General features: G+C 68.7%; 96 protein-coding genes, 1 other RNA gene and 1 pseudogene (2 of these 98 cut by a window edge). 53 read left to right on the top strand and 45 right to left on the bottom strand.

What is annotated here, in order from left to right; all coding sequences use genetic code 11:
• Together ACFONC_RS04885 and carA are read right to left on the bottom strand one after the other, a co-directional pair.
• Positions 1-1,636 carry the 5' portion of a S9 family peptidase gene (locus ACFONC_RS04885; protein WP_386742594.1) on the bottom strand. The gene continues 266 nt to the left of window position 1, outside the view, so the window shows 1,636 of its 1,902 coding nt (coding positions 1-1,636); it begins with the start codon at positions 1,634-1,636; the stop codon falls past the left edge of the window.
• A 74-nt stretch (positions 1,637-1,710) separates the two neighbouring features.
• Positions 1,711-2,838 carry a glutamine-hydrolyzing carbamoyl-phosphate synthase small subunit gene (gene carA, locus ACFONC_RS04880; protein WP_386742593.1) on the bottom strand — a complete coding sequence of 376 codons (1,128 nt, stop codon included), beginning with the start codon at positions 2,836-2,838 and terminating at the stop codon, positions 1,711-1,713.
• Between the two features lie 82 nt (positions 2,839-2,920).
• On the opposite strand from carA, the gene ACFONC_RS04875 reads away from it, so the two are divergent.
• From ACFONC_RS04875 to ACFONC_RS04865, 3 genes are read left to right on the top strand one after another with little or no spacing between them, the layout of a single operon-like run.
• Positions 2,921-3,718 carry a prolipoprotein diacylglyceryl transferase gene (locus ACFONC_RS04875; protein WP_386742592.1) on the top strand — a complete coding sequence of 266 codons (798 nt, stop codon included), beginning with the start codon at positions 2,921-2,923 and terminating at the stop codon, positions 3,716-3,718.
• On the top strand, positions 3,703-5,136 hold the full coding sequence (locus ACFONC_RS04870) for a radical SAM protein (RefSeq protein WP_386742591.1): 1,434 nt from the start codon (positions 3,703-3,705) through the stop codon (positions 5,134-5,136). Before ACFONC_RS04875 ends, ACFONC_RS04870 begins: the two co-directional genes overlap by 16 nt.
• Complete coding sequence (locus ACFONC_RS04865; RefSeq protein WP_386742590.1) at positions 5,133-5,522, top strand: hypothetical protein; 390 nt, start codon at positions 5,133-5,135, stop codon at positions 5,520-5,522. Before ACFONC_RS04870 ends, ACFONC_RS04865 begins: the two co-directional genes overlap by 4 nt.
• A gap of 16 nt (positions 5,523-5,538) precedes the next feature.
• Here ACFONC_RS04865 and ACFONC_RS04860 read toward each other — a convergent pair whose 3' ends face one another.
• From ACFONC_RS04860 to hrcA, 5 genes are all read right to left on the bottom strand, one after another.
• Positions 5,539-6,252 carry a 4-hydroxy-tetrahydrodipicolinate reductase gene (locus ACFONC_RS04860; RefSeq protein ID WP_386742589.1) on the bottom strand — a complete coding sequence of 238 codons (714 nt, stop codon included), beginning with the start codon at positions 6,250-6,252 and terminating at the stop codon, positions 5,539-5,541.
• 289 nt (positions 6,253-6,541) lie between these two features.
• Positions 6,542-7,672: a molecular chaperone DnaJ gene (dnaJ, locus tag ACFONC_RS04855; protein WP_386742588.1), complete on the bottom strand. Its 1,131-nt coding sequence runs from the start codon at positions 7,670-7,672 to the stop codon at positions 6,542-6,544.
• Positions 7,673-7,770: 98 nt separating this feature from the next.
• Positions 7,771-9,702 (bottom strand): molecular chaperone DnaK, encoded by a 1,932-nt coding sequence (gene dnaK / locus ACFONC_RS04850; protein WP_386742587.1) that lies wholly within the window; start codon positions 9,700-9,702, stop codon positions 7,771-7,773.
• Between the two features lie 127 nt (positions 9,703-9,829).
• Positions 9,830-10,354: a nucleotide exchange factor GrpE gene (grpE, locus tag ACFONC_RS04845; RefSeq protein WP_386743067.1), complete on the bottom strand. Its 525-nt coding sequence runs from the start codon at positions 10,352-10,354 to the stop codon at positions 9,830-9,832.
• Between the two features lie 145 nt (positions 10,355-10,499).
• Positions 10,500-11,558 (bottom strand): heat-inducible transcriptional repressor HrcA, encoded by a 1,059-nt coding sequence (gene hrcA / locus ACFONC_RS04840; RefSeq protein ID WP_386742586.1) that lies wholly within the window; start codon positions 11,556-11,558, stop codon positions 10,500-10,502.
• Between the two features lie 164 nt (positions 11,559-11,722).
• Here hrcA and recN point away from each other — a divergent pair, with 164 nt between their 5' ends.
• On the top strand, positions 11,723-13,405 hold the full coding sequence (recN, locus tag ACFONC_RS04835; RefSeq protein WP_386742585.1) for a DNA repair protein RecN: 1,683 nt from the start codon (positions 11,723-11,725) through the stop codon (positions 13,403-13,405).
• 51 nt (positions 13,406-13,456) lie between these two features.
• Here recN and fur read toward each other — a convergent pair whose 3' ends face one another.
• Complete coding sequence (gene fur, locus ACFONC_RS04830; protein ID WP_386742584.1) at positions 13,457-13,861, bottom strand: ferric iron uptake transcriptional regulator; 405 nt, start codon at positions 13,859-13,861, stop codon at positions 13,457-13,459.
• Positions 13,862-14,086: 225 nt separating this feature from the next.
• Here fur and ACFONC_RS04825 point away from each other — a divergent pair, with 225 nt between their 5' ends.
• A complete protein-coding gene (locus tag ACFONC_RS04825) occupies positions 14,087-14,473 on the top strand; it encodes an outer membrane protein assembly factor BamE (protein ID WP_386743066.1) in 387 nt (128 codons plus the stop codon).
• A 63-nt stretch (positions 14,474-14,536) separates the two neighbouring features.
• Here ACFONC_RS04825 and ACFONC_RS04820 read toward each other — a convergent pair whose 3' ends face one another.
• Positions 14,537-14,806: an RnfH family protein gene (locus ACFONC_RS04820; RefSeq protein ID WP_386742583.1), complete on the bottom strand. Its 270-nt coding sequence runs from the start codon at positions 14,804-14,806 to the stop codon at positions 14,537-14,539.
• Entirely contained in the window at positions 14,806-15,237 is a 432-nt protein-coding gene (locus tag ACFONC_RS04815; RefSeq protein WP_386742582.1) for a type II toxin-antitoxin system RatA family toxin, read from the bottom strand. Before ACFONC_RS04815 ends, ACFONC_RS04820 begins: the two co-directional genes overlap by 1 nt.
• A gap of 71 nt (positions 15,238-15,308) precedes the next feature.
• Here ACFONC_RS04815 and smpB point away from each other — a divergent pair, with 71 nt between their 5' ends.
• On the top strand, positions 15,309-15,806 hold the full coding sequence (gene smpB / locus ACFONC_RS04810; RefSeq protein WP_386742581.1) for an SsrA-binding protein SmpB: 498 nt from the start codon (positions 15,309-15,311) through the stop codon (positions 15,804-15,806).
• Between the two features lie 155 nt (positions 15,807-15,961).
• Here the strand turns inward: smpB and ACFONC_RS04805 are convergent, their stop codons facing one another.
• Positions 15,962-18,181, bottom strand: a complete 2,220-nt coding sequence (locus tag ACFONC_RS04805) for a CHASE domain-containing protein (RefSeq protein ID WP_386742580.1) — start codon at positions 18,179-18,181, stop codon at positions 15,962-15,964.
• Between the two features lie 127 nt (positions 18,182-18,308).
• Between ACFONC_RS04805 and ssrA the strand changes: the two genes are divergently transcribed.
• Positions 18,309-18,661: a transfer-messenger RNA gene (ssrA, locus tag ACFONC_RS04800) on the top strand.
• A 52-nt stretch (positions 18,662-18,713) separates the two neighbouring features.
• Here the strand turns inward: ssrA and ACFONC_RS04795 are convergent.
• From ACFONC_RS04795 to ACFONC_RS04755, 9 genes are all read right to left on the bottom strand, one after another.
• A complete protein-coding gene (locus ACFONC_RS04795; RefSeq protein WP_386742579.1) occupies positions 18,714-19,391 on the bottom strand; it encodes an OmpA family protein in 678 nt (225 codons plus the stop codon).
• A 148-nt stretch (positions 19,392-19,539) separates the two neighbouring features.
• Complete coding sequence (locus ACFONC_RS04790; protein WP_386742578.1) at positions 19,540-21,015, bottom strand: WS/DGAT/MGAT family O-acyltransferase; 1,476 nt, start codon at positions 21,013-21,015, stop codon at positions 19,540-19,542.
• A 132-nt stretch (positions 21,016-21,147) separates the two neighbouring features.
• On the bottom strand, positions 21,148-22,236 hold the full coding sequence (gene alr, locus ACFONC_RS04785; RefSeq protein WP_386742577.1) for an alanine racemase: 1,089 nt from the start codon (positions 22,234-22,236) through the stop codon (positions 21,148-21,150).
• Positions 22,237-22,323: 87 nt separating this feature from the next.
• Entirely contained in the window at positions 22,324-23,724 is a 1,401-nt protein-coding gene (locus ACFONC_RS04780; protein ID WP_386742576.1) for a replicative DNA helicase, read from the bottom strand.
• Positions 23,725-24,476: 752 nt separating this feature from the next.
• Positions 24,477-24,929: a 50S ribosomal protein L9 gene (gene rplI / locus ACFONC_RS04775; RefSeq protein WP_386742575.1), complete on the bottom strand. Its 453-nt coding sequence runs from the start codon at positions 24,927-24,929 to the stop codon at positions 24,477-24,479.
• A gap of 289 nt (positions 24,930-25,218) precedes the next feature.
• Entirely contained in the window at positions 25,219-25,449 is a 231-nt protein-coding gene (gene rpsR, locus ACFONC_RS04770; protein WP_344758799.1) for a 30S ribosomal protein S18, read from the bottom strand.
• Positions 25,450-25,460: 11 nt separating this feature from the next.
• On the bottom strand, positions 25,461-25,892 hold the full coding sequence (rpsF, locus tag ACFONC_RS04765; RefSeq protein WP_386742574.1) for a 30S ribosomal protein S6: 432 nt from the start codon (positions 25,890-25,892) through the stop codon (positions 25,461-25,463).
• 273 nt (positions 25,893-26,165) lie between these two features.
• Positions 26,166-27,944: a DUF885 domain-containing protein gene (locus ACFONC_RS04760; RefSeq protein ID WP_386742573.1), complete on the bottom strand. Its 1,779-nt coding sequence runs from the start codon at positions 27,942-27,944 to the stop codon at positions 26,166-26,168.
• 209 nt (positions 27,945-28,153) lie between these two features.
• Positions 28,154-28,495 carry a HesB/IscA family protein gene (locus tag ACFONC_RS04755; protein WP_386742572.1) on the bottom strand — a complete coding sequence of 114 codons (342 nt, stop codon included), beginning with the start codon at positions 28,493-28,495 and terminating at the stop codon, positions 28,154-28,156.
• 75 nt (positions 28,496-28,570) lie between these two features.
• Here ACFONC_RS04755 and asnS point away from each other — a divergent pair, with 75 nt between their 5' ends.
• The 18 genes from asnS (at position 28,571) to ACFONC_RS04665 (ending at position 45,410) form a co-directional block, all read left to right on the top strand.
• Complete coding sequence (gene asnS / locus ACFONC_RS04750) at positions 28,571-29,971, top strand: asparagine--tRNA ligase (RefSeq protein ID WP_386742571.1); 1,401 nt, start codon at positions 28,571-28,573, stop codon at positions 29,969-29,971.
• Positions 29,972-29,973: 2 nt separating this feature from the next.
• A complete protein-coding gene (locus tag ACFONC_RS04745) occupies positions 29,974-30,294 on the top strand; it encodes a hypothetical protein (protein WP_386742570.1) in 321 nt (106 codons plus the stop codon).
• On the top strand, positions 30,291-30,602 hold the full coding sequence (locus ACFONC_RS04740) for a hypothetical protein (RefSeq protein WP_386742569.1): 312 nt from the start codon (positions 30,291-30,293) through the stop codon (positions 30,600-30,602). The genes ACFONC_RS04745 and ACFONC_RS04740 overlap by 4 nt, the downstream gene beginning before the upstream one ends.
• A 36-nt stretch (positions 30,603-30,638) precedes the next feature.
• The gene (locus ACFONC_RS04735) at positions 30,639-31,424 is read left to right on the top strand and encodes an SDR family oxidoreductase (protein ID WP_386742568.1); all 786 of its coding nucleotides are present in this window, start codon (positions 30,639-30,641) and stop codon (positions 31,422-31,424) included.
• 175 nt (positions 31,425-31,599) lie between these two features.
• Positions 31,600-32,412, top strand: a complete 813-nt coding sequence (gene nei, locus ACFONC_RS04730; RefSeq protein ID WP_386742567.1) for an endonuclease VIII — start codon at positions 31,600-31,602, stop codon at positions 32,410-32,412.
• 50 nt (positions 32,413-32,462) lie between these two features.
• Entirely contained in the window at positions 32,463-33,893 is a 1,431-nt protein-coding gene (locus ACFONC_RS04725) for an aldehyde dehydrogenase (protein WP_386742566.1), read from the top strand.
• A gap of 3 nt (positions 33,894-33,896) precedes the next feature.
• Complete coding sequence (locus tag ACFONC_RS04720) at positions 33,897-34,139, top strand: hypothetical protein (RefSeq protein WP_386742565.1); 243 nt, start codon at positions 33,897-33,899, stop codon at positions 34,137-34,139.
• 4 nt (positions 34,140-34,143) lie between these two features.
• On the top strand, positions 34,144-34,809 hold the full coding sequence (can, locus tag ACFONC_RS04715) for a carbonate dehydratase (RefSeq protein WP_386742564.1): 666 nt from the start codon (positions 34,144-34,146) through the stop codon (positions 34,807-34,809).
• Positions 34,806-35,231, top strand: a complete 426-nt coding sequence (locus tag ACFONC_RS04710) for a RidA family protein (RefSeq protein ID WP_386742563.1) — start codon at positions 34,806-34,808, stop codon at positions 35,229-35,231. The genes can and ACFONC_RS04710 overlap by 4 nt, the downstream gene beginning before the upstream one ends.
• 3 nt (positions 35,232-35,234) lie before the next feature.
• Positions 35,235-35,765: a 3-hydroxyanthranilate 3,4-dioxygenase gene (locus ACFONC_RS04705; protein WP_386742562.1), complete on the top strand. Its 531-nt coding sequence runs from the start codon at positions 35,235-35,237 to the stop codon at positions 35,763-35,765.
• Between the two features lie 139 nt (positions 35,766-35,904).
• Positions 35,905-38,019, top strand: coding sequence for an FUSC family protein (locus ACFONC_RS04700; protein WP_386742561.1), 2,115 nt, complete (start codon positions 35,905-35,907; stop codon positions 38,017-38,019).
• A 10-nt stretch (positions 38,020-38,029) separates the two neighbouring features.
• The gene (locus tag ACFONC_RS04695) at positions 38,030-39,040 is read left to right on the top strand and encodes an amidohydrolase family protein (RefSeq protein ID WP_386742560.1); all 1,011 of its coding nucleotides are present in this window, start codon (positions 38,030-38,032) and stop codon (positions 39,038-39,040) included.
• A 233-nt stretch (positions 39,041-39,273) separates the two neighbouring features.
• Entirely contained in the window at positions 39,274-40,569 is a 1,296-nt protein-coding gene (gene kynU / locus ACFONC_RS04690; RefSeq protein ID WP_386742559.1) for a kynureninase, read from the top strand.
• 73 nt (positions 40,570-40,642) lie between these two features.
• Positions 40,643-40,993 carry a GIY-YIG nuclease family protein gene (locus ACFONC_RS04685; protein ID WP_386742558.1) on the top strand — a complete coding sequence of 117 codons (351 nt, stop codon included), beginning with the start codon at positions 40,643-40,645 and terminating at the stop codon, positions 40,991-40,993.
• The gene (locus ACFONC_RS04680; protein ID WP_386742557.1) at positions 40,990-42,366 is read left to right on the top strand and encodes an FAD-dependent oxidoreductase; all 1,377 of its coding nucleotides are present in this window, start codon (positions 40,990-40,992) and stop codon (positions 42,364-42,366) included. Before ACFONC_RS04685 ends, ACFONC_RS04680 begins: the two co-directional genes overlap by 4 nt.
• A 234-nt stretch (positions 42,367-42,600) precedes the next feature.
• Positions 42,601-44,043: an exodeoxyribonuclease I gene (gene sbcB, locus ACFONC_RS04675; protein WP_386742556.1), complete on the top strand. Its 1,443-nt coding sequence runs from the start codon at positions 42,601-42,603 to the stop codon at positions 44,041-44,043.
• 54 nt (positions 44,044-44,097) lie between these two features.
• Positions 44,098-44,784 (top strand): DUF2461 domain-containing protein, encoded by a 687-nt coding sequence (locus tag ACFONC_RS04670; protein ID WP_386742555.1) that lies wholly within the window; start codon positions 44,098-44,100, stop codon positions 44,782-44,784.
• Positions 44,785-44,834: 50 nt separating this feature from the next.
• Complete coding sequence (locus ACFONC_RS04665; protein ID WP_386742554.1) at positions 44,835-45,410, top strand: DUF2939 domain-containing protein; 576 nt, start codon at positions 44,835-44,837, stop codon at positions 45,408-45,410.
• A 101-nt stretch (positions 45,411-45,511) separates the two neighbouring features.
• On the opposite strand, the gene ACFONC_RS04660 is transcribed toward ACFONC_RS04665, so the two are convergent.
• Positions 45,512-46,417, bottom strand: coding sequence for a 5'-nucleotidase (locus ACFONC_RS04660; RefSeq protein WP_386742553.1), 906 nt, complete (start codon positions 46,415-46,417; stop codon positions 45,512-45,514).
• A 119-nt stretch (positions 46,418-46,536) separates the two neighbouring features.
• On the opposite strand from ACFONC_RS04660, the gene ACFONC_RS04655 reads away from it, so the two are divergent.
• Both ACFONC_RS04655 and pilH read left to right on the top strand, forming a co-directional pair.
• On the top strand, positions 46,537-47,553 hold the full coding sequence (locus tag ACFONC_RS04655) for a YhdH/YhfP family quinone oxidoreductase (protein WP_386742552.1): 1,017 nt from the start codon (positions 46,537-46,539) through the stop codon (positions 47,551-47,553).
• Between the two features lie 63 nt (positions 47,554-47,616).
• Positions 47,617-48,018 (top strand): twitching motility response regulator PilH, encoded by a 402-nt coding sequence (pilH, locus tag ACFONC_RS04650; protein WP_386742551.1) that lies wholly within the window; start codon positions 47,617-47,619, stop codon positions 48,016-48,018.
• Between the two features lie 142 nt (positions 48,019-48,160).
• On the opposite strand, the gene ACFONC_RS04645 is transcribed toward pilH, so the two are convergent.
• Positions 48,161-49,075 carry a DnaJ C-terminal domain-containing protein gene (locus tag ACFONC_RS04645; RefSeq protein ID WP_386742550.1) on the bottom strand — a complete coding sequence of 305 codons (915 nt, stop codon included), beginning with the start codon at positions 49,073-49,075 and terminating at the stop codon, positions 48,161-48,163.
• A gap of 223 nt (positions 49,076-49,298) precedes the next feature.
• Here ACFONC_RS04645 and ACFONC_RS04640 point away from each other — a divergent pair, with 223 nt between their 5' ends.
• Positions 49,299-49,778: a peroxiredoxin gene (locus tag ACFONC_RS04640; protein WP_386742549.1), complete on the top strand. Its 480-nt coding sequence runs from the start codon at positions 49,299-49,301 to the stop codon at positions 49,776-49,778.
• Positions 49,779-49,793: 15 nt separating this feature from the next.
• On the top strand, positions 49,794-50,363 hold the full coding sequence (locus ACFONC_RS04635; RefSeq protein WP_386742548.1) for a ferritin-like domain-containing protein: 570 nt from the start codon (positions 49,794-49,796) through the stop codon (positions 50,361-50,363).
• 28 nt (positions 50,364-50,391) lie between these two features.
• On the opposite strand, the gene pbpC is transcribed toward ACFONC_RS04635, so the two are convergent.
• From pbpC to gyrA, 3 genes are all read right to left on the bottom strand, one after another.
• Positions 50,392-52,731 (bottom strand): penicillin-binding protein 1C, encoded by a 2,340-nt coding sequence (gene pbpC / locus ACFONC_RS04630; RefSeq protein WP_386743065.1) that lies wholly within the window; start codon positions 52,729-52,731, stop codon positions 50,392-50,394.
• Positions 52,732-53,110: 379 nt separating this feature from the next.
• Positions 53,111-58,036: an alpha-2-macroglobulin family protein gene (locus ACFONC_RS04625; protein ID WP_386742547.1), complete on the bottom strand. Its 4,926-nt coding sequence runs from the start codon at positions 58,034-58,036 to the stop codon at positions 53,111-53,113.
• 295 nt (positions 58,037-58,331) lie between these two features.
• Positions 58,332-60,932, bottom strand: coding sequence for a DNA gyrase subunit A (gyrA, locus tag ACFONC_RS04620; protein ID WP_386742546.1), 2,601 nt, complete (start codon positions 60,930-60,932; stop codon positions 58,332-58,334).
• Between the two features lie 338 nt (positions 60,933-61,270).
• Here gyrA and ACFONC_RS04615 point away from each other — a divergent pair, with 338 nt between their 5' ends.
• The gene (locus ACFONC_RS04615; protein WP_386742545.1) at positions 61,271-62,047 is read left to right on the top strand and encodes a CPBP family intramembrane glutamic endopeptidase; all 777 of its coding nucleotides are present in this window, start codon (positions 61,271-61,273) and stop codon (positions 62,045-62,047) included.
• A gap of 6 nt (positions 62,048-62,053) precedes the next feature.
• Here the strand turns inward: ACFONC_RS04615 and mtnA are convergent, their stop codons facing one another.
• The 6 genes from mtnA to smc form a co-directional block, all read right to left on the bottom strand.
• Positions 62,054-63,124: an S-methyl-5-thioribose-1-phosphate isomerase gene (mtnA, locus tag ACFONC_RS04610; RefSeq protein WP_386742544.1), complete on the bottom strand. Its 1,071-nt coding sequence runs from the start codon at positions 63,122-63,124 to the stop codon at positions 62,054-62,056.
• A 50-nt stretch (positions 63,125-63,174) separates the two neighbouring features.
• Positions 63,175-63,753 carry a DUF3011 domain-containing protein gene (locus ACFONC_RS04605; protein ID WP_386742543.1) on the bottom strand — a complete coding sequence of 193 codons (579 nt, stop codon included), beginning with the start codon at positions 63,751-63,753 and terminating at the stop codon, positions 63,175-63,177.
• Between the two features lie 96 nt (positions 63,754-63,849).
• Positions 63,850-64,842: an EF-P lysine aminoacylase EpmA gene (epmA, locus tag ACFONC_RS04600; RefSeq protein WP_386742542.1), complete on the bottom strand. Its 993-nt coding sequence runs from the start codon at positions 64,840-64,842 to the stop codon at positions 63,850-63,852.
• A 63-nt stretch (positions 64,843-64,905) separates the two neighbouring features.
• Positions 64,906-67,254: an NAD-dependent DNA ligase LigA gene (gene ligA / locus ACFONC_RS04595; RefSeq protein WP_386742541.1), complete on the bottom strand. Its 2,349-nt coding sequence runs from the start codon at positions 67,252-67,254 to the stop codon at positions 64,906-64,908.
• 158 nt (positions 67,255-67,412) lie between these two features.
• A complete protein-coding gene (gene zipA, locus ACFONC_RS04590) occupies positions 67,413-68,159 on the bottom strand; it encodes a cell division protein ZipA (protein WP_386742540.1) in 747 nt (248 codons plus the stop codon).
• A 12-nt stretch (positions 68,160-68,171) separates the two neighbouring features.
• Positions 68,172-71,678, bottom strand: a complete 3,507-nt coding sequence (gene smc, locus ACFONC_RS04585; RefSeq protein ID WP_386742539.1) for a chromosome segregation protein SMC — start codon at positions 71,676-71,678, stop codon at positions 68,172-68,174.
• Positions 71,679-72,019: 341 nt separating this feature from the next.
• Here smc and ACFONC_RS04580 point away from each other — a divergent pair, with 341 nt between their 5' ends.
• A complete protein-coding gene (locus ACFONC_RS04580) occupies positions 72,020-72,598 on the top strand; it encodes a hypothetical protein (RefSeq protein ID WP_386742538.1) in 579 nt (192 codons plus the stop codon).
• A gap of 106 nt (positions 72,599-72,704) precedes the next feature.
• Here the strand turns inward: ACFONC_RS04580 and ACFONC_RS04575 are convergent, their stop codons facing one another.
• Positions 72,705-73,805 (bottom strand): ABC transporter ATP-binding protein, encoded by a 1,101-nt coding sequence (locus ACFONC_RS04575; protein ID WP_386742537.1) that lies wholly within the window; start codon positions 73,803-73,805, stop codon positions 72,705-72,707.
• A 152-nt stretch (positions 73,806-73,957) separates the two neighbouring features.
• On the opposite strand from ACFONC_RS04575, the gene ACFONC_RS04570 reads away from it, so the two are divergent.
• The 6 genes from ACFONC_RS04570 (at position 73,958) to eda (ending at position 81,541) form a co-directional block, all read left to right on the top strand.
• On the top strand, positions 73,958-75,379 hold the full coding sequence (locus tag ACFONC_RS04570; protein WP_386742536.1) for a GH1 family beta-glucosidase: 1,422 nt from the start codon (positions 73,958-73,960) through the stop codon (positions 75,377-75,379).
• Positions 75,380-75,560: 181 nt separating this feature from the next.
• Positions 75,561-76,991: a glucose-6-phosphate dehydrogenase gene (gene zwf, locus ACFONC_RS04565; RefSeq protein ID WP_386742535.1), complete on the top strand. Its 1,431-nt coding sequence runs from the start codon at positions 75,561-75,563 to the stop codon at positions 76,989-76,991.
• Positions 76,988-77,998 carry a glucokinase gene (gene glk / locus ACFONC_RS04560; RefSeq protein ID WP_386742534.1) on the top strand — a complete coding sequence of 337 codons (1,011 nt, stop codon included), beginning with the start codon at positions 76,988-76,990 and terminating at the stop codon, positions 77,996-77,998. The genes zwf and glk overlap by 4 nt, the downstream gene beginning before the upstream one ends.
• Positions 77,999-78,030: 32 nt before the next feature.
• Positions 78,031-78,744 carry a 6-phosphogluconolactonase gene (gene pgl / locus ACFONC_RS04555; protein WP_386743064.1) on the top strand — a complete coding sequence of 238 codons (714 nt, stop codon included), beginning with the start codon at positions 78,031-78,033 and terminating at the stop codon, positions 78,742-78,744.
• Between the two features lie 43 nt (positions 78,745-78,787).
• A complete protein-coding gene (gene edd / locus ACFONC_RS04550) occupies positions 78,788-80,707 on the top strand; it encodes a phosphogluconate dehydratase (RefSeq protein WP_386742533.1) in 1,920 nt (639 codons plus the stop codon).
• A 174-nt stretch (positions 80,708-80,881) separates the two neighbouring features.
• Entirely contained in the window at positions 80,882-81,541 is a 660-nt protein-coding gene (eda, locus tag ACFONC_RS04545; RefSeq protein ID WP_386742532.1) for a bifunctional 4-hydroxy-2-oxoglutarate aldolase/2-dehydro-3-deoxy-phosphogluconate aldolase, read from the top strand.
• A gap of 90 nt (positions 81,542-81,631) precedes the next feature.
• On the opposite strand, the gene ACFONC_RS04540 is transcribed toward eda, so the two are convergent.
• From ACFONC_RS04540 to ACFONC_RS04500, 9 genes and pseudogenes are all read right to left on the bottom strand, one after another.
• Positions 81,632-84,781 carry a discoidin domain-containing protein gene (locus tag ACFONC_RS04540; RefSeq protein ID WP_386743063.1) on the bottom strand — a complete coding sequence of 1,050 codons (3,150 nt, stop codon included), beginning with the start codon at positions 84,779-84,781 and terminating at the stop codon, positions 81,632-81,634.
• A gap of 185 nt (positions 84,782-84,966) precedes the next feature.
• Positions 84,967-85,788: a carbohydrate ABC transporter permease gene (locus tag ACFONC_RS04535; RefSeq protein ID WP_386742531.1), complete on the bottom strand. Its 822-nt coding sequence runs from the start codon at positions 85,786-85,788 to the stop codon at positions 84,967-84,969.
• Positions 85,785-86,663: a carbohydrate ABC transporter permease gene (locus ACFONC_RS04530; RefSeq protein WP_386742530.1), complete on the bottom strand. Its 879-nt coding sequence runs from the start codon at positions 86,661-86,663 to the stop codon at positions 85,785-85,787. The genes ACFONC_RS04535 and ACFONC_RS04530 overlap by 4 nt, the downstream gene beginning before the upstream one ends.
• A complete protein-coding gene (locus tag ACFONC_RS04525; RefSeq protein WP_386742529.1) occupies positions 86,660-88,156 on the bottom strand; it encodes a sugar ABC transporter substrate-binding protein in 1,497 nt (498 codons plus the stop codon). Before ACFONC_RS04525 ends, ACFONC_RS04530 begins: the two co-directional genes overlap by 4 nt.
• Positions 88,157-88,313: 157 nt before the next feature.
• Positions 88,314-89,672, bottom strand: a pseudogene (locus ACFONC_RS04520) (glucoamylase family protein); the annotation flags it as partial.
• Positions 89,673-89,932: 260 nt separating this feature from the next.
• A complete protein-coding gene (locus ACFONC_RS04515; protein ID WP_386743062.1) occupies positions 89,933-92,935 on the bottom strand; it encodes a TonB-dependent receptor in 3,003 nt (1,000 codons plus the stop codon).
• Positions 92,936-93,029: 94 nt separating this feature from the next.
• On the bottom strand, positions 93,030-94,085 hold the full coding sequence (locus ACFONC_RS04510; RefSeq protein ID WP_386742528.1) for a LacI family DNA-binding transcriptional regulator: 1,056 nt from the start codon (positions 94,083-94,085) through the stop codon (positions 93,030-93,032).
• A 175-nt stretch (positions 94,086-94,260) separates the two neighbouring features.
• Positions 94,261-94,551 carry a BolA family protein gene (locus tag ACFONC_RS04505; RefSeq protein ID WP_386742527.1) on the bottom strand — a complete coding sequence of 97 codons (291 nt, stop codon included), beginning with the start codon at positions 94,549-94,551 and terminating at the stop codon, positions 94,261-94,263.
• Entirely contained in the window at positions 94,548-94,847 is a 300-nt protein-coding gene (locus ACFONC_RS04500; RefSeq protein WP_386742526.1) for a YciI family protein, read from the bottom strand. Before ACFONC_RS04500 ends, ACFONC_RS04505 begins: the two co-directional genes overlap by 4 nt.
• Positions 94,848-95,188: 341 nt before the next feature.
• Between ACFONC_RS04500 and ACFONC_RS04495 the strand changes: the two genes are divergently transcribed.
• From ACFONC_RS04495 to ACFONC_RS04480, 4 genes are all read left to right on the top strand, one after another.
• A complete protein-coding gene (locus ACFONC_RS04495) occupies positions 95,189-96,109 on the top strand; it encodes a segregation and condensation protein A (RefSeq protein ID WP_386742525.1) in 921 nt (306 codons plus the stop codon).
• 191 nt (positions 96,110-96,300) lie between these two features.
• Positions 96,301-97,137, top strand: coding sequence for an SMC-Scp complex subunit ScpB (gene scpB, locus ACFONC_RS04490; RefSeq protein ID WP_449284277.1), 837 nt, complete (start codon positions 96,301-96,303; stop codon positions 97,135-97,137).
• Positions 97,134-98,591, top strand: coding sequence for a pseudouridine synthase (locus ACFONC_RS04485; protein ID WP_386742524.1), 1,458 nt, complete (start codon positions 97,134-97,136; stop codon positions 98,589-98,591). Before scpB ends, ACFONC_RS04485 begins: the two co-directional genes overlap by 4 nt.
• 14 nt (positions 98,592-98,605) lie before the next feature.
• Positions 98,606-99,007, top strand: a complete 402-nt coding sequence (locus ACFONC_RS04480) for a hypothetical protein (RefSeq protein WP_386742523.1) — start codon at positions 98,606-98,608, stop codon at positions 99,005-99,007.
• Positions 99,008-99,058: 51 nt separating this feature from the next.
• On the opposite strand, the gene ACFONC_RS04475 is transcribed toward ACFONC_RS04480, so the two are convergent.
• The gene (locus ACFONC_RS04475; protein WP_386742522.1) at positions 99,059-99,346 is read right to left on the bottom strand and encodes a DUF3247 family protein; all 288 of its coding nucleotides are present in this window, start codon (positions 99,344-99,346) and stop codon (positions 99,059-99,061) included.
• A 168-nt stretch (positions 99,347-99,514) separates the two neighbouring features.
• Between ACFONC_RS04475 and ACFONC_RS04470 the strand changes: the two genes are divergently transcribed.
• A complete protein-coding gene (locus ACFONC_RS04470; protein ID WP_386742521.1) occupies positions 99,515-100,630 on the top strand; it encodes an NAD(P)/FAD-dependent oxidoreductase in 1,116 nt (371 codons plus the stop codon).
• Positions 100,631-100,662: 32 nt separating this feature from the next.
• Here the strand turns inward: ACFONC_RS04470 and ACFONC_RS04465 are convergent, their stop codons facing one another.
• Both ACFONC_RS04465 and ACFONC_RS04460 read right to left on the bottom strand, forming a co-directional pair.
• On the bottom strand, positions 100,663-101,472 hold the full coding sequence (locus ACFONC_RS04465; RefSeq protein WP_386742520.1) for an amidohydrolase: 810 nt from the start codon (positions 101,470-101,472) through the stop codon (positions 100,663-100,665).
• A 181-nt stretch (positions 101,473-101,653) separates the two neighbouring features.
• Positions 101,654-102,805: a pyridoxal phosphate-dependent aminotransferase gene (locus tag ACFONC_RS04460; RefSeq protein WP_386742519.1), complete on the bottom strand. Its 1,152-nt coding sequence runs from the start codon at positions 102,803-102,805 to the stop codon at positions 101,654-101,656.
• Between the two features lie 78 nt (positions 102,806-102,883).
• Here ACFONC_RS04460 and ACFONC_RS04455 point away from each other — a divergent pair, with 78 nt between their 5' ends.
• Positions 102,884-103,387 (top strand): DUF3293 domain-containing protein, encoded by a 504-nt coding sequence (locus ACFONC_RS04455; RefSeq protein ID WP_386742518.1) that lies wholly within the window; start codon positions 102,884-102,886, stop codon positions 103,385-103,387.
• Between the two features lie 39 nt (positions 103,388-103,426).
• Here ACFONC_RS04455 and ACFONC_RS04450 read toward each other — a convergent pair whose 3' ends face one another.
• Positions 103,427-106,588, bottom strand: a complete 3,162-nt coding sequence (locus tag ACFONC_RS04450) for a beta strand repeat-containing protein (RefSeq protein ID WP_386742517.1) — start codon at positions 106,586-106,588, stop codon at positions 103,427-103,429.
• Between the two features lie 440 nt (positions 106,589-107,028).
• Here ACFONC_RS04450 and ccmA point away from each other — a divergent pair, with 440 nt between their 5' ends.
• From ccmA to ACFONC_RS04400, 10 genes are all read left to right on the top strand, one after another.
• Entirely contained in the window at positions 107,029-107,673 is a 645-nt protein-coding gene (gene ccmA / locus ACFONC_RS04445; protein WP_386742516.1) for a heme ABC exporter ATP-binding protein CcmA, read from the top strand.
• 379 nt (positions 107,674-108,052) lie between these two features.
• Positions 108,053-108,724 (top strand): heme exporter protein CcmB, encoded by a 672-nt coding sequence (ccmB, locus tag ACFONC_RS04440; protein WP_386742515.1) that lies wholly within the window; start codon positions 108,053-108,055, stop codon positions 108,722-108,724.
• Between the two features lie 240 nt (positions 108,725-108,964).
• On the top strand, positions 108,965-109,408 hold the full coding sequence (gene azu, locus ACFONC_RS04435) for an azurin (protein ID WP_386742514.1): 444 nt from the start codon (positions 108,965-108,967) through the stop codon (positions 109,406-109,408).
• Between the two features lie 196 nt (positions 109,409-109,604).
• Positions 109,605-110,354 carry a heme ABC transporter permease CcmC gene (ccmC, locus tag ACFONC_RS04430; RefSeq protein ID WP_386742513.1) on the top strand — a complete coding sequence of 250 codons (750 nt, stop codon included), beginning with the start codon at positions 109,605-109,607 and terminating at the stop codon, positions 110,352-110,354.
• Positions 110,351-110,527 (top strand): heme exporter protein CcmD, encoded by a 177-nt coding sequence (gene ccmD / locus ACFONC_RS04425; protein ID WP_386742512.1) that lies wholly within the window; start codon positions 110,351-110,353, stop codon positions 110,525-110,527. The genes ccmC and ccmD overlap by 4 nt, the downstream gene beginning before the upstream one ends.
• A complete protein-coding gene (gene ccmE / locus ACFONC_RS04420) occupies positions 110,524-111,009 on the top strand; it encodes a cytochrome c maturation protein CcmE (RefSeq protein ID WP_386742511.1) in 486 nt (161 codons plus the stop codon). The genes ccmD and ccmE overlap by 4 nt, the downstream gene beginning before the upstream one ends.
• A gap of 14 nt (positions 111,010-111,023) precedes the next feature.
• Complete coding sequence (locus ACFONC_RS04415) at positions 111,024-112,994, top strand: heme lyase CcmF/NrfE family subunit (RefSeq protein ID WP_386743061.1); 1,971 nt, start codon at positions 111,024-111,026, stop codon at positions 112,992-112,994.
• The gene (locus tag ACFONC_RS04410; RefSeq protein WP_386742510.1) at positions 112,991-113,560 is read left to right on the top strand and encodes a DsbE family thiol:disulfide interchange protein; all 570 of its coding nucleotides are present in this window, start codon (positions 112,991-112,993) and stop codon (positions 113,558-113,560) included. The genes ACFONC_RS04415 and ACFONC_RS04410 overlap by 4 nt, the downstream gene beginning before the upstream one ends.
• Positions 113,561-113,577: 17 nt before the next feature.
• Positions 113,578-114,021 carry a cytochrome c-type biogenesis protein gene (locus ACFONC_RS04405; protein WP_386743060.1) on the top strand — a complete coding sequence of 148 codons (444 nt, stop codon included), beginning with the start codon at positions 113,578-113,580 and terminating at the stop codon, positions 114,019-114,021.
• On the top strand, positions 114,021-114,940 hold the 5' portion of the coding sequence (locus ACFONC_RS04400; protein WP_386742509.1) for a tetratricopeptide repeat protein. 94 nt of this gene lie beyond the right edge of the window; the window shows 920 of its 1,014 coding nt (coding positions 1-920); its start codon is at positions 114,021-114,023; the stop codon falls past the right edge of the window. The genes ACFONC_RS04405 and ACFONC_RS04400 overlap by 1 nt, the downstream gene beginning before the upstream one ends.

Raw genomic sequence — 114,940 nt, 5'->3', positions numbered from 1 at the left:
GCGCGTGGCGCTCGGCGGCCGATTCCGGGTACACGAGGTTGAGGTAGCTGCGGCCGTACTCGGATTGCGCGGTATCGCTGTTACGGCGCTGTACGTCCAGGTCGTAGACGCCGACGTAGCCGACCGTGCAACGGTAGAGGTCCGGTTCCCGCACCGCGCTCATCAGCGCGGCGTAGCCGCCGTAGGAGGCCCCGTAGATGCACACCCGCGCCGGGTCCGCGATGCCCTGGGCGACGGCCCATCGCACCGAGTCGGTGAGGTCGTCCTGCATCGTCGTGCCCCATTTGCGGTAACCGGAGAACTCGAAGCGCGAGCCGTAACCGCCGGAACCGCGATAGTTCATCTGCAGCACGGCATAGCCGCGATTTGCCAGCAGCTGGACCTCGGGATTGAAGCCCCACTCGTCGCGCGGGCCATGCGGCCCGCCGTGGGGATTGACGATGAGCGGCAGGCCCTTGCCGTCGCTGCCGGCCGGCACGGTGAGGTAACCGTGGATGACCAGGCCGTCGCGGGTCTTCACGCTTACCGGCTTCATCTGCGACATCTCGTCGGGCTTGATCCATTCCATCGAGGAGAGCAGGAAGCGGGCCTGGCCGGCCTTGCGGTCGAACAGGTACACCTGCCCCGGGTCGCGGTCGCTGTAGACGTGCATCAGCACGCGGTTGCCGTCCTCGGAGATGCCGCTGAACGCCACCACCTTGCCGGGGAATGCCTTCACCAACCCGGCGAACAGCGCGGTTTCCGGATGGTCGGGGGCAATGAAATCCCAGTACGGGATGCCGTCGTCGTAGCGAACCGCCAGCAGGGTCCTGTTGTCACTGCTCCAAAGCAGCCTGCTCGGGTCCACGGTGCCGTTGCGCGACACCTCCTTGCCTTCACCGGTCACCGGGTCGATCCGCCACAGCGACTGCGCCCGACCTCCAGGGCTCTTGAGTACGAACGCCTGCTTGTCGTCGGCCGAGAAGCCAACCGGCAAGAAGGAAAGGCCCTCGAACGGCGCGCCCTTCTCCACCAGGCTCCAGCTTTCGCCATCCCTGCGATAGGTCGCTTGCGACCCGTCGTTCATCACGCCATAGGCGTATCGCACGTTGGCCTGGTGGTCGACGAGGAAGCTCCCGGAATCCAGCGGGCTGGAAGCGACCCGGGTGATCTTGCCGTTGTAGACGTTGAGCTTGAACAGGAAGGAGTTGTCGATCGAACGCGTGACCAGCACCGAATCGCGCTCGCCCGGCAGCGTATCCACGATCCCGTAGAAGTTGCCGTGCGGGATCACGATACGGCTGCTTCCGTCGATGTCCGACGCGTACAAGTCGCGCAGGCCGACCTGGAAGTCGAAACGCCCGGTCTTGAAGCTCGTCGCGTACAGGAGGCGTTCGTTGTTGGCCCAGGTGACCCGCTGGAAATAATAATCCTTGCCATAGTCCCAGCTGCCGACCACGCTCTTGTCGTCGACCTTGAGCACCACGAGCAGGCTGCGGTCGCTGCGCGGCATCACCACCGCGATGTGCTCACCGTCGGGGGAAAGCAACACGCTCTCGAATTCGGCGTCCTTGAAAAAGTCCTTGATCGGCACTTCCCTTGCCGTGGCGACCCCGGAAAGGATCAGCAGCAGCAGAATTGCAAGCAGGTGTCGCATTGGTGGTCTCCCCTTTGAATTCGTGCACAAGCCTTGTTGCGTTAAGCCATGGCGTAGCAGGCAGAAGCGCGGCTTCAATGCGCGCCGGCCCGCATCGACTCGATGAAGCGATCGAACAGCGGTCCCACGTCATGCGGTCCCGGGCTGGCTTCCGGATGCCCCTGGAAACTGAACGCCGGCGCGTCGGTCAACTCAAAGCCCTGGTTGGACCCATCGAACAGCGAGCGGTGGGTGACGCGGGCGTTGGCAGGCAACGTGGATTCGTCGACCGAGAAGCCGTGGTTCTGCGAAGTGATCATCACCCGGCCGCTGTCGAGGTCGATCACCGGATGGTTGGCGCCGTGATGACCGAACTTCATCTTCTGCGTGGTCGCGCCGATGGCGAGGCCAAGCAGTTGGTGGCCCAGGCAGATGCCGTACAGCGGGATCTTCTTCGCCAGGAACTCGCCGATCGCGGCGATGGCGTAGTCGCACGGCTGCGGGTCGCCGGGGCCGTTGGACAGGAAGATGCCGTCGGGCTTGAGCGCCAGTGCTTCGGCCGCGGGCGTCTGCGCCGGCACCACGGTCACGTCGCAGCCGCGCTCGGCGAGCATGCGCAGGATGTTGCGCTTCACGCCGTAGTCGTAGGCGACGACCCGGTATTTCGGTTCGGCCGTGGCGAACCGGCCGCTGTCGAGGTCAAGCCGGCCATCGCGCCACGGGTACGCGCTGCGCGTGCTGACTTCCTTCGCCAGGTCCATGCCGCCCAGGCCGGGGAACTTGCGCGCGGCCTCGATCGCCTTGTCTGCATCGATGTCGCCGGCCATCAGCGCGCCGTTCTGGGCGCCGCGGTCGCGCAGCAGGCGGGTCAGCTTGCGGGTGTCGATGTCGGCGATGGCGACGATGCCGCGTGCGCGCAGCCATTCGGGCAGCGAACCTTCGCTGCGCCAGCTGCTGGGCCGGCGCGGCACGTCGCGCACCACCAGGCCGGCGGCCCAGGCCTGCGCCGCCTCGTCGTCCAGCGCGGTGCAGCCGGTGTTGCCGATGTGCGGGTAGGTCAGCGTGACGATCTGGCGCGCGTAGGACGGGTCGGTGAGGATTTCCTGGTAGCCGGTCATGGCGGTGTTGAACACCACCTCGCCGACCGACAGGCCGGGCGCGCCCACGGAAATTCCCTCGAACACGGTGCCGTCTTCGAGCGCGAGGATTGCGGATTCTGTCACGGGGATCGCCTACGTCGGGTTGCAAAAAACCACCGACTCGGTGCGTCACCGGCCGGAGGCGAGAGGTATCAGGCGAGCGGGAATGATACCGGCGCGGACCGGACAGCGCCAGCGCCCGGAGCCCGCCTACACTGGCCGGATGACGCTGGCGCCGTACTGGATCCATACCCTGTTCGAGATCGCGGCCTATTCGCTGGGCTTCCGCCTGTACCTGCGCGAGCGGCGGCGCCAGGCCCTGCCCGCCCTGGTCTCACGCGAACACGCGATCGCGGTGGCGGTCGGCGCGATCATCGGCGCCGCGCTGGGCAGCAAGCTGTCGTACTGGCTCTACGACCCGGCCTACGCCTTCGCCGGATTCCCGGATTGGCGCCATTTGCTGGAGGGCAAGTCGATCATCGGCGCGCTGCTGGGCGGCCTGTGCGGGGTGGAACTGGCCAAGCGCCTGGACGACGTGCGCGGTTCGACCGGCGATGCCTTCGTGATGCCATTGATCGCCGGAATGTGCATCGGCCGCATCGGCTGCTTCCTTGCCGGGCTCGACGACCACACCTACGGCAATCCCACGTCGCTGCCGTGGGGCGTGGATTTCGGAGACGGGATCCCGCGCCATCCCACGCAGCTGTACGAGATCGCGTTCCTGCTGGCCTGGGGCGGATGGATCGCGGCGCGCTGGCCGCGGTTCGAGCGCGAAGGCGATCGCTTCCGCGCCTTCCTCGCCGGATACCTGGCCTACCGATTGCTGATCGAATGGATCCGGCCGATCCCGCTGCATTACCTGGGACTGTTCTCGGGGCTGCAACTCCTGTGCATCGCCGGCCTGCTCTACTATCGACGCGACCTTCCACGAATCTCACGGACACTGGCATGGGCGCGAAGGTAAGGCCGTACCTGTTCTACGACAGCGCCGTTTCGGTGTGCTCGACCTGCCTGCGCCGGGTCGAGGGCAGCATCCTGTTCAAGGATGGCTGCGTCTACCTGGATAAGTGGTGCCCGCAGCACGGCCGCCAGCGCGTGCTGCTCGCCGACGACGTCGACTACTACCGCCTGTGCCGCGAGCGCTTCATCAAGCCGCCGGAACTGCCGCAACGCTTCAACACCGAGCGCCGCTGGGGCTGCCCCTACGACTGCGGCCTGTGCCCGGAGCACATGCAGCACAGCTGCCTGACCCTGGTCGAGGTCACCGACCACTGCAACCTGCGTTGCCCGATCTGCTATGCCGACTCCGGCCCGCACCGGCCCGGCTTCCGCGACCTGGCCACGATCGAACGGATGCTCGACGCGGTGGTCGCCAACGAGGGCGAGCCGGACGTGGTGCAGATTTCCGGTGGCGAGCCGACCATCCATCCGGATTTCTTCGCCATCCTCGACGCCGCCAAGGCGCGACCGATCCGGCACCTGATGGTGAACACCAACGGCCTGCGGATTGCGAAGGATCCGGCGTTCGTCGCGCGTTTGGCCGGCTACATGCCGGGGTTCGAGCTGTACCTGCAGTTCGACTCCCTGCGCGACGAGGTCCACCAGGAGCTCCGCGGCGCGCGCCTGCGCGAGATCCGGCTGCGGGCGCTGGAGGCGCTGAACCGGCACGACATCTCGACCACGCTCGTGGTCACGGTGAAGAAGGGACTCAATGACGGCGAGCTGGGCGAGATCATCGAGTTCGCGCGCACCCAGCCCTGCGTGCGCGGCGTGACTTTCCAGCCGATCCAGAACGCCGGCCGCACCGAAGGCTACGACGCGGCGCGCGACCGGCTCACGCTCACCGAGGTCCGCCGCGGCATCCTCGAGCAGTGCGACCTGTTCCGGGCCGATGACCTGATCCCGGTGCCCTGCCATCCCGACAGCCTGGCGATGGCGTATGCGCTCAAGCTCGGCGAGGACTTCGTGCCGCTGACCGGGCTGGTGCCGCCCGAGGTGCTGATCGAGGGCGGGCGCAACTCGATCGTGCTGGAGAAGGACGAAGGCCTGCGCGACGCGGTGTTCAAGCTGTTCGCCACCAACCATTCGCCGCAGTCGCAGGCCGGCTCGCTGGCCGAACTGCTGTGCTGCCTGCCACAGGTGCAGGCACCTGAGGGGCTGGGTTACCGCAACGTGTTCCGGGTGCTGATCATGGCTTTCATCGACGCCGAGGGGTTCGACCTGCGCTCGGTGAAGAAGAGCTGCGTGCACATCGCGCAGCCGGACGGAACGATCGTGCCGTTCGACACCTTCAACCTGTTCTATCGCGACGACCTGCGACAGAAGCTGGAGCAACTGCGCGCCATGGTCGACGCCGGCAACGCGATGGAGGCAAGCGCATGAGCGACGAGCAGACGCCCTACACGCCCCCGCAGGCGCCGCTGTCCGGGCGTGCACCCGCCCCGGCGGGTTCCGATCCACGCGGCTCGCTGGGTGCCGGCATCGGGCTGTTCTTCGCCTGCCTGGTCGGGGGCGGCCTCGTTGCGTGGATCCTGCGCATCGCCATCCTGGCGGCGGTGCCGGACTGGACCTATGCCGGGCCGATGTTCGCCATCCCGGCGCTGCTGCCGTGGCTGGCCGCGCTGGTGCTCGGGCTATGGCTGGCTTCGCGCGGCCGCACCCGGACTGCGCTGGGAATCCTGGTCGGATTCGGCCTGCTGGCCGCCGTGGTCCTGCTGCTGGTGGCGGCCTGCTTCGGGATCGTGGCCGGGATGGGCGGGTTCAGCTGAAGCGCGCCGCCGCGCTTCAGGCCAGCATGTCCCGCAGCCGGTAGACGCCTGCCTCCCGCCCGGCGAGCGCCAGTGCGGCGTGCAGGGCGCCGCGGGCGAAGATGTCGCGGCTGCCGGCCCGGTGGACCAGCTCGATGCGCTCGCCGGCGGTGGTGAACTGGACAAGATGCTCGCCGACGATGTCGCCGGCCCGGAGGCTCGCGTAGCGCGGCTGCGCGCCGGCCTTTTCCGCCGCAGCGCCCAGCGCCAGCGCGGTGCCGGAAGGCGCATCGAGCTTGCGGGTGTGGTGCATTTCGACGATGTCGCAGTCCCAGCCGTGCAGCGTCCCGGCGGCGCGTTCGACCAGCTCCTCCAGCAGGGCCACGCCGAGGCTGAAGTTTGCCGACCACAGCACGCCGATGCGGGCGCCCGCGTCCTGCAGGGCCGCGTGCTGCGCCCCGGACAGGCCCGTGGTGCCGGAAACCAGCCCCGCATCGCGCGCCAGGCAGGCGGCGAGGATCGCGTCGAAGCCGGGAGGCAGGCTGAAGTCGATGGCGACGTCGAAATCCGGGGCGCCGCCCAGCTCGGTCGCGGAAAAATGCGGGACCCCGTCGATCACGCGCTGGGAAGGCTGGCTCGCCGACACGGCGGCGACCACGCGGCAGTCGTCGCGCTCGCTGCACAGCCGCAGCAGTGCCTGGCCCATGCGGCCGCCGGCGCCGTGGAGCAACAGTCTGGTGGGATTGCCCATGCGGGCAGGCTAATCGGGGGGCGGGTGCGCGACAAGCCTGCCGTCACAAGGGGCGTTCTTTTGTAGGAGCGGCGGAAGCCGCGAGCTTTTGCCTGGCCCCTCCTCCTGCGAAGGCAGGGGGAGGCTGGGAAGGGGTGCCCACGGTTCGAGCTGATCCAAAAGGCACCCCTCCCCAACCCGTCCGGCCCGCCAGCACAGCTGGCGTGCGTTCGTCGGCGCGCGAGCCAATGGCTCGCAGGCGCGCCTCCTCACCCCCTGACTTCGCAGGGGAGGGAGCAAAAGCCGCGGCTCAGGAAACCATCCGGTCCCAGAAGCCCTTCACGCCGTCGAAGAACGTGCTCGACTTCGGCGAATGCCTGCGCGCACCGTCGCCGACGAAGGTGGCTTCGAACTTGTCGAGCAGTTCGCGCTGCTCGGCAGTCAGGTTGACCGGGGTTTCGACCACCGCCTTGCAGTACAGGTCGCCGGTGCTGCGGCTGCGCACGGACTTGACGCCCTTGTCGCGCAGGCGGAACACCTTGCCGGTCTGCGTTTCGGCGGGGATGCGGATTTCCGCTTCACCGTTGAGCGTCGGCACACGCACGACATCGCCGAGCGCGGCCTGCGAAATCCTGATCGGAACCTCGCAGTGCAGGTCGTCGCCGTCGCGCACGAAGATTTCGTGCGGTCGCACGCGCACCTCGACGTACAGGTCGCCGGGCGGCGAGCCCGGCGGGCCGGCCTCGCCTTCGCCGGTCAGGCGGATGCGGTCGCCGCTGTCGACGCCGGCCGGCACCTTCACCGACAGGACCTTTTCTTCCTCCACGCGACCCGCGCCGCGGCATTCCGGGCACGGGCTGCTGAAGGTCTGGCCGCGTCCGTGGCACTGCGGGCAGGGCTGCTGCATCGAGAAGATGCCGCGCTGGAAACGCACCTGGCCGCGACCGTGGCAGGTTTCGCAGGTATCGAGCTTGCCGTCCTCGGAGCCGGTGCCCTTGCACGGCTCGCACTCGGCCAGGGTCGGGATCTCGATCCGGCGCTCGATGCCGGCCACGGCTTCCTCGAGGTCGAGCTCCATCACGTAACCGACGTCGGCGCCGCGCCGCGGCCCGCGCGCGCCACCACCGCCACCGAAGATGTTGCCGAAGATGTCGCCGAAGATGTCGCCCATGTCGGCGTAGCCGCCGGGGCCGCCACCGCCGCCACCCATGCCGTGCTCGAACGCGGCGTGTCCGTGCTGGTCGTACATGCGGCGCTTGCCGCCGTCCGACAGCACCTCGTACGCCTCCTTGCACTCTTTGAACGACTCGATGGCGCTGGCGTCGCCCGGGTTGCGGTCCGGGTGGTATTTCATCGCGCAGCGGCGATAGGCCTTCTTCAGCTCATCGTCGCCGGCGTCGCGGGAAACCCCGAGGACCTCGTAGTAGTCGCGCTTGCTCATGAATCGCACATTCCCTTCGTGGAACCGCCCGCGTCAACCGGCCGTGGCCGGTCCGACGCGGGCAGCTGACCCATCGGCGCAAGGCCGATGGATAACGACTACTTCTGCTCGTCGTCCTTGACTTCGGTGAACTCTGCGTCGACTACGTCGTCACCCTTCGGTGCTTCGCCGCCCGCATCGCCCGCGGCACCAGCGTCGCCCGAAGGCTGCTGCGCGGCGGCCACGGCCGCGAACAGCGCCTGCGCGGCTTCCTCCAGCGGCTTGGACTTGGCCTCGATCTGCGCCTTGTCGTCGCCCTTCATCGCGGTTTCGAGCTCGGCGATCGCGCCCTCGACGCGGCCGATCAGGTCGCCCGGTACCTTGTCGCCATTGTCCTTGATCGCGCTGCGCGCGCCGTGGATCAACGCGTCGGCCTGGTTGCGGGCGGTGACCAGCTCCTGGAACTTCTTGTCTTCCTCGCGATGCGTCTCGGCATCGCTGACCATGCGCTGGATCTCCTCGTCCGACAGGCCCGAGCCGGCCTTGATCTCGACCTTCTGCTCCTTGCCGGTCTTCTTGTCCTTGGCGGTCACGTGGACGATGCCGTTGGCGTCGATGTCGAACGACACTTCCACCTGCGGCATACCACGCGGGGCAGCGTCGATGCCGGTCAGATCAAATTTTGCCAGCGACTTGTTGTAGCGGGCCTGCTCGCGCTCGCCCTGCAGCACGTGCACGGTCACCGCGGACTGGTTGTCCTCGGCGGTCGAGAACGTCTGCGAGGCCTTGGTCGGCACCGTGGTGTTCTTCTCGATGATCTTGGTGAACACGCCGCCCAGGGTCTCGATGCCCAGGCTCAGCGGGGTCACGTCGAGCAGCAGCACGTCCTTGACGTCGCCGGCCAGCACGCCGCCCTGCACCGCGGCGCCGATGGCGACCGCTTCGTCCGGGTTGACGTCCTTGCGCGGCTCCTTGCCGAAGAACTCGGCCACCGCCTGCTGCACCTTCGGCATGCGGGTCTGGCCACCGACCAGGATCACCTCGTTGATGTCGCTGGCGCGCAGGCCGGCGTCATTGAGCGCGGTGCGGCACGGCTCGATGGTCTTCTTGACCAGATCCTCGACCAGCGCCTCGAGCTTGGCCCGGGTCAGCTTGATGTTCAGGTGCTTGGGGCCGGAGGCATCGGCCGTCACGTACGGCAGGTTGACCTCGGTCTGCTGCGCGCTCGACAGCTCGATCTTGGCGCGCTCGGCCGCGTCCTTCAGGCGCTGCAGGGCCAGCGGGTCCTTGCGCAGGTCGATGCCCTGGTCCTTGTTGAACTCGTCGACCAGGTAATCGATGACGCGCTTGTCGAAGTCCTCGCCGCCGAGGAAGGTGTCGCCATTGGTCGACAGCACCTCGAACTGCTTCTCGCCGTCGACGTTGGCGATCTCGATGATCGACATGTCGAAAGTGCCGCCGCCCAGGTCGTACACGGCGATCTTGCGGTCGCCGCCTTCCTTGTCCAGGCCGTAGGCCAGCGCGGCCGCGGTCGGTTCGTTGATGATGCGCTTGACGTCGAGGCCGGCGATCTTGCCGGCGTCCTTGGTCGCCTGGCGCTGCGAGTCGTTGAAGTAGGCCGGCACGGTGATCACCGCTTCGGTGACCGTCTCGCCCAGGTAGGCTTCGGCGGTCTTCTTCATCTTCTCGAGGATGCGCGCGGAGACTTCCTGCGCGGACAGCTTCTTGCCGTCGCTGGTCGCGACCCAGGCATCGCCGTTGTCGTGCTCGACGATCTGGTAGGAGACCAGGCCGATGTCCTTCTGGACTTCGGCGTCGCTGAACTTGCGCCCGATCAGGCGCTTGACCGCGTAGAAGGTGTTCTTGGGGTTGGTGACGGCCTGGCGCTTGGCGGACGCGCCGACCAGCACTTCGCCGTCCTTGGTGTAGGCCACGATCGACGGCGTGGTGCGATCACCCTCGCTGTTCTCGATGACCTTGGCCTTGCCGCCGTCCATGATCGCCACGCACGAGTTGGTCGTGCCGAGGTCGATGCCGATGATCTTTGCCATTGTTTGGTTCCCTCTCGGAATTGCCTGGATTGCTTGTCTGGGTGGGCGGCCGGGCCGCCCGATAAACGCTATCTGGGGTCGCGGGCCGGCGGTTCAAGCGCCGCGCCGGCGGCCGTGCGGCGGCGGGTCAGTCGCCCTTGGCGACTGCCACCAGCGCCGGGCGCAGCAGCTGCTCGTGGAGCATGAAGCCCTTCTGGAAGACCTGGGCGACCGCGTGCGGGGCGATGCCGTCCGCTTCGATCACGCTCATGGCCTGGTGGTGGTCGGGGTTGAAGGCGTCGCCCGGCCCGGGTGCGATCTCGACCAGGCCGTTGTTCTCGGCGACGCGGCCGAGCTCGCGCAGGATCAGCACCACGCCGTCGCGCATCGGGTCCGCGGCCGGGGCGTTGGCCAGCGCGGCTTCGAGGCTGTCGAACACCGGCAGCAGGTCGCCCAGCAGCTGCTTGTTGGCGAAGCGGCAGGCATTGCGCACGTCGCGCTCCAGCCGCTTGCGCTGGTTCTCCAGGTCGGCGTGCTCGACCAGCGACTTGGCGCGGAGCTGTTCGAGCTCGCCCTTGAGCTGTTCGACCAGCTGGTCGGTTTCGATGGTGGCGTCGTTGCCGAAGGCATCGCCAGCGGCCGGAGTGGTGACGTCGTCTTGTTCTGGATGCATGGTCATCGGGGTCGGGAAGTCCTGGTGGCGGTTGCCGTATCGGCGCCGGGCGATCTCCCGGCGCGGGTCCGCGTACCGATGTAGGGGCCGGGGCCGGAAACCCAACCCCGGCAGGCGCGAAGGGCGAGCCTTCAGGGGCTTCGGCTCACCCCACCCGTTCGGCCATGGTCCGCGACAGCGCCTGGGCGGTGGCCTGGACGGTGGTGATGACGCGGTCGTAATCCATGCGCGTGGGCCCGATGACACCCAGTACGCCCAGCACGCGCCCGTCGCTGGCGTACGGGGCGGCGATCAGGCTGCACTGCTCCATCGAGGTCACGCCCGACTCCTCGCCGATGAACAGGCGCACGCCGTCCGCGCGCAGGCAGCCTTCGAGCACCTGCAGCAGCTCGCTCTTGCGCTGGAAGGCCTCGAAAAGCTCGCGCAGGTGCTCGATGTCGGCCAGGCCCTGCGTCCCGCCCATGAGCTTGGTCTGGCCGCTTACCAGCATGTCCTCGCCGTCGCCCGGCTGCAGGGTGGCCTGCGCCAGCGCCACGGTGGCGGCCATGCGCTTGTCCACTTCGCGCCGCTCGTGGTCGAGCTCGCCCACCAGCCGCTCGCGGATCTCGGCAAGGCCGAGGCCGGCGTAGTTCTGGTTGAGGTAGTTGGCGATCCATTCGAGTTCGCTGGCCGACAGCGGGCGCGGCATTTCCACGGCGCGGTTCTGGATCTCGCCGTCCGTGAACACGAGGATCGCAAGCACCCGGCGCTCGTCCAGGCGCACGAAGTCGATGTGGCGGAAGGCGAAGCGGTCGCGCCGCGGCACCGTGACCAGGCCCACGAAACGGGAGATGTCCGACAGCCGCGAAGACGCCTCGCGCAGGACCTCCTGGGTGGACGCCTGCGCGGCCAGGCCCTCGTGGATCAGCTGGATCTGCCGCTCCTCCGGCGACCGCCACTCGATCAGGCTGTCGACGAACACGCGCAGCCCGCGCGCGGTGGGGATGCGGCCGGCCGAGGTGTGGGGTGCGGCCAGCAGGCCAATTTCCTCGAGGTCGGACAGGATGTTGCGGATCGTGGCCGGGCTGACGTCGAGCCCGGCGTGGCGCGCCAGGGTCTGCGAACCGACCGGCTGGCCGTCGCGGATGTAGCGCCCGATCAGTGCGCGCAGCAGCTGCCGCGTGCGCGGGTCGAGGCTGTCCTGGTTGTCGATCCTGCGGGCCATGGCCTTGATATATGTCCCCGGCGACGCGGGCGCAAGCGGTTGCGGGAAATCCCGCGGCCGGGCGGCGGGCGTCTCACCGCCTGCAACGACGACCGGCTATCAAGCGGACCGGCATCGCGCCACCCCTTGGTCATTGCCCCCGGCCCACTGCACAATCCGCACGCATGCTCACCCATCTCGCCATCCGTGATTTCGCCGTCGTCACGGCGGCCGAACTCGAATTCGGTGCGGGCCTGACCGTCATTTCCGGGGAAACCGGCGCCGGCAAGTCGCTGCTGGTCGACGCCTTGGGCTTCCTGTCAGGCCAGCGCGCGGACAGCGGCATGGTCCGCCACGGCGCCGAACGCGCGGAGCTGCACGCGGAGTTTGACCTGGCCGCCTCCGACGATGCGCGGCAGTGGCTGCGCGAGGAGGAATTCGACGACGGCGACGCCTGCCAGCTGCGCCGCACGCTGCGCGCCGACGGCGGCTCGCGCGCGTGGATCAACGGCCGGCCGGCGACGCTGTCGCAACTGGCTGCGCTGGCCGGACGGCTGGTCGAGATCCACGGCCAGCATGAACACCAGGCGCTGCTGTCCAGGCCCAGCCAGCTGGCACTGCTTGACGCCTTCGGCGGGCACGACGCACTGCTGGCCGCGGTTTCCGGCGCCGCGCAGCGCTGGTCCGCCCTGCTGCGCGAGCGCGACACCCTCACCCGGGCACGCGAAGGCCGACCCGGCGACGTCACCGAGCGCGGCGAATGGCTCGAACACCAGCTCGCCGAACTCGACCGCGAACCCATCGACCCGGCCTCGATCGCCGACCTCGACGCCTCGCACCGCCGCCAGGCCCACTCGGCCGGGCTGATCGCCGCCTGCGACAGCGCCCTCGCCCGCCTCGACGGCGACGATTCGGCAGCCCTGCCGCGGCTGCTGCAGCAGCTGCGCGGCGAGCTGGTGCGGATGCACGAACACGAGCCGCGCCTGGCCGAAGTGGACGCGATGCTCGATGCCGCCGCGATCCAGCTCGACGAAGCCGGGTTGCTGCTCGAACGCGTCCGCGCCGACCTCGACGTCGACCCGGTGCAACTCGACGAACTCGAGCGGCGGCTTACCCGGCTGCACGAACTGTCGCGCAAGCACCAGGTCGCGCCCGAAGGACTCGAGGCGCAGCGTGACGCGCTGGCGGCCGAGCTCGACTCGCTCCGCAACGCCGCCGTGCGGCTGCAGGCGCTCGACGGCGAGATCACCGCGGCCGGTGACGGCTGGCGCAAGGCCGCCGAAGTCCTCGGCAAGGCGCGCACCAAGGCCGGCAAGGCGCTGTCGAAGGCCACCACCGCGTTGATCACCGAGCTCGGCATGGGCGGCGGGCATTTCGAGGTCGCACTCGAGCCGGCCGAAACCGGACGCCCCGATCCGCAGGGCGCCGAGCGTGTCGAATTCCTTGTGTCGGCCAACGCCGGGCAGCCGCCGCGACCGCTGCGCAAGGTGGCGTCAGGCGGCGAACTGTCGCGCATCTCGCTGGCGATCGAGGTCGCCGCGCTGGGTCACGATGCGGTGCCGACGATGGTGTTCGACGAGGTCGATTCGGGCATCGGCGGCGCCACCGCCGAGATCGTCGGCCAGAAGCTGCGCGCACTGGGCCAGTCGCGGCAGGTGCTGTGCGTGACCCACCTGCCGCAGGTCGCCGCACAGGGCCACGCGCACTACCGGGTCAGCAAAGCCGCCAGCGACGGCGTCACCCAGAGCGCGGTGCAGCAGCTCGATGCCCGGCAGCGCCAGGAAGAGCTGGCGCGCATGCTCGGCGGCGTCGAAGTCAGCACCGAAGCGCGCGCTGCGGCCAGGCGCCTGCTGCGCAACGCCTCGTAGCGCAGCGCCACGAAATCGCCACGTGTCGTAGGTCGGGGCTATGCCCCCGACCTAGCGCTTCTTGCGCACGTACAGCACCAGCGAGTGTTCCTCGAGCAGGTAGCCGTGCTTCTCGGCGACTTCCTGCTGCAGCTTTTCGATCTCGGGGCTCTCGAACTCGATGATCTTGCCGGTGTCCACGTCCACCATGTGGTCGTGGTGGCCGCCGCGGTCAATCTCGTAGACCGCCGTACCGCCCTCGAAATTGTGCTTGAGCACCAGGCCCGCGGCCTCGAACTGCGTCAGCACGCGATAGACGGTCGCCAGCCCAATCTCGTCGCCGCTGTCGAGCAGTTGCCGGTAGATGTCCTCGGCCGTCATGTGGTGGTGCGCGCTCTTCTGCTCCAGCAACTCGAGGATGCGCATCCGCGGGTGCGTCACCTTCAACCCGGCCCTGCGCAGCTCTTGCGATTCCATGGCGTCTCCGTTCACTGGCGGTTTATGACCCGTCGTTTCCTGGTGCGCCTGCATGCATGGAACGGCGCCCTGCCCGAAGCGGCTGCCCGGCTCGCCACGGGCGCGCCGGAACGCCGGAATCCCGTCGCCGCGCGTGCTGCGGATCGCATCGGCGTGCTGCCCGCGGGCCACCGCGACGGGGATCGTGAGTGTATCATCGGCGCGGTCTCCAGCCCGCGGTTCCCCATGCGCAAACTCCTGATCCTCGCCCTCGCCGCCCTCATGGTTTCCGGTTGCGGCATCGTCTACCGGCAGCCGATCTACCAGGGCAACCTGCTCGAGACATCGGCGATCGACCAGCTGCAGGCCGGCATGAGCAAGCAACAGGTCATCGGCCTGCTCGGCTCGCCGTCCATCGCCGACCCGTTCCACAACCAGCGATGGGATTACACGTCGACGCAGCGTACCGGCCGCACCGGCCAGGTCGAACGCAAGAACCTGGTCCTGTATTTCGAGAACGACACGCTGGCCCGCTGGGACGGCGATTATTTCCCGGAGCAGGACGAGCAGCTGGCCAAGGACCTGCGCAGGTCGTTCGGCCCGAACCTGGCCAAGGACAAGAAGGGCCGCTAGGAAATCTCCGGACAACCCGGGTTTGCCCGTCATTTCCGCGAATGCCGGGATGACGATGGTTGTTCAGCCCTTCCCGCCGGCGGCCCTGCGTCGCCGCGCTTCCTTCGGGTCGACCTCCAGCGGCCGCAGCAGTTCCACCCGGTCGCCGTCGCGCAGCAGCGTCGAAACGACCACGCGCCCGCCGTGGATCGCGAACCCGCCGAGCCCTTCGGCCCCGTAACCACTTGCGGCAACCGCATCGGCCACCGTGGCGCCGGTCGGCAGCACCAGGTCCACCGCCTCGAAGCGTCGTGGCCAGCCGCGGACCACCTGCACGCGCAGCGACGCCGGCATCACTCCGCCCCGCGATCGGCCACGCGCACGAAGTCGTCGACCATGCGGTCGGCCAGGCCCTGGAAACCCAGGGTCATCGCCGGCGCCAGCAGCCGGCTTTGCGGTTCGAAGTCCAGGGTCAGCGTCACCTTGCAGGCCGATTCATCCAGCGCGTGGAACCGCCAATGCCCCTCCAGGCGCTTGAATGGGCCGGCACGCAGCGCCATCGCGATGTGGTGCGGCGGCGACAGGGTGTTCTCGGTGGTGAACCATGTGCGCAGCGCGCCGAAGCCCAGGTCCAGCCGCGCCACCACGCGCTCGTCGTCGGCCTCGAGCACCTGCGCCGATTCGCACCAGTCGAAGCGGCGCGGATAGGCGGCAATGTCGTTGACCAGGGCGAACATGCGCGCTGCGGAGTGTTCGACGAGGGCGCTGCGCTGGATGGTCGGCATTCGGGTCCCGGCGTGTGGATCGCGGCGCGCCGGCCGCGCCAAATCTCGCGGCAAACTGCGACAATGCCGCCATGGGCAAGAAGAAACCCGACAAGGATAAGGCAAACGGCGGCGGTACCGTGGCGCTGAACAAGCGCGCGCGCCACGAGTACCACCTCGAGGAGCGCTTCGAGGCCGGCCTCGCGCTGCAGGGCTGGGAGCTGAAGTCGATCCGCGCCGGCCGCGCCAACATCACCGAAAGCTACGCCGTGGTGCGCGGCGGCGAACTGTTCCTGTTCGGCGCCCAGATCACGCCGCTGATCTCCGCTTCCTCGCACGTCGTCGCCGACGACCGCCGCACCCGCAAGCTGCTGCTGCACCGGCGTGAGATCGACCAGCTGGTCGGCCGCGTCGAGCGCGACGGCTACACCCTCGTGCCGACGGCGTTGTACTGGAAGGGCAACAAGGTCAAGGCCGAACTGGCGCTGGCCAAGGGCAAGCAGGCACACGACAAGCGCGAGGCGACGAAAGAGAGGGACTGGGCGCGCGAGAAGCAGCGTGCATTGCGCCAGCACAACAAGGACGCGTGAAAAGCCGCCACGGCGGTGAGATCGTCACGCGCTGCGGCGCGTTCGATTTTCCGGGCGCTTTACCTTGACGGAGGCGCGGGCGCGCGAGAAGCAGCGCGCACTGCGCCAGCACAACAAGGACGCCTGACCGACGCGACAGTCTCCGCCGGCGACATTCAATCCGCCGCAGGCATCTCGCGCGGCAGCGTGAAACGAAACGTCGCGCCCTGCCCCGGCCTGCCTTCGGCACTGACCGTGCCGCCGTGGCGTTCGATGATGCGCTTGACCGAGGCCAGGCCGATGCCGTTGCCGTCGAACTGCTCCTGGTTGTGCAGCCGCTGGAAAGGACGGAACAGCTTGCCCGCGTACTCGGGCTGGAAGCCGGCGCCATTGTCGGTGACGTGGAATGCCAGCTGCCCGCCGCGAACGTCGTCGTCCTTGCCGACGACGATGCGCGCATCGGTGGTTTCGGAGGTGAACTTCCAGGCGTTGCCGAGCAGGTTCTGCAGCAGGTTGCGGACCAGCGCCGCGTCGCCGACGGCGCGCAGGTCCGGGTCGATCTCGACTTCGACCTGCCGCTGCGGCTGGGATGCCTGCAGCTCGGCGACCACGTCGCGCGCGATCTGACCCAGGTCGAGCGGCTCCAGCGTCAGCGGGCTGCGGCTGACGCGCGACATCTTCAGCAACGCCCCGATCAGGTCGTCCATGCGCCCGGCCGCGTTGCGCACGCGCGCCAGGTAGTCGCGCCCGGTGTCGTCGATCCTGTCCGCGTAACGCTCGCTGAGCAGGCGGCTGAATCCCTCGATCGTCCGCAGCGGCGCGCGCAGGTCGTGCGAGACGCTGTAGGCGAATGACTCGAGTTCCTGGTTGGCATGGGTCAATTCGCGCGTGCGCAGCGCGACGCGGGCTTCGAGGGTGCGGTTGAGCGCTTGCTCGCGCGCGTGCGCAAGCACCCGTTCGGTGATGTCCTCGACCTGCACCAGGCTCGCCACGTCCTGCCCGATCTCGCCCGGGACCGGCGCGTACGTCAGCTGCGCGTGGCGCAGTTCGCCCGCCCGCGACCGCCACTGCCGCGTCGTGCGGAACACGCCTTCGGCAACCGCCGCGAACTCCCGGCTGCGCCGGGCCTCGTCCTGCGCATCGATGAAGTGGGCACCGATGACCGAACCGGCCAGCTCGTCGGTGGTCGTGTCGAAGATGGCCGCCAGGGCCGGGTTGGCGTCTACGATCACGCCGCCGCGGTCCAGCAACGCCTGGCCGATGGCCGAGAACCGCATCGCATTGCGGAAGCGCAGTTCGCTGCGCTGGTAGGACTCGGCGAGCAGCGCGGCCTTGCGTTCGGCCAGCGACTCGGTCCGCGCCAGCGCCAGGGCGACGCCGAACAGCAGCAACGAGGCGATGACACCTGCAACCAGCGTCATCCGCAGCTCCGGCGTGCGCTCGGCGAGCGCGGCCTGCATGTCGGCACTGAAGTCCAGCTCCCAGCTTCGACCGTACAGCTCCAGCGGCAGGGCCCGCTGGAAGACCTCCGGGCCGTTGGCCTTGTCGTCGCCGCCGGGACTGGCGCGATCGGAATACAGCACCGCGCCACCCGCCTCGGCACTGTCGCGGATGGTCAGCGATACCTGCTGGTTCGTCGTACGCAGGGCTGCCTCGGTGAATGCCCTCACGTCGAGCGGCGCGTAGATCCAGCCCTGCAGGGCGGCCCGCCGCGCCGACTGCGTCGCCGGGATCCCGAAACGGTAGACGGGCGCGTACATCACCACGCCCGACACCTCGCCGCCGGTACCCGCATCGAGCCGTACCGGGCCGGTCATGCGCACGGCGTTGTCATCGCGCGCACTGGCCATGGCGGCGTGCCGCTGCGGATCGGCGAACATGTCCTCGCCGATCATGGCCCGGTTGGCCGGCGTGCGCGGTTCGAGATAGACGACCGGGCCATAACGGCTGCGCACGCCGCCGGGGCGGACGACGTAGAACCCCTGGCCGGCATCGCGCATCTCCAGTTGCAGCGCCTGCAGCTCGGCGCGGTCCAGGTACGGCGCGTAGCCAAGCCCCAGCATGTCCGGATAGCGCGCGTCGATGTTGAGCGCGTCGACGTAACCCTGCCATTGCCCGGCGCTGGGAAGATTCACCGAGGCGAACAGCGACACGCCGCCGCGGGCGACCAGTTCGTAGCTCGCCAGCCGCTGCCGCAGCAGTTCGGCGACGGTGTCGGTTTCGGCGGTGAACTCGGCCTGTGCCGCCTTGAGTTCGCGCTGCTGCGCGCTGCTCCAGTACAGCCAGACCAGCAACAGTGACGCCACGAGCGCGAGCAGCGAGAGCACGTAGCCATGCAGGGGCACCCGGAGCCGCGCGCCGAGTGATGCCAGGTCCATGCCGTGCGGGAGTCTCATCGTGTTCAGCATAGCCCGGACGGCGCGCGATCGCGCGCGTGAACGGGGGCCTTCCGCTGCCTTGGCAGCGCTTGCATGGGCCGCCTTCGCCCCTATACTCATCCGTGTCAGCGTGATCGACAGCCCCGGGGGTGCACTGGCTTCGACGGGGGTCGCGAAATCGCTTGGCGCATGCCGAGGGGGCAGCTTTCCTCGTAAATCCAGCGGCAAACTCATAGTTGCCAACGACGACAACTACGCTCTCGCCGCTTAAGGCGTAAGCCCCGAACCCACTTGTGCCCGTGCTCGTGGGTGTAGGGTCATTATCACGGGAACCAGCCGCGGCGGCCGCCTGTCTGCCGTGGTTGAACTCACAGGCTGGTTCCCCGGTGCGCTTCGCACGTCGTGCTGCCGGGAAACGAGATCCAACGGCGGGCTAAGCATGTAGTGCCGGGGATGGAGTGCCTTCGGACGCGGGTTCGATTCCCGCCACCTCCACCAATGCAAAGGGCCACCCGCGAGGGTGGCCCTTTTTTCTGCGGTCCCTGCAGCCTTACGAGCGCACGGGCACCAGGGTGATCTCAACGCGACGGTTGGCCGCGCGGCCCTGCTCGGTGTCGTTGCTGGCGATCGGGCGGGTTTCGCCGGCGCCGACGGTGATCATGCGGTCGCGCATCACGCCGCGCGAATTGAGGTAGTTGGCGACCGCGTCCGCACGCTGCTGCGACAGCTGCTGGTTGTAGCTGTCGGTGCCAACGCTGTCGGTGTGGCCGGCCACTTCGATGATGGTCTGGTTGTACTGCTGCAGCGTGCTGGCGACGTTGTCGAGCACCGGATAGAACTGCGGCTGCACTTCGGCCTTGTCGAAGGCGAAGGTCACCCCGCCGGGCATGTTGAGGGTGATGTTGTCGCCCTGGCGCACCACGTCCACGCCGGTACCCTGCATCTGGCGGCGCAGTTCGGCTTCCTGGCGATCCTGGTAGGCGCCGATGGCACCGCCGGCCAGGCCGCCGACGCCCGCGCCAACCAGCGCGCGCTGGCGCCGTTCGGTGGCGTCCCCGCCGCTGAGCAGGCCCGCGACAACGCCGATGCCGGCGCCGATCAGCGCGGCATTGCGGGTGCGGTTGGGATCGTCCGGCGCATTGGTCTGGCCGGTGTAGGTGGCGCAACTGCTCAGCAACAGGCTGCCGGCAAGTGCGGTGGCGATCGCAGCGGTGGTGGACGCTCGCATGGGGGCTCCTCGTCGTTCGGATCGAACGTGAATGGGGAGGCCAAAGCTAAACACGCCGCCGTCGCCATGGGGTGATGGCGACCACGAATGCCATGCGGGCAATCAGGCGCGGTTAACCTGCGCGCGCCTGCGCATCCGGCGCCGGGGCTCAGAGCAACGCTTCGGCGCCGGCGGGGTCCAGTGCGCGATCCCAGCTTCCCATCAGCGCCAGGTACAGCAGCTTCTCGAATTCGCCGCCGAAGCGCCGGATCACCGAATCCGGATCGGGGATGAGCCTGGCGTCGGCGATCAGGCCGAAATGGACGCGGCCGTTGTAGCTCATGATCGAAACGCCCACGCCGATCGAACCGGTCTGCGGCACCCAGAACATCATCTCGCGCAGCTCACAGCCGGCCAGGTACAGCGGTTGCTGCGGCCCTGGCACGTTCGTCGCCACGGCGCTGGCCTTGCGGCTGAACAGCTCCAGCGCCAGCGCCTGCAGCGGTTGCGGCGCCATGCCGAGCGCGGCAAGAAGTCCATATGCAACAATCGCTTGCCGTGAATTTTTCAACTGGTTCATGCACTCTGCGACGCGCTCCAGCCGGCGCACCGGATTGCCCTCGCCTACCGGCAATTCAAGGAACACCAGGCCGAAGTGGTTGCCCAGCTTCCGCGCGTGCTCCAGCGGCCGCAGGTTCACCGGCACCGTCGCGCGCAGGGTCATGCCGTCGACGTCGTCGCCGCGCTCGATCATGTAGTCGCGCAGCGCGCCGGCCGCGGCGGCCATCAGCACGTCGTTGACCGTGCAGTCGCAGGCGCGTCCGACGGCCTTCACCTCTTCCAGGTCGATCGGTTCGGCCCAGGCCACGCGCTTGCTGACCCCCAAGCGTCCGCGCAGCATCGACGGCGGGTCGTCCGCCAGTGCCAGCGCGTTCACCAGTTCGCGGGCGATCTCGCCGCCCTCCTTCGCCAGCACGCCGGCCAGGGTCGGGTCGTTGACCATTTCCATGCCCTTGCCGAAGACCTTGCCGCCCAGCTTTGCGTAACGCTCGACCGCGCCCACCCGGCGCGCGACTTCGGCGCCGTCGCGCTTCAGCCAGGTCTTGGCCAGGTCCTTGCCCTTGCCTGCATTGCGTTCGGTATCGGTCAGCGACAGCAGCACCTGCACCAGTGCGATGCCGTCCGCGTAGCTGTGGTGCAGGCGCGCGACGAGCGCCGAGCCGCCCTGGTAGCGCTCGACCAGGTGGAACTGCCAGAGCGGCCGGTGCTTGTCGAGCGGGCTGGACGCGAGCTGGCTGGTGAAACGTTCCAGCGCGCGCTTCTGCGCACCGTCGCGCGGCGCCCTGCGCCCATCGCCCTGCCCCGGCAGCGCGGCGAGCTGCACATGCCAGTCGAGGTCGAAATTCGCGTCCTCCTGCCAGGTCGCGCCCGCTGCGGTATCGACCGCCTTCTGCCGGAAGCGCGCGTAGGCCAGGAAACGTTTCGCAACCACGCGCTTGAGGCGCTGCAGCGACATCGGCTCGGCGAACATCAGCACGCCGGTGATCATCATCGGGTTGGTCGGCCGCTCCATGCGCAGCCAGGCGGTGTCGACCCGCGACATCGGTTCGCGGCGCAGCGCCTTGCGCGGCTTCCTGGTGGCCATCCTGATCTCCCGACAGTTCTCGCGAGTGAATCATGCGGTCGTCGGCAGCGTCAATTTGACCGCAGGTGTTCAGGAGCGCTCAGTGGGTGCGATGGACTGGCCGCGAAACCACATCGCGCCCATGGGGCGCTCCTACGCTTCGAGGAAGCGCACGCGCCGGGTGATCGAGCACGTCAACTCGTAGGCGATGGTGCCCGATGCCTGCGCGACGCTCTCGATCGGCAAGCCGTCGCCCCACAACACGACCGGGTCGCCAGCACGCGCGTCCGGGTGGCCGCGCAGGTCGATGGTCGCCAGGTCCATCGAAACGCGCCCGACCACCTGCGTCGGCGAGCCGTTGACGAGCACCGGCGTGCCGGCCGGAGCGTGGCGCGGGTAGCCGTCGCCATAGCCGACCGCGGCCACGCCGATGCACATGTCCTCGGGCGTTTCCCAGGTGGCCGAGTAGCCGATGTGCTCGCCCTTGGCGATGCGGTTGACCGCCAGCAGGCGGGTGGCGAACGTCATCGCCGGCTGCAGGCCGAAGTCGGCCGCGGTCCTGCCGGCGACCACGGACATCCCGTACAGCGCGCCGCCTGGCCGCACCCAGTCGCCATGCGAACCGGGCCAGCCCAGCACCGCCGCCGAATTGGCCAGCGAACGCGGCCCCGGCAGGCCGGCGGTTGCGTCGGCGAACACCTGCAGCTGTTCGCGCGTCTGCCGGCTGTCGGGCGAGACGCCCTCGAATTCGTCAGAGCTGGCGAAATGGCTCATCAGCACGATGTTGCCCGCCGCACCGCGCGCCGCGCACAGCCGGGCGTGCGCTTCACGCACCGCTTCGGGCGCGAACCCGAGCCGGTGCATGCCGGTGTCGATCTTCAGCCAGCAGCGGATCGGCGCGCCTTGCGCCTGCTCCAGCATTTCCAGCTGCGCGGCATGGTGGACGATGCTGTCGGCATCCAGCTCGCGCAACTGCTCCAGGTCCGCCGTCGAGTCGAAGCCCGACAGCACCAGGACCGGTTGCACCAGCCCGAGTGCGCGGATCCGCCTTGCGTCATCGATGGCCGCCACGCCGAAGGCGTCGGCCTCGCGCAGCGCGGACGCCGCCGTCTCCAGCCCGTGCCCGTAGCCGTCGGCCTTGACCATCGCCATGACCCGGCTCGACGGCGCACGCGCCCGGATCGACGCCAGGTTGTGGCGCATGGCATCGGTATGGATGGTGGCGGTGACGGGGCGCGACATCGCGACATTCTAGAACCCGGACGGCAATGCCCGGAACAACCGGACGACCGGGTCCGGGCGAAGCTCGAAGCCCCGGGCTGCGGAGACTTACTCGAAGGAGCCGATGTTGTCGTGGCTCAGGTTGTCGAAGCGCGTGTACTCGCCGAAGAACTTGAGCTTGATCGCCCCGGTCGGGCCGTTTCGCTGCTTGCCGATGATGATCTCGGCCAGGCCCTTGTCCGGCGAGTTTTCCTTGTTGTAGTACTCGTCGCGGTAGATGAAGATGATCACGTCCGCGTCCTGCTCGATGGCGCCGGACTCGCGCAGGTCGGCCATCACCGGGCGCTTGTCGGTGCGGGTTTCCAGCGAGCGGTTGAGCTGCGAGAGCGCGATCACCGGGACGTTGAGCTCCTTGGCCAGGCCCTTGAGCGAGCGCGAGATCTCGGAGATCTCGGTGGCGCGGTTCTCGCTGTTGCCGGGCACGGCCATCAGCTGCAGGTAGTCGATGACGATCAGGCCCAGGTCATGCTCGCGCTTCAGGCGCCGCGCCTTGGCGCGCAGCACCTCCGGTGACAGCGCCGGGGTGTCGTCGATGAAGATCTTGGATTCCTTCAGCATCCGGATCGCGCTGCTCACGCGGCTCCAGTCCTCGTCCTCGAGCTGGCCGGTGCGCAGGCGGGTGGCGTTGACGCGGCCGTTGGACGAGATCAGGCGCAGCGCGAGCTGGCTGGCCGACATTTCCATCGAGAACACCGCCACCGCCTTTTTCGTCTTGATCGCGGCGTACTCGGCGATGTTGAGCGCGAAGGTGGTCTTGCCCATCGCCGGGCGTGCGGCCAGGATCAGCAGGTCGGTCGGCTGCAGGCCGGCGGTCATCTCGTCGAATTCGGTGTAGCCGGTCGGCATGCCGGTGATGCCGCCGCCGTTGGCGTAGCGCGTCTGCAGCACGTCGAAGGCTTCGCTCATCGCCTTGTTGACCGGCACGAAGTCGCTGCGCCCGCGGGCGCCGGCCTCGGCGATCGCGAACACCTCCTTCTCGGCGTTGGCAAGAATCTCGCTGCTTTCGCGACCATCGGGCTGGAAGCCGTCGTTGACGATGCCGGTGCCGACCTCGATCAGCTGCCGCAGCACAGCCTTGTCGCGCACGATCTCGGCGTAGGCGGCGATGTTGGCGGCCGACGGCGTGGTGCTGGCCAGCTCGACCAGGTAGGCGCCGCCGGCGACCTGTTCGGCCAGGCCCTGGGACTCGAACCATTCGCCCAGCGTGACCGCGTCGTAGGGCCGGTTCTTCTCCGCAAGCTCGCGGATCGCGCGGTAGATCAGCTGGTGGTCGCGGCGGTAGAAGTCGCCGTCGACCAGTTGGTCGGCGATGCGGTCGTAGGCGTCGGGTGCCAGCATCAGGCCGCCAAGCACCGCCTGTTCGGCTTCCACCGACTGCGGCGGCACGCGCAACTGCTCGATCCGGCTTTCGCTGCGGGGTTCATTCCCAAAACGGGGACGTGCGGACATCGTGCTGTCGAACTCCTGCGAAGCAAAGGCCGCGAACGGCGCCGGTTTTCGGGACGGGTCAGGCATCGTAGGCGCTCGGCTTGTGGTCTCGCGATGGAACAACCTGTGGATAAGACAGGTTTCTTAGCCGGTTGTCGTCTCACATGCTGCGATGCAGGCGCATGGCAACTATTGTTGCGCGTAGACGCGGCTTCAGCCGCGAGTTCTTGTTCTTTGGCAAAAGGCCAAGAGCTCGCGCGTGAAGCCGCTCCTACAAAAGTTTCGCCAAGGTCACGGGCAACAAAGAAGGTTCCTCTCCAACTGAGGGAGAGTCGCGACTCAAGCGGACGGTCCGTGCGCGGGCTTCAGACACAGCGTCGTCCCGACCGGGGCATGCTCCCCGGCTCGGTCAGGCATCCATGCCTGACTCGCCGCCGCAGGCCATCCATGGCCTGCTATCCGCATACCCCGGTCGGGACGCCGCATCGGCGATTCACTGTCACGGCTTCTTTACCTGCAACCGAAGCACCGATGCTTACGCCAAGGTGAGCCGTGTCCTGGCGGCCGGGGGTCGCGGCAAGCGCGCCATGGATGGCGCGCGCCCGAGTCAGGGCAGGATGCCCTGACCGAGGGAAGAGCGGCTCCCGGCCGACAGGGCACGGCGGCCCACCAGAGCCTGCGCGGTCCATCTGATCATGCATCCCCGCAGATAGGCGAAGAAACAACAAAAAGGGCGCCTTGCGGCGCCCTCTTCGTCGAGCAGTGTGCGGCGATCAGGCGGCTTCAGGAACCACGATCACCTTCACAGGGGTTTCGACGTCGGCGTGCAGGTGCACGATGACTTCGAATTCGCCGGTGGTGCGGAAGGCGCCTTCACCCAAGACGACTTCCGACTTTTCGACCGGCGTGCCGGCCTTGGTCAGCGCCTCGGCGATGTCGCGCGGGCCGACCGAGCCGTACAGCTTGCCTTCGGTCGAAGCGTTGACGTAGATGGTGACGCTGGCGCCTTCGAGCTTGGCGAGGCGGTCGGTGGCCTCGGCATGCACCGAAGCGGCCTTGGCTTCGTATTCGGCGCGCTTTGCCTCGAACTCGGCGACGTTGGCGGCCGTGGCCGGCACCGCCTTGCCCTGGGGCACGAGGTAATTGCGGCCGTAGCCGGGCTTGACGTTGACCTTGTCGCCCAGGTTGCCGAGGTTGGTGACTTTCTGCAGCAGGATCAGTTCCATGGTGGTGCTCCGTATTCGTTAGCGGCATGTCGCCGCAACTTTCAGCTGTCCGAACGGACGGGATTTCGTTGCTTGAAGCCCTCCCCTTCAAGGGGAGTGTTGGGGGGAGATGGGTTTTGCTGTCCAGCAACGCCGCAACGTCACGGAAACCCATCCCCATCCTTGCCTGTCCGGCCATCAAGCACAGCTTGATGGCGTTCATCAGGCCGCGAGCCAATGGCTCGCAAACGGCCTTCTTCACCCCCTTGAAGGGGAAGGAGGTCGGAGCCTCCCTGCGGGAGGCGCGCTTTTAGATGTTGTGGTTGTCCGTGTACGGGATCAGGGCCAGGAAACGCGCGCGCTTGACGGCGGTGGCGAGCTGGCGCTGGTAGCGCGACTTCGTGCCGGTGATGCGGCTCGGGACGATCTTGCCGTTCTCGGTCAGGTTCTGGCGCAGGGTGTTGAGATCCTTGTAGTCGATCTCCTTGACGCCCTCGGCGGTGAACTTGCAGTACTTGCGGCGGCGAAAGAACTTGGACATGTCTGTGCTCCTCAGGCGGCTTCGGCGGTGTCGTCGGCGGCGGAATCAGCGGACTTGTCGCCGCTGTCGCTGTCGTCGTCGCGACGACGACGCTCGCTGCGCTCGGGCTTGTCGCCCTTCTCGTCCTTGTTCTTCATGATCAGCGACTGCTCGGTGTCCGCCTCGTCGCGACGCATCACCAGGTGGCGCAGCACTGCATCGTTGAAGCGGAAGCTTTCGACGAGTTCGTCGAGCACGGCCTGGTCGACCTCGATGTTGAGCAGGACGTAGTGGGCCTTGACCAGGTTGTTGATCGGATAGGCCAGCTGGCGGCGACCCCAGTCCTCGAGACGGTGGATCTTGCCCTCGCCGCCCTCGATCAGCGCCTTGTAGCGCTCGATCATGGCGGGCACCTGCTCGCTCTGGTCCGGGTGGACCAGGAACACGACTTCGTAATGACGCATGTTGTTTTCCTTGTGGATATTCGGCCGCCGCCCGGTTGGAGGCGGCCCGGATAGCCCCCCGACGATCCTGGACGGATGCGGTGGGGCAAGGTCTCCCGACGCGCGGGAGCCGGACATTGTCGCAGCTGGACGGCCGCGGGGCAATGGCCGATCAAGAACAGAATGGGTACCTGCCGTAGGTCGGGCTACGCCCCCGACGGCTTCGTTGCGGCCGCGAAGGGTACGCGGGTGAAACCGTCGGGGGCGTAGCCCCGACCTACGGACGTGACCGGTTTACTTCCGGGCGGCGATCCAGGCGTCGATATGCTTCTCCAGCACGTCCAGCGGCACCGAGCCGGTTTCCAGCACAGCGTCGTTGTAGGCACGCAGGTCGAACTTCGGGCCCAGCTCGCGGGCGGCCTTCTCACGCAGCTCTGAGATCTTGAGCTGGCCGATCTTGTAGGCCAGCGCCTGCCCCGGCGTGCCGATGTAGCGGTCGATCTCGTTGACCACGTCCTGGCGGGTCTTGGGCGAGTTGTCCATGAAGTACTCGATCGCCCGCTCGCGGCTCCAGCCCTGGCTGTGCATGCCGGTGTCGACCACCAGCCGGACCGCGCGCCACATGTCGTAGGCCAGCTGGCCCATGCGGTCGTAGGGGTCGTCGTACAGGCCCATGTCGTAGCCCAGGCGCTCGGCATACAGGCCCCAGCCCTCGCCGTAGGCGACGAAATAGGCGGTGCGGCGGAACATCGGCGCGTCCGGCATTTCCAGCGCGCGGGCGAACTGGAAATGGTGGCCCGGCACCGCCTCGTGCAGGCTCAGCGGGATCATCTCCCAGGTCGGCCGGGTCTCGGGCTTGTACAGGTTGACGTAGTAGTAGCCGGGCCGCGAACCGTCGGCCGCGCCGGGCATGTAGTAGGCGGTGGTGGTGTCCGGCGCGACGTTGTCGGGAATCGCGCGCACGCCGTACGGCAGCCGCGGGATCGTGTGGAAGACCTTCACCAGCTCCGGGTCGATGCGCTTGGCGACCGCGCGGTAGCGCTCGAGCAGGGCCTCGGGCGTTTTCTCGAAGAACTTCGGGTCGGTGCGCAGCCAGGTGAAGAACTCGGCCAGCGTGCCCTCGAAGCCGGTCTGCGCCTTGAGCTTCTCCATCTCGGCGCGGATGCGCGCGACTTCCCCAAGGCCGATGTCATGGATCTGCGCCGGCGTGAGGTCGGTGGTCGTGTAGTAGCCGGCCAGGTAGGTGTAGTAGTCCGCCCCGTCCGGCAGGTCGGTCACCGCGATGCCGTCGCGGGTGTGCGGAAGGTACTCGTCGCCGAAGTATGCCTGCAGCTTGCGGTACGCGGGCACGATTTTCTCCTCGATCGTGCGCCGCGCGTCCGCGGCCAGCGCCTTGCGATCGGCGGCCGGTACCGCGTCGGGGAACCTGGTGAACGGCCGGTAGAACGGGCTCTGCACCGGGTCCTCGACGATCTGGGCGGCGATCTGCGCCGGCACGCGCTCCATCAGCACCTTCGGCGGCACGTTGCCGGTCGCCACGCCTTCCTTCATCAGCGTGATCGACTGGTCGACCAGCACCGGCACCGCGGCCATGCGTGCCAGCCAGTCGCGATAGTCCTTCGTCGACGTGAAGGGCATGACTTCGGCGATGCCGCTCGCGGTCTGGACGCCGCCCTGGTGGCTGACCGGCTGCAGGTAGCCGCGGAAGCGCTGGGCGGCGATGGCATGCTCGAGCTGCCATTCGAAGGTGTCGTAGTTCAGGCGGTCGGCCGCGGCGAGCGCGTCGCGGTCGATCGCGCGCAGCTCTGCCAGCGCGACGCGGTCCTCGGCCTCGCGCTTTTCGATCGCGGCAAGGCTGTAGTCGCTCCAGCGGTCGTTGAAGCGGTTGTCGCCGTTATAGGTCGCGCCCTCGGGGCTTTCACGCAAGCCGCGCTCCCACTGGGCGGCAAAGAAGGCGTCGAGCGTCTGTTTCGCGACGCTGTCGGACGCCGCCGGCGGCGCGGGCTCCGCGGCATGCAGGCAGGCGGCGGGGGCGGCCACGATCAGCGCGGCCAGCAGCAGGTGCTTGAACATGGGATTCCCCGGGGACGGAAGCCCGGGAGTCTAGCGCGCGGGGATCGCAGGGCCGGGGTGCCGAAGGTTGGGCGGTTGCGCCAGGAAGGAAATTGCTTGCAGGAGCGGCGAAAGCCGCGAGCTTGATGGCCCGCGCCAAAGAGCTCGCGGCTTCCGCCGCTCCTACGGGCGATGCCGCGACGGGCAGGCGTCGGGGGCGTGGCGCCGACCTACGCGGCGCGGTCGGCGTCGGTGGTGAAGCTTTCGCCGCAGCCGCATTCGGCGGCGACGTTGGGGTTCTCGAACACGAACTGTTCGTTCAGGCCCTGCTTGAGGAAGTCGATGCGGGTGCCGTCGACCAGCGCCAGGCTGTCGGCATCGACGAAGATGCGCACGCCGTCCTGCTCGAACACGGTGTCGCCGTCACGCTGCTCGCGGGCCAGGTCGGCCAGGTAACCCCAGCCCGAACAGCCGGTGCGCTGCACGCCGAAACGCAGGCCGATGGCGGAATCGTCGGCGGAGAGGAACCCCTGGATGCGCTCCAGGGCAGCAGGTGCGAGTTGGATCGACATGGCCCTCATTCTAGCCGTTGTGGCTCCGGTAAACTGTATGGCTCATATCGGCTCGATCCGGCAGGGATTCAAGGCATGACCACGGTAAGTGTTGCGCAGGCGCTGGCGGGCAAGGTGGCCGAAGGCGGAGAAGTCACGGTCCGCGGCTGGGTACGCACCCGGCGCGACTCCAAGGCCGGGCTGAGCTTCGTCAACGTCAGCGACGGCTCGTGCTTCGCCCCGATCCAGGTGGTGGCGCCGAGCGCGCTGGCCAACTACGAGTCCGAGGTGAAGAAGCTCACCGCCGGCTGCTCGGTCATCGCCACCGGCACCCTGGTGCCTTCGCAGGGCCAGGGCCAGAGTTTCGAGATCCAGGCCGAGGCGATCGAGGTGGTCGGCTGGGTCGACGACCCGGAGACCTACCCGATCCAGCCCAAGGCGCACTCGCTGGAATTCCTGCGCGAGGTCGCGCACCTGCGCCCGCGCACCAACCTGTTCGGCGCGGTGACCCGCATCCGCGACTGCCTGGCCAAGGCCACGCATCGCTATTTCCACGAAAACGGCTACTACTGGATCACCACGCCGATCATCACCACCTCCGACGCCGAGGGCGCCGGGCAGATGTTCCGGGTCTCGACGCTGGACATGGCCAACCTGCCGCGCGACGGCAAGGGCGAGGTGGACTTCGGCCGCGACTTCTTCGGCAAGGAAACCTTCCTCACCGTGTCCGGCCAGCTCAACGTCGAGGCCTACTGCCTGAGCCTGAGCAAGGTTTACACCTTCGGCCCGACGTTCCGCGCGGAGAACAGCAACACCACCCGCCACCTGGCCGAGTTCTGGATGGTGGAGCCGGAGATAGCCTTTGCCGACCTGGCCGAAACCGCGCGCGTGTCCGAGGACTTCCTCAAGTACCTGTTCCGCGCGGTGCTGCACGAGCGCGCGGACGACATGGAATTCATCGCCCAGCGCGTGCAGCCCGATGCGATCACGCGGTTGGAAACCTTCGTCAACGCGCCGTTCGAGCGCATCAGCTACACCGACGCGGTCAAGCTGCTGCAGGACTCGGGGAAGAAGTTCGATTTCCCGGTCGAATGGGGCCTGGACCTGCAGACCGAGCACGAACGCTGGCTGACCGAGGAACACGTCGGCCGGCCGGTGGTGGTCACCGACTACCCCGAGCACATCAAGGCCTTCTACATGCGCCTGAACGACGACGGGAAAACGGTCGCGGCGATGGACGTGCTGGCGCCGGGCATCGGCGAGATCATCGGCGGCTCGCAGCGCGAAGAGCGGCTGGACGTGCTCGACGCGCGCATGGACCAGTTCGGCCTCGACCGCGAGCACTACGGCTGGTACCGCGATTTCCGCCGCTACGGCACCGTGCCGCACGCGGGCTTCGGCCTGGGCTTCGAGCGGCTGGTGGTGTACGTGTGCGGGCTGTCGAACATCCGCGACGCGATCCCCTACCCGCGCGCACCCAGCAGCGCGGAGTTCTAGCCATGAGCGTCGACGTCGTCATGTTCTTCGCCCTGCTGTTCGTCGCTGCCGCCATCGCCGGCGCCACCGCGTTCGTGATTTTCTGGCCGCTGGCGCTGGTGCACCTGCGCGACCGCCACCCGGAGGTGAAGGCGCGTCTGGGCGATGGCGCCTTCCTCAAGCCCGACGCACTGTGGTGGCTGTTCAGCGGCCGCTACCGGCAGGTTCGCGATCCGCAGTTCACAGGCCTGGCCACGCCCGCGCGCGTGGCGCTGACGGTGATCGTGTTCGCATTGATCCTGGCCGGCCTGCTGTGGCTGCTGTCGATCGCGGTGTCGCCGTGAGCACGGAGGGCGCGCGCGACCAGTGGTGGCTGGCCTCGCTGGGCCGCACCGTGGTCTGGGCGCGGCTGCGCGTGCGCGAGGCCGGCACCGCCGAGGTCTTCGACAGCGACGGCAATACCCTCGCCTACGACAGCGAGGACACCGCGCGCGCCATGCTGATGGACGCCGAGTTCGTCGCCTTCGACGGACTCGACGAAGAAGACGCGCTGGAGCGCGGCTTCTCGCTCGCCGAAATCGCGCCACCATCCGGCAACGATGACGCGCAGCTGCGCCCGCACATGGCGCAAAAGCTCGGCGGCAGCGCCTGAAGCGGCAGTGCGCCGCCTGACTCCAGTGGAGACCCCATGGACCTGAACCTCACCGGCAAGCACGCCCTCGTCTGCGGCGCCTCCGAAGGCATCGGCCGCGCCACCGCGCATGAACTGGCCCTGCTCGGCGCCAGCGTCACCGTGCTCGCTCGACGCGCGGAGGCGCTCCAGGACGTGGTCGCTGCCCTGCCCCGCGGCGACGGGCAGGCGCACGATTTTATCGCTGCCGACGTTTCGCAGACCGACGCCCTGCGCGAAAGTGTCGCCAGGCTGGCGGCGCGCGCGCCCGTGCACATCCTGGTCAACAACACCGGCGGCCCGCCCGGCGGCACTGCGCATGAGGCGACGGTCGACGCCTACCTCGACGCTTTCAACAAGCACCTGGTCGCCAACCAGACGCTGCTGCAGGCAGTGCTGCCGGGCATGCAGCAGACGCGCTGGGGCCGCATCGTCAACGTGATCTCGACATCGGTGAAGGAGCCGATCCCCGGGCTGGGCGTGTCCAACACGACCCGCGGCGCGGTCGCGTCCTGGGCCAAGACGCTGTCGCGCGAACTCGCCACCGACGGCATCACCGTCAACAACGTGCTGCCGGGTTTCACCGAAACCGGTCGCATCGAGCAGATCGTGCGCAATGCGGTGGCCGCGCAGGGCAAACCGGAAGACGAAGTCCGCGCCGCGATGCGCGCTGGCGTGCCGGCGGGCCGCTTCGCCACGCCGGAGGAAACCGGGGGCGTGATCGCGTTCCTGTGCTCGCCGGCGGCTGCCTACATCAACGGCGTCAGCCTGGCGGTGGATGGCGGGCGGATGCATTCGATTTGAAGCTGGGCTCCTCCCCCTGCGACGGCAGGGGGAGGTTGGGAGGGGTGTTCCACGGCTCTGGTTGATCCGCAAGGCACCCCTCCCCAGCCCTCCCCTGCCGTCGCAGGGGAGGGAGTGAGCTCGCGGCTTCCGCCGCTCCCGCGATAACGCTGGAACGCTCCAGTCCCCGAGACCCATGCCCGAAGGCCCCGAAATCCGCCGCGCCGCCGATCGTCTCGCCGAGGCGGTCGTGGGCAAGCGTCTGGATTCGGCCTGGTTCGCGTTTCCACAGCTGAAGCATTTCGAGAACTCCCTGCCCGGCGCCGTCATCGAATCGATCACGCCGCACGGCAAGGCGCTGCTCACGCGCTTCGACAACGGCTGGACGCTGTACAGCCACAACCAGCTGTATGGCGTGTGGCGGATCGCGGCGGCCGGCGAGCGGCCGGAGACGAAACGTTCGCTGCGCGTGGCGCTGGAGACGACGCACACGACGATCCTGCTGTATTCGGCCTCGGACGTGGCGATGTGGCGCAGCGATGAGCTGCACCGGCATCCCTTCCTCGCCCGGCTCGGTCCCGACGTGCTCGACCCGGTGCTGGACGCCGCCGCCGTCGAGGCTCGCCTGCGCGATCCGCGCTTCGCGGGCCGCGCGCTGGGAAGCCTGCTGCTCGACCAGGGCTTCCTCGCCGGCATGGGCAACTACCTGCGCTCGGAAGTGCTGTTCGCGGCGGGCCTGCTGCCGCAGCGGCGACCGCGCGACCTCGATGGCGACGAGCGTCGCGCGCTGGCGCGCGAACTGCTTGCCATCCCGCGCCACAGCTATGCCACCCGCGGCATCGAGCGCGCGAGCGGCATGCGCGAGGACTATCTGACCGACACGCCGGAGGGATTCCGCTTCCGCGTGTTCGACCGCGAAGGCGAGCCCTGCGAATCCTGCGGCGCGCCGCTGCTGCGCCGGCAGGACGGTTCGCGCCGGCTGTACCTGTGTCCGCATTGCCAGCGCTGAAGATGCCCGGCGCCCTTCGGTCGCGGGCACGCAGCAGGTAAGCTACACGGATGCAGCAGCTCGCCCACTGGATCGACGGCAAGGCCCGTGAGGCGTCCACGCAGGGCTGGCTGGACGTGTTCGAACCGGCCACCGGCAAGGCCTTCGCACGGGTGGCCGACGGCAACGCCGATGACGTCGAAGCCGCGGTTGCCGCCGCCAGCGCGGCCTTCCCCGCCTGGTCGTCGCTGCCCAACGAATCGCGTGCGCGCTGGCTGGAGAAACTGGCCGACGCGCTGGAGGCGCGGCTGGACGATTTCGCCCACGCCGAGGCACGCGACGGCGGCAAGCCGTTCGCGCTTGCCCGCGACGTGGAAATCCCGCGCGCGGTGTCCAACCTGCGCTTCTTCGCGCACGCGGCGACCCAGTTCGCCAGCGAATCGCACCACGGCCAGGCGGGGCTGAACTACACCCTGCGCCAGCCGCTGGGCGTGGTTGCCACGATCTCGCCGTGGAACCTGCCGCTGTACCTGTTCACCTGGAAGATCGCGCCCGCACTGGCCGCGGGCAACACCGTGGTCGCCAAGCCGTCCGAGGTCACGCCGTTGACGGCGACGATGCTCGGCGAGCTGGCCGCGCAGATCGGATTCCCCGCGGGCGTACTCAACATCGCGCAGGGACTCGGCCCGAAGGTTGGCGAGGCGATGGTCGTGCATCCTGCGGTCAAGGCGGTGTCGTTCACCGGCAGCACCGCGGTCGGCAAACGCATCGCCGGGATCGCCGCGCCGATGCTGAAGAAGGTGTCGCTGGAGCTGGGCGGCAAGAACCCGACCCTGGTGTTCGCCGACAGCAACTGGCGCGCGCACCTGGACACGATCGTGCGCTCGGTCTTCCAGAACTCCGGGCAGATCTGCCTGTGCGGCTCGCGCCTGCTGGTCGAGCGCGGCATCTACAACGAGTTCCGCGACGCGCTGGTCGAGCGCGCGCTGGCACTGCGCGTCGGCGACCCGATGGACCCCGACGCGCAGATGGGTCCGCTGGTCTCGCAGGCGCACTTCGACAAGGTGGTCGCCGCCATCGCCCGCGCCCGTGGGGAAGGCGGCCACGTGCTGTGCGGCGGCAACGCGCTCGACCGCCCCGGATGGTTCGTCGCGCCGACGCTCATCGAAGGCCTCGGCCCGGACTGCGCGACCAATCGCGAGGAAATCTTCGGCCCGGTCGCGACCCTGCAGCCCTTCGACGACGACAAGCAGGCCTTGGCACTCGCCAACGCCGGCGACTACGGCCTCGCCGCATCGATCTGGACCCGCGACCTCGCCCGCGCACATGGCCTCGCGGCCGGCATCCACGCCGGCATCGTCTGGATCAACTGCTGGCTGATGCGCGACCTGCGCACCCCGTTCGGCGGCATGGGCCAGTCCGGGCTCGGCCGCGAGGGCGGACTCGAGGCGATGCGTTTCTTCACCGAGCCCCGCAACGTGGGCATCCAACTTGAGCGTTGAATGATGAAACGGACTTCCGTGCTGGACTTCCTTGGTGTCGTGCGAATCGTCGGCTATTCGCTGGCGCTGGTGGCGGTGCTGGTCATAGTCGCGCTGTTCCTGCTCAGCTTCCTGCAATCACGGCTTGCATGGGTCTTCGCCACGCCCTTCACTGTCATGGTGCTGTCCGGTCTCCTGGTCGCCTGGGTCGCGGGGCTGTCGCGGGTATTCGTACGCCGGATGCGCTTCACAAGTCCGCAGGAGTGAAATCATGAAACAAGCACTCGCAAAACTCCTGAGCAACAACAGCGCCTGGGCCGACGGCGTCCGCAACGAGGATCCGCAGTTCTTCGAACGCCTGTCCGAACTGCAGGCGCCCAAGTACCTGTGGATCGGCTGCTCGGACTCGCGCGTGCCGGCCAACCAGGTGATCGGCCTGGCGCCGGGCGAGGTGTTCGTCCACCGCAACATCGCCAACGTGATGGTGCACACCGATCTCAACTGCATGTCGGTGATCCAGTTCGCGGTCGACGTGCTGAAGGTCGAGCATATCCTCGTCGTCGGCCACTACGGCTGCGGCGGCGTCAACGCGGCACTCAACGGCCTGCGCATCGGGCTGTCGGACAACTGGATCCGCCACGTCGGCGACGTCGCGCAGAAGCACGCGGCGCTGCTGGAAGGTTTCCCGAAGGAAGAACGCGGCAATCGCCTGTGCGAACTCAATGCGATCGAGCAGGCCGAGAACGTCTGCCTGTCCACCGTGGTGCAGGATGCCTGGAGCCGTGGGCAGAAGCTGTCCGTGCACGGCTGGGTCTACAGCCTGCACGACGGCCGCGTTCGCGAGCTGGGCATGGACGTGGACTCGCCGACGGTGCTGGACAAGGTTTACCACGCCGCGATCGAACAGCTGCATGGTCGCCTCGGGGAGGCGCCATGAGCCAGGGCATCGACGCCGGCGGCGCACCGCGCCCGGTCGGCGCCTACCCGCACGCGCGCCGCGTCGGCGACCTGTTGCTGATGTCGGGCATCGGCCCGCGCGACCCGGCCACCAACACCGTGCCCGGCAACGAGCACGACGCCGGCGGCAAGCTCGTCGGCCACGACATCGCGGCGCAAACGCGCGCGGTGTTCGCCAACGTGCGCGCGGTGCTGGAAGCCAGCGGCGCGCGCTGGGAGGACCTCGTCGACGTGACGGTGTTCCTCACCGACATGGCGAACGATTTCACGGCCTACAACGCCGTCTGGGCCGAGTATTTCCCGGACCCGGCGACCGCACCGTGCCGCACCACGCTCGGCATCGACGCGCTGCCCACGCCGATCGCCATCGAACTCAAGTGCATCGCCGCCTTCAAGGAGTAAGCCATGCTGCCCGCCCCGCTGAACCTCCAGGCCTGGATCGAGGAACATCGCCACCTGCTCAAGCCGCCGGTCGGCAACAAGTGCATCTATGACGGCGACTTCATCGTGATGGTGGTCGGCGGCCCGAACCTCCGCACCGACTACCACTGGGACGAAGGCCCGGAGTGGTTCTACCAGCTCGAAGGCGAGATGGTGCTGCGCATCCAGGAGGACGGGAAACCACGCGACATCCCGATCCGCGCCGGCGAGATCTTCCTGCTGCCGCCGCGCGTGCCGCACTCGCCGCAGCGCATGCCCGACTCCATCGGCCTGGTGATCGAGCGCAAGCGCCTGCCGCACGAGGACGACGGCCTGATGTGGTTCTGCGAGCAGTGCAACCACAAGCTGTACGAGGAGTACTTCTTCCTGCACGACATCGAGAAGGACTTCCCGCCCGTGTTCGAACGCTTCTACGCCTCGCGCGAGCACCGCACGTGCAAGCAGTGCGGACACCTGAACCCGGCGCCGGAGAAGTACGAATTCCCGGACACCTGACCGCGCCCGCATCCCGTAGGAGCGGCGGAAGCCGCGATTTTTGCCTGGTACGGGGAAAGCATAGAGCTCGCGGCTTCCGCCGCTCCTGCAATTCCTACAATGGCGTGCCGAAGCCCGGCCCTTGCCCAGGACCCGCCCCGTGCTGCGCTCCCTGATCGACCTCAAGCCGCGCGACGTCCCGTTCCGCGTCGCCCTGCGCAACACCGTCGCGGTGGTGGCGCCGCTGGCGGTCGGGCTGGCGATCGACCAGGTGCCCGCCGGGCTGGCGATGACCACCGGCGCGATCAACACCATGTTCATCGACCAGCCCGGTCCCTACCGCCAGCGCATGCGGAGCATGCTGATGGCGTCGGCGGTCGCGGGCCTGTCGGCGCTGGTCGGCATCCTGGTTGGAAGCCACACGTGGCTGTTCGTGCTGGCCGCCGCGCTCGCCGGGCTGACCGGTGGCCTGCTGGTGGCGCTGGGGCCGACCATCGCCCGCGTCGGCATGACCAGCATGATCGTGCTGGTCATCACCGCCGAGATGCAGGTGCCGATCGTGCACGCCCCCGGCGTGGCGCTGCTGATCTTCGCCGGCGGCCTGCTGCAGACGCTGATGGCGGTGGCCGCCTGGCCGCTGCAGCGCTACCGCCCGGAACGTTTCGCGCTGTCCACGGTGTTGCGGCAGCTGGCCGAGGTCGCGCGCAGCCGGCCGGACGCCTCGCAGCCGCCGCCGGTGTCGATGGCGGCCATGGATGCGCTGGAAACCCTGCATGGCGAACACCGTTCGCGCGGCCGCGCGATGCAGTCGTTCCGCATCATCGCCGAGCTGTGCGAGCGCGTGCGCATCGGCCTGCTGTCGCTGGGCGACGTGTCCGTGCGCGTCGAGGAACCCGCGCAACAGGCCCGCATCGACGCCGTGTTCGCCAGTGCCGACGTCATCCTCGGCCACCTGTCCGACGCCATGCTCGCGGCGGAAAAGCCGCTGCGCGCGGAGCAGGAGGTGGCCCTGCTCCGTCAGCGTGTCGATGCGCTGGCACGGGCGGCCGAGGAGGCCTCCGGCAGCCGCGATCGCCGCCTGTTGCGCATCGCCGCGGCGCGCGCGCAGGGCCTGGCCGGCCAGCTGCGCGCGCTGGTCCGCAACAGCGACTGGGCCAGCAGCCGCGGCGAGATCCGCGCCGAACTGGCCGAGGCGCAGCTGCCCGCCGCGCTGCGCCCGGGCAACCCCCTGCAGACCCTGCGCGCGAACCTCGAGCTGTCCTCGGTGGCGATGCGCCACGCGATCCGCTGCGCCGCCTGCCTGGGCATCGCCGCCGCCAGCGAACGCCTGCTGCAGGTGCCGCACGGCGCCTGGATCCCGATGACCGCCGCCATCGTGCTGCGTCCCGACTTCGGCGGCACCCTGCGCTTCGGGCTGCTGCGCGTGGCCGGCACCTTCGGCGGCCTGCTGCTGACCTCGCTGGTGGTGCACCTGGTGGTCGACAACGTCGTGCTGTCGCTGCTGCTGATGGCGCTGCTGTGCATCGCCTTCCGCATGCTGGCCACGGTCAACTACGGCCTCGGCGTGGCGATGCTGACCGGCATGCTGGTGCTGCTGCTGGCCTTCGAGGGCATCGCGCCGGCCGAGGCCATCCACATGCGCGTGCTGGGCACCACGCTGGGCAGCGCGCTGGCGCTGGTCGCCTACCTGCTGTGGCCGACGTGGGAAGGCCAGCGCTCCAACGATGCCCTGGCGAAACTGGTCGACTGCTACCGCGCCCACATCCTGGCCGTGCTCGGCAACGACATCGGCGCCCTGCACGAAACCCGCACCGCTGCCCGCGCCGCGCGAACGCGCGTGCTGGCCTCGATCGACCGCATGCGCGCCGAACCCGGCCGCGAACGCGCCGCGGACCTGGCCGCCACCGAATCCTTCCTCGCCAACGCCCATCGCCTGATCCGCACCTCGCTGTCGCTGGAAGCCGCGCTGCGCGACGAAGGCGCATTGCCGCGACTGCCGGAGCTGGACGCGTTCGCCGGCGAAGTCGACACCGCACTGTCCGCCATCGCCGGTGCGTTGCGCGAGCGCACGGTGCCGCAGGTGCGCTCGCTGCGCCCGGCCGAGCGCGAGCTTGCCAAGACGATCGAAGCCGATGCGGCGCTCGCCGCCAGTCCCGCCGGCATGGCCCTGGCCGACACCTGCGACCGCATCGCCGACTCCATCGACACCCTCGCCCACCTGCTGCGCCAGGCGCGCGAACGCGGGATCGGAGCGGCCTCCGTGGCAGCCGGGTAAACTGGCCGTCATGCTCAAGATCGACATCCACGCCCACTACCTGCCGCGCGACTGGCCGGACCTGGCGAAGAAATACGGCAACGACCGCTTCCCGGTCATCCACCACACCGACGACGGCCGCCACCGCATCTACAAGGACGGCAAGTTCTTCCGCGAAATCTGGTCCAACACCTGGGACGCGCAGGAACGCATCGACGAGTACGCGCGCTTCGGCGTGCAGGTGCAGGTCATCAGCACCGTGCCGGTGATGTTCAGCTACTGGGCGAAGGCCAACCAGGCGCTGGAATTGCATGCCGCGCTCAACGACCACATGGCCGAAACCCTGCGCGCGCATCCGCGCCATTACGCCGGCATCGGCACCGTGCCGATGCAGTCGCCGCGGCTGGCGGTGCAGGAACTGGAGCGCTGCGTCGACCAGCTCGGCCTGCAGGGCGTGCAGATCGGTTCGCACATCGGCGACTGGAACCTCGACGCGCCGGAGCTGTTCCCGTTCTTCGAGGCCGCCGCCGACCTCGGCGCGGCGATCCTCGTGCACCCCTGGGACATGATGGGCACCGAATCGATGCCCAAGTACTGGCTGCCGTGGCTGGTGGGCATGCCGGCCGAGCAGTCGCGCGCCGCCTGCTGCCTGGTGTTCGGCGGCGTGCTGGAACGCCTGCCGAAGCTCAAGGTCTGCCTCGCCCACGGCGGCGGCAGCTTTCCCTACACCATCGGGCGCATCGAGCACGGCTTCAACATGCGCCCGGACCTGGTCGCCACCGACAACCCGCGCAACCCGCGCGAGTACCTGGAGCGGCTGTACTTCGATTCGTGGGTCGCCGATCCGCGCGCGCTGCAATACCTGCTCGACACCTGCGGCACGGACCGGGTGATGCTCGGCACCGACTACCCCTTCCCGCTCGGCGAACAGACGCCCGGCGCCGGCATCGACGCGATGGACCTGGACGAAGCCGGCAAGGCGCGCCTGTTCCACGGCACCGCGCTGGAATGGCTGGGGCTGCCGAAGTCGCGGTTCGCCTGATGCGTGGTGTTTTGCCACGGTTTTACAGGGACGAACGCGGATACAGGTAGCCAATACTGTGGAAATGCACCAGATTCGTCATTCCCGCGAAAGCGGGAACCCAGTGGCTTTCGTGCGGGAAAGAACCAAGTCACTAGGTTCCCGCTTTCGCGGGAATGACGTCGGTAAGTGCGCAACCAACTGATTCAACGCTTTATCCGTGCTCATTCGTGTAAATCCGCGGCAAAAATCCAATGACCGAAACCGACATCAGCGACGACACTCACGCCCGAGCCCTGGACGCCGCCGACCCGCTGTGCGGCCTGCGCGACGAATTCCTGATCCCGCTGCACGACGGCCGCGAGCAGGCCTACTTCTGCGGCAACTCGCTCGGCCTGCAGCCGAAGACAGCGCGTGCGCACGTCGAAGAAGTGCTGGACAAGTGGGCGGTCGAAGCCGTCGAAGGCCACTTCACCGGCCAGGCGCAGTGGATGCCGTACCACGAGCTCGTTCGCGACGGCCTGGCACGCGTGGTCGGCGCGCAGTCATCCGAGGTGGTGGCGATGAATTCGCTCACCGCCAACCTGCACCTGATGATGGTGAGCTTCTACCGCCCCACGCGCGAGCGCCCGGCGATCCTGATGGAAGCCGGCGCATTTCCCTCCGACCGCTACGCGCTCGAATCGCAGGTGCGTTTCCACGGCTTCGACCCGGCCACCGACCTGATTGAACTGCAGCCCGACGAACCCGACGGCACGTTCTCCATGGCGGCGATCGAACGCGCCATCGCCGAACACGGCCCGCGCCTGGCGCTGATCGTCTGGCCCGGCGTGCAGTACCGCAGCGGACAGGCCTTCAACCTGCGCGAGATCGCGCGCCTCGGCCACGCCGCCGGCGCGCTGGTCGGCTTCGACTGCGCGCACGCGGCCGGCAACCTGCCGCTGCAGCTGCATGACAGCGGCGCCGACTTCGCGGTGTGGTGCCACTACAAATACATGAACGCCGGCCCCGGCGCGGTCGCCGGCTGCTTCGTGCACGAGCGCCACGCGCGCACCGACCGCCCGCGTTTCGCCGGCTGGTGGGGCCACGAACAGGCCTCGCGCTTCCGCATGGGCACCGACTTCGTGCCCACGCCCGGCGCCGACGGTTGGCAGCTGAGCAACCCGCCAATCCTGGGCCTGGCGCCGCTGCGCGGGGCGCTGGAACTGTTCGAACGCGCCGGCATGGCCGCGCTGCGCGCCAGGTCCGAGCGCCTGACCGCCTATCTCGAAGCGCTGATCCGCGAACGCCTGTCCGGCACGCTGCAGATCGCCACGCCGCGCGAACCGGAACGTCGCGGCGCACAGCTCTCGCTGCGCGTCGTTGAAGGCCGCGGCCTGCGCGGGCGCGAGGCAGGACGCTCGCTGTTCGAATTCCTCGCCGCCCAAGGCGTGCTGGGCGACTGGCGCGAACCGGACGTGATCCGCATCTCGCCGGCGCCGATGTACAACACGCACGCGGACGTGCTGCGGTTTGCGCGGGCGGTGGAGGCGTGGCGGGGGAATGAATGATCGGCCAGCCTCACCAATGCCGTCATTCCCGCGCAGGCGGGAATCCATGCCCGCAAACTTGAGACGACCGCTGATGGAAAAGCAACCAGCCGTCTACATCCTTGCCAGCGAACGCAACGGCACTTTGTATACCGGCGTTACGAGCGATCTGGTCGGACGCACATGGCAACACCGCGAACACGTGGTCGACGGTTTCACGAAACGGTACGGCATTGCCACGCTCGTCTGGTACGAGCTGCATCCGACAATGGAGAGCGCGATATTGCGTGAGAAGCAGATCAAGAAATGGAACCGGAGCTGGAAGCTTCGCTTGATTCAGGAGGGCAATCCACGCTGGAAGGACCTTTGGCCCGACATCACCGGACAATCCGCGGGCATGGATTCCCGCCTGCGCGGGAATGACGACGTGGGGTTACCGACGTGACAGGCGCTGATCCAAAATCCCTCACCATCATCGGCGCCGGCCTCGCCGGCGCCCTGCTCGCCACCCTGCTCGCCCAGCGCGGCTGGCGCGTCGAGGTGTTCGAGCGCCGCGGCGACCCGCGCCTGCAGGGCTACGCCGGCGGCCGTTCGATCAACCTCGCGCTGGCCGAACGCGGCCTGCACGCCCTGCGCGCCGCCGACGCCCACGGCGCGGTGCTGGAACAGGCCGTGATGATGCGCGGCCGCATGGTGCATCCGCTGGGCGGCGAGCCGCAGCTGCAGCGCTACGGCCGCGACGACAGCGAGGTGATCTGGTCGGTCAGTCGCGGCGAGCTGAACATCACCCTGATCGACGCGGCCGAAGCCGCCGGCGCCGTCCTGCATTTCGACCAGGGACTGGATTCGGTCGATTTCGACGCCCGCACCATCACCTGCAGCGGCAACGGCGAGACCCACGTGCACCCGTTCAACGCCCTGCTCGGCTGCGACGGCGCCGGTTCCACGCTGCGCGCGCAGATGGGCGCGCAACGTGACCTCGGCGAACGCACCGAATGGCTCGGCCACGGCTACAAGGAGCTGGAAATCCCGCCCGCTGCCGACGGCGGCTTTCGCATCGAACCCAACGCACTGCACATCTGGCCACGCGGGCGCTACATGTGCATCGCCCTGCCCAACGACGAGCGCAACTTCACCGTCACCCTGTTCATGGCGCTGCACGCGGATGCCGGCAATGACGACCCGGATTTCGACTCGGTCGTCACCGCCGCCGACGCGCGCGCCCTGTTCGAACGCGACTTCCCGGACACGCTGCCGCTGATCCCGGAACTGGAGCACGACTTCGTGGCCAACCCGGTCGGCAGCCTCGGCACGCTGCGCCTGGACCGCTGGCACCTGGGCGGCGACGCGGTGCTGCTGGGCGACGCCGCGCACGCGATGGTGCCGTTCCACGGCCAGGGCATGAACTGCGCATTCGAGGACTGCGTGGCGCTGGCCGACTGCCTCGAATCCCACGCCGACCTCGCCACCGCCTTCGCCGCCTTCGAGGCCGACCGCAAACCCGACGCCACCGCGATCCAGGACATGGCGCTGGAGAACTACATCGAGATGCGCGACCTGGTCGACGACCCGGAGTTCCTGCTGCAGCAGGCGCTGGAGCGCAAGCTGCAGGAACGCCATCCGGGCCGCTTCGTGCCGCACTATTCGATGGTGACCTTCATGCGGATTCCGTATTCGCTGGCGCTGGAGCGCAGCAACATCCAGCGCGGGATACTGGTGACCGCGACGCGTGGGCTGGACTCGTTGGACGGGGTGGATTGGGCGGCGGTGGATGCGGAGGTAGAAAAGCGGCTGACGCCGCTGGCGGACGCAGCTTGACGTCGAATGGTCGCGGCGCTTGCGACGGCCCTGCGGCAGAATCATGGCTCCCTGCTCTTGTGGGAGCGGCTTCAGCCGCGAGCTTTTGAGGCGGCAAGCAGAAGCAGAGCAGGAGCAAATCCCCCATCCCCCCTTTTTCAAAGGGGGCAAGAGCAAATCCCTGACCCTGACCCCTGTGACCCCTGACCAAAAACCTCGTAACTAGAAGCCGCCTCCCACAAGCAGCCCAGCCTCATGCCCGCCAGTTTCCTCTTCTACGACCTTGAAACCTTCGGCACCGACCCACGTCGCAGCCGCATCGCGCAGTTCGCCGCGATCCGCACCGACGCGGAGCTCAACGAGGTCGAGGCGCCGGTGGAGTTCTTCGTCCAGCCGGCCGACGACCTGCTGCCCTCGCCGATGGCGACGCTGGTCACCGGCATCACGCCGCAGGATGCGCTGCGCGACGGCGTAACCGAAGCCGAAGCCTTCGCCTGCATCTTCGAGGAGATGGCGCGCCCGGAGACCTGCACCCTAGGTTACAACTCGCTGCGCTTCGACGACGAGTTCGTCCGCCACGGGCTGTTCCGCAATTTCCACGATCCCTACGAGCGCGAGTGGCGCGGCGGCAACTCGCGCTGGGACCTGCTCGACGTGATGCGGCTGGCGCATGCGCTGCGGCCCGAGGGCATCGTGTGGCCGAAGCGCGAGGACGGCGCGACCTCGTTCCGCCTTGAACACCTGGCCGCGGCCAACGACGTGCGCATCGGCGACGCGCACGAGGCGCTGTCCGACGTGCGCGCGCTGATCGGCATGGCCCGGCTGCTGCGCCGGGCGCAACCGCGACTGTGGGAGCACGCCGCGCTGCTGCGCAACAAGCGCCACGCCGCCAGCCTGCTCGATATCGCGGCGATGACGCCGGTGCTGCACGTCTCGCAGCGCTATCCTGCCAGCCGCCTGTGCGCGGCCGCGGTGCTGCCGCTGGCACGGCACCCGCGCATCGACAGCCGGGTGATCGTGTTCGACCTGGACAGCGAGCCCGACGCCCTGCTCGACCTGGACGCCGACGCCATTGCCGACCGCCTGTACGTGCGCGCCGCCGACCTGCCCGAGGGCGAGTCGCGGGTCGCGCTGAAGGAAGTCCACCTCAACCGCTGCCCGGCGCTGATCCAGTGGGCGCACCTGCGCGAGCCGGATTTCCAGCGGCTGCAGATCGATCCGGCCGTGGTCGAAGTGCGCGCCGCGCGCCTGCGCGCCGCCGCGCCCGCGCTGGCCGAAAAGGTCCGCCGCGTGTTCGCCAACGTGGCCGAACGCGAGCCGGCCGACGCCGACGCCTCGCTCTACGACGGTTTCATCGGCGACGGCGACAAGCGCCGCTGCGCGGACGTGCGCGCCACGCCGCCGGAGGCGCTGGGTAGCCGCGACTTCGGCTTCCAGGATCCGCGCCTGGTCGAACTGCTGTTCCGCTACCGGGCGCGCAACTGGCCGCAGACGCTGTCCGCCGACGAACACCTGCGCTGGAACGACTACCGCCAGCGGCGCCTGGTCGACGATTCCGGCTTGTCCGAGGTGACGTTCGCCCAGTACGCCGCGCAGATCATGGAGCTGCGGGCCGCACACGCCGACGACGGCGGCAAACAGGTCCTGCTGGACCGGCTGGAAGACTGGGGCCGCCAGCTGCAGGCATCGCTGGCCTGACGCGGCCTTCCCCACAGCGAAATCGACGCGTCATCGGGCCTATCATCGCCAGCCATGAGCACGTACTTCACCGACAAGAGTTTCCGCTTCCTGCGCACGCTGGCCCGCAACAACAACCGCGCCTGGTTCCAGGCCCACAAGGCCGACTACGACGCGCATGTGCGTGAACCGTTCCGGGCGCTGCTCACGGACCTGCAGCCGGACTTGCGCACGGTGAGCGAACATTTCCGCTCCGAGCCGAAGACCGTCGGCGGTTCGCTGTTCCGCATCCAGCGCGACACGCGCTTCGCCAGCGACAAGACGCCGTACAAGGCCTGGCAGGGCGCGCGGCTGTTCCACGAGCGCCGCAAGCAGGTGCCCGCGCCGTCGTTCTACCTGCACCTGCAGCCTGGCAACTCTTTCATCGGCGCCGGGTTATGGCATCCGGAGACAGCGACCCAGCGGCGGGTCCGGCAGTTCATCTTCGACAATCCTGGCAGCTGGAAGCAGGCCGCGCATGCGCCCGCGTTCCGGCGCCGCTTCGACCTCGAAACCGGCGAGATGCTGGTGCGGCCGCCGCGGGGATTCCCGCCGGATTTCGCGTTCCTCGACGACTTGCGCCACAAGAACTTCGTCGCCTCGCACGCCATCGAGGACAGCGTGATGACCGGGCCACGGCTGCGGCAGACGCTGGCGAAGGACCTGAACGCGCTTGCGCCGTTCGTGGATTACCTGTGCGCGGCGCTGGACCTGGAGTTCTGAGGCACCGGGATCAGCATAGAATCGCGGCACGGCCTCCGGGAACACCAACGATGAAGAAATGGCTCTGGCTCGTTGCGGCCGTGCTGGTCGCCCTGCTCGCCTGGACCGCGATCGGTCCCTACAGGACCTTCAGCGCGATCCGCGATGCCGCGCAGGCGCGGGATGCGCAGGCGATGGCCGAACAGATCGACTTCCCCGCGCTGCGCAACAGCCTCAAGGCGCAGCTCGGCGACCGCCTGCTGCGCGAAGTGGGCGCGCCGTCGCCGGACAATCCCTTCGCGGCGTTCGGACTCGGCATCGCCAACGGGCTGGTCGGTGGGCTGGTGGATGCGATGGTCACCCCCGCCGGACTCGGCGCGATGATGGAAGGCCGCAGGACCTGGGACCGCGCCAGCGGTACGCCTCCGCCGTCGCGCGACGACACGCACGACCCATCGGCCGAGTGCCCACTGCACGACGCGCAGTACCGCTACGAATCGCTGTCGCGCTTCACCGCCACCGTCCACGACGACCGGGGCCGCCCGGTGGTATTCGTGATGACCCGGCGCGGGCTGGATTGGAAGCTGTCCGACATCCGCCTGCCGCTGCGCGCCGACGAAACACCGACGACCTCTCCAACCCCGTAGGTCGGGGCTACGCCCCCGACAGTTTCGCGCAACGGACCGGAGAGCCGTCGGGGACGTAGCCCCGACCTACGGCGTTCCCGCCACGCAGGCGTCGCCCTGGCCTACGGATTCGACACGCCGTGCGGCACGTGTCCCGTGGCGACGTGCTGCCGCGCGGAGTCGATGTTGTGCAGCGAGTCGTCGAAGAAGATGTCGGCGCCGAACACGTCCAGGAACGGCCCCTTGGCGCGGCCACCGAGGAACAGCGCCTCGTCCAGGCGCACGCCCCATTCGCGCAGGGTGCGGATCACGCGCTCGTGCGCCGGCGCCGAGCGCGCGGTGACCAGCGCGGTGCGGATCGGCGACTCCTCGCCCGGCGGATACGCCGCCTGCAGGTGGTGCAGCGCGTCGAGGAAGCCACGGAACGGCCCGCCGGGAAGCGGTTCGCGCGCCCGCTCGCGCTCGTGGCGATGGAAGGCTTCGATACCGCCCTCCTGCGACACCCGCTCGCTTTCATCGTCGAAGATCACCGCGTCGCCGTCGAAGGCGATGCGCAGCTGGTCGTGCCGGTGCGCCGGTGCCTTGGCCGGCAGGATCGTCGCCGCGGCCACGCCATGCTCCAGCGCGCCGCGCACCGATTCCGGGTTGGCCGACAGGAACAGCTGCGCGCCGAATGGCCTGATGTAGGGCCAGGTCGGCGCGCCGGAGGTGAACGTCGCGCGCGAGATCGACAGGCCGTGGTGCTGGATCGAGTTGAACACGCGCAGGCCGGTGTCCGAGGAGTTGCGCGACAGCAGGATCACTTCCACCCGCGGCGATTCAGCGGGCGCACCGTCGTTGAGCGCCAGCAGCTTGCGCACCAGCGGGAAAGCGATGCCCGGCTCGAGCACGTCGTCCTCGCGGCTGCGCTGGTGCTCGGCATAGGCGTCGATGCCCTGCGCCTCGAACAGGGTGTTGCTCTCCTCGAGGTCGAACAGCGCGCGCGAGGAGATGGCGACGGTGAGCAGGTCGGCGGGTGTATCGGACATGGCGGCATTGTGCCGCGAAACGGTCGCAGCGACTGCGACGACGCGTCCGGGGCAACCACGGTGGAAGGCCGCGGCGTTCACGGGCATCATCGGAGCGTCCTTCCCCGCGACGCCGGTCCATGACGACTCCGAAAACCTTCAAGGCCTTCCGTATCCACAGCGACGATGCCGGCTACCGCAGCGGCATCGAGCAAGTCTCGCTGGACGACCTGGCCCCGGGCGAGATCGTGATCCGCAGCGCGTATTCGTCCGTCAACTTCAAGGACGCGCTGGCCGGCACCGGCAAGGGCAGGATCCTGCGCCGCTTCCCGCTGGTCGGCGGCATCGACGTCGCCGGGCACGTCGTCGCGTCGACGGACGCGAAGTTCTGCGAGGGCGACGCGGTGCTGGTCACCGGCTCGGGCCTGAGCGAAACCCGCGACGGCGGCTATGGCGAATACGCGCGGCTCGAATCCCGCTGGGCCGTCGCGTTGCCGCCGGGGCTGGACCTGCGCGAAAGCATGATCCTGGGCACCGCCGGCTTCACCGCCGCGCTGGCGCTGCTGCGCATGGAAGAGAACCGCCAGTCGCCCGGACTCGGGCCGCTCGCGGTGACCGGCGCGACCGGCGGCGTCGGTTCCCTGGCGATCGACATCTTCAGCAGCGCCGGCTACGCGGTGCATGCGATCAGCGGCAAGCCCGAGCACGCCGGTTACCTGAAAGCCATCGGCGCGGCCGAAGTCCTCGGCCGCGATGCGCTGGCCACCCGCAAGCCGATGGAATCGGCACGCTTCGGCGGCGGCCTGGACAATGTCGGCGGGCCGATGCTCGCCAGCCTGCTCGCGCAGACCGAGCCCTACGGCAACGTCGCCAGCGCCGGCCTTGCCGCCAGCCACGAGCTGCCGGCCACGGTGATGCCCTTCATCATCCGCGGCGTGTCGCTGCTGGGCGTGGCCTCGGCCGGCACCGCGCGCGACATCCGCGACGAAGTCTGGCGGCGGCTGGCCTCGGACTGGAAACCGCGCCACCTGGACCGCATCTGCACGCGCGAGGCGACGCTGGAACAGCTGCCCGAGGTGTTCGACACCATGCTGGCCGGCGGATCGATGGGACGGACGCTGGTCGATCTCCAGCCGCGATCCCCGCAAGCCGCCTGACCAGCCCGGCTTGCGGCCGCCACGCCCGCGGCTACAATCTCCACGCACCCAACGGGGAACATCATGGCGCGCATTCTGATCGTGGACGATTCGCCCTCCCAGCTCATGGGAATCCGCCGCATCGTCGAAAAGCTGGGCCACGAGGCACTGACCGCCGAAGATGGCGCGGCCGGCGTCGAGGCCGCCAAGCGCGAGTTGCCCGACCTGATCCTGATGGACGTGGTGATGCCGAACCTCAACGGCTTCCAGGCCACTCGCTCGATTACCCGTGAACCGAGCACGAAGCACATCCCCGTGGTCCTGGTCACCACCAAGGACCAGGACACCGACCGCGTCTGGGGCATGCGCCAGGGCGCCAAGGCCTACCTGACCAAACCGTTCTCGGAAACCGAGCTGGCCGACGCGATCGCCGGCACGATCGGTGGCGGCGCATCGCCCGAACCCGAGCCGCCAACCGCGGCTTGATTCCCGATTCAACGTAGGATGGGTAGAGCGAAGCGAAACCCATCGTCGGCCGATTGCGCGCGGAGTAGCCGGTGGTTGCACGCGGGCTGATGGGTTTCGCCTACGGCTCTTCCCATCCTACGGTTCGGGATTGCCGGCGCGCCTACTCCCGCCGCCACTTCCCGGCGAAAGCGTCCCTGAGGGTCCCGTAGGCTTCGCGCTGGGCGTCGCCTTCCGGCGCCGGCGCCTGGACTTCCAGCTCGACGATCTGGTCGCCGGCCGTCGAGCTGCCATTCGGCAACCCACGTCCGCGCAGGCGCAGCTTGCGCCCTGCCTCTGAACTGGCCGGGATCTTCAATTCCACCTTGCCACCCAGCGTGGGCACGCTGATCGTCGCGCCGAGCGCGGCTTCCCACGGCGCCACCGGCAGGGTGTAGATGATGTTGCGGCCGTCGACCTCGAATTGCGGGTGCGCGGCGTACTCGATTTCCAGCAGCAGGTTGCCGCCGCGGGTGCCCTGCCCGGCCAGCCGGATCACCTGCCCCGGTCGGACGCCCTTGGGCACCCGCACCTCGAAGGTCTTGCCGTTGAGTCCCACGCGGACGCTGTCGCCGCGGTACACCGCCTCCAGCGACACCGCCAGGCGCGCGCGCAGGTCGGCGGGTCCGTGCGCGCCGCGCGCCTGCTGCTGCGAGAACCCACCGCCGCCCTGGCGCCGGAACAGGCTTTCGAAGAAGTCACTGAAACCGCCGCCCGCACCGCCGCCGGCGAAGACCTCGTCGAAGTCGAAGCCTTCCGGCGCACCGCCCTGGCCGTAACCGTAGCCGCCGGGCGGCGGCTGCACCTCGTCACCGGGCCGGTAGCCGCGAGTGCGCAGCTGGTCGTAGGCGGCGCGCTTCTGCGGGTCGCGCAACGCCTCGTATGCCTCGTTGACGGCCTTGAACTGCTCCTCCGCACCGGCTTCCTTGCTGACATCCGGGTGGTACTTGCGCGCCAGCCTGCGGTACGCGGTCTTGATCTCGGCGTCGCCCGCGCTGGGCTCGACGCCCAGGATGTCGTAGTAGTCCTTGAACTGCATCGTGATGGTTGCTCCAGCGACAGCGGCCCGCGACATTGCCGTCGCGGGCCCGGATTATCCGCCTTCCATCCGCATCCGCGGTGAAAGCACGATCGCACCAGGCCTGGGCGCGGCACGATCCCCACGAGGGAGGTAAGTCTGCCACGGGCGATTTCAACCCTGCGTTGACGCCGTCTTTCCACCCCGGGACTAGACTGCGTCCACCTTCAACGGAACCTGACGCATGCCCATCCAGCCCGGCGACCCGATCCCCGAATCGCACCTGCAGCGCATCGACGAAGGCGTCGAGATCATCGATACCCCCACCTTGTTCGAGGGCAAGAAAGTGGTCCTGTTTGCCGTCCCGGGCGCGTTCACCCCCACCTGTTCCGAGAAGCACCTGCCCGGTTTCATCCAGCATTTCGACGAGTTCCGGGCCAAGGGCATCGAGGTGGCCTGCATGTCGGTCAACGATCCGTTCGTGATGCAGGCCTGGGGCCTGAGCCAGCACGCACCCGAAGGCCTGCTGATGCTGGCCGATGGCAACGGCGAGTTCGCGCGCGCGCTCGGACTGGAAATGGATGCCAGTTCCTACGGCATGGGCATGCGTGCCAAGCGCTTTTCCCTGTACGCCGAGGACGGCGTCGCCCGCATCGTCAACGTCGAGGCACCCGGCGAGTTCCGCGTGTCGTCGGCCGAGCACATGCTCAGCCAACTTTCCTGACCCGAGGAGTCCCCCATGGCCAAGCAAGCCGCGAAGAAGAAAGCCGCCAGCCCCGCCTCTCCGATCACCGCCACGGCGACCCTGCGCGCCCGCGCGCGCAAGAACATCGACGACGGCGCGATCACCGAAAGCTATGCCGCCGACCGCAAGGCGGTGATCCGCATCCTCAACGACGCGCTCGCCACCGAGTACGTCTGCGTGCTGCGCTACTACCGCCACTACTTCATGGCCAAGGGCATGCTGGCCGATGCGGTGAAGGCCGAGTTCCTCGAACACGCCCAGCAGGAGCAGGAACACGCCGGCCGGCTTGCCGAGCGCATCGTGCAGCTGGGCGGCGAGCCCGACCTCAATCCCGACACCCTGACCGCGCGTTCGCACGCCGAGTACAAGGAAGGCAAGGACCTGCGCGACATGGTCAAGGAAAACCTCGTCGCCGAGCGCATCGCGATCGACAGTTACCGCGAGATGATCAACTACGTCGGCGAGCGCGACACCACCACCAAGCGCATCCTCGAGGAGATCCTCGCGCAGGAAGAGGAGCACGCGGATGAGTTCGCTGATTTGCTGGATGGGTGGGTTGGCTGAAGCCACTCCGGCTTTGGCTGCTGCGCTGCTAGCGAAGCACGCGGAACCGCAAACTCGCCCATGCACCGCTCTCCGCCAGCGCAGTGAGCGTGTGGTCGCCGGCTTCGTCGAAATCGTGCGAGAACGACCCGGCACCCTCCGTTTCGCCGATCCGGCGCCCGTCGAGCAACCATTGCACGCGCGAGCCGGTGCCCAGCGCCCGCAGCGACAACCGCAGTGGATGGCGGCTGCCCGGCGCGCGCGCCAGGGTCGCGCGGTCGTTGATGCCCTCGATGCGCAAATCCTCCACGGCGCCGCGCCCGTCGGCCATGCAATCGCCGGCCAGCGGCGGCAGCCGCGACGCGTGGCGTTCGGCGATCGTCAGCCAGGGCGATGCCAGCGCGGGCCAGCGCGCGATCTCGGCGCTTCGCCTGTCGTGCGGTAGCGAACACGCCGCCGAAAGCCGTTCCCCGGTATGCGCGTCGACCTCGAAACGCTCGCGCCCCGCGCTCCACAGCCGCACACCGCGCTCGGCGAACGTGGTCGGAACGACGCCGTCGAGCGTCCATGCCTTCATCCTTCGCTGGCAAAGCGCCGACGGCAGTCCCTCGGCTGCGGTGCCGAGCGGCCAGCAGATTTCCGTTTCGGCGACATTGGACGGCGGCGGGCGCTGCACGTTGTCGCCGCGCCGACGCGGCAGGCTGTCGATGACCTCGAACATCAGCGGCAGCGCGGTGACTGCGCCGTACTGTCCCGGCAACGGCGTGCCGTCCGGTCGCCCCACCCAGACACCGACCGTATGCCGGCGCGTGCTACCGATGGCCCAGGCGTCGCGAAAGCCGTAGCTGGTACCGGTTTTCCATGCCACCCGCGGGCGGCCGCTGCGGTCGAAGGTATCGGCGCGCTCGCCGGGGCGCGGATTGGCTTCGAGCATCGTGCGCACGATCCACGCGGCGCCTGGCGACATCACGCGTCGGTCGATGCGCGCGTCGCCGGGCGTGTAGCGCACGCGACCGGCGATGCCTTCGCGGTTGAGTGCGGCAAAGGCGCCCACCAGATCCTCGAGCCGGGCGCCCGTGCCGCCGAGGATCAGTGACAGGTTCGGTTTCGCGCCGCGCGGAAACTTCAGCGAGATGCCGCCATTGTCCAGCCGCGCCGAAAAGCGCGCCGGGCCGACGCGGTCCAGCAGGTCGACGGCGGGAATGTTCAGCGACAGCCGCAGCGCCTGGGCCGCGCCGACCGGACCGTTGAATGCACCGCCGAAGTTGCCGGGGCGGTAGCCGTCGAACGACTGCGGCGCATCGACCAGCAGGCTTTCGGAATGGATCAGCCCGTCGTCGATCGCCATGCCGTAAAGGAACGGCTTGAGCGTGGAGCCCGGCGACCGCCAGGCCTCCACCATGTCGACATCGCCATGCCGCGCCTTGTCGCCGAACGCGACCGAACCGACATAGGCCCGCGCCTCCATCGTCGCGTTGTCGACCACCAGCAGCGCGGCCGAGGTGCGCGGTGGCAGGTAGGAGAAGTAGGACGTGACACGCTCTTCCAGCGTGCGCTGCAGGCCCGGATCGAGGGTGGAACGGATGCGCGCGGACGCCGGATGCGCATTGCGCAGGCGCCGTGCCAGCAGCGCCGCCGACAGCGGTGCGTGCAGGCTGCGCGAAACCACCGCCTCGATCTTCGCGTCCTCGACCTGCGCCGGCGTCCACACGCCCAGTTCGGCCATGCGGTCGAGCACCTTGTCGCGCGCGGCGCGGGCACCTTCCGGGTTGCGATCGGGGCGCCAGCGGCTCGGCGCCTGTGGCAGGACGGTCAGCAGCGCGGCTTCCGCGCGAGACAGGCGCACGGCCGGCTTGCCGAGGTAGGCGCGACTGGCCGTCTCGACGCCCTCGATGGTGCCGCCGAAGGGCGCGCGTTCGAGGTAGAGCGTCAGGATCTCGCGCTTCGACAGGTGCGCCTCGAGTTGCAGCGCGCGCAGGATCTGCCGCGCCTTGCCCCAGGGCGTGCGCGTGCTCGCGTCCGGGTCGGTTTCGAGGATCCGCGCCACCTGCATGGTCAGCGTGGACCCGCCGGAGACCACCTGCCCGCTGCGCAGCATCTGCCAGCTAGCGCGCAGCAGCGACAGCGGATTGACGCCGGGGTGATGCCAGAACCAGCGGTCCTCGTAGTTCAGCAGCGCCTGCAGGTACAGCGGCGAGACCGTGGCCGGATCGGCCGGATAGCGCCAGATGCCCTTGGCGTCGGCGAACGCCCGCAGCGGCGTCCCGTCGCGCGCAACCACCACGGTGCTGGTGTCACGCGCTTCGGGCAGCTTCGGCGGGAAGGCGAAGTCGAGCAGCAGCAGCGACAGCAGGAATGCGACCGTGCCCCAGCGCAGCCAGGGGAGCAGCCGGCGCCAGCCGCGGCGTGCAGGGTGTCGTGCGCCGGGCGACCCGTTCGGTGTGGCGGAACCTTCCCCGGTGCCGGGTTCATCGTCAGCGCCATCGGCAAGCCCTGCACCGTCATTCCCGCGCAAGCGGGAACCCAGCGTCTTCAGCGTTGGCAGATGGCGCAACGGCAAGTCACTGGGTTCCCGCTTGCGCGGGAATGACGACAAAAAACAAGATGCTCATTCCCGATTCCCGAAACAGCCGCAGGCCTGGGTTACGCCCCCCGACGCCCGGAAGATCAAAAGCCGTCGGGGGCGTCAACCCGACTCACGCAACGCGGGTGATGGCCTTTTCCGATTCCCGATTGACGCTGCTTCTGCGAATCACCAATCACGGTCCTCACGGCTGCACCACCGTGATGCTCGCCGGCACCGCCTTGCCCACCCCGCGCAACTCTGGACGGTACATGTCCTCGACCAGCGGCGGCGGCACGGTATAGGTGCCCGGCGTCACCGCGCGGACCAGGTAGAACACGCGCGCGGTCCTGCCCGCGCCCAGCTTCAGCGCCGCCACGTAGCGGTCGTCGCGATACTCCTCGTGCAGCACGTCCGCGGCGCGGGCGCGGTCGGTGATCTCGATCCCGTCGACCACCACGTCCGCCCACTGCTTGCCGTCGCCGAGGTTGAAGTTCTCGACCTCCAGGCCAGCCGGCAGCAGGTCGGTGAGCAGCGCGTCGGGCATGGCGCGATCGGTGGTCACGCTTACCGCCACGATCAGCGCCTCGCCTTCCTTCAGCGGCGCCGGCTTCCACGGCTTGCCGTCGGTGCCGTACCACTTGCGCTCGACCTTGAGCTGGCTGAAATCCGGCTCCGGCGCCTTGCGCGGCACTCCGGCGACTTCCAGGCTGGCGTACAACGGCGGCGTGCCTTGGGGGTCGAAACGCACGCCGCGGGCCAGGGTGTCGTAGTCGAACATGCGCCCGACGAGTTTGGCCGAAGCGGCCGCTTCCTCGCTGTCGCCCACGTGCCAGGTGCCGGACACACGCTTGTCCTGCCCAGCCATCAGCGCCTTGCCCAGCCGCACCAGCGCCACCTGTTCCTGCGTGCTCATGTACAACCAGCCGCGGTTGCGGCGGGCATCGATCTCGCGCCCCAGGTCGATCGCGCGCGCGTCGTACTCCGGTTTCGCGAAGCCGCGCTCGTGGGTCAGCGCGATCATCAGCGCCATGTCGCGCATCGGGCTGCCGTAGTCGCCGAGATAGCCGGGGCGGTCGCCCTTGAACGCGAAGCCTTCGGCGATCGCCTTCTCGCCGCGGGTCTTGTCGCCCTGCATCGCCAGCGCCAGCCCCAGGTGCACCAGCGGCAGGCCGGTCAGCGTCTTCTTGCGCTCGTTGTCGTACAGCGCGCGCAGCGTGCCGAGCGGCGCGCGGTTGACCCGCGCCAGTACGTAGCCGGCGTGCGCCTGGTAGGCGAACTTCAGGTGCGAACGATGGTCGCGCCCGTAGAACTCGTTGCCGCCGGCCAGCAGGTCCTCGTTGAGCCGCTTCAGCGCCTTCTGCAACACGTTGTCGGGAATCCTGAAGCCGCCCTCGCGTGCGTCGAGCAGGAACTCGACGATGTAGGGCGTCAGGTTCGGGCTGACGTAGCTGTCGTTGCCCCACATCGAGAAGTGGCCGGAGCTCACCTGCATCGATGCCAGCCGGCCCAGCGCACCCTCCATTCGCGCCTGGCGCTTTTCGGCATCCATGCCGGTGGCGCCGAGCATCTTCGCGGTCGCCGGGTCCAGCTCCAGCGCCGCATAGCCCTTGCTCGCGGTCTGCTCGGCGCAGCCATAGGGATAGTTCAGCGCGCCCTGCAGGGCGCTGGCGAACGGGATCGGCGGGATCGCGCTGACCGTCATCCGCGCGTTGACCGAGCCGGGCATGAGGCCGTTGGCGAAGTCGCTGCCGAGCGACACCGCAGCCAGCTGGTCGAGCACTTGCGTGCGCGCATGCAGCACCCCCGGCCACGCAGGCCGCACCGGCAGGTCGTAGCGGCGGTCGACCTTGAAGCCGTTGCCTTCCACGCGCACGCGCACGTTGGCGGTGCTGTAGCCCTCCTTCGCGGTGATCGGAAAGCTCAGCGTCGACTTGGCCTCGACGTCGATCTTCGCGTCGCGGACGTTGTCACCCACCGAGACCGGGCCGATGCCGTCCACGCGTACCTTGAAGTCGCCGGCCTTGCCCGTGAAGTTGGTCAGGTCGAGCGTGACCGTGCTCTTGTCGCCGGGTGCGAGCACCCGCGGCAGGCTGGCTTCGGCCACGATCGGTGCGCGCACCACGGTTTCGACGTCGCGGTTGCCGTAACGGTCGCCGGAGAACACAAGCGCCGAGACGCGCAGCGTGCCGTTGAAGTCCGGTACCGGCAGGTCGATGCGCGCGTTGCCCTGCGCATCGAGCTTCACCGGGCCGGCGAACAGGTCGACGGTCTGCACCCGCGCAGTCGGTCGCCGCGCCTGCGGCAGCGCCTCGAGCGCCATGTCGCCGCCGAAACGCAGCTTGGCCATGCCGCCCTCGAAGCTCTCGATAACACGCCCATACAGGTCGTAGGCATCCACGCCCAGGCGGCGCTGCGCGAAGAAGTGCTTGTTGGCGTCGGGCACCGGGAACCGGGTGATGTTGAGGATGCCGACATCCACCGCCGACACCGTTGCATACGCCTGCTGGCCGGCAAGCTCCGGCACGCTCACCGTCACCCGCATCGGCTGCTCGGGGCGCATCTGCTCCGGCGCCTTGAGCCCGACCGCGACGCGGCGCGCCTTGCGCTCCATCGGCACCCATGCCACGCCGACAGCACGTGCGGGCGTGATCTTGCTCGGTGCGCTGCCACCGCGGAACACCAGCGCGGTGACGTAGACGTCGTGGCGTTCCCATTCGTCGGTCACCGGGATCTCGAAGCTGCTGCCGCCAGCCTTGACGTCGATGTCCTGCACGTACAGCAGCTTGTCGCTTTCGACCAGCAACACGCCCTTGCCCGCGTGCGGCGGCGTGAGCGTCACCTTGAGCTTGTCGCCCGCCCGGTAGCCGGTCTTGTCGAGCGACAGCTTGACCTTGTCCGGACGCGCGTCCAGGCCCTGGTTGTCGTCGTTCCAGCTCCAGCCGGCGCGGAACGGATAGCGCGTCGTCAGCTTGGTCGCCGGGTCGAACACGTCGACGCGGTACTCGCCCCACTCAACCGGGAAATCGAAGCGCACGGCAGTCGCCGCGGAATCGATCGTCTTCGTTTCCACGTTCTCGAAGCGGCGGGTGAAATCGTAGTCCCAACCCTCGTCCTCGTCGTAGTTCCAGTGGTAGTCGCGATGCTCGCGCACCAGCGTGACCTCCAGGCCCTTGCCCGGCCGCGGCTTGCCGTCGCTGCCCACGCGGGTGAGCTCGAAGCGCGCACTGGCGTTGCTGTCGGCGCCATCCTTGTCGTCGAACAGCGGGCGCACGCCCACCAGCGCGTCGGCCGGCCACATCACCCGCTTGATGGACCGGTTGACACTTCGGCCGCCCGTTTCGTACAGGCTGCCGGACACGACGACGGCCACCGGCGTCACCGGCTTGACCTCGGCCGGCAGCGGGATGTCCTGGCTGAGCTTGCCCTTGGCGTCGAGCTTGGCATCGACGACGTCCTTCGCTTCCCTGGGCAAATCCACGGTCGGATCACCGAAGAAGTAGCCCGGCAGTTTCTCCAACGGATGCTGCTCCACGGCAACGGCGAGCCTGGCGGTGAAGCGGTTTTCCGCCGCCGGCGCGCCGTAGAGGTAGGCACCGGTGGCCTCGAGGCGGAACGGCTGGCCCGGCTTGAGCACGGCGTCGGCCGAGGCCAGGTCGAGCTTCATGCGCTCGGGCAGGAATTCCTCGATCCGCAGCGTCATGCCCTCGACCGCTTCCTTGCTCGCCGGATCGGTGCGGAACTCCACCCGCCAGCGCCCGGTCGGCGCGTCCACGGGGATCATCTTCTCGAACTGGAAGTAGCCCAGTTCGCCGGCCTCGATGCGGCTGTCGACGAAGGTCTTGCCGTCGGGCTGCTTGAGCCTCACGAACAGCGGCTGCGCACCCTTGTCCTTGGCCGCGACCGGCTTGCCGTCGTTGTCGCGGAACAGCGCCGACACGCGCACCGTCTCGCCGGGGCGGTACAGGTCCCGGCCGGACCACGCGAACACATCGAACCACGCCGACTCGCGGCCGGCGACAGCGAACTCGGACAGATCGAGCGCCGGCTGGTTGAACGGCAGCAGTGAGATGTCGCTGCCACGCCTTGCAACCAGCACGTGGTTGGACTGCAGCTTGTAGTTCAGCAGCGCGTTGCCGTTGCCGTCGGTCTCGCCCTTGAGGAAGGTGTCGCCCTGCGGGTCGAGGATCTGCAGCTCGACGCCGCCGACCGAACCGCCGTCGCGCAGTGACGCCGTGTGCACGTACAGCTTGTCCTTGTAGGCGCGCGCGTGCAGGCCGATGTCGCTGACGGTGAAGAACGCCGTTTCGAAGCGGTCCTCGAAATGGCCGGGCCGCGTCATCACCGCGAAGTACAGCCCGGGCTCCTGCAGCTCGGCGATGTTCTGCACCGGCAGGTAGGTGAGCGAACGCTCGTTGCGCTTGCCGCCGAGCACGAACCGGTTCACGTAGACCGACTTGGCCATCTTCGACAGCGGCACGTGGTCGCCGTAGTCCCTCTCGAGCTCCCAGCTGCCACGACGCCCGCCGCGCTGGTACTCGTTGAAGAACTGCGACAGCGATTTCTCCTCCACGCGCAGGAACTCGACGTCGACCTCGTCGACGTTGACCGACACCACCGGCAGGCCGCGCGACTCCTTCGCAGGCAGCACGCTGCCCTGCGACGCGAAGCCCACGGCCGGCTCCAGTTCACCGGTATGGACCTTCTGCTCGACGTCCCTGCCGAGCTTGCTGCCGTCGGCGGCCATCAGCTCGCCGGAGATGCGCAGGGTGAAATCCTGGTTCGCGGCGACATGCGGATAGCGCAGGATCTTGCCCGAGTCGTCCAGCGACCAGCTGCTGGGTTTCTCCATCGCCTCGGTGAAGGTGACCAGTTTGTCGAAATCCTGGGTGCCTACCAGCGGCTGCGAGAACTCCAGCGCGATGGCCAGCGAGTCGTCGCTCTGGTCAGGGTATGCGCGCACCAGCGCGAAACCCTCGACCTGCGCCCGCTCGGCCTTGACCGGCTCGCCGCTGGCCTCGGGCAGCTGCCCCTGCGGGCTGCGCTTGCAGGCTACCAGGCCGATGGCCAGAAGCAGTACGACAGTCCATTTGGCGATGGCCGCGGCCACCCCGAAGTTGCGCTCGCGCATGTCAGGTCCATCTCCCGGGTCCGGGAAGAGTATAGGGTGAAGATCGCGGCGGTCGCTGCCCGAGGAGCGGCTTCGGCCATGGGCTTTGGCTCCTCTCCCTGCAAAAGCAGGGAGGAAGCTGGGAGGGAGTGTCGAAGGGTCACGCTGATCCGGAAGACACCCCGTCCCTCCCTGCCTTGGGAGGCCAAACAAGATCAAGAACCCGCGACTGAAGCCGCTCCTGCAGAAAAGCATGGGTGCGAAAAACGGAAAGGCCCGGCAAGCCGGGCCCTTCCGCTGGTCCTGTGTGCCGGGCTCAACCAGCGGGCGGCGATACCTGCTGTTCCGGCGCGGCCACGACGTCGATCGCTTCGTCGTCATCGCCCTCGTCCAGCGACGCATCTACCCGCTCGATCGCCTGCAGGCTCTCGTCGGCGGACAGGCGGATCAGGGTCACGCCCTGGGTGTTGCGGCCCACCTGCGAGATTTCCGAAGCGCGTGTACGCACCAGGGTGCCGCCGTCGGAGATCAGCAGCACCTCGTGGCTGTCCGACAGCTGGATCGCACCGACCAGCTTGCCGTTGCGGGCAGTGGTCTGCAGCGCGATCACACCCTGTGTGCCGCGGCCCTTGCGCGGGTACTCCGATTCCGGGGTGCGCTTGCCGTAGCCCCGCTCGCTGGCGGTGAGGATGTCGCCGTCGCCATCGACCACGATCAGGCTGCGTACTTCCTCGCCTTCGGCCAGCTTCATGCCGCGCACGCCGGTGGCGGTGCGGCCCATCGGGCGCACTGTGCTGCCGGCGAAGCGCACGGCCTTGCCGTTGCTGGCGAACAGCATGATGTCGCGGTTGCCGTCGGACAGTTCCGCGTTGACCAGCGCATCGCCCTCGGCGAGGTTGATCGCGATCTTGCCGCGCTGCAGGCGGTAGGCGTACTCGGTCAGCGGGGTCTTCTTGACCGTGCCGTTGCGGGTGGCGAAGAACACGAACTGGTCCTCGCTGTACTCGCGCACCGGCAGGACGGCCTGTACCTGCTCGCCTTCCTCCAGCCGCAGCCAGTTGATGATCGGGCGGCCGCGCGCGTGCGGCCCTGCGTCGGGCAGCTGGTGCACGGGCAGCCAGAACACCCGGCCGGCGCTGGTGAACGTCAGCAGCGTGTCGTGGGTGTTGACCAGCCAAAGCTTGTCGATGAAATCCTCTTCCTTGGTCGCCGCCGCGTTGCGGCCGCGGCCGCCGCGCCGCTGCGCGCGGTACGAACTGACCGGCTGGCGCTTGGCATAACCCGAGTGCGAAAGCGTGACCACCACGTCTTCCGGCGCGATCAGGTCGAGGATGTCCAGGTCTTCCTCGCTGGCGCGGATCTCGCTGCGGCGGTCGTCGCCGAACTCTTCCTTGACGTTGCGCAGCTCGGTGCGGATCACCTCCAGCAGCACGTCCGGATCCTCGAGGATCTCGATCAGGCCGCGGATGGTGTCCAGCAGCAGCTTGTACTCCTCGGTCAGCTTCTCCTGCTCCAGCCCGGTGAGGCGATGCAGGCGCATCTCGAGGATCTGCTGGGCCTGGGTCTCGGTCAGCTGGTAGCGGCCGTCGACCAGGCCCACGCCCGCGGGGAGGTCGTCGGGACGCGAGGCATCGCTGCCAGCCGAGGCGAGCAGCGCGCCGACCAGGCCGGGCTCCCAGGTACGCGCCAGCATCCGCTCGCGGGCTTCGTTGGGATTGGCCGAGGTCTTGATCAGCTCGATCATCTCGTCGATGTTGGCCAGCGCGACGGTCAGGCCCTCGAGCACGTGGGCGCGCGCGCGCGCCTTGCGCAGTTCGAAGATCGTCCTGCGCGTGACCACCTCGCGGCGGTGGCGGACGAAGGCCTCGAGGATCTGCTTGAGGTTCAGCAGCTGCGGGCGGCCGTCGACCAGCGCCACCATGTTGACGCCGAACACCGACTCCATCTGCGTCTGCTGGTAGAGGTTGTTGAGCACGACCTCGGCCGAGTCGCCGCGCTTGACCTCGATGTAGATGCGCATGCCGTCCTTGTCGGACTCGTCGCGCAGCTCGCTGATGCCCTCGAGCTTCTTTTCCTTGACCAGGTCGGCGATCTTCTCGATCAGCCGCGCCTTGTTCACCTGGTACGGGATCTCGGTGACGATGATCGACTCGCGGCCGTTGTCGGCCACCTCGACGTCGGCGCGCGCACGCATGCGCACCCGGCCGCGGCCGGTGCGGTAGGCCAGGTGGATGCCACCGACGCCGTTGATGATGCCGGCGGTGGGGAAATCCGGGCCGGGGATGTGCTCCATCAGGCCGTCGATGTCGATCTGCGGGTCGTCGATCAGCGCGATCAGCGCATCGACGACTTCCGACAGGTTGTGCGGCGGGATGTTGGTGGCCATGCCCACCGCGATGCCGGCCGAGCCGTTGACCAGCAGGTTCGGGAACCGGGTCGGCATGACCGTCGGCTCCAGTTCCTTCTCGTCGTAGTTGGGCTGGAAGTCGACGGTTTCCTTGTCGATGTCGGCCATCAGCTCGTGGCTCAGGCGCGCCATCCGTGCCTCGGTGTAGCGCATCGCCGCCGCCGAGTCGCCGTCGATCGAGCCGAAGTTGCCCTGCCCGTCGACCAGCATGTAGCGCAGCGAGAACGGCTGCGCCATGCGCACCAGGGTGTCGTACACCGACTGGTCGCCGTGCGGGTGGTACTTGCCGATCACGTCACCGACGATGCGCGCCGACTTGAAGTACGGCTTGTTGCTGTGCGCGCCGAGCTCGTTCATGGCGAACAGCACGCGCCGGTGGACCGGTTTGAGGCCGTCGCGGACGTCCGGAAGCGCGCGCCCGACGATCACGCTCATGGCGTAATCGAGGTAACTGCGGCGCATCTCGTCTTCGAGATTGACGGGGATGATTTCCTTGGCGAGATCGGCCATCTGGACTCTTTTCTGTGCGGATCGGAAGCGTGCCGCGCAACCCGCGGAACCAATCCGCGAAAACGCCTGCACAAGGGCGGAATTCTATCACGGAACCCACTTCCGATGGAGGGTCATTCCTGCATGGAAACAAGCACTTGCGAGTGTCCCGAACCGCTTCCGCAAGCGCCGCCGACGGAGGGCTGGCAGGCACCGGAACGCAACCCCTGATGGCCTGCATCGCCGCTGCATGTCGACATCGATCGTCGCTGTGGCACGGGCGGATGCGTGACAGTCGTCAATTCCATCCCGCGTGCAGCGCCGATAGGCTGCCCGCATCCAGTCCAGGGGAGAGTTGCATGTCGTGGGGCACGCTCGGATTGCGCTTGGCCATCGTGGTGGCCGCCATCATCGGCATCTGGCGCGGCGCGTCCATGCTTTGGGGCGACACCCACGATCCAGCCACCCACCTGCTGCGCGGTGCCTGCATCTCGCTGATGGTGCTGGCCCTGGTCGCGTTGCTGCTCCGGCTCGACCGGCTGCGCGGGAGCGAGATCGGCCAGCTGGGTCCGGCGGCGAACGTTCGCGCTTTCGCGCTGGGCGCAGGCCTCTGGCTGCTGCCCGCACTGGTGGGTGCGGCGCTGTGCATCGCACTCGGCTGGGCCTCGATCAGCCTGCGGTCCACGCCGTCCACCATCCTCCTCGCGCTACCGCCGCTGGCCCTGGGCGTGTTCCTGGTCGAAGCCTTCCCCGAGGAACTGGCGCTGCGCGGCTACGTCCAGGGCCTGGTCGCGCGCAAGGCTGCGCCTTGGGTCGCACTGCTGGCGCAGATGGTCGTGTTCGTCGGCTTCGGCTGGGCGGTGGGCGCACTGCATTCGGTCGAGCAGTGGATGTTCATCCCCGGACTGGCGCTGATCCTGGGCTATGTGCGCGCCCTGACCGGCAATGTCTGGGCATCCATGGGCGTGCACTGCGCCTGGATGACGAGTACCCAACTGCTGAACGGGCACGCAGCCGTGGAAGGCCTGCAGACGCTGCAGTTCCTTGCCTTCGCGCTGCTGCCTTCGGCCACCATCGGTGCGGCGCTCGGCGTGCTCAATCCCGGCTTTTCCTGGCGCCGCGCCGCGGCCGCCTGAACCGGCTCAGCGGCCGAACATCGCCCGCATCGATGCCTCGTCCGGGCGCTCGACGATGCCCTTCTCGGTGACGATGGCATCGATCAACGTGGCCGGGGTGACGTCGAACACCGGGTTCCAGGCACGGATCCCCTCGGCCACGATGCGGCTGCCGGCAACGCCCAGCAGTTCGGCCTGATCACGCTCCTCGATTTCGATCAGGTCGCCGGAAGCGGTATCCATGTCGACCGTCGACGACGGGGCGACGACCATGAATTTCCTGCCGTGGTGGCGCGCCGAGATCGCCAGCTGGTAGGTGCCGATCTTGTTGGCGACGTCGCCGTTGGCGCAGATGCGGTCGGCGCCGACCACCACCCAGTCCACCTGCCCGTCCTTCATCAGGTGCGAGGCGGCGGCGTCGGCGATCAGGGTGGCGTCGATGCCGTCCTGCTGCAGCTCCCAGACGGTCAGGCGCGAACCCTGCATCCACGGCCGCGTCTCGTCGGCGAACACCTTGTCGATGCGCCCCAGCGCGACGCCGGCGCGGATCACGCCCAGCGCGGTGCCGAAGCCGGCGGTGGCCAGCGAGCCTGTGTTGCAGTGCGTAAGCACGCCGCTGCCCGGCTCGATCAGCCCCGCGCCGAGTTCGCCCATGCGGCGATTGGCAGCGAGGTCCTCGGTTTCGATCGCACGCGCCTCGCGTTCCAGCACGTCGCGCCAGTCGTCGCCGGCACCCGCCAGCGCGCGACGCATGCGCGCCAGCGCCCACGCCAGGTTGACTGCGGTCGGGCGTGCGGCGTTGAGGCGTTGCAACGCAGGTTCGATCTGCGCGAGCGCGGTGGCGCCGTCGGCCGCGTCGGCCTCCCGCGCCGCGAGCACCGCCCCCCACGCCGCGGAGATGCCGATCGCAGGCGCGCCGCGTACGGCCAGGGCGTGGATGGCGGCAGCCACTTCGTCGCTGTCCGCGCAGGCAAGGTATTCGACCTCGAACGGCAATCGGCGCTGGTCCAGCAACTCCAGCGATTGCCCGGTCCAGCGGATCGGGCGGATGCGATCATGACGGGCGAAGTCGATCGCCGGTGCGGATGTGTTCTCCATCGCGCCAGTCTAGCGGGCACGGCGCGCAGGCGCGCGCCCCGCGGCCCGCGTCAGTAGACGCGGAACTCCGCGCGGCAGCCGCCACGCACCCAGATGCCGCCGCGGTCCCAGCCCCAGTTCTGGCCCTGCACGCAGCGCGTCTTCGACAGCTGCCGGATGATGTCGACCCCGCGCCGGACCGAGGCGTTGCAGCGGCGCTGGCGGCGGTCATTCGACTCGCAGCGCAGCGTTTGCCCGTAATCGCCGCCGGGGCGATTGCCGTGACCGGGGCGATAACCGCCGCCGCCCGAGACGAATTCGGCACGGCAGCCGTTGGACACCCAGACCCCCCGGCTGTCGTAACCCCAACTGCGCCCCTGCACGCAGGACGCATCCGACAGGCGTCGCGTCAGGCGCACCCCGCCGCGGGTATCGATGTTGCAGTGCCGCGTACGCAGTTTCTCGGACTCGCAGCGGACGGTGCTGTTGCCGTAATCGTTTCCAGGGTAGTTGCTGCCGGGATGGCGATCGCCGGGGTAGCCGCCATCCGGATAGCCGCCGTAACCGTAATCGCCGGGATATCCGTAGCCCACGCAGCCCGCCAGGCAGGCCGTCGCCAACGCGATGACGAATCCGATTGCAATCTTCATGGCAAGCTCCTCGCAGCGAATGGGACGGAATCTACATCTTCCATGTGAACGGAAGCGCGAAAGCGCATCCCTGCGTTGACAGGCCCGGAAATCCGTTCAGGCGCGAGCAAAGTCGAAGGCCAGCACGTCTGCGATCGCATCGGTGCCCAGCATCGCCATCAGCAGGCGGTCCACGCCCAGCGCAACGCCGGCGCAGCCCGGCAGCCCGTGCGCCAATGCGGCGAGCAGGCGTTCGTCGATCCCCGGTGGCGACAGACCACGACCCTGCCGGACCACGAGGTCACGCTCGAAGCGCGCGCGCTGCTCGTCGGCATCTGCCAGCTCGTGGTAGCCGTTGGCCAGTTCCAGCGGGCCCAGGTAAAGCTCGAAGCGCTCCGCGACCGCCAACTCGTCGGCCGCCGCCGCGTGGTCCGGCTGGCGGATGCGTGCCAGCGCGCACTGCGAGGGCGGGTAGTCGCGGACGACAAGAATCGCATCCCGCGGGAAGCCAGGCTGGATCCGGTGGGTCATCAGCAGGTCGAGCCAGTCGTCGCGGACGAGGCCGCGCGGGTCGATCTCGACATCGCCAAGCGCATCGCGCAGTGCATCATCGGGTGCAAGCATCGGATCGATGCCGAGTTCACGCAGGTAGAGGTCGCGGTAGGTCACCAGCTCGATGCTCGCCTCGCGTCCGACCAGCGCCAGCGCCATGCGTACCAGCTCCGCGGTTTCAGCGGCGAGTTGTACGTGGTCCATGCCGAGCCGGTACCACTCGAGCATGGTGAATTCGGGGTTGTGGCGGCCGCCGGCTTCGCCGTCGCGGAACACGCGGCCAAGTTCGTAGCAGTCGCCGAGACCGGCGGCGAGCAGGCGCTTGAGCGGATGCTCGGGCGAGGTGCGCAGCCAGCGCGTGCGTGGACCGCCATCGATGCGGCCGGAGAACTCCAGCGCGAACGACGCGATGTTCGGCTCGGTGTTGCCGGCCTGCGACATGACCGGCGTCTCGACCTCGAGCACACCGCGCCGGGCGAAAAATTCACGGATCGCCGCGTTGAGCCGCGCACGCAGGCGCAGCGTGTCGAACGTTGCCGAGGGTTTCCAGTTGCTCATCGCGCACGCCCGGGAAGCATTTTTCCGCTACGGATCAGGACCGACTCTGGCATCCCCGCGCTCTCATTCGTGTTCGGCGAGGAAAGCCAGCAGCCTGGCCTCGTCCCAGACTTCGATGCCGAGCTCCTCGGCCTTGGCCAGCTTGCTGCCCGCGGCCTCGCCCGCGACCACGAAGCTGGTCTTCTTCGACACGCTGCCGGTGGCCTTGGCGCCCAGCGCTTCGAGCTTTTCCTTCGCTTCGTCGCGCCCCATCGAGGACAGCGTGCCGGTCAGGACAACAACCCTGCCCTCCAGCGGACCGGCCTTCGTGTCGCTGCTCGCCGGCAGCAGCGCGCGCAACCCGGCCTGGGCCTGCGCGCTGCGCAACAACAGCGCGGCGTTGGCCGGATCGTCCCGCCACGCAGCCAGCGCGTCGGCGGTTTCCGGCGGCAGGCCGGCGATGACCAGGTTGTGCGCCGGCGCATCCAGCACGGCCTGCGCGTCGGCGAAGGCGGCGCCGAGCTGCGCGGCGCGCACCGGCGTGATTTTCGGAATCTCGAGGTCGACCAGCAGCGAGGCCAGGTCCAGCGTCTCGCCCAGCTTCACGTTCGGCGCATGTTCGTCGCCGATGCGCACGTCGCGCTCGAGCAGCTGGTCAATCACCTGCTGGTTGCCCGGCTGGTCGAGGAAGTGGCCGATCGCGCGCGCCACTTCGCCACCGATGTCCGGCACGCGCTTGAACAGTGGCCACGGCGTGTGGCGGATCAGGCCGAGGCTGCCGAACCACTGCGCCAGCGCCTTGGCCGTACTCTCGCCCACGTGCTGGACGCCCAACGCATACAGGAACCGCGCCAGCGTGGTGTTTCGACTGCGGTCGATCGCTGCGATGAGGTTCTCGGCCCATTTGGTGGCGACCTTGCCAGCCTTGACGGTCTCGGGCGTCGTTCCGTCGCGTTCATCGGCCCGGCGCTTCATCTCCAGCAGGTCGTCCAGCGTCAGGCGATACAGGTCGGCCACCGAATCGAGGTGGCCAAACTCACCCAGCGCTTCGATGTAGCGCTCGCCCAGGCCGTCGACGTCCATCGCGCGGCGGCTGGCGAAGTGGAACACTGACTGCGTGCGCTGCGCCGCGCATGAAAGTTCGCCGGTGCAGCGCGCGACCGACTCGCCCTCCTCGCGCACGATGTCCGAACCGCAGACCGGGCAGTGCTCCGGCATCGCCCATGGCCGCGCATCCGGCGGCCGCATGCCGGGCACGACGGCGACGACTTCCGGGATCACGTCGCCTGCGCGGCGGACGATGACGGTATCGCCCACGCGCACGTCCAGGCGCGCGACCTGGTCGGCATTGTGCAGGGTGGCGTTGGTGACCGTGACACCGCCGACGAAGACCGGCCTGAGCTTCGCCGCCGGCGTCGCCGCGCCGGTGCGGCCGATGTTGACGATGATGTCCTCGACGACGGTGGTCTGTTCCTGCGCCGGGAACTTGTGCGCGATCGCCCAGCGCGGCGTGCGGCCGACGAAGCCCAGTTCGCGCTGTGCGGACAGGTCATCGACCTTGTAGACGACGCCGTCGATGTCGAACGGCAGTGCGTCGCGCTGCGCGCCGATTTTTTCGTAGTACGCCAGGCAGCCTTGCGCCCCGGTTGCGGTACCTGCCAGCGAACTCACCGGGAAGCCCCACTCGCGCAGCTTCGCCATCACCTCGGAGTGGCGCGCCGGCATCGCGGCGCCCTCGACCACGCCCAGCGCATAGGCATAGAACGCCAGCGGACGACGTGCAGAGACGCGCGGGTCGAGCTGCCGCAGGCTGCCGGCGGCGGCGTTGCGCGGGTTGACCAGCGGTTTGATCTTGCCATCCGAGGCGCGCGCCTTTTCGTTGTAATTTTCGAAGCCGGCGCGCGGCATGTAGACCTCGCCGCGCACCTCCAGCACGCGCGGCCAGCCCTTGCCGCGCAGTTTCAGGGGAATTGCGCGGATGGTGCGCAGGTTGGCGGTGACGTCCTCGCCGGTCTCGCCGTCGCCGCGCGTGGCGCCCTGGACGAAGGCGCCATCCTCGTAGCGCAGGCTGATCGCCAGTCCGTCGAACTTCGGTTCCACCGAGAACACCGGCTCGGCGATGTCCAGGCGCTGCTCGATCCGGCGCTCGAAGTCCCGCACTTCGTCTTCGCTGAAGGCGTTGGCCAGCGAAAGCATGCGCTCGGCATGGGTGACCTGCGCGAATGCGCCCGAGGGTGCTGCTCCGACGCGTTGGGTCGGCGAATCGGGGGTGGCCAGGTCCGGGTGTTGCGCCTCCAACGCCTCGAGCTCGCGCATCATGCGGTCGTATTCGACGTCGGTGACGTCCGGCTCGTCGAGGACGTGGTAGCGGTAGTTTGCGTCGTCGATCAGGCGGCGCAGTTCGGCGATGCGGGCGGCGGCTTCGGGGGGCATTGCGGGATTCTAGGGCACCGCGGGTGGCGGGGGATGGGGGTACCCGGAATAACCCGCGCCGCCTTTGGTAGGAGCGGCGGAAGCCGCGAGCTTTTCCCGCGCGGCCCACGATGAAAAGCTCGCGGCTCCCGCCGCTCCTGCGAGCGCGTTATCGCAAACTACCAGCGCGGCGAGCGGGTGATCGGCGGCGCTTCGTGCTGGCGGTCGTAGGTGCGCAGTTCCTCGCGCAGGTGGGCGATGCGCTGGCGGCCCAGGGCGTTGCGCGATTCGTCGAGCACCACGCCGTCCAGCAGCTCAGCCATGCGGCGGGCGATCGGCTCCATCGCCTCCCAGGCGTCGAGTGCGTTGATCGGCGCCGGCAGGGTCAGGAAGAAGGCGATCGCCGGGGTTTCCAGCGACTGGATCTGGGCCATGTCGAAGCTGCCCGGCTTCATGATGTTGGCCACGCTGAAGATCGGGCCGCGCTCTGGATGCGTCTCGACCAGGCGGTGGAACACGTTCATGTGGCCGTAGGTCAGGCCGGCCTTCTCGGCGGCGACGACGATGTCCGGCCCGCGCAGCACCTGCCCGGCCTTGGCGGCGATGTAGAGGGTCACGATCTTGTCGAAGTCGTCGTTCTCGCGCTTGCCGACCTCGCTGGCGGCCATCGCCGCGGTGCTGCCGACGGCGCGGTCGAGCAACTCCATCTCCGCCTGCACGACGGCCTCGCCACCGGCCTCCGGCGCTTCGGCCAGTTCGCTCTCGATCTGCGCGCCCAGCGTGGGCTCGGTGCGCGAGCCGCGCTCGCCGGGACCGACCCGCCGCCCCTGCCCCTGGCGGCGCGGCCGGCCGAAGAAATAGATCGCGGCGATCAGGATCACGCCTGCAACGAGGATCCCGAGGCGCAGCAGCCAGGCATCGGACATTTGCGGTTCTCCTTAGGCAGCGCCGGCCAGGCGCGCGGCTTCGGCCAGGTCGACGGACACCAGGCGGCTGACGCCCGGCTCGCGCATGGTAACGCCGGACAGTTGCTGCGCAGCCTCCATCGTCGCCTTGTTGTGGGTGACGAACAGGAACTGCACGTGCTCGCTCATCTCCGACACCATCGCGGTGAAGCGGCCGACGTTGGCTTCGTCCAGCGGCGCGTCGACCTCGTCGAGCAGGCAGAACGGCGCCGGGTTGAGCTGGAAGATCGCGAACACCAGCGCCACCGCGGTCATCGCCTTCTCGCCGCCCGAGAGCAGGGTGATGTTGGATACGCGCTTGCCGGGCGGGCGCGCCATGATCGCGACGCCGGTGTCGAGCAGGTCGTCGCCGGTGAGTTCGAGGTAGGCGTGGCCGCCACCGAACAGGCGCGGATAGATCTGCTGCACGCCCGAGTTGACCCGGTCGAAGGTGTCCTTGAAGCGGCCGCGGGTCTCGCGGTCGATCTTGCGGATCGCATCCTCAAGCGTTTCCAGTGCAGTGGTGAGGTCGGCGTCCTGCGCGTCAAGGTATTCCTTGCGCTGCGCGGCCTCGGCGTGCTCCTGGATCGCGGCGAGGTTGACCGGCTCGAGCCTGCGCAGCTTGGCGTCGAAGTCGGTGACCATCTTCTCCCACGCCGACACTTCCGCCTCGGCCGACAGGCCGGCGATCACGTCGTCGAGCACGAAGCCGGCCTCGGCCACGGCGGTCGACAGCTGCTCTGCGTGGATCACCAGCGCCTGCTGGTCGAGCTTGCGCTGCGAGATCGCCTCCCGCTGGGCCAGCGACTGCTCGTCGCGCTGGTGGCGAACCTGTTCGAACTCGCGCAGCTCGTTGTCGATGCCCTCGAGCGCGGCGCGCGCGGCGCCCAGCGCGCGTTCGGCGACGACGCGCTGTTCCAGCACCGCCTGGCGCTGCTGTTCCAGCGCCGCGGCCGGGTCTTCGTCGCCCGTTGCGAGCTGGGTGGCCAGTTCGCCCAAGCGGCTGTCGAGTTGGCCGCGCTGGCTGCCCATGCGTTCGAGCGACTGTGCGAGCGCGGCGACCTGGGTGCGCTGGGATTCGAGGGTCAGCGCCAGTGCGTGCGCGGTTTCGCTTGATTCGCGGGCGGCGGTGCGGGCCTGGTCGCGGGCGTCGACCAGGCTGCTGCGCTCCGATTCCAGCGCCTGCCGGGTGCCTTCCAGCTCGCCCATTCGCGAAACCGCGTCCTCGAGCTTGCTGCGCGCCTCGCGCGACTGCTCGCGGCTGGCGTCGAGGGTTTCGACCAGTTGCTCGACTTCGCTGTCGATCCTGGCGATGCGGTTGCGCGCCGATTCCAGCCGGCCCTGCTGGCTCTGCAGCTGGCCGGCCAGTTCGGAAACGCTGCGATGGGCCATGTACAGCCCGCGCTGCGCGTCCTCGCGCTGCTGCTCGGCCGCCAGCAGGCGGTCGCGCCACGCGGCGATGCCGCGCTCGAGTTCGTGCTCGCGCGCCTGCAGGGTCTCGATTTCGCCGCGCAGCGACTGGATCTCGCGCTCGCGCAGCAGCGCCCCCTGCTTGGCCGCACCCGAACGCAGCACCCGCACCCAGCCGGCGCCGAGGCGCTCGCCGTGGCGGGTGATGACGGACTCGCCCTCGCCCAGCCGCGCCTGCAGCGCGCGCGCCTCGTCCAGCGTTTCGGCGACGTGCAGGCGTGCCAGCAGCTGGCGGATCGCCAGCGGGCCGCGCACCTTCGCGGCCAGCGACGTGGATGCGAAATCGGCATCGCCCGTTGCCGACGACACCAGCGCGAGGCGGCCTTCGCCCAGGTCACCCAGGGCCTCGACCAGCGTCTCCGGGCTATCGACCAGCACGCCTTCGATCAACTGCCCGAGCGCGCCTTCGACCGCGTTTTCCCAGCCCGCTTCCACTTCCAGCCGCTCGCCCACGCGCGCGGCGGAGTCCAGCCCGTGCTGGCGCAGCCATTCGACGGCGGCGCCCTGCTCCTGGCCGAGTGCAGCATGCTGGAGGGTTTCCAGCGACGACAGCCGGCCGCGCTTTTCCTGCGCCTGCTTGCGCACTTCAGCCAGTTCGTTCTGCGCGGTGCGCTGCTGATCCTGCAATTCGGTGACGGCCTGCTTGCGCTGCTCGAGTTCGCCGCCGAGCGTGTCCAGCGATGCCTTCTGTTCCTCGTGCTGCGTCTCGATGCCGGCGAAGGCCTCGGCCAGTGCCGCCAGGTCGAGCGCGGCGCGCTCGCTGGCCAGCTGTTCGCGGCGACGCTCGGCTTCGAGGCCCTGGCGGTCGAGGTAGTCGACGCGCGTGCGCTCGACGTCGCCGGCGCGCGCGGCCTCGGCCTGCTCGCGGGCGTGCGTGTCCTGGCGCTGCTGCCAGTCGGCCAGCGCAGCCTCGGCGTCGCGCAGGGCGTCCTGGCGCACGCCGTCCTGTTCGCGCAGCTGCTCGAGCCGCGGCTGCGCGTCGGCCATGGCTTCCTGCAGCGCCTGCAGGCGAGCCTCGTCGCCGTGGATGTGCTCGCCGATCTCGGCCAGTGCGGCCTGGGCCTCGTCGCGCGCGCGCTGCAGGCGCTGCGCCATCTCGCGCTGGTGGGCGATCTGCTGCTCGATGCGGGCGAGGTTGCCGCCGACTTCGTAGCCTTCGGCCTGCGCCTTGTTCAGCGCTTCCATCGACTCCTCGCGGCGCACGCGGCCGGTCTCGATCTTCGCCTCGGCCTCGCGCTGTTCGGCGATCAGCTGCTGCAGGCGCGTCTCTTCCTGCGACAGGCCTTCGCGCAGCGCGGCGAGCTTCTGGTCCAGGCCGCGGTACTCCAGCGCCTTCCATTCGGCATCGCGGATCTTGCGCTCGGCCTGGATCGCGGTGTACTGCTCGGCCTGCTTCGCCTGCCGGGCCAGGTGCTGGAGTTGCTTGCCGACCTCGTCGCGCAGGTCGGTCAGGCGGTCGAGGTTCTCGCGCGTGTGGCGGATGCGGGTCTCGGTTTCCTTGCGGCGCTCCTTGTACTTGGAGATGCCGGCGGCCTCCTCCAGGTACACGCGCAGGTCCTCGGGGCGGGCGTCGATGATCTGGCTGATCATGCCCTGCTCGATGATCGAGTAGCTGCGCGGGCCCAGGCCGGTGCCGAGGAACAGGTCGGTGATGTCGCGACGCCGGCAGCGGGCGCCGTTGAGGTAGTAGTTGCTGGTGCTGTCACGGCCGACCGTGCGCTTGACCGAGATCTCGTTGAACGCGGCGTACTCGCCGGCGATGGTGTGGTCTGAGTTGTCGAAGATCAGCTCGACCGTTGCCTGCGACACCGGCTTGCGCGCCGACGAGCCGGAGAAGATCACGTCGGTCAGCGAATCGCCGCGCAGGCGGCTGGCGGTGCTTTCGCCCATCACCCAGCGCACCGCGTCGATGATGTTGGACTTGCCGCAGCCGTTCGGGCCGACCACGCCGGTCATGTTGGTCGGCAGGTGCAGCGTGGTGGGATCGACGAAGGATTTGAAACCGGACAGCTTGATCGTGGACAGGCGCATGCGGCGTCGGGAGGCCTCGGCGCGGCCCCGCGGACGGAGCGGCGATTGTTATAGAGAATCTGGATTCGATTCCAACGCCAAGTCATTGATTCAACGTGGCACGGAACCGGGAGATCGGATCAATCCCTGAGTATAGCGGCCCGAAGCCGCTTGCAAACGGTCGTTGCCGCCCGCCCACGTGACGAACCGCAGTCGGCAGGGACCACGGCACCCACGCTGGCAGTCGACGCGTGCTTTTGCCGATAGCGCTTATTGACCGGCGCGCGATTCGCGCCAGGGTGCCCGCTGGACGCCAGTGGCCCACGAGCTGCCCGCCACGGCGGGCGATGAGGAAGACCGAAATGACGACACGTCGCATGGCCGCCATCGCGGGAGTGGCAGCGCTGCTGGCCATCACGATCGCACTGGCCAGGTGCAGCAACGGCCCTGCCCCGGACGGGAAATCGGAGCCACCCGTGGCGGCCAACCCCGATGCCGCCGAGGGTGCCACCGCCAGCGACGCCACCAGCACGGACGAAGCATTCGAACTCACCCCGGCACTGCTCGAGGCGTACGCGAAGGGGCTGCGCAAGGAAGCCGAGATCATCCGGCGCCCGGGCCGCGGGACGCACTACGGCGTCACGATTTCGAAGTACGGCGACGAGGCGCAGGAAGTGGTCGCGGCCGCGGGGCTGTCGATCGACGACTACCGCGCCATCCAGGACGTGGTCGACCCCGTCTTCACCACGCTCAACTTCCAGGGAAAGATCGGACCGCCGCGCAGCATCGACGTCGAACGGGCCCCGGAATGGAAGCAGCGCCTCGCCGGCGACCCGTTCGACGAACTGTCCCCGGCCTCGGCGAAGGTGCTGCGCGAGCACATGGACATCCTCGTGCCGCCGTGGAGCGAGATCATCGCGCTGACCGCGCAGCACGGCTAGGGGCTGCGTGCGGCATCTCGGGGCGGAGATGCAAACGCATAAGGCAGGGGGAGCAAGAAGCTCGCGACTGAAGCCGCTCCTGCAAGAGCGTCGATGACGTGGCGGCTCAGCCCAGCCGCGCGCCCGTCTCGCTGTCGAAAAAGTGCGCGCGCGCCGGCACGTGGCCCAGCTGCACCACATCCCCCGGCGACGGCAGCTCGTGCGGCGGTTGGCGCAGGATGATCTCGCCCTCGCCGCAGCGCAGGTTGACGAAGGCCTCGTTGCCCACCGGCTCCACCGCTTCCACCTGCGCCGCCAGTCCCGCGGCGCCGGTTTTGCCGTCGATGCGCAGATCCTCCGGCCGCAGGCCCATCGTCAGGCGCTTGCCGACCACCGCCTGCAGCGCCGTGCGCGTGGCTTCGTCCGGCGACAGCGGCAACTCGACGCCGTCACCCATGCGCAGCCGCAGGCCTTCATCGCCGGCGCGCAGTTCGCCGTCCAGCAGGTTCATCTTCGGGCTGCCCAGGAAGGTCGCGACGAACAGGTTGGCCGGCTTCTCGTACAGCGCCATCGGCGTGTCGATCTGCTGGATCCGCCCCTTGTCGAGCACCACGATCCGCTGGCCGAGGGTCATCGCCTCGATCTGGTCGTGGGTGACGTAGACCATGGTCGCGCCGAGCTGGCGGTGCAGGCGCGCGATCTCCACCCGCATCGACATGCGCAGCTTGGCGTCCAGGTTGGACAGCGGTTCGTCGAGCAGGAACACCTGCGGCTTGCGCACCAGCGCCCGCCCGAGCGCCACGCGCTGGCGCTGGCCGCCCGACAGCGCGCCGGGCTTGCGGTCGAGCAGTTCGTCCAGTTCGAGGGTCTTCGCCGCCTCGGCCACGCGGCCGGCGATCGAAGCCTTGTCGTGGCCGCGCAGCTTGAGTCCGAACGCGAGGTTCTCGGCCACCGTCATGTGCGGGTACAGCGCGTAGCTCTGGAACACCATCGCGATGTCGCGGTCCTTCGGCGCGACGTCGTTGACCACGCGATCGCCGATTTTCAGCGTGCCGGAGGTGATCGTCTCCAGCCCGGCCACCATCCGCAGCAGGGTCGACTTGCCGCAGCCCGACGGGCCCACCAGCACCAGCAGCTCGCCGTCGGCCACCTCGAAGCTGGCGTCGGCGACGCCCACGTAGCCGTTGGGATAGACCTTGCGCAACTTGTCGAGCTCGACGCTGGCCATGGGTTCTCCGGTTGCGGCGGCGGCCTCGATGTTGTCGGCCGTCGCGGTTTGCAGATCGGCGGGCTGAATACGTTTGCAGGCCGCGGGTTCCCGGCGTCCCGGACATTACACTGGCCCGATTCGTTCCGGTATTCTGGCATGTAATCGTTTTCATGCCGACCACGGACCAGCACGGGGAATCATCGTCGATGACGCAGCTGCAGCAGAAGGATTTTTCGTTCCCGAAGGGGTTCCTCTGGGGCGCGGCCACCGCCGCCCACCAGATCGAGGGCTCGCCGCTGGCCGACGGCGCCGGCCCCAGCATCTGGACCCGCTTCGCGCACACGCCGGGGATGACCTTGAACGGCGATACCGGCGACGTCGCCTGCGACCACTACCGGCGCTGGAAAGACGACGTGAAACTCATGCGCGAACTGGGCCTGCAGGCCTACCGCTTCAGCGTGTCGTGGTCGCGCATCCTGCCCGAGGGCACCGGCCGGGTGAACCAGGCCGGCCTGGACTTCTACTCGCGCCTGGTCGATGAGCTGCTGGCCAACGACATCGAGCCGCTGCTCACCCTGTACCACTGGGACCTGCCGGCCGCGCTCGACGACCGCGGCGGCTGGCTCAACCGCGACAGCGCCGACTGGTTCGCCGAGTACGGCCGCGTGCTGTACCGCGCGCTCCACGGTCGGGTAAAGAAATGGGTGACGCTCAACGAGCCGTGGGTGGTCACCGACGGCGGCTACCTGCACGGCGCCCTCGCCCCCGGGCATCGCAACAAGTACGAAGCGCCCATCGCCAGCCACAACCTGATGCGCGCGCACGGCGCGGCGGTGCAGGCGTACCGGGCGGAAGGCGCGCACGAGATCGGCCTGGTGGTGAACATCGAGCCGAAGCACGCCGCGACCGATTCGCTCGAAGATGCCGCCGCGGTCAAGCGCGCGCATGCCTACATGAACGAGCAGTACCTGCACCCCGCCCTGCTCGGCTGCTATCCGCCGGAACTGAAGGACATCTTCGGCGACGCGTGGCCGGAGTTCCCCGCCGACGACTTCACGCAGATCGTGCAGCCACTGGATTTCGTCGGCATCAACTACTACACCCGCAGCGTGAACCGGGCTTCGGACAGCTACCCGACGGGTGCATCCCCCGTGCTGCAACCGCAGGGCACTTACACCGAGACGGGCTGGGAGGTATTCCCGCAGGGCCTGACCGAGCTGTTGCTGTGGTTCAAGCAGACCTACGGCGACATCCCGCTGTACGTCACCGAGAACGGCGCGGCGTTCTTCGACCCGCCGGTGGCCGATGTCGATGCGTCGGGAGCGCGCCGCGTGCGCGACCCGCTGCGCACCGACTACCTGCGCAAGCACCTGTCGGCGATCCACGACGCCATCGCCGCCGGCGTCGACGTGCGCGGCTACATGGTCTGGTCGCTGATGGACAACCTCGAATGGTCGCTCGGCTACCGCAAGCGCTTCGGCATCGTGCACGTCGACTACGGCACCCAGCAGCGCACCCCGAAGGACAGCGCGCGCTGGTATTCTCGGGTGATCGAGACACACGGCGGCTCGTTGGCGGAGCCGCTGCCTTGACTGAGGGGCTGGGATCTGGGGGCTAGGGACTGGCAAGGGCGGAAGCTCGCCGCGCCATTCGTTTCCAGTTTTCGAGGCCGGCTCCCGACAGCGATCGTCGATTGCACGGCGCCGGATGTGCCGCTCGATCCACCCAAACCCAAAATCCCAAACCCCAGCCCCCAGATCCCAGATCCCCACAATGCACGACACCCTGCTCCTGTTCGGCGCCACCGGCGACCTGGCCCAGCGCTACCTGTTCCCGTCGCTGCTGCACCTGCTGCGCGACCGGCTGCTGCCGGACACGTTCCGGGTGGTCGCGGTGGGTCGCAGCGAACACGACGACGCGGGTTTCAAGCAGTGGCTGCGCGAGCGGCTGGAGGATGGTGACGACCGCGACGCGGCGGTTGTCGACGACCTGCTCGCGCGCGTCCACTACCTGTCGCTCGACCTCAACGACACCGAGGCCATGCGCACGGCGCTGTCGCAGTACGCGGACCGCCCTTGCGTGAGCTACCTGTCGACGCCGCCGGACCTGTTCGAACCGGCCTGCCGCGGCCTGAAGGCCGCCGGCCTGCTCGGGGGACAGTCGCGGCTGGTGCTGGAAAAACCAATCGGCCGCGACCTGGCCAGTGCGCGCGCGATCAACGCCACGCTCAGCGCGGCGCTCGACGAATCACGAATCTTCCGCATCGACCATTACCTGGGCAAGGCGCCGGTGCAGAACCTGCTGGCACTGCGCTTCGGCAACACGCTGATGGAAGCGGTGTGGCAGCACCGATGGATCGCGTCGGTCGACATCCTGGTCGCCGAGACGGCGGGCGTCGACGGCCGCGAGGGCTACTACGCCAACTACGGCGCGCTGCGCGACATGGTGCAGAACCACATGCTGCAGCTGCTCGCCCTGATTGCCATGGAGCCGCCATCGGAACTGTGCGCCGACTGCATCCGCGACGAGAAGACCAAGGTTCTGCGCGCGCTGCGGCCGATGACGGCTGCCGACGTGGACACGGACAGCGTGCGCGGGCGCTACACCGGCGGCGTGGTCGACGGCGAGGCGGTCAACGGCTTTACCCATGACAGCGACGTCGAGACCTTCGTCGCCCTACGCGCGTACATCGACAACTGGCGCTGGGCGGGCGTACCGTTCCGGCTGGTGACGGGCAAGCGCATGCCTTCGCGCACGACCGAGGTCGTGGTGTCGTTCAAGCCGGTCTCGCACTGGGTGTTCGAACGCCCGGATCGCAAGCGCGCACGCCCCAACCGGCTGCGCATGCGGCTGCAGCCCGATGAAACCATCGAACTCGGGCTGATGGGCAGCCTGGCCGCGCCCGAATGGGGCGCAACCGAACTGCAGCCGATGTCGCTGGACCTGTCGATGTCGTCGACGCCCGCGCGCCGCATCGCCTACGAGCGCCTGCTGGTCGACGCGCTCAAGGGCGACCAGACGCTGTTCGTGCGCGACGACGAGGTCGAGGCTGCGTGGCGCTGGATCGACAGCGTCAGCGCAGCCTGGCGCGAGGCGTCGACACCGGCTCAGGACTATCCCGCCGGCTCGTGGGGGCCCGCCGCCGCGTCCGGTTTCCTGCCGGTCACCCTGGCCGCCAACGGACACAGGAAGAAGACGTCGTGAGCGAAGCCGGCCGGCACGTCCTGCTCGCCGACATCGGCGGCACCAACGCGCGCTTCGCGCTGGCCGACACCGCCGCCCCGCTGCCGCTGCTCGAAGACAGCGTGAAAGAGTACGCCGTCGCCGACTTCCCCTCGCTCGGCGACGCCGCGCTGCACTACTTCGACGACGGCGGTACGCAGATGGCCGGCGGCCAGCCCGTGCGCCGCGGCGTGTTCGCCGTGGCCGGGCGCGTCGAGGGCGAGCACGCGCGCATCACCAACCATCCCTGGGTGATTTCCAGCCCGCGCATCTGCGAGATGCTCGACTTCACGCAGCTGGACCTGGTGAACGACTTCGCTGCGCAGTCGATGGCGATCCCGGCGCTGCGCCCCGGCGACCTCATCGCGATCGGCGGCGCGGCCTGGACGCCCGACGCGACGCCGGCCGACCGCACCTATGCCGTCATCGGCCCCGGCACCGGCCTGGGCGTGGGCGTGCTGGTCGTGCGCGGCGGCCGCTACTGGCCGCTGGAAACCGAGGGCGGCCACGTCAGCTTTCCGCCCGGCACGCCGGAGGAAATCGCGATCCTCGAGCGCCTGTCCGCGCAGTTCGGCCGCGTCTCCAACGAACGCCTGGTCTGCGGCCCGGGGCTGGTCAACATCCACCGCGCGCTGAGCGAGATTGCCGGCGTCGACCCCGGCCCGATGCAGCCGGCGGACATCACCGCAGGCGCCGCCGCGGGCGATGTGCGCTGCATGCGCGCGACCGACGTGTTCTGCGCGGTGTTCGGTGCCATCGCCGGCGACCTGGTGCTGACCACCGGCGCATGGGACGGCGTTTTCCTGACCGGCGGCGTGGTCCCGAAGATCCTGCCGCTGCTGCAGCATTCCGGCTTCCGCCAGCGCTTCGAGCACAAGGGCCGGTTCTCGCCGAACATGGCGCGGGTGCCCTCGATGGCGGTGCTGCATCCACACGCAGGCCTGCTCGGATGCGCGGTCATGGCCCGGCAAACGGTGGTGGCGACATGAAGCCCCTGGACCAGGAACAGCACAAGCCGGACATGGAGATTGCAGGCCCGCGCGTGCATTTCCTGTCCTACCAGAGCGCCGAACAGTGGGCCTGGGCGGGCGCGGTCACCCTCGCCGCCGAGCTGCGCCGCGCGCTGGAGCAGCGGCCGCGCGCGCGCCTGCTGCTGTCCGGCGGCTCGACCCCGGGGCCGGTGTACCAGGCGCTGTCGCGCGCGCCGCTGGAGTGGTCACGCATCGACGTGGCGCTGGTCGATGAGCGCTGGCTGCGGCCGGACGATCCCGACAGCAACTCGCACCTGGTGCACGCCACGCTGCTGCAGGACAAGGCGGCCGCCGCGCGCTTCGAAACCCTGACCCGTACCGGCCGCAGCGTGGAAGAGGCCGTCGCGGCCGCCAACCTGCACGCCAACCAGGTTCCCGACGCGGTCGTGCTCGGCATGGGCGGCGACGGCCATACCGCCTCGCTGTTCCCCGGCATGATCGGGCTGGAGCAGGCCCTCGCCAGCCCCACCGCCTATGTTGCCGTCGACGCCACGGGCTGCCCCGGGTCCGGCCCGTGGCCGCGCCGCATCAGCCTCACCCCGGCGGGGCTGGAGCCGTCGCGCATGCGTTTGTTGCTGATCCGCGGCGAGGACAAGCGGCGCCTGCTGGAACGCGCGATGGACGGCACCGACCCGCTTGAACTCCCGATCCGCCTCGCCTTCACCACCCCGGGGGCGCGGCTGCGCGTGCACTGGTGCCCCTGACCCCCGAACCGCCCGTCCGCGACACCACCCGAACCTGGCTGCCATGACCCTCGACCCCCGCATTGCCGCCGTCACCGACCGCATCCGCGCGCGCAGCCGGCGCTCGCGCGCGGCCTACCTGGCCGGCATCGAAGCCGCGCACGAACAGGGTCCCAATCGCAGCCGCCTGAGCTGCGGCAACCTCGCCCATGCCTTCGCCGCCTGCGGCCCGACCGACAAGGGCCGCCTGCGCGCCGACGCCACGCCCAACCTCGGCATCGTCGACGCCTACAACGACATGCTCTCCGCGCACCAGCCGTTCGAAACCTACCCCGCGCTGATCCGCGAAGCCGTGCGCGCGCTGGGCGCCACCGCGCAGGTCGCCGGCGGCGTGCCGGCGATGTGCGACGGCGTCACCCAGGGCCGCGCCGGCATGGAGCTTTCGCTGTTCTCGCGCGACGTGATCGCCCAGGCCACGGCGATCGCCCTGTCGCACGACATGTTCGACGGCGCGGTGTACCTGGGCGTGTGCGACAAGATCGTGCCGGGCCTGCTGATCGGCGCGCTGGCCTTCGGCCACCTGCCAGCAGTGTTCATTCCGGCCGGGCCGATGACGCCGGGCATCCCCAACAAGCAGAAGGCGGAAGTGCGCGAACGCTACGCCGCCGGTGAGGCGACCCGCGAGGAACTGCTGGAAGCCGAGGCCTCGTCCTACCACGCGCCCGGCACCTGTACCTTCTACGGCACGGCCAACTCCAACCAGGTGCTGCTCGAGGCGATGGGCGTGCAGCTGCCGGGGGCGTCGTTCGTCAATCCCGGCACACCGCTGCGCGACGCGCTGACCCGCGCCGCCACCGAACGCGCGCTGCGCATCACCGCGCTGGGCGCCGACTACCGCCCGCTGGGCCGGCTGATCGACGAGCGCGCCATCGTCAACGCGATCGCCGCGCTGATGGCCACCGGCGGCTCGACCAACCACACCATCCACTGGGTCGCCGTCGCGCGCGCGGCCGGCATCGCGCTGACCTGGGACGACATCGATGCGATCTCGCAGGCGGTGCCGCTGCTGGCGCGCGTGTATCCCAACGGCGAGGCGGACGTGAACCGTTTCGCCGCGTGCGGCGGCACCCAGTTCGTGTTCCGCGAGCTGCTCGACGCGGGCCTGATGCACGCCGACATCGAAACCGTCGTGCCCGGCGGCATGCGCGCCTACTGCGACGAACCTCGCCTGGCCGCGGACGGCTCGCTCGACCATGCGCCGGGCATCGCGACGAGCGCCGATGAAACCGTGGTGCGCCCGGCCTCGGCGCCATTCGAGGCGCAGGGCGGCCTGCGTTTGCTGCGCGGGAACCTGGGCAGCGCGTTGATCAAACTGTCCGCGGTGAAGCCGGAATTCCGCAGCATCACCGCGCCGGCCGTGGTCGTCGACGCTCCGCAGTTGCTCAACCGCCTGCATGCGGCCGGCGCCCTGCCACGCGACTTCGTCGCCGTCGTGCGCTACCAGGGCCCGCGCGCCAACGGCATGCCGGAGCTGCACTCGCTGGCGCCGCTGCTGGGCATGCTGCAGAACCAGGGCCGGCGCGTGGCGCTGGTTACCGACGGCCGCCTGTCCGGCGCGTCGGGCAAGGTTCCCGCTGCGATCCACGTCACTCCCGAAGCGGCGCGCGACGGCGCGCTGGCGAAGCTGCGCGAGGGCGACATGATCCGCCTCGACGGCGAGGCCGGCGTGCTCGAAGCGCTGGTCGACGCCGACGAGTGGGCGTCGCGCGAAGCCACGCCGAACCGGGCGCCGTCCGCACACGACATTGGCCGCAACCTGTTCGCACTCAACCGCGCGATGGTGACCGCAGCCGACCGCGGCGCGCTGTCGATTTCCTGCGGGCCGCCGTCGCCGGAGGGCGACGCCTGGGAGTACGACGCCGAATACGACCTGGGCAGTTCGCCCGTCTCTGCGACCGCGCCGCACGAGGCGAAAGATGCGTGAGTCGTTCGTGCTGCTTCACCTGCCTTTTATGCCGTCATCCCCGCGAAAGCGGGGGCCCAGTGCCTTCAGGCAGTTGAAATCAGAGATGCTGGGGCCCCGCTTCCGCGGGGATGACGATCAAAGGCGAGTTGCCCAGAGCGTTCCCGAGTCCGGTCTTCGAGTATTCAAATCCCCATGACCATCCAACAGCACCAGGCAAGGGCCGAACAACTGCTCCGCGACGCCGGCATCCTGCCCGTCGTCACCGTCGACAGCGTGGACCAGGCCAGGCGCCTGGCCGATGCCCTGCTGGCGGGCGGCCTGCGCAGCATCGAGCTGACCCTGCGCACGCCGGTCGCGCTCGAAGCGCTGGCCGCGCTCAAGCGCGACCTGCCGGATATCGTCGTCGGCACCGGTACGGTGCTGACGACCGAACAGATCCGGCAGTCGATCGACGCTGGCGCCGACTTCCTGGTCACCCCGGGGACGCCGGCGGCACTGGCCGACGCGCTCGCGCAGGCCCCCATCCCAGCCGTGCCCGGCGGCGCGACGCCGACCGAATTCCTCGCACTGATGGCGCGCGGCTTCCGCGTCTGCAAGCTGTTCCCCGCCAGCGCGGTCGGCGGCCTGGCGATGCTCAAGGGCCTGGCCGGCCCGCTCGCCGGCCTGACACTATGCCCGACGGGCGGCATCAACGAGGACAACGCCGCCGAGTTCCTCGCCCAGTCGAACGTCGCGTGCGTCGGCGGCTCATGGATGGTGCCGAAGCCGTGGCTGGCGGCGGGTGAATGGGACAAGGTCCGCGACGCCTCGCGCCGCGCCGCCGCGATCGTTGTCGGAAGCCGCTCGGCCTGACCCCGGAAACCTTCGTAGGAGCGGCGGAAGCCGCGAGCTCTTGCCTTCGCCCCTCCCACTGCCGAGGCGCGGCGAGGGAGCAGGGCTCGCTCAAGGCCCAGGCGGCGGCGGACGAGGCACCGGTATGTCGAACACGACCCGCGCCGGCACGGCATGGATGCGCAGCTCGCGGTCCCGCCAGTCCCATTGCGCCGGGCGGCCGTTGATCGTCGCCTCGTACAGCGGCCAGTGCGGGCTTGGAAACACCAGGCCGCCCGCCGGCACGTCGATCCCGTCGGCGACCTCCAGCACCAGCTCGTTGCCCTTGCGCCACAGCGAGTAGCCGAGTTCGCCGTACGGCGTGCGCAATCCATGGATCGCCACGCCCTCGCCCTTGCCGGCGTTGGCATCATTGTCGTCGAACCATTCGAACGGAATCCCCGCCGCCAGCACGATGCTGTCATCCGCGTCGCGCGCGTAGGCAAACATGTCCAGTGCCGCGCGCACGAAGTCCGATGCCACCCAGGCATGCGGAAGGTCGCCGAGGAAGAACGGCTTGCGCGGCGTGCTCGATACCACCTCGGCCCACTGATTCCATGCCGGCGGCGCGCGGTCGTCGAGGAAGAAGCTGGCGATGTACCACGCGCGCGAACGCCAGCCCAGGCGCACGAACGCCGACACGTTGCGCCACTCGTAGGGCGTGTAATCCTTCCATTCGCGCTGGCCCTCCGCGCGCTGGCGGGACTCGACCCAATAGCGCTCGAAGGTGTTGTCCAGCAGGTCTTCCGGAAGCCGTTCCAGTTCGCCGCCCGGTGCCAGCGCGATGGTGGTGGAAGTCGGGTCGAAATCGCCCAGCTCCGCGGCGCCGGGGATGAAGTCGATGCCGTGCGCCTGGGTCGCCGTACGGATCGACGCATAGATGTCCTCACGGAACTGGTCACGCGAGGCCGCCATGCGCCGCGCCTCATCCTCCTTGCCAAGCGCCTTCGCGACCTCCACCGCGTCCTTGTAGCCGCGCAGCGCCCAGAAATCGTCCCAGTACGAATGCATCGGCTTGGCCGAGTAGCCCTCGTGGCTGATCGAGGCCGGCATCAGTCCATAGAACGCCGGGTTCTTCGCGCGGTTGGCTTCGGTGCGCTCGCTCAGGCGCAGCTTCTCCATGTACTCGAACGCGCCGAGCACGTGCGGCCACATCTTCGCCAGGAACGCCTTGTCGCCATCGTAGCGATACAGCTCGGCGATGTTGAAGATCAGCTCGCCGTGGCTGTCGTTCTCGGGCACCGGGTCGCTGCCGCGGTCGTCGACGCAGCACGGCACCATGCCGTCGTCGAACTGGTACGGCGCGTACCACTCGACGTATTCGCGCACCGCATCCGTGCGCCCCATGCGCAGCAGGCCCTCGGAGATCATCGCGCCATCGCGGATCCAGCTGCGCGCGTACGAACGCGTGCCCGGCCGCAGGCTCGGGCCCACGCGTGAGACCAGCATGTGCGCGGTGGCGGTGCGCACGGTATCGGCCAACGCCTGGCCCTCGGGCGGGACGTCGATGCGCACGTCGTCGAGCCGGTCGCGCCAGGCCTGTGCGGTCCGCGCCTGCATGTCAGGCGCGCTCCAGTCGTTGGCCTTGAACGGCATGTCGCCGATCAGCGGTGCGAGCAGGTCCACCTCGCGCGATTCGCCGGGCTTGAGCTCCATCCGGTAGAGCAGCGCGCCCGATGCCAGCCCGGTCGGATCTTCGACCCTCGTCACTTCGGGCAGCTCACCACTGGCCAGCAGGCTGGCCGCCATGCCGTGGTCGAACGCACTGGCGAAACGCGCATCCGGCGCCTGCCGCGCAAACAGGCGCGGCTCGCCGTTGACCTCGGTCACGATCGGCCCGAGCGAAATGCTGTCGATCCGGCTGACGCCACCAACCGTGCTCAGGAACTGCGTGGGCGGATTGACCTGCAGCGGCCGGATGGCGAGCGCCAGCGTATAGGCCTGCGGCCGGTCGGTGGTGTTCTGCAGTCGATAGCGCGCCACCAGCTGTGCCTGCTCCGCGTTGCCGTGCGCGAACGCGGTTACCTGCAATCCGAAATCCGGATGCTTCCATGCCACACCCGGGATCGGCAGGTAGCCATCCTGCAGCGACTGCGATGCTTCCACGTCGGCCCAGGTGGCCAGCTCGTCGCCTGCAAGGACGAACGGCTCGACCCGGAAGCCACCGCGGGACACCTCGACCGCGCCGTCCTCGCCGATCAGCCCCTGGTCGCTGCCGGCGTCGACGCCAACGATCGTCCAGTACGGCTGCTCGCCGCTGAAGCCGCGCGGGAACAGGCCGCGCGGCGATTGCCCGGCCACGGAGCGGATGAAGTCGTTGGGCGTCGCGGCGAACGCCAGCGGCTCCGCGCTGGCCTCCCGCAGCCGGCGCGCTTGCCCCGGCCCGTCCTGCACCACGATGCCGACGTAGCGCGCCTCCGATTCGGGCAACGCGATCCAGTCGGTGCCGCCGTTGCCTTCGGTCACCTGGCGCACGTCGTGGAACGACTCGCCGTCCATGGACAGCTGCACGGCGTAGCGCGACGCGTAAGCGCCCTCCTCCCACTGCAGGACCATGCCGCCGAACTCGCGCACGCTGCCCAGGTCAAGCACCAGACGATCGCCGTCGCGGCCATTCCACGCCGTACCCGGATCGCCGTCGACGGCCGCCGCGGCATCGCCCGACGGTGCGCTCGCCGTTGCCGTCAGCGGGCTGTGGTCGGCCGGCGCCAGCCGCTCCAGCCGCAGCGCATCGAAGCAGACCGTGCCCTTGCCGCCGACGCGGTTGTAGATCGTGAATTCGAGCTTGGCGCTGTGGCGCAGCTCGCGATCGGGACTCGGGCCCCAGGCCTTGCTGATGTGGCGCTTCTTGTAGCGCACCGGCGTCCACTGCGCCGGGAATTCGTAGCCGGTCTTCTTCACCCACCACACGTTGTCGCCGCTCGCGTCGACGAACTTCATCTCCAGGTCGTTGGCCGGCGAATCCCCGCGCATTTCGAACGCGAACGCGTAGTTCTCCGGATAGTCGATCGGCAGGTCGCGCTGGATGCCGGCGTAGCCGGACACGCCGTTGAAGTCGTAGTCCAGGCACAGCGCCCTGCCCTGCACGCCTTCCGCCATGCGCAGCTTGCCACTGACCTGGTTGGAGGCGACGACGCGCCAGGGTGTCGCGTCCTCGAAGCCGTCGAGGAGCTGCGGCTCGCCGATGACCTGCTGTGCGAACGCGGATGCGGGAGCCACCAACGCCAACGACAGCAACAGCCAGGAACAGCCCCCCCGCAACCCTCCCCGCCGTAGGTCGGGGCTACGCCCCCGACGGCTCCCGCACCACTCGCGCGCTTCGACAACACCGACCCGAGCGGTGACAACCGTGCCGAGGCACCCGATGTTGTCGGGGGTGTAACCCCGACCTACGGCGTTCGATAACCTCATCCCTTCACGCTCCCGAGCAAAAGCCCCTGGATGTAATGCCTCTGCAGCACCAGGAACAGCACCAGCACCGGCACGATGGTCACCACCGAGCCGGCCATCATCAGTTCATTGTCCTGCACGTGTTCGCGCGACAGCGACGCCAGCGCGACCGGCAGCGTTTGCAAGTTCTGGTCGCTGAGCACGATCAGCGGCCACATGAAGTCGTTCCACGCGGCCATGAAGCTGAAGATCGCGAGCGTGACGATGATCGGCTTCAGCGCCGGCATCACGATCTGGAAGAAGATCCGCATCTCGCCGGCGCCGTCGATGCGCGCGGCTTCGAGCAGCTCGTCGGGGATCGACCGTGCGTACTGCCGCACCAGGAAGATGCCGAAGATCGTCGCCATGCCCGGCACGATCGCGCCCATGTAGGTGTTCACCAGCCCCATCTGCTTGAGCAGCAGGAACAGCGGCATCATCGCCACCTGCGCCGGGATCACCAGCGCCGCCAGCAGCAGCTGGAACACGCGCTCGCGTCCGCGGAACTTCAGCTTCGCGAACGCGTAGCCGGCCATGGTGTTGAACAGCAGCGCCAGCAGCGTCACGCAGGCCGAGACCAGGAAGCTGTTGAACAGGTAACGGCCCATGCCCGCCTTGGCGAACAGCTCGTGGTAGTTGCCCAGCGTGGGCGCGGCGGGCAGCAGCGGCGGCGGGAAATGCGCCGCCTCGCCGGTCTGCATGAACGAGACCGACAGCATCCACAGCAGCGGCGCCAGGCTGATCACGGCCAGCGCGAGCAGCAGCCCGTTGACCACGGCGGTCGCAAGGGGACGATTCATTCCACGCCCTTCCTGCGCGCGAACCACAGCAGCCCGCTGGTCACCGCGACCATCAGCACGAACAGCAGGAACGCCACCGCCGACGCGTTGCCCAGGTTCCACCACTTGAAGCCCTCGTCGTACATCAGGTACAGCACGCTCTTGGTGCTCTCCAGCGGCCCGCCCTGGGTCATCACGTAGGGCTCGGCGAACAGCTGGAAGTAGCCGGACATGGTCAGGATGCCGACCAGCAGCAGCACCGGCCCGAGCATCGGCAGGGTCACGTGGCGGAACTGGCGCCAGGCGCCGGCGCCATCGATGCGCGCGGCTTCGTACAGGTCTTCCGGGATCGACTGCAGGCCGGCGAGGAAGATGATCATGTTGTAGCCGAAGTTCTTCCACACCGCGAACAGGATGATCGTCGGCATTGCCCAGTGTGGATCGCCGAGCCAGTCGACCGGTTCGATGCCGATCGACGACAACCCCCAGTTCACCAGGCCATAGCGGGTGTGGAACAGGTAGCGCCAGATCACCGCCACCGCCACCACCGTGGTCACCACCGGCGCGAAGAACGCGGTACGGAAGAAACCCTTGAAGCGCCCCAATTTCGAATGCAGCAGCACCGCGGCGCCAAGCGACACCGCGATCGACAGCGGCACGCCGACGATCACGAAGTACAAGGTGTTGCCCAGCGTCTTCCAGAACAGCGGGTTGTGAAGCAGGCCAATGTAATTGTCGAAGGCGATAAAGCGCAGGTTGTCGATGTCGGCCAGTGCGTAGATGTCGAAGTCGGTGACGCTCAACCCCAGTGCGGCGACCACGGGCAGGAAGAAGAACAACACGATCACCAGCAATGCCGGCGCAGCGAAGGTCCAGCCGGCGAGCGAGCGGGTCACGGAGCGGCTCCTGCAGGCGCGCCGTACTCCGGATGCTTCGGCTTTTGATCGTCATTCCCGCGAAGGCGGGAATCCAGTGACTTGACTACGGGCGCCCCTGAAGCAGCGAACGATCCTGAACTACTGGGCTCCCGCCTTCGCGGGAATGACGACGGAGGATAGGCCCGGGATGCGGAAGACGGAAGGCGCGTATCGGACACGGACGGCGGCACAGGTGCGCGGGACTCGGCGACGGCGCGATCATCTGCCTGGTCCAGCATCCACCGCCGCTTCTCCAGGATCGCATCGGTCCGACGGTCGAGTTCGACCACCGCCTCGTCCACCGTCATGCGGTCGTTGGCGACCAGTTCGCCCACCAGCTTGAGTTCGGTGGCAATACGCTCCCACTCGGGCACCTTCGGCGTCGACACCGCGCGCTCGAGCTGGTCTCGGAATGCGCGCGCGTAGGGATCGTTCGCAAGCGACGGATCCTTCCAGGGCGAGCGGCGCGGCGGGAGGTTGCCGGTCATGCCGTGGAACCGTGCCTGCACCGCCGGATCGGACAGATACGCGACCAGCTTCCACGCGGCGTCCTTGTGCTCGGAATCGCGGAACACGACGAAGCTGGTGCCGCCGGCAACGGAAGCGCCGGGGCCATCCGGGCCTGGCAGCGGCATCGTCATCCACGCGTCGGACAGGGACGGCGGCAGGCGCTTGCGGAACTCGGCGATGTTCCAGGGGCCGTTGATGTAGAAGCTGAAGTAGCCCTTGCCGAACTCGTCCCAGACGTTGGAGATCGCGGTGTTGCCCACCCGCGGCGCCCAGCCCTCGTCGAAGATCTCCTTGTAGAACGCCAGCGTGCGCCGGAAGCCCTCGCTGCGGAAGTTGCCGTAGCGGCCGCCGTCACGCAACAGCGGGTCGTGGATGGCGAGGTTGAGCAGCGGCTCGAACTCGTTGAGCGGCAGCAGGATCGCGTAGCGCTCCGGGCCAACCTCGCGCTTGACCGCGGCCATCGCCGTACGCCACTGGTCCCAGTCGACGGGCGGCGAATCGATGCCCGCTTCGCGCAGGATGTCGACGCGGTAGAACGGCAGCCGCGTCTCCACGTACCACGGCACGGCATAGGTGACGCCATCGATGACACCGCTGTCCCAGGCGCCCGGGTAGTAGTCGGCGACATCGATCCCGGGGGTGGCCGCGATGCGATCGTCGAGCGGCGCCAGCGCTCCCAGCAATGCGAACTCCGGGATCCAGGTGTTGCCCAGCGGGGTAACGTCGGGCAGCGAATCCCCGGCGAACGCGGTCAGCAGCTTCTCGTGCGCCGACAGCACCGGCATCTGCTGCAGGTCGACGTGGATGCCGGGGTTGAGCCGCTCGAACTCAGGCAGCAGCCGCGCGACCTGCTCTCCCTCGAATCCCATGACCCAGAACGTGACGGTCTCGCGCGAATCGCGCTTCTCCGCGCAGCCCGTCAGCAGCGTGGCGAGCAGGCACGCCGATGCGCACCAGCGCATCCACGCGCCCGTTGCAGGGGCGAAGCGGCGTGGTGGCATTGGCTTGGCTCGGTGCATGTGGGCAGTCCATCCGCAGGGATTGCAGGTTCGGCCGTTCCGGCGGCTTGAGCGGCGGGCGCACGGGCGCGGGTGTTTCATCCGTGCCGTCGCCGGCATCCTCCCCGGCCTCTTCGGCAGGCTTGTCCTTGCCCGCGTCCAGCCAGCCGCCGGTAAAGCCGGCGCGCTCGAGTCCGGCGCGGATGTACGGGTCGCGCTTCATGATGTCCCACACGAACTCGTTGCGGTAGTTGGCGATCATCGCCAGGATCGGCCCCTGGTCGATGCCGATGTAGTCGCTCGCCACCCAGCCCTTGTCGGGCACCAGGCGGCCGGTCTTGAGCGGGATGTCGTAGTTGAAGCTGGGGTTGAAGGCGTCGAGGAAGCCGTAGCTCGAATACAGGAAGTCGCCGTAGCGCTCGTGCATCTCCAGCGCCGCCGGGATCACCACTTCCGGTGCGAACACCAGCGACCCCAGCGCCGCCGTCGGTGCGATCGTGCCGTCGTCGTAGGCATCGCGCAGGCCGGCGCCGCGGGCGCTGTAGTGGCGGAACTCGCGCTCCTCGCCCTTGTAGACCTGCATCGTGCGCTGCGGGCCGTCGCTGGCGGTCAGGCCCCAGACGTTCTTGCCGTAGCCCTCCCAGTTCATCGGGTTTTCGATCGCGTAGGTGCGCTGGGCTAGCGTCGCGCGGCGGCTGTTCTCGAAGTAGTCGATGCCGCGCGCGCGCATGTACTCGTCCTGGATGCCGCGGAAATCGATCCAGACCTCGCTGTACTGGTGGCCGAACTGCGGCGCGAAGCTCAGGTATTCCTGGCCTTCGAAATGGCCCCAGCCGCGGTCGTAGGTACTGGTCCACGCAGCCCACGCGTCGGGCTCGATCGGGTGCGTCGGCGAGCCCAGGGCGAGGATGTAGACCAGCATCGCCTCGTTGTAGCCCTCCCAGTCGTGCTCGATGAAGCCGGTTTCCGGGTACCAGCCCATCGAGATCAGCGGCGAGCGCACCTGCAGCCACGGCCACTCGACGCGCCGGTACAGTTCATCGGCGATCTCGCGAATCTCCTGTTCGCGCGCGTCATCGCCGTCGTAGTAGCCGCGCGTGAACAGCACGCCCATCATCATCAGCGCGGTGTCCACGCTCGACAGCTCCACCCACGAGTTGTAGCGCTGGCCTTCCTGCATGTCGAGGAAGTGGTAGTAGAAACCGTGGTGCCCGGACGTGCCCGTTTCCGCCGGGCCCATCTTCGCGTCGCGCAGGAACTCCAGCGTCGTGAGCGTGCGGTCCACCGCCTGGCGCCGGCTGACCCAGCCGTTCTCCACGCCGATCGGATACGCGGTCAGCGCGAAGCCGATCGAGGCGATCGACGCGAACGGCCGCGACGGGAAGCGGTCGGGCGTCATCCCGTTGACTTCGTTGGTGGTGTCCCAGAAGAACTGGAACGTGCGCTTCTCGATGTCCTTGAACAGCGGCGGCAGCACCGGCCGCTGCCCGGCAACCTCCTGCTGCACGGGCTCCGGCAGCGGCTCGGCCGGCTGCGTGGCCGCGGGCTCGACCGGCTGCTGTTGCTGCTGCGGCACCGCCGCCTTCTCCGGCTCCTCGATTTTCTTGCACGCTCCGACCGCAAGCACCAGGCAAGACACCAGGACGACGAGGGAAAAACTGCTGTGTCGCATTGCGCCGGGGCACCTCTCTCATTCAATGCATGGGAAAACCGGGCCGCCTCGCGACGGCCCGGCGCCGATTACCAGTCCAAACCGAACGACAGCTTGAAGGTGCGGGTCGGAAGTAGTATCTCGTCACCGCTGCGCTTGGCGAAGTTCGGATTGCGTGGTTCGCCCGGACCGCCGCGCCACCCGTCGAACTGATTCCAGTTGCGCCAGTTGAACACGTTCAGCACGTCGGCACGTACCCTGAGGCTGAGATCGCTTCCCGTGTTCCAGCGCTTTTCAAGCGCGACGTCGAACTGCTTGTAGCCGATGCCTCCCTCCTGCTCGAACGGATCGTAGAAGCAGAAGTCATTCGATGCCACGTCATTGCAGTTGGTCGCATTGCGCGGCCTGGGGCTGGCCACCGTCAGCTTGCCGCTGAACGTCGTGTCCCAGCCCAGGTCGTAGATGCCCGACAGCACCAGCCGGTGCTTGGGCACGCCGGTGGACATGTAGAACCGGTCGGTCAGGCGCGGGCCATCGAAGTAATAGGTCTCGCCGTTGGACGCTTCGGTCCGGTTCTCCTCGGCATCGCTGTAGGTATAGGCGAGATTGACTCCCCAGCCCGATTCCTCCGTGTATGGCTTTGCGATCGACACCAGCAACGAATTGAGGTTGTATTCGACGCCGTTGTCGCCAAGGATCAGCGAGCCGTAGCCGGGAATCGCCTGGCCCCAGGGCTGGCCGCCCCACGTCGCGTCCGGGTTCTCGTGGAAATTGCCATCCGGCCAGCGGTTACCGAGGCGGAAATAGATGCCGTCGCGGCTGCGGATGTGGGACAGCGTGACCGACGTGTTCCACTCCTGCCCCCACAACGCCACGAGATTGCGCATGCCAAGGCTGAACTGGTCGGAGTACGGCGTCTTGAGATCGTTGCTCAGCAGGTTGACTTCACCGCCACTGCGCGGATTGGCCGTCACGTAGGCCGCGATGCCATCGGGCGTCATCAGCGACGGGTCGAACGGGATGCAGCTCGTGTTCCCCGCCGGATCGCATTCGTGCAACGGCGTGTCGAACAGCAGGTTGTAGGTGGTGAACGCACCACCGTAGTACTCGCGCGCCATGAGATCGAAGATATTGCGGTCGTAGGCGCGTCCAGCGCCGCCGAAGATCACGTGCTCCTGGTCACCGAACAGGTCGTAGGAAAAGCCGAACCTGGGCTGCCACGCATCCTTGAAATTGTCGCGGTTGCCTCCGGTGCTGATGTATTTCTCGATGTCGTAATCGGCGTTCTGGATGTTGGTCCAGCCGCGCAGCGCGGCTGCGAGTTCGTCTGACACCCGGTAGTCGACGTAGCTCGGGTTCTCTTCGTAATCCCAGCGCAGGCCGAGGTTCAGGGTCAGCTTGTCGGTGACCTCCCAGTCGTCCTGGATGTAGATGCCGAACTGCTTGTTGTCCGACTCCACGAACGGCGCGCGGTCGGCCAGCGGGGCCGTGAACTCGATCCGGTACGGCTGTTCAAGGTTTTCGTTGACGTCGAAGTAGTACTGCGGATACGGCGGATTCTGCTGGAAGGCGTTGAGCGTGACGCTCTTGTACTTCAAGCCCATCTTCAGCGTGTGTCCTTCCCAGCCGAAGAAGGTCAGGTCGTCCTGGAACGCCCAGCCCTTCTGCCCTTTGTCCTGGAATGTCGGGCCGCCGCCAACGTTGAGCACGCCCAGTGCCAGGTTGGCCGGATTGTTCGGGTCGACGATCGTGTAGCGGTAACCGGGCGCGGCAGTCACTGGCTCGGGCTTGTAGGCCGCGTCCTCGAACGTGATGTGCGCGTCGTTGAGCCAGTTCATCGAATTGAACTGGTAACGCAGGTCGACCCGGGTCTCGTCGTTGGTGAAGTTGGTCGAGAAGTTCGGTGCACTGATGCTGCTGCCGGGCGAGATCGAATCCTCATCGCGGTAACGCAGGCTCAGCTCGAACAGGTGGGCATCACCGGCCTGGAAGCTCAGCTTGCCGAAATAGAGCTTCTCGTTGAACGGCACGTTGTGCGGTCCGTAGTAAGCACTGAGTTCCGGCGGCAGCGTGGTGGGGTCGAACACGTCGGGCCACGCCACGTCGCGCGGGACGATGTAGTCCTTGGCCTCGTACAGCATGAAGAAGTGCAGTTTGTCGCGGATGATCGGGCCGCTGAACGTCGCGCCGTACTGCTCGGTGACTTCTTCGGTCTTGAAGCCGCGATCCTCTTCGATCGGCGACGGTTCGCGCCAGGCTTCGGACGTGCGGTCCCAGAAGAAGCTGCCCTGGAATTCATTGGTGCCCGACTTGGTCACCGCGACCACGGCGGCGCTGCTGATCTGGTCGTACTCGGCCTTGTAGTTGGAGGTGATGACCTTGTATTCGCCGATCGCCGCCTGCGGGAACGGGTTGCCGCGGCTGTCGTCCTGTCCGGTAATGCCGCCCGGGGTGACGTAGTTCTTCTGGCCGACGCCGTCGATGAACACGTTGATGTTCGTCGAACCCAGGGCGCCGCTGCGCAGCTGCGATTCCGAGCCGTTCGGCGAGGAGATGAACTGCATCCCGGGCACCGTGTCGGCGAACGCCAGGAAGTTGCGGGAATTCTGCGGCAGGCTGTCGATCTGCTTGTTCGACACGTAGGTCGCGACTTCCGATGTCCTGGTCTCGACCATCGCCGGTGCGGTCACCACCACGGCATCCAGGTCCGTCGCTTCGCCCGCGGGTCCGGTTTCCGCCACCCCGCCAACGCCCAGGTTGAGTGTCACGGTCTGGCCGACGGCCACTGTCAGGGTCTGCGAACTGGTCTGCCCGTCCGCGGTGACGTCGACCCGGTATGTCCCCGGCGGCAGGCCCGCGAGGTTGTAGTTGCCGCTCGCCGAACTGGTGCCGCTGCGGGTCAGCCCGGTTGCCAGGTTGGTGGCGGTGACGGTCGCGCCGCCGGCAGGGGCCGAATCAGCGGAGACCTGGCCGCGGATGGTGGCAGCGGTGGACTGCGCGAGGACTTGCGGGGCTGCCAGCAGCATGCAGCTGGCCAGTGCACAGGCGAGCAGCGTGCGGTTGTGTCTCTTGGAACGATGCGTGGACTTCATGACGTCTCCCTCCCAGGGGCGGTCAATGTGGGACATCTGCCATCGTGATCTTTTTGTAGTTGCCGTGATCGTCGTGTCCACGTGCCCTGGCCGTTCAGCTGACCGCGGACACGCGTGCCTTTCCCCCTGACTTGTTCACGCTGGAATCGCGCACCATCAGCTGCGGGACCAGCGGTTCCGCCAGCGCCATGCCGCCGCCGTCGTCCGGCGGCTGCGCAGCGCCTTCAAGCAGCGCGCGCAGGGCGCGGCCGCCGAGCTCGGCGATGTCCACGCGCATCGTGGTCAGCGACGGATGCACGTAGCGCGCCAGCGGGATGTCGTCGAAGCCGGCGATGGCGATGTCGCGCGGCGCCTGGATACCGGCGTGGTTGAGCGCGAACAGGCATCCCAGCGCCATCATGTCGTTGGCGGCGAACACCGCGTCCGGCCGCGATGCGGCGACCTGCAGCTCGCCGCCCGCGCGGTGGCCGGAGGCCTCGTCGAAGTCGCCCTGCAGGATCCACGGTTGCGCATCGGGCAGGCTTGCGGCCAGTTCGTCGCGGTAGCCGCGCAGGCGCTCGGCGGCGTCGAAGTTGTCGTCGGGGCCGGCGATGAAGGCGATCGTGCGATGCCCGGCATCGACCAGGTGCCGCACCATTTCGCGCGCGCCGCCGTAGTTGTCGACGCTCACCGCGCGCAGGCCGGGCTCGCCGGGGCCGGCGTCGACGCTGCTGTTCATCAGCACGGCCGGCATGCCGGGGCTGAGGTTGTCGTGCACGATGCCGGCCTCGCCGACGAACGGCGACATCACCAGCAGCCCGTCGACGCGCCCGCGCATGGCGCGCAGCGCGGCGCCCTGCTCGGCCTGGTTGCCGTGGTAGCTGGACACCAGCAGGTGCAGGCCGCGCTCGCGGGCGACCTGGTCGATGCCGCGCATCAGTTCGGAGAAGAACTCGCCGTACAGGTCGGGCAGGACCACGCCGATGGTGTGGGTGCGGCGGCTGCTGAGGCTGCGCGCGGCGTGGTGCGGGCTGTAGCGCAGCTCGTTGGCCACGCTGAGCACGCGCTTGCGTACGGCCTCGGCCACGTTCTCGTGGCCATTGAGGGCCCGCGACACGGTCGCCACCGATACGTTCGCCTGCCTTGCGACGTCTTTGATCGTGACGCTCACCCGCGCTCCCGTGACCGGTGGATTGCGGCGGACTGTAAACGTTTCCAGAGATTAATGTAAAGCAGATGGAAAACCATGCACCCCAACGCGTCGGACCCCGCGAAACCCCTTGAAAACAGGCCTCGCGGATGCTGCAACGCAACACCGCCGGCGCGGTCGATCAGGGCGCGGCTGATCAGGATTCGGTGGGCGTCGCGGCGTGGATCGACAGGGCGTGGATGTCGGTCGTCATCAGCTCGCCCATCGCGGCGTAGACGGCGCGATGGCGGGCCAGCGGCGCCATGCCCGCAAAGGCCTCGCTGACGATGCGGACATCGAAATGTCCGCGCCCGTCGCGCGCGCCCGCATGGCCTGCGTGGCGATGGCTGTCGTCGCGCACCTCGAGCACGGTCGGCGCGAACGCCGCCTGCAGGGCGTCGCGGATCGCGGCGGCGCGCTGCTCGCGCGGGAGCGGTCCGCCAGTCACGGCAGGACCGGATTGAACGGGCGCACGTCCGTCCGCACGTAGACGCCGGCGGCGACGTAGGGATCGGCGTCGGCCCAGGCCCGCGCCTCTTCCAGCGACTCGAACCGTGCGATCACGATGCTGCCGCTGAAGCCGGCCGGGCCGGGATCGACCGCGTCGATCGCCGGGCATGGGCCGGCCAGCAGCAGGCGGCCGGCGTCGCGCAGGGCGGCCAGCCGCGCCAGGTGTTCCGGGCGGGCCTGCCGGCGCTGCGCCAGCACGTCGTCGCCGTCGTGGCCTTCGATCGCGTACCACATGCGTTGACCTGGACCTTGCGAGGAATGGAGGGGCCGGAATTGTAGCCGCCTGCGTTCAGCCAGGCGCTGGACACGGTCTGTTCCAGTCCGTACCCTGAAGCCAAGTTGCATGACCGGTCCCCGCAGCAGCCCGTCCCCGGACGCGCAATCAGCTGTCCCCACCCGGTCCAGCCCGACGACCTTCCACCGTCCCTCGCCGCGACACAGCGGCGCGAGCCGCACGTGGCGCCCGGCTGCCGTCCGCTTCGAATGGCGACTCCCATCGCCGCAATGCTGCAAACCGGCCGCGGTCCCGCCGCGCGCCAAAGTCCATCCTGTGGCCCAAGGGGGCTGCGAACCGCATGACCGAAGACACCGCGTCCGCCGCGTCTCCGCAAAGTTCGGCGATCTTGCATCCGCAGCAGCAGGAAATGCCGCTGGCGGTGGTGCATGGCCAGGCCGTGCTGCAGATCCCGCAGGACCTGTACATCCCGCCCGATGCGCTTGAAGTCATCCTCGACGCGTTCGAGGGGCCGCTGGACCTGCTGCTGTACCTGATCCGGCGCCAGAACCTGGAGATCCTCGACATCCCGGTCGCCGAGATCACCCGCCAGTACGTCGACTACATCAGCGTGATGCAGGAGTTGCGCTTCGAACTGGCCGCCGAGTACCTGGTGATGGCCGCGATCCTGGCCGAGATCAAGTCGCGGATGCTGCTGCCGCGCTCGACCGAGGACGAGGCGCTGGAAGACGACCCGCGCGCGGACCTCGTCCGCCGGCTGCAGGAATACGAACGCTTCAAGCAGGCCGCCGAAGACCTCGACGCCCTGCCCCGCCAGGATCGCGACACCTCGCCGGCCGCGGCGTTCGTGCCCGACCGGGCCAGCGTCAGGCTGCCGCCGCCGGTGGACCTGCGCGAGATGCTGCTGGCCCTGCACGACGTGCTCAAGCGCGCCGAGCTGTTCACCGGCCACGCGATCAAGCGCGACGCCCTGAGTGTGCGCCAGCGCATGGGCGAGCTGCTCACGCGGCTGGAGGACGGCAGCTTCCACCGCTTCGAGACACTGTTCGAGGCGCGCGAGGGCCGGCTCGGCGTGGTGGTCACGTTCCTGTCGATCCTCGAGCTGGCCAAGGAACGCCTGCTGGAGATCGTGCAGGAAGCCGCGTTGGGGCCGATCTACCTCAAGTCGCTGGCCACCCGCGACGGCGACACCGCCGCGCTGGAGCTGACGAGCGAGTTCGACGACGACGATGGCACGGCCGCGGCCAATGACGACGCGTGACTGTTCTTCCCCTTCCCCTTCAAGGGGAAGGCCGGGATGGGGATGGGGTTTCGTGACGCCGCAGTTCCCTCAGGCAATTGCCTGGGCTGAGGGGAAACCCATCCCCACCCAACCCTCCCCTTGAAGGGGAGGGCTTTGTACCGCCTCCCCTTGAAGGGGGGCTGTTACCACCCACCCATGACCGAGTCCCGATGGATCCAATCCTGATCAAACGCATCGTCGAGGCGGCCCTGCTCGCCGCCAACCAGCCGCTGACCGCGGTGCAGCTGCATGCCCTGTTCCCGCTCGACGAGCCGGCGCCCGAGGGCAGCATCGCGCAGGCGCTGGAATCGCTGCAGGCCGACTGCGCCGAACGCGGCGTGGAACTGGTCGAACTGGCCTCGGGCTGGCGCTACCAGGTCAAGGCCGACGTGCACGCCTGGGTGGCTCGGCTGTGGACCGAACGCCAGACCAAATACACCCGTGCCACGCTCGAAACCCTGGCCCTGGTCGCCTATCGCCAGCCAATCACCCGCGGCGAGATCGAACAGGTCCGCGGCGTCGCGGTGAACAGCAACATCATCAAGGCGCTGGAAGAGCGCGAGTGGATCCGCGTCGTCGGCCACCGCGACGTTCCCGGCCGCCCGGAACTGCTCGGTACCACCAAGGGCTTCCTCGACTACTTCGGCCTCAAGCGCCTGGACGAACTGCCACCGCTGTCGGAGCTGAAGGACTTCGGCGAACTCGACCCGCAGCTGCAGTTCGATGGCAAGGCCGACGGCGAGACGATGCCGGTCGGCGACATCAGCGCAGAAGGCGCAGGCATCGCGCAGGACGACGGCGAGGACGCAAGTCCCGTCGCGGCCGACGACGACACTGACACCCGTGATATCCCCGACCCGGCCGACGACGCCGGCCTGGGCACCGCCAACCCCGAAACGACCGCCGCCGACGACGACGCCGACCAATCCCCAACCGACCCGTCGCAAGACGACACGAATACAGATGCCCTCGCCGCGGAAGGCGACAGCACCCGGAGCATGCAATGAGCGATACACCGAACAACGGCCGCAAGCTTTCACTGAAGCGCGGCACCGACAACACCGCCGACGCCCCGCGCCTGGAAGAGCGCCTGCACAAGGTGCTGGCGCAGGCGGGCCTCGGCTCGCGCCGCGCGCTTGAACAGCGCATCGCCGACGGCCTGGTCAAGGTCAACGGCGAGGTCGCACAGACCGGCATGAGCATCGGCGGCGGCGACCGCGTCGAGATCGACGGCAAGGTCTTCGTCGCCAGCGCCCTGACCGATCCTTCCCGCGTGCTGGTCTACAACAAGCCCGAAGGCGAAGTCACCACCCGCGAAGACCCCGAAGGCCGCCCGACCATCTTCGAATCCCTGCCCGCGCTCAAGGGCGCGCGCTGGATCGCGATCGGCCGCCTGGACATCAACACCACCGGCCTGCTGCTGCTCACCACCGACGGCGAGCTGGCCAACGCGATGATGCATCCCTCGTTCGAGGTCGAACGCGAGTACGTCTGCCGCGTGCGCGCGCCCGAGGGCGAGGAAACCGTGTCCGAGAAAATCGTCGACCGCCTGCGCCGCGGCGTCGCGCTGGAAGACGGCCCGGCGAAGTTCGACGAGATCAAGCGCATCGGCGGCACCGATTCCAACGAATGGTTCCAGGTGACGGTCAAGGAAGGCCGCAACCGCGAGGTGCGCCGGCTGTGGGAGTCGCAGGGCTGCCAGGTGTCGCGCCTCAAGCGGATCCGGTACGGCTCGGTCGAACTGCCGCAGCCGCTGCTGCGCGGGCAGTCGATGGAACTGGCGGACGACAAGGTCGAAGCCCTGCGCCGCGAACTGAAGCTCGAGGAAGGCCCGCCGCCGGCGCTGACCCTGCAGCCGGTGATCGGCCAGCGCAAGGCCAGCAAGTCGACCGTGCAGGTCGGCGGCCAGCACCGTTCGAACGGCTACGTCGGTGGCCACAGCACGGCCGACGAAGGCCGCGAACTGCGCCGCTTCGACCACGTGCGCGAAGACCGCGGCCGGGGCCGGGGCCGGGGGCGCAAGCCGCACGGTGGCCTCACCGTCAGCGGCGAGGCCGCGGCCAAGCAGTCGCAGAAGCCGTTCAAGCAGCGCAAGCAGAAGGGCAACCCGCTGCCGGAAGGCAACCCGGCGGCGTTCCGCACCTGGTACGTGCCCGACGGCGTCGACACCGGCCCCAGCGGCCACCGCAACGCCGACGGTCGCGGCCCGAAGAAGCCCTACGGCAAGAAGCCCGGCGGCGGCCGGAATCAGAACCGCCCCGCCCGCCCGTACGGCCATCCGGGCAACGCGCCGGTGTTCCCGTCCGACCACGCCAATCCGGGCGCCAGCCCCCCGACGCGCCCACGCGGCCCGCGCCCGGGCGGCAATCGCCCGAATGGGCCGCGTCCCAACGGTCCCCGCCCCGGCGGCAGCCGCGGCCCGGGTGGCCATCGTGGCGGCAACCGCGGCGGCAATCGCTGAGCGATGCCATGCAGATGAAGACCGCCCTCCGCGCGCTGTTCCTCGGCGGCTGCCTGGCCACGCTGCCACTGTCACTGGCACTGGCCCAGGCTGAGATGGATTTCACGGCGGCCAAGGTTGCCGCCGATGCCGATGAGGCATCGCTGGATGCCGCAACGCGTGCCTCCGCGCTCGAGCAGCAGCGCGCGTTCCTCGATGCGCGCGTCGCTGCCTGCGCCAATATCCGCACCACGGCCCAGCTGGAGGATTTCGTGGTCGTGGCGGAGCTGGACGCAAGCGGCCGCGTGACGAAGACCTGGCGTCGCGGCGATTCACCGCTGGCGCTGTGCATCGAACGCGACGCGCGAGGCAAGGTCATGTTCGCGCCGCCGCACGCGCCGTTCCACGCATCGCTGGAAGTGGGCTTCACGCCCTGACCTGCTTCGCCCGGCCGCCGCGTCGTGCTTGCGGCTGCCGGGGCAGCGTGCTCAGGCCGTTCCGGTGCGCCGGATGTCGACGATCCGGTCCAGCCACAGGTAGTGCGCCTGCTCCGGATCGGCCTGGTCGTCGATCCGGACCATCGCGTTCATGCCCTCGCGGCCTTCCCCGTCGCGGAACACCTGGATCGTCGGCCGCGCGGTGACGAAGCCTTCCACGCGTGCGCCATCGGCCAGCCGGATCTCGACCCTGGCCTCGTCCTCGAGCTGCTCGGCCCACGACTCGATGCGCTCGATGTCGCGCTGTGCGGTGTAGACATGTTCGGCGAACTGGGTCATGGCGGCGGAGCCCTCCGGCAGGGTTGCCAGCCATCGTGCTGCCTGCGGCGTAACCGGCAGTGAGTGCGATGTTAATCGCGGGCAGACACGGCTGAACGCTCGCCGCACTTCGCACGGACTTCACGCCCGCGCCATGCCGCCCACGCAGCGCACCGGCAACGTGGCGACATGGATGATCGATCAAGCGGCCAGGGCCAATGGGACGTGGTGGTGGCGGGCGCCAGCTTCGCCGGCGCGGCATGCGCGCTTGCCGCACGGCGCGCGGGCCTGCGCGTGTGCGTGCTGGAGCGCAAGCGCGACCCGGGCATCCGCCTGCACACCACCGGCATCATCGTCAGCGAAGCCGCCGAAAACACACCGCTGGGCACAATGCCGGCCGCGCTGTCGCGCCGCGTCGAAGGCGTGCGCCTGTACGCGCCCGGCCTGCGCAGCCTGTCATTGCGGTCTCCGGGCGACTATTTCCTCACCACCGACACGCCGAACGTGATGCGCTGGCTGGCCGACCGGATGCGCGCGGCCGGCGTCGAGCTGCGGCTGATGCAGTCGTTCACCGACGCGCAGCGCGTGGGCGACGTCTGGCAGGTCGAAGGCCTGGGCCGGACCCGCTGGCTGGTCGGTGCGGACGGCGCCAAGTCGCGCGTGGCCGCGCGTACCGGGCTCGGGCGCGTACGGGAATTCCTCTACGGCATCGAGCACGAGTACGCCGGCGCACGACTGGATGAGCCCGACGCCCTGCACTGCTTCCTGAGCCGGCAACTCGCACCGGGCTACATCGGCTGGGCCGCGCAGGGCCCGACCGGCGTGCAGGCCGGGCTGGCGTTCCGGCACCGCGCGTCGCGCACCGGCACGCCGGACATCGACGGCCTGCTGCGCAGGGTCGGCGCGCGGCTCGGGCTGCCCGCGGACCTGCGACCGACATCGGTGCGCGCGGGGCTGATTCCCTGCGGCGGCCCGGTGGCGCCGATCGCGACGAACGGCGTGATCCTGACCGGCGACGCGGCGGGGATCGTGTCGCCGGTCACCGCCGGCGGGATCCATTCGGCCTGGCGCCACGGCGAAGCCGTCGGCGACGCGATCGCGGCGCACCTCCTGGACGCAGGACCCTGCCCGATGCAGGTGGCCGCGTCAGCCGCGCCGCGTTTCCGCACCAAGCGCGCACTGCGCTGGCTGTTCGACCACGCGCAGATGGACTGGCCATTCGACTTGCTGCTCGACACGCCGCCGCTGCGGTGGGCGGCGCGGCAGGTGTATTTCCGCCGCCGAAGCCAACCGGCCAACCTGTAGGAGCGGCGGAAGCCGCTCCCACAAGATCGCTGCTACTCCAGCGTGAACCGGTCCCCGTCCAGCATCGCCGGGAAGCGTTCGCGATGCGCCTGCAGCTGCGCTGCCTGCAACGTCGTGGTCACCACCACTTCCTCGTCACTGCATTCGCTCAGCGGGTGGCCGAGGAAATCGAGTACCGCGCTGTCGCCCGAGTAGTGCAGGCCGTTGCCGTCGGTGCCGACGCGGTTGAGGCCGGCGACGAAGCACAGGTTCTCGATCGCGCGTGCGCGCAGCAGGGTCTTCCAAGCGTATGCGCGGGCAGCGGGCCAGTTGGCCACGTACAGCTGCAGGTCGAAGTCGAGCGCGCCCGTGCGTTCGACGTCGTAGCGGTTGCGCGCGAACACCGGGAAACGCAGGTCGTAGCAGACCAGTGGATTGATGCGCCAACCCTTCCACTCCACTACCAGGCGTTCACGGCCGGCGGAATAGCGCTCGTGCTCGCGCGCGTAGCGGAACAGGTGGCGTTTGTCGTAGTGGCGCACCTCACCATCGGGCGTGACCCAGAGCATGCGATTGAAAACGCCCGGCCCGCCTGCCGTCTCGACGCGCAGCTGCACGCTGCCTGTGACCGCGGCGTCGAGCGCGGCCGCCTGTTCCCGCATCCACGCGAGCGTCGGGCCGTCCATGGTTTCGGCCTGGTCGATGGCGTCGTTGCTGAAGCCGCTGGTGAAGGTTTCCGGCAGCAGCACTAGGTCGGTGATGCCGTGCAGCGGCGCGATCAGGTCGCCGTAGTAGTCGCGGTTGCCGGCGGGATCGTGCCAGCGGGTGGCGCCCTGCACGAGCGAGATTCGGAGGTCCTGCATGGTCGAATATCCAGAAATTCCCGTGGGAGCGGCTTCAGCCGCGAGGTCTTCGCCCGATTATCCGCGACCCTCCGGTCAAAAGGGCGATGCCCGAATCCTGTGGTAGGTCGGGGCTACGCCCCCGACGCGCGGCATCCGGAGACCACGCGCGTCGGGGACGTAGCCCCGACCTACGACCTGGTCACAGCTTCTGCAGACGTTCGATCGCGGCGTCCAGCGTCGCTTCGTTCTTGGCGAAGCACAGCCGCACCAGGCGCTGGCCCGGCGGCGGGCTTTCGTAGAACGGCGACAGCGGGATCGCGGTGACGCCCTTCTCGATCGTCAGCCAGCGGCAGAACTCGAAGTCGTCCAGGTCGCTGACCGCCGAATAGTCGGCCAGCTGGAAGTAGCCGCCCGGCACCGGCAGCGGCCTGAACTTCGTGCCCAGCAGCTGTTCGCGGAAGCGGTCGCGCTTGGCCTCGTAGAACGCACCGAGCTGCTCGTAGTGCCCAGGCTCGGCGTCGAGCATCGCGGCAAACGCGTGCTGCGCCGGCGCGAAGGTGCAGAACACGTTGTACTGATGGACCTTGCGGAACTCAGCGGACAAGGCCGGCGGCGCGATGCAGTAGCCGATCTTCCAGCCCGTGCAGTGGTAGGTCTTGCCGAAACTGGAGATGACGAACGCGCGCTCGCGAAGCTCGGGGTGGCGCAGCGCCGACTCGTGGCGCGCACCGTCGAAGACGATGTGTTCGTACACCTCGTCCGACAGCAGGAAGATGCCGGTGTCGCGCAGCAGGCCGGCGACGATGTCCATGTCCGCGGCCGACAGCATGGCGCCGGACGGATTGTGCGGGCTGTTGATCATCAGCATCCGCGTCCGGGGCGTGATCGCATCCTTCACCCGCTGCCAGTCCGGCGCGAAGGTGGCCGGGTCCAGCGGCACGTGCACCGCGCGCGCACCGGCCAGGTCGATCGCCGGCTCGTAGCAGTCGTAGGCCGGGTCGAGCACGATCACCTCGTCGCCGGCACGCACGACCGCATGGATGGCGTTGAAGATCGCCTCGGTCGCGCCGCTGGTGACGGTGACCTCGGTGTCCGTGTCCGGTCGGTGGCCGTAAACACGTTGTGTCTTGGCCGCGATCGCATTGCGCAGCGCAGGCACGCCGGTCATCGGCGCGTACTGGTTGTGGCCGTCGCGCATCGCGCGGTCAAGCTCATCCACCAGACGCCCCGGTACGGAAAAATCGGGGAAGCCCTGCCCGAGATTGACCGCGCCGTGCTCGGCCGCGAGTTGCGACATGACGGTGAAAATGGTGGTGCCGACCTTCGGCAATTTGGTTTCGATATGAGCCATACTTTCGACCTGTCCGACAACAACGCGAATGGCGTTGCCGGAAGTGTACGGACACGCGCAACCTGGATAAACCTGGCGATGACGACACTGCCTTCCGACGCCGTCCACGCAAGCATCGCCGAACTCGTTCGCGCCTACCTGGCCGCCGACTACCGCTGGCAGCACGGCGGCGACTGGCACGACCTGCAGATCGGCCTGCAGGCACCCGCGCTCGAACTGCTTTATCCCGACCACGGGACCTTCGGCATGCTTTCGGCGTGGAACCCTCGTTCGGTCGAATGCGCCGAATCGGTCAACCGCGAAGCCGACCGCGCACTGCGCGACGACCTGGCCGCCACCGGCCTGCCCTTCCTGCCTGCATTCGGTTCCGCGTTCGATCGCAGTTGGCGCGAACCGGGCTGGATGGTGATCGGATTGACCCTGGACAAGTTCGACGCGCTTTCGCGCAAGTACGGACAGCTGGGCACCGTTTGGTGGACGTACGGCCAGCCCGGCCGCCTGCGCGTGGACGCCAGCCGTCCCGCCGAGTTCGGCAACGACGAGCACGTCGACTGGCTGCGGGCTTCCCCGGCCGACGGGTGACGCGCGCGGGCTTCCCTGCCCTCCGCGCCTGCGGCCGGGTTACCAACTGAAGCCGGCACCTGCGCTCAGCGTGCTTTCGCTGCCCGAGAAGGCGGCGCCGATCGAAACGCTGGCCGCGTCCCCGAGCGCACGCTGGTAACCCACTGCCCAGGCCTGGCTGCCGCCCTGCGCGCCAACGCCGACCGCCACCCGGTTCTGCCCGCGCAGGTGGGTGCTGTTCATCGCCATGCCGGTCAGCGCGCCGCTCATCGCGCCGAGCCGGTCGATCCGCCGGTCCTGGCTGTGGAAGCGGTTCTCGATGTCGTCGAAGCGATCGTTGACCATGTCGAACTTCATGTCGGTGTAGCTGTTGGCCGAGGTGAGGGTCTGGACGGCAGTGGTATCGGTGTAATCGTTCGCCGACGCCAGCGTCTGCGCATCGCCTGCGTCCACCTGGCCCTTGTTGGCGGCGTCGGTGGCCGCCACGCCGTCGGCGACATTGCCGATGCGCGTTCCGGTCGCGCCCTTGAGCGTAAGGGTTGAGCCCTCGGCGTCGTCATACGCCACCGCATCGGAATCGCCACCGGGGCCGGCAGGTCCCTGCGGACCCTCGGGTCCTTGCGGGCCAGCCGGGCCTTCGGGACCAGCGGGCCCTTCCGGACCGGCCGGACCGGCCGGACCCGCCGGTCCTTCAGGGCCTTGCGGTCCGGGCGTGGTCTGGATATTGGCAATCGCGTCGTAGATGTCGGTGATCTGGCCGTCGACCGCCCCGAACGCGGACCCGACGTCGGTGTACGAGGCACCCTGGATCACATAGGTGGGCGGCACGAAACTGCCACCGGCAAAGCTCGCACCACCGCCGAAAGCGGTCGCGACATCCCCGCCGAGCCCGAACAGTTGTGCGCCGTTGACCGCTTCCATGCTGGTTGCGCCGACTTCGCCCGCCGCGACATTGTCGATCACGGTTCCGTCCGTGCCGGCAAGCGTGATGCGGTCTCGGCTGGCGTCGTCGTAGCTGACCGCCAGCGCGGCGCCGTCCTGCAGGTTCGACAGGATCGCCGTGTTGCCGACCACGCGACCGTCCAGGTTGCCGAGCGCATCGCCGACGGTGGTGTAGCCGATGGCCGTGCCGGTGCCCGTGCCATCGTCGAGGGAATAGACCGGGCCGATGACCGCGCCGGTGGCCGGGTCGATCGCGGCGCCGCCGCCGAGTGCACCGACGATCGGGGACATCTGGCCGACATTGACCGCCTCGTCGTCCGCAACGCCCGCGGCCAGGTTGCCGATGGTGGTGCCGCCGGCGCCTGCCAGCGTGATGCGGCCGGTATCCGGCACGCCCGAGCCGTCGTCATCGTATTGCACGGCAAAGGCATCAAGTTCGCCGACATCGCCGGTCACGCCTGCCAAGGCTGTGTCGACCGCGCCGAAGGCGTCGCCGACGTTGTCGTAGCTGCCGCCATCGATGGTGTACGCCGGTGCGGTGATGCTGCCGTCGGGGTTGACCACCGCGCCGCCGCCAAATGCCGTGGCGATCGACGTGCTGGTGCCATATAGCTGGGCACCGTTGATGGCCTCGGTGCTGGTGGTGCTGACTTCCCCGGCTGCGAGGTTGCCGATCGTAGTGCCGCCGGCTCCTGCAAGCGTGATGCGGCCGGTATCCGGGCCGCCGGTGCCGTCGTCGTCGTAGCGCACGGCGAAGGCATCGAGTTCGCCGACATCGCCGGTCACGCTTGCCAGGGCCGTGTCGACGGCGCCGAAGGCGTCGCCGACGTTGTCGTAGCTGCCGCCATCGATGCTGTACGCCGGCGCGCTGATGCTGCCATCGGGATTGACCACCGCGCCGCCGCCAAACGCCGTGGCGATCGACGTACTGGCGCCATGCAGCTGGGCACCATTGATGGCCTCGGTGCTGGTGGTGCTGACTTCCCCGGCTGCGAGGTTGCCGATCGTGGTGCCGCCCGCGCCCTGCAGGGTGATGCGGCTGGTATCGGGAAGGCCGGTGCCGTCGTCGTCGTACTGCACCGCGAATGCATCGAGCGCCGTTACGCCATCCGACACTGCATTGAGCTGACTGACATTCACCGCGTCCGTGTCCGCGGTACCGGCGGCCACGTTGGTGATCTGGCGTTCCGCCCCGAGCGACCCCACGGAGACGGTATTGGCGCGATCGGCGATCGCGTTCGCGCCCAGTGCCACCGCGTTCGCGGCGATGGCCTGCGCCCCCGCACCGAGCGCGATGCCCGAAATCGCCGACGCCACCGCTCCCGAGCCCAGCGCCATGCTGCCCGCCTGCGACGCATCCGCGGCACGTCCCAGCGACACCGTGTTCGCAGCCGTGGCCTGCGCGTTGTTGCCCACGGCCAGCGCATCGGTGGCTGTGGCATCCGCGGACTGGCCGAGCGCCACGCTGCGGGTACCGGTCGCGCTGCTGTTCTGCCCGATCGCGGTGCTGACGTTGCCGAGCGCTTTTGCGGACGTACCCAACGCAACGGAGTTGCTCCCCTGGGCGATGCTGTTCTGTCCGATGGCGCCGCTGTTCGGGCCGAACGCCTGCGCGCCGGTACCGAGTGCGACGCTGTTCTGCCCATTCGCGACGGCATTCGTGCCAACGGCGGTCGCATCCGCATTCTGGCTGTTGCTGCCGTTGCCGATGGCAATCCCGTTGGTGCCGGCGAGCGTGACTTCCGCGCTGGTGCCCAGTGCGATTCCGTCGTTGCCTGCAGACTGGGCGAGGTTGCCCGCGGCAATGGCGCGCACGCCCGAAGCGAGGGTTCCGCCACCGATCGCCATGCTCAACTCGCCGGTCGCATTCGCACCGATGCCGATGGCCTGCGCGCCCAGGGCGGAGGCAACCGCTCCCGTGCCGACGGCCATGGACTGGTCGGCAATGGCATTCGCAAAGGCGCCCACTGCCATGGAGACCTCGCCAGATGCGACGGACTGCCCGCCCAGCGCGGTCGTTCCGATGTTGATGGCCTGCGCGCCGTGCCCTAGCGCGGTCGCATAGTCCAGGCTCGCGACGGTGCCATAGCCGATCGCCGTGCTGCCTGGCCCGGTGGCCTGTGAATTCGTGCCGCAGCCGAATGCCTCGGTCCCGGTCTCGGTCACGACCTGTCCGGTGGGACCCAGACAAACTTCCCCCGCGAACAACGTCGCCGGGAACAACAGCGGAATGGCCAACGCCAGCAAGAGGCGAGGTGGCGTTTTAAGGGACGCAATCATGGTGGGGCTCCTTGCGGGTGGACTGATCGGATGAACGCAACGCGGCACGCCAGGCACGCCGGTTCGAACGTCTTCGCGGCAATCGGGCTGCTCGTCCCGTTGCTGCATTCCTGTCGTCCCGGACACGGATCCACCGTCCGGAAATATCCCGTGCGCAGCGCGCGGATCGTGCACCGCTCGATGCCGGTGCAACGATCGTTGGCCTGGACAGATGCCGGAACGTCCCCTGTCGCGCCGCGTCCCCGCTTGCCGCCCCTCTCTGCGGATGCCCCAGATTTGGACACCCCTGCGTGGAGGTTGCGTGAAGAGCGGATGAAGGCTGTTCGCGTGGAAGCGACACCATCGGGCGCGTGCGCCGGCGCGGTTGGAGGTCGCAGGCCGAATCGGTAGCATGCGTGCACCGTACGATTGCCGATCGGCGATCCGCCCCAGGCGATTGCATGCCAAGTTCCGAATCCGCCCCGCTTCCGCTGCTCGCCGCACGCCGCCTGTCATTCGCGCGCAACGAATCGCGCGTGTTCGGGCCGCTGGATTTCTCGGTGGACGCCGGCGAGGCGTTGCTGGTGCAGGGCGACAACGGCGCCGGCAAGACAACTTTGCTGCGCGTGCTGGCCGGGCTGCTGCGAGCGGACGACGGCGAAATCGACATCCGCGGCACACGCGCCCAGCCCCTTGCGCGTGCCGTGACCGTCGCCTATCTCGGCCACCTGCCCGCGCTGAAAGCCGACCTGAGCACGCTGGAAAACCTCGAATTCCTCTGCGGCCTGCATGGCCGGCGCCCGAGCCAGACACTGGAAGTCGCGATGGGGGTCGTCGGCCTGTCGGGGTTCGAGGATTCGCCGGCACGGCAGTTGTCAGCCGGGCAGAAAAAGCGCCTGTCGCTGGCGCGCCTGTGGCTGTCGCCGGCACCGCTGTGGCTGCTCGACGAGCCCTACGCCAACCTCGACCTGGCCGGTATCGAACTGGTCAACCGCATGGTGCAGGCCCACCTGCGCGAAGGCGGCGCCGCGCTCGTCACCACCCACGGCGCCTACGCCGCGCCCCCGGTGCGCACGCGGCTTCTGGAGCTGGGGAAGCAGTCGTGAGCCCGACCCGTGAAACCCACGTTCAAGCAGACGTCGGCATTGGCGTTGTTGCCCTTGATGTTGCCCTTGACCTTCGGGGCCCCTCCGAAGCGGCGGAGCCGGCGGACAAGACCCGCAGGGCGCCGCACAGGGATGTGCGGCGTTTTCCGCAGGGGCAGGATGCCCCTTCGGAAAATTCCCGGCGGCTCCGCGAACCCGACGCGAAGCGTCGGGCGCGCAGGCGGGGTGTGCTTTCTTTGCGCCAGGTTTCTTTGCACAAGCAAAGAAAGGGGGCTCGCGCCGTCACGTCGCGAAAGCTCTTGACGTTGATTTCGGCGGAACGGCAGGCGGGTCAAGACCCGCCCTACGAAGCTGTTGCCGTTGCGGGGAGTTCACGACGATGATCTGGCAAGCCGCCAAGGCGCTGATCGTCCGCGACCTCCGCCTGCTCTGGCGCCGCCGCGGCGACGCCCTGCAACCAGCACTGTTCGCCCTGCTGGTCATCGTACTGTTCGCGCTTGCACTGGGCAGCGAACCACGCACGCTGGCAAAGGTCGCACCCGGCGTCCTTTGGGTAGCGGTGCTCCTGTCCGGCCTGCTGTCCCTGGACACCCTGTTCCGCGGCGACGCCGAAGATGGCTCGCTGGAACAGTGGATGCTCGCACCGGTACCGCTGGCGTGGCTGGTGCTGGTGCGCACGCTCACCCACTGGGCCACGACCGCACTGCCATTGATCGTGTTCGCCCCGCTGCTGGCCGAACTGCTGCACCTGCCGCACGCGCAACTGCCGGTGCTGCTGGCGTCATTGCTGCTGGGAACGCCACTGCTGAGCCTGATCGGCGCGGTGGTGGCCGCGCTGACCGTGGGCATGCGCCGCTCCGGCATCCTCGTCGCGCTGCTGGCGCTGCCGCTTTACGTGCCGGTGCTGGTGTTCTCGGCCGGCTCCGTTGCCGCCAGCGCGCAGGGCCTGGACCCCGCCGGCGGCCTGCTCTACCTCGCCGCCGGGCTGGTCCTGGCGCTGGTGCTGGCGCCGCTGGCCACGGCCGCGGCGCTGCGCATCGCCCACGCTTGAGGCAGGTCAAGGCAACTGCGCGGGCCGCGGGCTAGCCTGACGTCCGTGGGCGATCGCTCCATGCGGCGGAACGCTGTTTCCCGGCAGGCGTCGCGCGATTGCGCCGGAGACAGGCCCGTTTTGCGCCTTTCGCCCCCATGTCTGTCTGGACGAACACGCCTGCACGAGAGGATAATTGACATTATCTTTCCGCCAGCCGTGGCTCCATTTGCAATGTTTCCACCACGAGAGGTTATCCCCATGATTCGCAAGTTCCTGGTCGCCGCCGCGCTGCTCGCGCTGGCTCCTTCCGCGTTCGCCGCCACCTGCTCGGTCGACATCGAGGGCAACGACGCGATGAAGTACAACGTGGCCAACATCGACATCAGCAAGAGCTGCAAGACGTTCACCATCAACCTCAAGCACACCGGCAAGATGGCGAAGAACGTCATGGGCCACAACGTGGTCATCGCCAAGACCACCGACATGAAGGCGATCGACGCCGACGGCATGAAGGCCGGCCTGGCCAGCGACTACATCAAGCCCGGCGACGCACGCGTGGTTGCGCACAGCAAGGTCGTCGGCGGCGGCGAGAGCACCTCGGTCACCGTGCCGGTCGCCAAGCTGGGCGACGGCTATTCGTTCTTCTGCAGCTTCCCGGGCCACTCGGCGCTGATGAAGGGCACCGTCACCCTCGTCCCCTGACCGGAACCATGGCGCAGGCATGCGTCTTGCGCCACTGCACTTCCCCGCTCCGCCGCTCCCCCACCCGGGACGGCGGAGTGTCCATGTCCGGGGGCTGGTATCCTTGCGCGTTGCCGCTGCGGCCACCGGGAGTCGGGCACGCGCTGAACCCGGAGCGGCGGCAGCCCGCGATCCGCTTCCGAGTTGAACCGTTCCCATGAACCCCGTCGTCCGCTGGTTCCACCAACTCGGTTCGCCACCCTATTTCGACCGCTTCGCCGCGCGCTGGGCGCCCTGGGCCTATGGCACGGGCCTGCTGGTGATGGCCTGGGGCATCTGGCAGGGCCTGTTCGTGGCGCCCGCCGACTACCAGCAGGGCGACAGCTTCCGCATCCTCTACGTCCACGTGCCCAGCGCGTGGATGAGCTTGGCAGTATTCGGGCTGATGGCGGTATACGCGGCCGTCGCGCTGGTCTGGCGGATCAAGCTGTGCGAGATCCTGGCCATGGCCTGCGCGCCGATCGGCGCCGGCTTCACCCTCATCACCCTGGCCACCGGCTCGATCTGGGGCAAGCCGATGTGGGGCACCTGGTGGGACTGGGACCCGCGCCTGACCACCGAGCTGGTGCTGCTGTTCCTGTACCTGGGCATCATCGGCCTGTACCACGCCATCGACGACCGCCGCGCCGCCGCTCGCGCCGCCGGCCTGCTTGCGATCGTCGGAGTGGTGCTGCTGCCGGTGATCCGTTACTCGGTCGACTGGTGGAACTCGCTGCACCAGGGCCAGACCATCAGCCTGCTGGGCGAATCGAAGATGGACCCGAGCATGCTGCCGCCGCTGTGGGCGATGGTGATCGGCACGCACCTGTGGTTTGCCGGCTCGCTGCTGGCGCGCGCGCGCGCCGACAACCTGTGGCGCGAATCAGGCAAGGACTGGGTCCGCAAGCTCGGCGAGGTGGCGCAATGAGCTACCAGAACTATGTGATCGCCGCCTACCTGGTGTTCGCCGTCGTGCTGCTGTGGGACTACGTCGCCCCACGCATCCGCATCCGCCAGCTGCTGCGCGGCGCGCGCCTGCTGGCCGCACGCCGCGCCGCTGCATCTTCTTCCGACAACCCCGCAGGCGAACTGCCACGATGAACCCGATCCGCAAGCGCCGCCTCTGGATGATCCTCGCGCTGGTCGTCGCCGCGGCGATCGCCGCGACCCTGGTCGCGCTGGCCCTGCAGCGCAACGTCGCCTACCTGTACACGCCGGCCGAGGTGCTGGGCGGCGCGGCGGGCGAAGGCGTGGCGTCGGGCGAGGCGAAGTTCCGCCTCGGCGGCATGGTGGCCGAGCATTCGTTCAAGCGTACCGCCGGCTCGATGCAGGTGCAGTTCGCCGTCACCGACGGCGACGCGCAGATGCCGGTGGTCTATACCGGGATCCTGCCGGACCTGTTCCGCGAGAACCAGGCGGTGATCGCCACCGGCCGCATGCAGGGCGACACTTTCGTCGCCGAGCAGGTGCTGGCCAAGCACGACGAAACCTACGTACCCAAGGAAGTCGCCGACAAGATGGGCCTGGCGCACCAGAAGCACGGCGTGCAAACGCCCGCGGACGCGCCGGCGGACGCGCGCTGATGGCGGTCATGGCGATGCTTCCCGAACTGGGGCAGGTCGCGCTGGTCCTGGCGCTGCTGGTCACGCTGCTGCAGGCGGTGCTGCCGCTGGCCGGCGCGCAGCGCGGCAAGGCGTCGTGGATGGCGGTCGCGCGCCCGGCTGCGTTCGCGCAGATGCTGCTGGTGCTGGCCGCGTACGTGGTGCTGACGGTCGCGTTCGTGATGCAGGATTTCTCGGTGCGCTACGTGGCCGAGAACTCCAACTCGCTGCTGCCGCTGGTCTACCGCTACACCGCAGTCTGGGGTTCGCACGAGGGTTCGCTGCTGCTGTGGGCGTTGATCCTGGCCGTCTGGACAGCAGTGGTCGCAGGCCTCTCGCGCAAGCTGCCCGAAGAAGTCGTTGCGCGGGTGCTCGGGATCATGGGGCTGGTGAGCATCGGCTTCCTGTCGTTCCTGATCTTCACCTCCAATCCGTTCGTGCGGCTGATCCCTGCGGCGATGGAGGGGCGCGACCTGAACCCGCTGCTGCAGGACCCGGGGATGATCATCCATCCGCCGATGCTGTACCTGGGCTACGTCGGTTTCGTGGTGCCGTTCGCGTTCGCGGTCGCAGCGCTGATCGACGGCCGCATGGACGCGCGCTGGCTGCGCTGGACGCGGCCGTGGACCAACGTCGCCTGGGGTTTCCTGACGCTGGGCATCGCGCTGGGTTCGTGGTGGGCGTACTACGAGCTGGGCTGGGGCGGCTGGTGGTTCTGGGACCCGGTCGAGAACGCCAGTTTCATGCCGTGGCTGGCGGGCGCGGCGCTGCTGCACTCGCAGGCGGTCACCGAGAAGCGCGGCAGCTTCCGCGGCTGGACGGTGCTGCTGGCCATCGCCGCATTCTCGCTGTCGCTGCTGGGCACGTTCCTGGTGCGCTCGGGCGTGCTGACCAGCGTGCACGCCTTCGCCGCCGACCCGACGCGCGGGCTGTTCATCCTGGTTTTCCTCGCCATCGTGATCGGCGGTTCGCTGCTGCTGTACGCGCTGCGCGCGCCGCGCTTCGAACAGGGCGCGCCGTTCGCCGCGACTTCGCGCGAAACCCTGCTGCTGGCCAACAACCTGCTGCTGGTCTCGGCCTGCGGCATGGTCCTGCTGGGCACGCTGTACCCGATGCTGGCCGACGCGCTGGGCCTGGGCAAGATCTCGGTCGGCCCGCCCTACTTCGGCTTCCTGTTCCTGCTGCTGATGGCGCCGCTGGTGCTGCTGCTGCCATTCGGCCCGCTGACGCGCTGGCAGCGTGAACAGGCGTCGAAGCCGCTGGCCATGCTGGCGCCATGGGCGATCCTCGCGCTGGTGCTGGGCGTGGTGGCGTTCTTCCTCGCCCCGCAGGGCCCGTGGAAGACCGCCGCCGGCGTCGCCGGTGCGGCGTGGATTTTCCTCGGCACCGCGCGCTTCGCATGGACGCGCGTGAAGGGCAACGGCCGCTTCACCCCCGAGATGCTGGGCATGACCCTGGCGCACACCGGCATCGCGGTGTTCGTCGCCGGCGCGCTGCTGGTCGAAGCGCAGAACCTGCAGACCGAGCTGCCCGTGAAACCCGGCCAGACGGTGGAACTGGGCGGCTATGCGTTCCGCTTCCAAGGCGTGGAAGAAACCCGCGGCCCCAACTACATCTCGGACCTCGGCCACGTACAGGTGCTGCGCGACGGCAAGCCGCTGGCACTGCTGCACCCGGAGAAACGCGCGTACGCCAGCGGCGGCCAGGTAATGACCGAGGCCGGCATCCACAGCGGCCTGCTCGGCGACGTCTACGTCGCACTGGGCGAACCGCTGGGCGCCGTCGACGACCCGAACCGCGCCGAAGGCGACTGGGCGATACGCCTGCACATCAAGCCCTTCGTGCGCTGGATCTGGCTGGGCGCGGCGCTGATGGCGCTGGGCGGCTTCGTCACCGCGACGGACAAGCGCTTCCGCGCCAGACCCGCGCGGACGGGCGCGCCGGTGGATCCGGAGGGTCGCGCATGAACGCGCCGTCCCGCCGCCGCCCGCGCCTGTCCGTGGTCATCGGTACCGTTTGCTTCCTCGCCTTCCTCGCGTTGCTGTTCTACGGCGTGCGCCAGTCCGGCCGCGGCGATCGCGAAGCCCTGCCCTCGCCGCTGATCGACAAGCCGGCGCCGGATTTCACCCTGCCACTGCTGCACGAACCGGGCCGGCTTGTGACGTCGAAGGACCTGGCCGGCACGCCGTACGTGCTCAATGTCTGGGGCAGCTGGTGCCCGGAATGCCGCGTCGAGCACCCGGTGCTCACCCGCTTCGCCCTGACCAAGCGCGTGCGCGTACTCGGCTACAACCTCAAGGACGAACCCGAAGACGCGCTGCGCTGGCTGGAGCAGTTCGGCAATCCCTACATGCTGGTGCTTGCCGACCGCGACGGCCGCGCGGCGATCGACTGGGGCATCTACGGCGCACCGGAAACCTTCCTTGTCGACGCCGACGGCATCGTGCGCTGGAAGCACGTCGGCGCGCTCGACGACGCGATCATCAACGACGAACTGGTGCCCGTGCTCGAGCGGCTGGAGGACGGCAAGTGATCCACTCCATCCGCTCGATGGCCGTCGCATGCGCGCTGGTGCTCGGACTCGGCCTCGCGCCGTTCCACGACGCGGCGGCCCAGGTCTCCACGAACACCGCACCGCTGGAGTTCAAGGACGCCGCCGAGGAAGCCCGCTTCCACGACTTGACCGCCGAACTGCGCTGCGTGATGTGCCAGAACCAGTCGCTGGCCGATTCCGACGCCCAGATCGCACACGACCTGCGCCGCGAAGTGCTCGACCTGATGCACCAGGGCAAGTCCGACGACGAGGTGGTGGCGTTCCTGGTCGCGCGCTATGGCGAATTCGTGCGCTACAAGCCGGCGGTCGAACCCTCGACATGGCTGCTGTGGTTCGGCCCGGGGCTGCTGCTGCTTGGCGGCGGCATCGTGGTCGTTCGCATCGTCCGCGCGCGCGCGCGGCGCGACGTGCCCGCCCCCGCCGAAGACCAGGAGTGGTGATGGCCGCATTCAGTGCAATCGCAGCGATACTGGCCGTGGTGGTGTTCGCCGCGGTGCTGTGGCCACTGTGGCGCGAGTCGCGCGGCGTTGCCTTCGGCGCTGTCGTCGTACTCATGCTGGCGACGCTTGCCACGTACAAGCTGGTCGGTACGCCCGAAGCGATCGACGCGCCCGCGGCAGCCGTCGCCGCCACGCCGCGCACGATGGAAGAAGCGGTCGTGCAGCTGAAGGCCGAACTCGAACGCAACCCCGGACGCGCCGACGGCTGGCAGTTGCTGGCTCGCTCGTACGAAATGCTCGACCGTCGCGTCGAAGCGCGTGACGCCTATGCACGCGCGCTCAAGCTCAACCCGGACGACCCCGACCTGCTGGTGCAGGCCGCACAGGCCAGGTTGTTCGCCGCCCCGGACAAGAAGCTCGACGCCGAAGCCGTGGCGATGCTGAAGCGCTCGCTGGAGCTGCAGCCGCAGCAGCAGCGCGCGCGCTGGTTCCTCGGCGTCTGGCAGCGGCAGGAAGGACGCGCCGCGGAAGCTGCCGAGACCTGGCAGCCGCTGCTGTCGCAGGTCGATGCAGCCACCGCGGCCACCCTGCGCGTGCAGATCGACGCCGCGCGCAAGGACGCCGGCCTGCCGCCGCTGCCGGCCGCGGAAGCGCCCGTCGCCAGCGCCAACGCACTGACGGTGAAGGTATCGCTCGACCCCGACTTCGCCTCGCGCGTGCGCCTGCGCGGCGACGCCAGCGTGTTCGTCATCGCCCGCATCCCCGACGGCCCGCCGATGCCGGTCGCCGCCGAAAAGCACCCGCTGCAGGCCCTGCCGCTGACGATCACCCTCGACGACGGCGACAGCCCGATGCCGACGCAGAAGCTGTCGGACCTGGAGGAAGTCGAAGTGTTCGCGCGCCTGTCGAGCAGCGGCGA

Source organism: Luteimonas soli, from assembly GCF_042648865.1.
In the GTDB taxonomy this organism is placed as follows: Bacteria; Pseudomonadota; Gammaproteobacteria; order Xanthomonadales; family Xanthomonadaceae; genus Luteimonas; species Luteimonas soli.
This window is presented reverse-complemented; position numbering and strand designations above follow the sequence as displayed.

Bases quoted from the DNA above. Each gene is read 5' to 3' on its own strand.
- zwf (WP_386742535.1), top strand. From the start codon at position 75,561: ATGCACGACACCCTGCTCCTGTTCGGCGCCACCGGCGACCTGGCCCAG.
- smc (WP_386742539.1), bottom strand. From the start codon at position 71,678: ATGCGCCTGTCCACGATCAAGCTGTCCGGTTTCAAATCCTTCGTCGAT.
- recN (WP_386742585.1), top strand. From the start codon at position 11,723: ATGCTCACCCATCTCGCCATCCGTGATTTCGCCGTCGTCACGGCGGCC.
- pilH (WP_386742551.1), top strand. From the start codon at position 47,617: ATGGCGCGCATTCTGATCGTGGACGATTCGCCCTCCCAGCTCATGGGA.
- rplI (WP_386742575.1), bottom strand. From the start codon at position 24,929: ATGGAACTGATCCTGCTGCAGAAAGTCACCAACCTCGGCAACCTGGGC.
- ccmC (WP_386742513.1), top strand. From the start codon at position 109,605: ATGAACCCCGTCGTCCGCTGGTTCCACCAACTCGGTTCGCCACCCTAT.
- ACFONC_RS04615 (WP_386742545.1), top strand. From the start codon at position 61,271: ATGTCGTGGGGCACGCTCGGATTGCGCTTGGCCATCGTGGTGGCCGCC.
- ACFONC_RS04685 (WP_386742558.1), top strand. From the start codon at position 40,643: ATGGAAAAGCAACCAGCCGTCTACATCCTTGCCAGCGAACGCAACGGC.
- edd (WP_386742533.1), top strand. From the start codon at position 78,788: ATGACCCTCGACCCCCGCATTGCCGCCGTCACCGACCGCATCCGCGCG.
- mtnA (WP_386742544.1), bottom strand. From the start codon at position 63,124: ATGGAGAACACATCCGCACCGGCGATCGACTTCGCCCGTCATGATCGC.
- ACFONC_RS04755 (WP_386742572.1), bottom strand. From the start codon at position 28,495: ATGTCGATCCAACTCGCACCTGCTGCCCTGGAGCGCATCCAGGGGTTC.
- ACFONC_RS04705 (WP_386742562.1), top strand. From the start codon at position 35,235: ATGCTGCCCGCCCCGCTGAACCTCCAGGCCTGGATCGAGGAACATCGC.
- ACFONC_RS04470 (WP_386742521.1), top strand. From the start codon at position 99,515: ATGGATGATCGATCAAGCGGCCAGGGCCAATGGGACGTGGTGGTGGCG.
- epmA (WP_386742542.1), bottom strand. From the start codon at position 64,842: ATGAGCAACTGGAAACCCTCGGCAACGTTCGACACGCTGCGCCTGCGT.
- azu (WP_386742514.1), top strand. From the start codon at position 108,965: ATGATTCGCAAGTTCCTGGTCGCCGCCGCGCTGCTCGCGCTGGCTCCT.
- ligA (WP_386742541.1), bottom strand. From the start codon at position 67,254: ATGCCCCCCGAAGCCGCCGCCCGCATCGCCGAACTGCGCCGCCTGATC.
- kynU (WP_386742559.1), top strand. From the start codon at position 39,274: ATGACCGAAACCGACATCAGCGACGACACTCACGCCCGAGCCCTGGAC.
- can (WP_386742564.1), top strand. From the start codon at position 34,144: ATGAAACAAGCACTCGCAAAACTCCTGAGCAACAACAGCGCCTGGGCC.
- ACFONC_RS04575 (WP_386742537.1), bottom strand. From the start codon at position 73,805: ATGGCCAGCGTCGAGCTCGACAAGTTGCGCAAGGTCTATCCCAACGGC.
- ACFONC_RS04645 (WP_386742550.1), bottom strand. From the start codon at position 49,075: ATGCAGTTCAAGGACTACTACGACATCCTGGGCGTCGAGCCCAGCGCG.
- ACFONC_RS04790 (WP_386742578.1), bottom strand. From the start codon at position 21,015: ATGGCCACCAGGAAGCCGCGCAAGGCGCTGCGCCGCGAACCGATGTCG.
- eda (WP_386742532.1), top strand. From the start codon at position 80,882: ATGACCATCCAACAGCACCAGGCAAGGGCCGAACAACTGCTCCGCGAC.
- pgl (WP_386743064.1), top strand. From the start codon at position 78,031: ATGGAGATTGCAGGCCCGCGCGTGCATTTCCTGTCCTACCAGAGCGCC.
- scpB (WP_449284277.1), top strand. From the start codon at position 96,301: ATGGATCCAATCCTGATCAAACGCATCGTCGAGGCGGCCCTGCTCGCC.
- nei (WP_386742567.1), top strand. From the start codon at position 31,600: ATGCCCGAAGGCCCCGAAATCCGCCGCGCCGCCGATCGTCTCGCCGAG.
- ccmA (WP_386742516.1), top strand. From the start codon at position 107,029: ATGCCAAGTTCCGAATCCGCCCCGCTTCCGCTGCTCGCCGCACGCCGC.
- grpE (WP_386743067.1), bottom strand. From the start codon at position 10,354: ATGCATCCAGAACAAGACGACGTCACCACTCCGGCCGCTGGCGATGCC.
- rpsR (WP_344758799.1), bottom strand. From the start codon at position 25,449: ATGTCCAAGTTCTTTCGCCGCCGCAAGTACTGCAAGTTCACCGCCGAG.
- ACFONC_RS04665 (WP_386742554.1), top strand. From the start codon at position 44,835: ATGAAGAAATGGCTCTGGCTCGTTGCGGCCGTGCTGGTCGCCCTGCTC.
- dnaJ (WP_386742588.1), bottom strand. From the start codon at position 7,672: ATGAGCAAGCGCGACTACTACGAGGTCCTCGGGGTTTCCCGCGACGCC.
- ccmD (WP_386742512.1), top strand. From the start codon at position 110,351: ATGAGCTACCAGAACTATGTGATCGCCGCCTACCTGGTGTTCGCCGTC.
- sbcB (WP_386742556.1), top strand. From the start codon at position 42,601: ATGCCCGCCAGTTTCCTCTTCTACGACCTTGAAACCTTCGGCACCGAC.
- ACFONC_RS04485 (WP_386742524.1), top strand. From the start codon at position 97,134: ATGAGCGATACACCGAACAACGGCCGCAAGCTTTCACTGAAGCGCGGC.
- asnS (WP_386742571.1), top strand. From the start codon at position 28,571: ATGACCACGGTAAGTGTTGCGCAGGCGCTGGCGGGCAAGGTGGCCGAA.
- ACFONC_RS04580 (WP_386742538.1), top strand. From the start codon at position 72,020: ATGACGACACGTCGCATGGCCGCCATCGCGGGAGTGGCAGCGCTGCTG.
- ACFONC_RS04735 (WP_386742568.1), top strand. From the start codon at position 30,639: ATGGACCTGAACCTCACCGGCAAGCACGCCCTCGTCTGCGGCGCCTCC.
- zipA (WP_386742540.1), bottom strand. From the start codon at position 68,159: ATGTCCGATGCCTGGCTGCTGCGCCTCGGGATCCTCGTTGCAGGCGTG.
- ccmE (WP_386742511.1), top strand. From the start codon at position 110,524: ATGAACCCGATCCGCAAGCGCCGCCTCTGGATGATCCTCGCGCTGGTC.
- ACFONC_RS04475 (WP_386742522.1), bottom strand. From the start codon at position 99,346: ATGACCCAGTTCGCCGAACATGTCTACACCGCACAGCGCGACATCGAG.
- ACFONC_RS04635 (WP_386742548.1), top strand. From the start codon at position 49,794: ATGGCCAAGCAAGCCGCGAAGAAGAAAGCCGCCAGCCCCGCCTCTCCG.
- ACFONC_RS04570 (WP_386742536.1), top strand. From the start codon at position 73,958: ATGCCGACCACGGACCAGCACGGGGAATCATCGTCGATGACGCAGCTG.
- rpsF (WP_386742574.1), bottom strand. From the start codon at position 25,892: ATGCGTCATTACGAAGTCGTGTTCCTGGTCCACCCGGACCAGAGCGAG.
- ACFONC_RS04605 (WP_386742543.1), bottom strand. From the start codon at position 63,753: ATGAAGATTGCAATCGGATTCGTCATCGCGTTGGCGACGGCCTGCCTG.
- ACFONC_RS04535 (WP_386742531.1), bottom strand. From the start codon at position 85,788: ATGAATCGTCCCCTTGCGACCGCCGTGGTCAACGGGCTGCTGCTCGCG.
- ccmB (WP_386742515.1), top strand. From the start codon at position 108,053: ATGATCTGGCAAGCCGCCAAGGCGCTGATCGTCCGCGACCTCCGCCTG.
- ACFONC_RS04415 (WP_386743061.1), top strand. From the start codon at position 111,024: ATGCTTCCCGAACTGGGGCAGGTCGCGCTGGTCCTGGCGCTGCTGGTC.
- ACFONC_RS04500 (WP_386742526.1), bottom strand. From the start codon at position 94,847: ATGTGGTACGCGATCGAAGGCCACGACGGCGACGACGTGCTGGCGCAG.
- ACFONC_RS04515 (WP_386743062.1), bottom strand. From the start codon at position 92,935: ATGAAGTCCACGCATCGTTCCAAGAGACACAACCGCACGCTGCTCGCC.
- ACFONC_RS04625 (WP_386742547.1), bottom strand. From the start codon at position 58,036: ATGCGCGAGCGCAACTTCGGGGTGGCCGCGGCCATCGCCAAATGGACT.
- ACFONC_RS04720 (WP_386742565.1), top strand. From the start codon at position 33,897: ATGAAACGGACTTCCGTGCTGGACTTCCTTGGTGTCGTGCGAATCGTC.
- ACFONC_RS04725 (WP_386742566.1), top strand. From the start codon at position 32,463: ATGCAGCAGCTCGCCCACTGGATCGACGGCAAGGCCCGTGAGGCGTCC.
- ACFONC_RS04815 (WP_386742582.1), bottom strand. From the start codon at position 15,237: ATGCCGACCATCCAGCGCAGCGCCCTCGTCGAACACTCCGCAGCGCGC.
- ACFONC_RS04480 (WP_386742523.1), top strand. From the start codon at position 98,606: ATGAAGACCGCCCTCCGCGCGCTGTTCCTCGGCGGCTGCCTGGCCACG.
- ACFONC_RS04405 (WP_386743060.1), top strand. From the start codon at position 113,578: ATGGCCGTCGCATGCGCGCTGGTGCTCGGACTCGGCCTCGCGCCGTTC.
- ACFONC_RS04780 (WP_386742576.1), bottom strand. From the start codon at position 23,724: ATGTCCGCACGTCCCCGTTTTGGGAATGAACCCCGCAGCGAAAGCCGG.
- ACFONC_RS04660 (WP_386742553.1), bottom strand. From the start codon at position 46,417: ATGTCCGATACACCCGCCGACCTGCTCACCGTCGCCATCTCCTCGCGC.
- gyrA (WP_386742546.1), bottom strand. From the start codon at position 60,932: ATGGCCGATCTCGCCAAGGAAATCATCCCCGTCAATCTCGAAGACGAG.
- ACFONC_RS04465 (WP_386742520.1), bottom strand. From the start codon at position 101,472: ATGCAGGACCTCCGAATCTCGCTCGTGCAGGGCGCCACCCGCTGGCAC.
- ACFONC_RS04870 (WP_386742591.1), top strand. From the start codon at position 3,703: ATGGGCGCGAAGGTAAGGCCGTACCTGTTCTACGACAGCGCCGTTTCG.
- ACFONC_RS04795 (WP_386742579.1), bottom strand. From the start codon at position 19,391: ATGCGAGCGTCCACCACCGCTGCGATCGCCACCGCACTTGCCGGCAGC.
- ACFONC_RS04455 (WP_386742518.1), top strand. From the start codon at position 102,884: ATGACGACACTGCCTTCCGACGCCGTCCACGCAAGCATCGCCGAACTC.
- hrcA (WP_386742586.1), bottom strand. From the start codon at position 11,558: ATGGCCCGCAGGATCGACAACCAGGACAGCCTCGACCCGCGCACGCGG.
- ACFONC_RS04640 (WP_386742549.1), top strand. From the start codon at position 49,299: ATGCCCATCCAGCCCGGCGACCCGATCCCCGAATCGCACCTGCAGCGC.
- ACFONC_RS04710 (WP_386742563.1), top strand. From the start codon at position 34,806: ATGAGCCAGGGCATCGACGCCGGCGGCGCACCGCGCCCGGTCGGCGCC.
- ACFONC_RS04805 (WP_386742580.1), bottom strand. From the start codon at position 18,181: ATGAGACTCCCGCACGGCATGGACCTGGCATCACTCGGCGCGCGGCTC.
- ACFONC_RS04760 (WP_386742573.1), bottom strand. From the start codon at position 27,944: ATGTTCAAGCACCTGCTGCTGGCCGCGCTGATCGTGGCCGCCCCCGCC.
- ACFONC_RS04670 (WP_386742555.1), top strand. From the start codon at position 44,098: ATGAGCACGTACTTCACCGACAAGAGTTTCCGCTTCCTGCGCACGCTG.
- ACFONC_RS04825 (WP_386743066.1), top strand. From the start codon at position 14,087: ATGCGCAAACTCCTGATCCTCGCCCTCGCCGCCCTCATGGTTTCCGGT.
- ACFONC_RS04745 (WP_386742570.1), top strand. From the start codon at position 29,974: ATGAGCGTCGACGTCGTCATGTTCTTCGCCCTGCTGTTCGTCGCTGCC.
- ACFONC_RS04865 (WP_386742590.1), top strand. From the start codon at position 5,133: ATGAGCGACGAGCAGACGCCCTACACGCCCCCGCAGGCGCCGCTGTCC.
- ACFONC_RS04695 (WP_386742560.1), top strand. From the start codon at position 38,030: ATGCTCAAGATCGACATCCACGCCCACTACCTGCCGCGCGACTGGCCG.
- ACFONC_RS04820 (WP_386742583.1), bottom strand. From the start codon at position 14,806: ATGCCGGCGTCGCTGCGCGTGCAGGTGGTCCGCGGCTGGCCACGACGC.
- smpB (WP_386742581.1), top strand. From the start codon at position 15,309: ATGGGCAAGAAGAAACCCGACAAGGATAAGGCAAACGGCGGCGGTACC.
- fur (WP_386742584.1), bottom strand. From the start codon at position 13,861: ATGGAATCGCAAGAGCTGCGCAGGGCCGGGTTGAAGGTGACGCACCCG.
- ACFONC_RS04655 (WP_386742552.1), top strand. From the start codon at position 46,537: ATGACGACTCCGAAAACCTTCAAGGCCTTCCGTATCCACAGCGACGAT.
- ACFONC_RS04860 (WP_386742589.1), bottom strand. From the start codon at position 6,252: ATGGGCAATCCCACCAGACTGTTGCTCCACGGCGCCGGCGGCCGCATG.
- ACFONC_RS04495 (WP_386742525.1), top strand. From the start codon at position 95,189: ATGACCGAAGACACCGCGTCCGCCGCGTCTCCGCAAAGTTCGGCGATC.
- dnaK (WP_386742587.1), bottom strand. From the start codon at position 9,702: ATGGCAAAGATCATCGGCATCGACCTCGGCACGACCAACTCGTGCGTG.
- alr (WP_386742577.1), bottom strand. From the start codon at position 22,236: ATGTCGCGCCCCGTCACCGCCACCATCCATACCGATGCCATGCGCCAC.
- ACFONC_RS04460 (WP_386742519.1), bottom strand. From the start codon at position 102,805: ATGGCTCATATCGAAACCAAATTGCCGAAGGTCGGCACCACCATTTTC.
- ACFONC_RS04875 (WP_386742592.1), top strand. From the start codon at position 2,921: ATGATACCGGCGCGGACCGGACAGCGCCAGCGCCCGGAGCCCGCCTAC.
- ACFONC_RS04525 (WP_386742529.1), bottom strand. From the start codon at position 88,156: ATGCGCTGGTGCGCATCGGCGTGCCTGCTCGCCACGCTGCTGACGGGC.
- ACFONC_RS04410 (WP_386742510.1), top strand. From the start codon at position 112,991: ATGAACGCGCCGTCCCGCCGCCGCCCGCGCCTGTCCGTGGTCATCGGT.
- ACFONC_RS04450 (WP_386742517.1), bottom strand. From the start codon at position 106,588: ATGATTGCGTCCCTTAAAACGCCACCTCGCCTCTTGCTGGCGTTGGCC.